Origin of the sequence: Cupriavidus necator, from assembly GCF_016127575.1 — a bacterium.
In the GTDB taxonomy this organism is placed as follows: Bacteria; Pseudomonadota; Gammaproteobacteria; order Burkholderiales; family Burkholderiaceae; genus Cupriavidus; species Cupriavidus necator_D.
The window spans coordinates 57672-169853 of the sequence record NZ_CP066019.1 but is presented as its reverse complement, the minus strand read 5'-3'; the positions used below and the strand labels follow the sequence as shown (position 1 = coordinate 169853).

Genomic DNA, 112182 nt, shown 5'->3' with positions numbered 1-112182 from the left:
TCGGCGCGGCCCTGCTGCGTGATGTCGAACGCGGTGCCATGCGCGGGCGTGGTGATCGGCACCGGCAGCCCGCCCTGCACCGTCACGCCGCGCGAGAAGCCCATCAGCTTGATGCCGATCTGGCCCTGGTCGTGGTACATGGTGACGATAGCATCGAACTGCCGCTGCGACGGCCCGCCCTGCACCTTCAGGAAGATGGTGTCGGCCGGGAACGGACCGTCTGCCGCCACGCCGCGCTCACGCGCCGCGGCCACGGCCGGGGCGATCACGTCGATCTCCTCGCGGCCGAAGGCGCCGTTGTCGCCGTTGTGCGGGTTCAGGCCGCACACCGCGATGCGCGGGCGCGCCATGCCGGCGCGGCGCAGGGCCTGGTCAATCAGGTCGATGGCGCCGCCCACGCGTTCCTGCGTGATCATCGCCGGCACGTCCTTGAGCGCCACGTGCGAGGTCACGCGCGAGGTCCACAGCCCGTCCAGGACATTGAACTCGCAGAAGTTGCCGTGGCAGCCAAGCTGCTCGGCAAACCAGTGCAGCTCATCGCTGTGCGCCATGCCGGCGGCGTGCAGCGAGCTCTTGTTGAGCGGCCCGAACAGGATCGCGTCGGCCTGGCCCGCTTGCGCCAGCTGCAGTGCCAGCGCCAGCGTGCCCAGGCTGTAGCGCCCGCCCTCGGCACTGGCTTGGCCGCGCGCATACGCCGGGCGCTCCGGCAGCTGCCAGTGGTACAGGCGCGGCTTGCCATCGTCGGCAAAGGCGGGCGCATCGGTCTCGGCCAGCGCCAGCTCGACGCCTGCGATCCGCATGCCGTGGCGCCATTCGTCGCGGTCGGCGATCAACAGGATCTCGGCCTGCACGGCGGTCGCGGGGTCGGCCAGCAGCCTGGCGATCAGTTCGGGGCCGATGCCGGCGGGGTCGCCCAGCACCATGGCGATTCTTGGACGGGAATTCATTGGACTTCCGGGGTTGTTATTGGTCGAGCTTGACGCCCAGTTCAGCGATCAGCTTGCCATAGCGCACATACTCGGCACGCGAGAAGGCATCGAACTGCGCCGCGGTCAGCGCGCCGGGCACCGCGCCCACATCGGCCAGCCGGCGCACGGTGTCAGGGTCCCTGATCACCGTGGCCAGCGCGTTGCCCAGCTTCTGCAGTGTCGTGGGCGCCGTGCCGGCCGGCGCATAGACACCGTACCATGCACTCATCTGGATGCCGGGCACGCCCGCTTCAGCCAGCGTGGGCACGTTGGGCAGCAGCGCCGAGCGCTGGTCCGCGGTGACCGCCAGCGCGCGCAGCTTGCCGGCCTTGATATGGCTGATGACCGACGGCATGGTCTCGAAGCTCATGTCCACCTGCCCGCCCATCAGGTCCACCAGCGCGCTGCTGCTGCTCTTGTACGGCACGTGCAGCAGCTTGCCCTTGATCTGCCGCGCGAAGGACGCGCCGGCCAGGTGCTGGGTGCTGCCGACCCCGGACGAGCTGTAGCGGAACTTGTCCGGGTTGGCCTGGATCTGCGCCACCAGCGCCTTGACGTCGCGCGCCTGCACCTGGTTGTTGACCACCAGCACATTGGGCACCGACGACACCAGCGCCACCGGCGCCAGGTCCTTGAGCGGATCGAACTGCAGCTTGAGCAGGTGCGGCGCGATCGCTTGCGAGGTCACCACGCCCATCAGCAGCGTATTGCCGTCCGGCGCCGCCTTGGCGGTCAAATCCGCGGCAATGGTGTTGGACGCGCCGGGGCGGTTGTCGACCACGACTGGCTGCTTCAGCTGCGCGGCGAGCTTGTCGGAGACGATGCGCGCCATCACGTCGGTGCCGCCGCCGGGCGCTGCACCCACCATCAGCCGCACCGGCCGTGTGTCCTGCGCCCAGGCATTGCCCGTTACTGCCGCCACCGTGGCCAGGCCGGCGAGTGCGCCGGCGATCCATGTCTTCATTGCTGTCTCCGTCGTTTTGCTGTCCGGCTCTGCGGCGCGGATGGGCAGACTATAGGAGCATCAGTGATTCGCCACTACTGATGTTTTTTGAACTGGCGATCACCTGGCGTTATACCTCGGCAGCCGCCTGCTGCGCAGTGCGCGGCAATGCCTTCAGGATCGCGACCAGCTGTCGCGCCGCCGCGGACAAGGCGCCGCCGCGCCGCGTCACGATGCCAAAAGTCTGCTGCCGCGACTGCAGCCGCACGGGCAGGATGCGCAGCATCTTCTGGCGCACGAACATCGCCGCCACGCCGGTCGGCAGCAGCGACACCAGCCCGGGGTCGCCCTGCAGCATGGCCACCGTGACGAAGGCCGACGAGGTCGAGATCGCATTGGCGGGAAAGCTCATGCCGGCCAGGTCCAGCTCGCGCTGCAGCAGCGCGTGCATCGGCATATGGCCTGCATAGGTGATCCAGCGATAACCTGCGAGGTCGGCAAACCCCATCGCGCGCGCGCGCGGTGCCGGATGCGCATGGCCCACCACGACCGCGACCTGCTCATCGCCCAGCGGGTGGTAGTGGTAGCGGGCCGGTTCATCGCTGACCAGCGAGCGGCCGATCACCAGGTCGAGGTGGCCGTCGTCGAGCAGCCCCAGCAGGCGCAGGCTGGTGTCCTCGATGATCTCCAGCGCCAGCTCCGGCTGCGCCTGGCGCAGCCGCGCCAGCACCGGCACCAGCACCTCCGGCACCGCCCCCATGATCACGCCGATGGCCACGCGCCCGCCGCTGCCCGCGCGGATGCCCGCTACCTCCTCGCACATGGCGCCCAGGTCGGCCACCAGCTGGCGTGCGTGCCGGATTACGCAATGGCCGAAGGCATTGGGACGCATGCCGCGCCTGGAGCGCTCGAACAGCGGCGCTTCCAGCATGCCTTCCAGCTCCTGCAGCGACTTGCTGGCCGCCGACTGGGTCATCGCCATCGCCGCGGCGGCCTGGTGCAGGGAGGAATGCTCGTCCAGCGCGATCAGCAGTTGCAGCTGCTTCATGCGCAACCGGCCGGTCAGGGCGTCGAGGGTGGATTTCATGAAGAAATCTGTGAGTCGCAAAAGCGATCACCAGATGGAAAGGTTTCAATATACAGCCCGGATGGCGGCTCGTATATTGGCCCGATCCAATTCACAAGCAGCCGGAGGAGTCCATGACCCGCACCCCATCCCCCACCGTCTACCGCGGCGTATTCCCGGTAGCGCCCACCGTCTTCGACGCGCAGGGCGGCCTCGACCTCGACGGCCAGCGCCGCTGCATCGACTTCATGATCGATGCGGGTTCGCACGGCATCTGCATCCTGGCCAACTTCTCCGAACAGTTCGTGCTGAGCGACGACGAGCGCAACGTGCTGATGAAGACCGTGCTGGAACACGTGGACGGCCGCGTGCCGGTGATCGTCACCACCACGCATTTCAGCTCGCGCCTGTGCGCCGAGCGCAGCCGCGCGGCGCAGGATGCGGGCGCGGCCATGGTGATGGTGATGCCGCCTTACCACGGCGCCACCATCCGCGTGCCCGAGCGCAGCATTTACGAGTTCTTCGCCACGGTCTCGGATGCCATCGACATTCCCATCATGATCCAGGACGCGCCGGTCAGCGGCACCACCCTGAGCGCGCCGTTCCTGGCGCGCATGGCGCGCGAGATCGGCAATGTGTCGTACTTCAAGATCGAAGTGCCGCAGGCCGCGGCCAAGCTGCGCGAACTGATCGAACTGGGCGGCGACGCCATCGTCGGCCCCTGGGACGGCGAAGAGGCCATCACGCTGATGGCCGACCTGGAAGCGGGCGCCACCGGCGCCATGACCGGCGCGGGCTTCCCCGACGGCATCCGCCAGATCCTCGATGCGTGGCAGGCCGGCGACGCCGAACTGGCCGCGCAGCGCTACCAGCAATGGCTGCCGCTGATCAACTATGAAAACCGGCAAGGCTGGCTGGCCACCAGCAAGGTGCTGATGCAGGCAGGCGGCGTGATCGCATCGGACGCGGTGCGTCATCCGCTGCAGCCGATGCACCCGGCCACCCGCGAAGGGCTGCTGAAGATTGCGCGCCGGCTCGATCCGCTGGTGCTGCGCTGGGCCCGCTGATCTCATCGAAAGGACAAGGCATGACAATCTCAGGCGAACTCCTGATCGGCCGCCGCGCGGAACGCGGCGGCAACGGCACCATCCACGCCATCGACGCTGCCACCGGAGCCACCCTCGAACCGGCATTCGGCGGCGCCACGCCCGCGCAGCTCGACCAGGCCTGCGCGCTGGCATGGCAGGCATTCGACGCCTACCGCGAGACCACGCCCGAGCGGCGCGCCGATTTCCTCGAAGCCATCGCCGCCAACATCCTGGCGCTGGGCAATACCCTGATCGACCGCTGCACCACCGAATCCGGCCTGCCGCGCGCGCGCATCGAAGGCGAGCGCGGCCGCACCGTGGGGCAGTTGCGCATGTTCGCAAGCCTGCTGCGCCAGGGCGACTTCCTTGAACTGCGCGTCGACCCCGCGCTACCTGAACGCAAGCCGCTGCCGCGCGTCGACCTGCGCCTGCGCCATATCGCGCTGGGGCCGGTAGCAGTATTCGGCGCCAGCAACTTCCCGCTGGCATTCTCGGTGGCCGGCGGCGATACCGCCTCGGCCCTGGCCGCGGGCTGCCCGGTCGTCGTCAAGGCGCATCCGGCGCACCCGGGCACATCGGAGCTGGTCGGCCGCGCCATTCGCAAGGCCGTCGACGACATGGACCTGCCCGAAGGGACTTTCTCGCTGCTGTTCGATGCCGGGCTGGAGGTCGGCCAAGGGCTGGTGGCCGATCCGCGCATCAAGGCCGTCGGCTTCACTGGCTCACGCGCCGGCGGCATGGCGCTGATGGCGATCGCGGCGGCACGGTCAGAACCGATCCCCGTGTTTGCCGAGATGAGCAGCATCAACCCGGTGCTGCTGTTCCCGCACGCACTGGCCAATCGCGCCGAAGCCATCGGCACGGCGTTCGCGGATTCGCTGACGCTGGGCTCCGGGCAGTTCTGCACCAACCCCGGCCTGGTGCTGGCGGTTGCGGGGGATGACCTGGAGCGCTTCCTGCAGGCCGCGGCTGCGCGGCTGGGGGCGCTGCCGGCTGCGACCATGCTGACGCCCGGCATCCATCGTGCCTATTGCGCCGGCGTCGATACGCTCGCCAGCCATGCGCAAGTGCAGACCGTTGCGCGCGGCGCGGCGGGATCGGCTGCGCAGGGACAGGCCGCGCTGTTCGCCACCGACGCCGATGTCTTCCTGGCCAACGAAGCGCTGCGCCACGAAGTCTTCGGCGCCGCCTCGCTGGTGGTGCGCTGCCGCGACCTCACCGAGATGCGGCGCGTCATCGACGCGCTGGAGGGGCAGCTGACCGCCGCGCTCCATATCGAGGATGCCGACCACGACGCCGCCCGCACCTTCCTGCCAGCGCTGGAACGCCTGGCGGGACGCATCCTGGTCAATGGCTTCGGCACGGGCGTGGAGGTCGGACATGCGATGGTGCATGGCGGGCCGTGGCCGGCGACGTCCGACGGCCGCAGCACCTCGGTCGGCAGCCTGGCCATCGCGCGCTTCCTGCGCCCGGTCAGCTACCAGGACATGCCGCCCGGCCTGCTGCCCGCGTCGCTGCGCCCGGACAGCCCGCAACGCCACGCGTGGCGCCTCGACGGCAAGCTGCAAGGGATGCCCGGCTGAGGCTCACCTCGACAATGCCCGCAACGCATCGATCAGCAGGCTCATCGATGCCGTCGGCGGGCGGCCCCGCCGCGTGACGATGCCATAGGGCCCCAGCTTGCGCGGCAGGGGCAGCGGCAATACCGCCAGCGCGCCAAGCCTGCCGTAGTAGGCGGCGACCGACTCCGGCAGCACCGCGATCAGTTCGCTGTCCGCCAGCAACGACGTGGTCATCAGCACCGCCGCGGTCTCGATGGTCGACGGCGGCGCCGGCACGCCGGCATCCTCGAACGAGCGGTCGATCAGCGCGCGCATCGGGCTGGGGCGCGGCTGCATGATCCACGGGTAGCCCGTCAGTTCCTCGAACGACAGCTTGCGGCGCCGCGCCAGCGGGTGCTGCGGCCCGACCACGATAGCCAGGCCCTCGTCGCCCAGTTGCTCGAAGTCCAGCCCGCTGCTGTCCCAGCCATCCGGCACGCGCCCCAGCACGATATCGAGCTGGTCGCGCTCAAGCTGCGGCATCAGCACATCGCTGGTCTCCACGTGCACCGCCACCTCCAGCCGCGGATGATCGCGATTGAGCTGCCGGATCACGTCGGCAAGCAGCCCCGGTGTAGGCGCCATCACCGCCCCGACCCGCACGCGTCCGATCTTGCCGGACTCCAGCGCCACCAGTTCATCGCGCAGCCCGCCCATGTCGGCAAACACCAGCCGGGCATAGCGCGTGGCCGCCAGACCGAAGCGCGTGGGCCGCAGCCCGCGCGCATGGCGCTCGAACAGCGGCACGCCGAGCAGGTCCTCCATGTCCTGCAGCATCTTGCTGACCGCGGGCTGCGTCAGCGTCAGCGCCTCGGCGGCCTGGCGCAGCGAACCGCGCTCCTCCACCGCCAGCAGCAGGCGCAGGTGCTGCATTTTCAGGCGGCCGTGGAGGGTGCTGACGGGTGGGATCATGGGTGGGACCAAGCGTAGAGAAGCGTGAGGGCAGGCTTTCGCCTGCGATCACAAATTCTTATCGCTTCGCCCCGTATGGTCAAGCCGGATATATCACTGCCACGCTGAAGGCGGCCGGCATCGGATTACTTCTTCGGCGATTCCAGCGTGACTTTCGACGGGGTGATTTCGCCGACATCCTCCCACGCCCTGGTGTCGAAGCTGAATCTGGCGACGGCGCAGGTCGGCATGTCGGTAATCTCGTCCGACAAGCGATGCGCGAAGTCGGTGAACTCGGGGTTGTGACCGAACAGCATCACGCAATCGAGCTTCTTGTCGAGCGCACGAACGACGGCCAGCAACTGCTCCGCGCTGGTGGCGTACAGCTGGTCATCGAGCGCGATGTCCTTGCGTGCATAGCCGAGCTCGTCGGCGATCAGTTGCGCTGTCGTCAGCGCACGTAGGGCCGGACTCGACAGGAGCAGGTCGGGCTTCAGCTTACGCTCGGCCAGGCGCTTGCCCATTTCCGGGGCGTCTTGCAGGCCACGGTCATTCAGGGGGCGCTCACGGTCGGGCAAGGAGGGATCATCTTTACTTGACTTGGCATGCCGGACGAGAAACAGGGTCTTCATGTTTCCTCCTGATCCAAAGGGATGGTTGTCGATTGCGTGCGCCAGGAGACCTGCACACGGCGACTGGCCCCGCCGCCACGCCCGCCCTATAGTGGACTTGGATGGGCGCGATTGCAACGCGATGCACGTCTACGCACCACCCGTCGGAGGACTGCGCCATGCCGAGCAATTCAGAAGCCATCGAGGTTGTGATCCCGGCCGGCGGCGTGGACCTGCAAGGCATACTCACGTTGCCGCCCGGCGCGGTCGCATTGGTATTGTTTGCGCACGGCACGGGCAGTTCCCGGCTTAGCCCGCGCAATCGATATGTGGCCGCGGAGCTCAATCGCTGCGGCATGGCAACGCTGCTGATGGACCTGCTGCTGCCGGATGAAGACCAGGTGCAGGCCATCCGCTTCGACGTCGAGCTCCTGGCGACACGGCTGGCGCAGGCAACCAGCTGGGTGGCGCGGCAGCAAGCCGTGCCACAGCGGTTCGGCTACTTCGGCGCCAGCGTTGGTGGCGCCGCGTCGATCCGTGCCGCATGCCAGTCGTCTATCCCGATACACGCCGTCGTTTCGCGCGGGGGCCGGGTCGACCTGGCGGGCCCCGACGCCCTTGCGAAACTGCTTGCGCCCACCATGCTGATCATCGGCGGGCTGGACCTGAGCGTCCTGGAACGCAATGAATCGGCCTATGCCCAGCTGACATGCACCAAGAAGCTGGTGATCGTGCCCGGCGCCTCGCATTTGTTCGAGGAACCCGGCGCACTGGAATCGGTCGCTCGCCTGGCGGCGCAGTGGTTCGAGCGCTATCTCGGCAAGGACTCGCCCTGAACAGTGCCAGCAATCTGCCCCTGGCGTCGAAGGTACAATGCCCGGGCCCGGCCTGACGGCCACCCGGGCATTGTCACTTTCGCCAACCTCCCAGGGAACAGGACACCACCCATGCGCGAACCCAGCCGGGCGTTTCTCCTCGGTCCGCTGCTCAAAGGCGTCTCGCGTTCGTTCTATCTCACGCTGCGCGTGCTGCCCGAGCGGATGCGCGATCCGGTCGGCCTGGCCTATCTGCTGGCGCGTGCCGCCGACACGATTGCCGATACCTCGCTGATCCCGCCACAACGGCGCCTGGCGCTGCTGTTGTCGTTGCGCGACCAGGTCAACGGTGCAACCGCAGACACGGCGCTGGCCGACAGCATCGCAACCGAGGTGGCAGGCCGGCAGGAACAACAGTCGGACGAGCGCATCCTGCTCGAGTCACTGGGCCCTGCGCTGGCGGTGCTGGCGCAGCTGGAGCCGGACGACCGGCAAGCGGTACGGCAGATCGTATCGACCCTGAGCGAGGGCATGGAATTTGACCTGCGCACCTTCCCCGATGAAAACGCCGGCCGCATCGTCGCACTGCGCGAGCCGGAAGAGCTTGACCGTTATACGTACCTGGTCGCCGGATGCGTGGGCGAGTTCTGGACCAGCATGACCGCCGCGCACATGCCTGGCGCGATCGGCAAGCCCGACGCCATGCTGCGCCGCGGGGTCCGCTTCGGCAAAGCCTTGCAGATGACCAATGTGCTGCGGGACTGCGGCAAGGACCTGCGCATCGGCCGCTGCTATCTTCCGGCGACGATGCTGCACCAGCATGGCCTGAGCCCGCAGGATCTGCTGCTTGCGGACGCCTCGCCGCGCGCGCGGGCCTTGATGCTCGAGCTCGTGCGCAAGACGCTGGACCACTTTTGCGAGGCCATGACGTACACGCTTGCCATTCACCCGCGTTTTATCCGGCTGCGGCTGGCTTGCCTGTGGCCCGTCCTTATCGGCATGGAAACGCTGTTGCTGCTGGTGCGCAACGACGACTGGCTGGACCCGGCAAAGGCGTCCAGACTGCAGCGCGGCAAGGTGTATCGGATCATTGCGTATTCGCTGCCGATGGTCCTGTCGAACAGCCTGTTGCGCATCTGGTTTGCGCGCCAGATGCGCAACATCGATGCTGTCATTCGCGGATTCAATGGCCGGTGAATACCGTCAGCACCCCCGTATAGCCATAGAGGTGATCCCTTGCGATCTCGCCGCCGGCAAAGAAGCCAGCCAGCGGCAGGTCGCCAAGCGCGCGGCGTACGGTCTGCAGCTCGGCATGCGGCGCGCCGAAATGCGGCCCGCCCCGGCCTGAGCAACTGATGTAGAGCGCGCCACGTGCGCGGCTGCCGCCGCGTTCGATCTCCGTACGGATCTCGGTGGCGACGCGCACCAGGTCCGCGCGCGCCGCGTCAGCATTGCGCATGCAGAAAGCCAGCCGCATGCCGGGCTCGACCATGTCGGCCAGCGCCAGCATGCGATGCTGCACGTCCAGGCCGATCAGGTGGCGCACCAGCGTGTCCGAGCCGAACCTGCCGGGCAGCACCGGGGCATCGTCGGCGGCTGAATTCAGGCCGGCCAGCGTTCCGGCCAGCGCCTCCGCCATGGTTTCCACCTGGGCATCGCGCTCGACGCCGAGGTCATTCAGGATGCAATCCAGGGCCGGCTTGCCGTCCAGCTCGAACAGGAGGTTGTGATTGCTGCGCGTGACGGCGCGCACCGGCCCGATCGGCTGGCAGCCCTGCGTGACGCGGGAGACCAGTTCGATTTCGGGGCCGAACAGCACGCCCGACAGTCCACCGGAAAACACGCCATCGGCAATATGCAAGGTACGGTTGCGGGCCGACGACAAGCCGCCGAACAGGTAACCGGTGGCCGTGCGCGCGCTCAGCTCATGCAACAGGTCCTGCACATCGGGCGTACTGCCCTCGGCATGCACCAGCGCGGTATGCGGAACGAAGCCGGAAGACGCGGGCGGCAAGGGCTGGCGCCCCGAAAACAGCTGGAACGCGTCGCGCGGAAACGGCGCCGCCATCAGCACCATGGCCGGCTCGTCGAAATACTCTTTGCCGCTGGCGGATACGCCCAGGCCGACCGTGCCGACCCAGGACACACCGGGCCAGTTCTGCTGCAGCGCGGCAAGGATGGCCTCGGCGGCCAGCGCGTAGTAGTCGCTCAGGTAGCACCAGCCGAGCGTGAGCGGCGGCGCGTTGTCTGCCTTCGCCTGGCGCAGGAAATCCTGCGTGTCCAGCTGGCGCTGGCAGTCTGCCAGCGCGACCTGCCATTCGACGTGGGCCGCGTCAGCGTGAACGAAGGAAAGGTCATGCATTTTGGGTTCCTCCGTATTCAGGCTGGCGACATCCATTGGACTGTTGCCGGCAAGGGGTGTTCAGCCCCCGTTCTGGCAGCCGGTCGGCTGCCGCGGCCGCTCCCGCGCGATCTCCTCCTGTAACGCCAGCGCCGCCCTTGTGAGCGAGGCCGTTACTCCGCCTTCGCCCCCGATTCCCGCGCCACCTTGCCCCACTTGTCGGTCTCGGCGCGGATAAAGGCAGCAAGCTGCGTTGGCGTCATGTCACCAGCGGTCACGCCCTGCTCGTCAAACCGCTTCTGCACCTCCGGCGCCTTCAGCAGCTTGCCCAGCTCCGCCGAGACGCGCTGCTCGATCGCCGCGGGCGTGCCGCGCGGCGCCATCAGCGCGAACCATGTGGTGACTTCGTAGCCCCTGACGCCGCTCTCCGCCAGCGTCGGCACGCCGGGATAGGCGGCGGAACGCTTCGCGGTGGTGACCGCCAGCGCCCGGACCTTGCCGCTGCGCACGTGCTGCGACGCCGACGGGCTGGTTTCGATCGCCATCTGGATCTGGCCCGCGATCAGGTCGGTCATCATCGGCGCGCCGCCCTTATACGGCACATGCGCAACGTCGGTGCCGGTCAGCGCGCGGAACAACTCGCCGGACAGGTGCTCGGTGCTGCCGATGCCGGCCGAGCCGTAGTTGACCTTGCCGGGATGCGCCTTGATATAGGCGACCAGGTCGGACACGGACTTCACCGGGATCGCAGGATTGACCACCAGCACATTGGGCGTCAGCGCCACCAGGCCCACCGGATCGAGATCGCGCGTGAACTCGTAGGGCAGGCTCTTGTAGATGGCCGGCGCCATGGTGTGGGCGACGGTGGCCAGCAGGAAGGTGTAGCCGTCGGCCGGCGCGCGCGCCACGTTGGCCGCGCCGAGGGTGCCGCCGGCGCCGGGGCGGTTATCCACCACCACCGGCTGCTGCAGCGCCTCGCCCAGCTTCTGGCCGATGGTGCGGGCGAGGATGTCGGTGGTGCCGCCGCTGGCGAAGGGCACTACCAGGGTGATCGGCTTGGCCGGCCAGTTGTCCGCGGCGAACGCGGCGGGCGCGCCCAGCACAGCGGTACCGGCGAGGCCGGCCATCACGGCGCGGCGCATGCGCAAAACGGTTGTCATGCAGTCTCCTTTGCGGGAAGTCATGTTGTTATGGAATGGCGGCTGCGTAGTGTCGCTTCCGCCGGTTTCTGACCGGTGCGACTCTACGCAGCCGCTGGCAAGCGCGCCATCGGGCGGGCGTTAACGGGTCTTCAGGATTCGTGAACTGCGGCAGGTTTTCCGCTACCATGCGGGCAAATTGCGGCAGCGGGGACACGACATGGAACTGAGGCAACTGCGCTACTTCGTCAGCGTGATCGAGCACGGCAGCATGGGCAAGGCGGCGCTGGAGCTGGGCGTGGTCACGTCCGCGCTGAGCCAGCAGATCAGCCGGCTGGAGAGCGAGCTGTCGACGCGGCTGCTGCAGCGCACTTCCACCGGCGTGGTCGCCACCGACGCCGGGCTGGCCTTCTGGCGCCAGGCCCAGCTGGCGCTGCGCCATATCGACGATGCCGCGCTGGCCGCGCGGCAGGCGCGCCTGTCGGGCCATGTCAGCGTGGGCCTGCCGCCCAGCACCGCCGCGGTGCTGGCGCTGCCCTTCATGCAGGCCATGCGCGAGCGCTACCCCGACGTGCGACTGCGCATGGTGGAGAGCCTGTCCGGCTACCTCGGCACGATGCTGAGCGCGCGCCAGATCGACCTGGCGGTGCTGTTCAGCGAGGAGCCCGCGCAGCGCTGGAGCGTGCTGCCGCTGCTCGATGAGCGGCTGTTCGTGATCGGCGCCGAGGGGCTGGCCGGCATGCCGCGCGGCGAGCAGACCTCGGTGGCGGCACTTGGCAAGCTGCCGCTGATCCTGCCCAGCGGCTCGCACGGGCTGCGCGCGCTGGTCGCCGCGTGCTTTCGCCAGGCGAAGCGCGAACCCCAGGTGGTGGCGGAGATCGACGGGCTGGCGATCCTGATGGACGCCGTGCGCGGTGGCCTGGGCGCCACCATCCAGCCGGGCGCGGCACTGGCGCGCAGCCACGGCACGCCCTACCGCAGCATACTGGTCACCGACGCCGGCGCCACGCGGCCCAACCTGCTGGTCAGCCTGTCCGACGATGAACTGTCGCCGGCGGGCCTGGCCGCGCGCGTGGTGCTGGCCGACGTCGCCACCACGCTGGTGCGCGAGGGGCGCTGGCCCGGCGCCACGTTGCGCCCGCGCTGAGCCGGCTGTGCCCCGGCCGGGCTTCACGAAAGCTGAAGCCCCCTTGCCGCGCCCCTGCTGGCGCCCGCCCGCCTTGCGCGCCAAGATGGCGCCAGCAAGGAGACAATCCCCATGGTCGACGTATTGGTAATTGGCGGCGGCAACGCGGCCCTGTGCGCGGCGCTGATGGCGCGCGAAGCCGGGGCCTCGGTGCTGCTGCTCGAATCCGCGCCGCGCGCCTGGCGCGGCGGCAACTCCCAGCACACGCGCAACCTGCGCTGCATGCACGACGCGCCGCAGGACGTGCTGGTCGATGCCTATCCCGAGGAAGAGTACTGGCAGGACCTGCTCAAGGTCACCGGCGGCATCACCGACGAACACCTGGCGCGGCTGGTGATCCGCGCGTCATCGACCTGCCGGCCGTGGATGCGCAGGCATGGCGTGCGCTTCCAGCCGCCGCTGTCGGGTGCGCTGCACGTGGCGCGCACCAACGCCTTCTTCATGGGTGGCGGCAAGGCTCTGGTCAACGCGTACTACCGCAGCGCCGAAGCGATGGGGGTGCAGGTCCGCTATGAAACCCCGGTGGATGCGATCGAGCTGGATGGCGACCGCTTCGTCGCCGCGCGCAGCGGCAGCCAGCGCTTCACCGCGCGCGCCTGCGTGCTGGCCGCGGGCGGCTTCGAATCCAACCGCGAATGGCTGCGCGAAGCCTGGGGCCGGAATGAACGTGGAGAATGGCCCGCCGACAACTTCCTGATCCGCGGCACGCGCTTCAACCAGGGCGTGCTGCTGCGTTACATGATCGACGCGGGCGCCGATGCCATCGGCGACCCGTCGCAATCGCACTGTGTCGCCATCGACGCGCGCGCGCCGCTGTACGACGGCGGCATCTGCACGCGCATCGATTGCGTGTCGCTGGGCGTCGTGGTCAATCGCGACGCCGTGCGCTTCTACGACGAGGGCGAGGACTTCTGGCCCAAGCGCTACGCCATCTGGGGCCGGCTGGTGGCGCAGCAGCCCGGGCAGATCGGCTATTCGATCATCGACAGCAAGGCCATCGGCCGCTTCATGCCGCCGGTGTTTCCCGGCGAGAAGGCCGACACGCTGCCTGAGCTCGCGCGCAAGCTCGGGCTGCCGGAAGCGCAGTTCGTGCGCACGGTGCAGGACTACAACGCGGCGTGCCGCGTCGGCAGCTTCGACCATACCGCGCTGGACGACTGCCACACCGAAGGCCTGGCACCAGCCAAGACGCATTGGGCCAGGCCGCTCGACCAGGCGCCGTTCTATGGCTACGCGCTGCGGCCGGGCATCACCTTCACTTACCTGGGGCTCAAGGTCAACGACCGCGCCCAGATGCACTTTGGCGGCAAGCCAAGCGGGAATCTGTTCGTGGCAGGAGAAATGATGGCCGGCAACGTGCTCGGCAAGGGATACACGGCCGGTGTCGGCATGTCGATCGGCACGGCCTTCGGGCGCATCGCGGGCACGCAGGCTGCATTGGCGGCGGGCATCAACACGGGAGCCATCCATGCAGAAGCTTGAAGCCCTGACGCGCGAGGCCGCGCAACTGGCCGGGCAGGACGCTGCCGCCCCGGCGCCGCAGTCCCGCGTCATCCGCGTGCTGCCGCTGACCGACAATGAGGCCGAAGTTGCCCGGCAGATGCAGATCTGCAATGCCTGCCGCTACTGCGAAGGCTTCTGCGCGGTGTTCCCGGCCATGACCCGCCGGCTGGAGTTCGGCAAGGCCGACGTCAACTACCTGGCCAACCTGTGCCACAACTGCGGCGCCTGCTACCACGCCTGCCAGTACGCGCCGCCGCATGATTTCGGCGTCAATGTGCCGCAGGCCATGGCAAAGGTGCGGCTGGAAACCTATAGCGAATATGCATGGCCCGCGCCGCTGGGCAAGCTGTACCAGCGCAACGGGCTGACGGTGTCGGTGGCGCTGGCCTTCGGGCTGGCGTTGTTCCTGGTACTCGCCGCCACGCTGGGCGGCGCGCTGTGGCAGACGCATGAGGGCGGCAATTTCTACGCGGTATTCCCGCACAACACGCTGGCGGCATTGTTCGGCAGTGTGTTCGGCTTTGCCGTGCTTGCGCTTGGCCTGGGCGTGCGCCGCTTCTGGCGTGATGTCTCTGCCGGCACAGCGTCGGCACCGGCCGTGGCAGAGGCGGCCCGGAACGTGCTGGCACTGACCTACCTCGATGGCGGCCACGGCGATGGCTGCAACGAGGCCAGCGACCGCTTCACACTGGCGCGGCGGCGCTTCCACCATTTCACGTTCTACGGTTTCATGCTGTGCTTTGCGTCGACAGCGGTGGCGACCGGCTACCACTATCTGCTGGGCTGGCATGCGCCCTATCCGGTCACGAGCCTGCCGGTGCTGCTGGGCACCGCCGGCGGCGTGGGCCTGCTGGTGGGCCCGGCCGGCTTGCTGTGGCTGAACCTGCGCCGGCACCCGATGCATGGGGATGCCCGGCAGCGCCCGATGGACCGCGGCTTCATCGCGCTGCTGCTGCTGACCAGCGCCACCGGACTGGGGTTGCTGGCCGGGCGCGGCACGGCGGCGATGCCGCTGCTGCTGGCGGTCCACCTTGGCGTGGTGATGGCGTTGTTTGCGACGCTGCCGTATGGCAAGTTCGCACACGGCATCTATCGCAGTGCGGCGCTGCTCAAATCTGCGATCGAAAAGCGGCAGAAAAACAAGCTGTAGCTTGGCAGCGATTGAGTGGCAGCCGTCCCCGCCCACGCATAAACAAAAAGCCGGTCCCCGACAGGGACCGGCTTTTCTTTGGCGCAGCCTGTATGTGAATCAATCCACCGTAGCGCCCGAAGCCTTCACCACCTTCGCCCACTTGGCCGTCTCCGACTTCATGAACGCGGCCAGCTGGGCCGGCTTTTCCGGGTTGGGTTCGGCACCCTGGTCGGCCATCTGCTTCTTCACTTCCGGCATGGCCAGGATCTTCACCACTTCGGCGTTGAGGCGGTCGACGATGGGCTGCGGCGTGCCGCCGGTGGCGTACAGCGCAAACCACGAGGTGGCCTCATAGCCCGGCACGCCCGATTCGGCCACGGTCGGCACGTTGGGCAGCGCCGGCGAGCGCTTGGCCGAAGTCACGGCGATGGCGCGCAACTTGCCGGCCTTCACGTGCGGGTACGACGACGGCATGTTGTCGAACATCAGGCCGATCTGGTTGCCCAGCAGGTCGTTCACGGCCGGGGCGCTGCCCTTGTACGGGATGTGCTGGATATGCAGGCCGGTCATGGAGTTGAACAGCTCGCCCGACAGGTGCATCGACGAACCGCTGCCCGACGAGCCGTACGACAGCTTGTCCGGGTTGGCCTTGACGTAGGTGATCAGTTCCTTGACGTTGTTGACCGGCACCTTGGGATTCACCACCACCAGGTTCGGCACCATGGCCACGCGCGTGATCGGTGCGAAGTCCTTGACCGGGTCATACGGCAGCTTGGAGTACAGCGACTGGTTGATCGCGTGCGTGCCGATGGTGCCCATGAACAGCGTGTAGCCATCGCCAGGCGCCTTGGCCGCCAGCGAGGCGCCGATATTGCCGCCCGCGCCCGGACGGTTGTCGATCACCACCGGCTGGCCGAGCGCCTTGCCCAGCTGCAGGCCGACGATGCGGGCCAGGATGTCGGTGGTGCCGCCAGCCGAGAACGGCACGATCATGGTGATCGGCTTGGTCGGGTAGCCGCCCTGCGCATGGGCCGCACCGGCAAAGCCGGCGATGGTGGTGGCCAGCGCCACGCCAGCGGCAAGCAGGCGGCGGCGCGTGGTGGAGGTCTGGGAATCTTGTCTCATCGGTAATGCTCCGGTGCTATATCGTTCCGGCGGTGATTGGGTACCGCGGGAGGTTGTGCTGAATGGCGTGATTGCCGTTCCCGAACGGATGGCGCGCACATGCGCGCATCCGGTGGGCGGCCCGGCCACGGGCCGCCATGCGTGACGCTTGGTTAACGTCTCTTCTTGTTGAATGCTTGAATGCGGATGCCTGGGACGCGCGCTGCTTACACCGGCGCAACGCCCAGCGTGGTGCCGCCGCACACGTACAGCACCTGGCCGGTGACGAAGCCGTTGTCTGGCGACAGGAAGAACAGCGCGGCACGCGCAACGTCTTCCGGCGTACCCATGCGCTTGACCGTGATGCTGGCCAGGATGCGCCGGGTCTGTTCGGCGCCTTCGGGGTTGCTCTTGCGGAACAGCTCGGTGGCGATCGGGCCCGGGGCCACGGCGTTGACAGTGACGCCGTCGCCGCCCAGCTCCATCGCGAGCGTGCGGGTCATGCCGATCAGGCCGGCCTTGGTGGCGGAGTACACCACGCGCTCGGCCTTGCCCAGCGCGGCGCGCGAGGCCATGTTGACGATGCGGCCAAAGCCGGCGGCACGCATCGCGGGCAGGCACGCCTGCGTCAGCAGCAGCGTGGCCTGCAGGTGCAGGGCGGTCACGTAGTCCAGGTCGGCGACGGTGGCGGTGTCGGCGGTGCCGGGGCGCGTGGCGCCGGCGTTGTTCACCAGGCGCGTGACGGCGAAGCGCGAGGTCACCTGCGCGGCCACGGCGCGGGTCGCCTCGGCATCGGTCAGGTCGGCCTGGAAGAAAGTCAGGTTCGGGTGCGACCAGGCCGGTTCGGCATAGTCGATATTGACCACCTGGGTCACGCCATCGGCCAGCAGCATTTCACAGATGGCGCGGCCGATACCGGAACTGCCGCCGGTCACGAGCGTGGCTACGGGAAGGGACATCTCTTGCTCACTCCAAGAACTACCGCTAACTCGCTCCCTCTCCCGCTTGCGGGAGAGGGAGTACACCCTCAGCTTTCCAACTGGCTTGACTTAGACCCGCTCGATCACCATCGCAATACCCTGGCCCACGCCAATGCACATCGTGCACAGCGCAAAGTGCCCACCGGTGCGATGCAGCTGGTACATCGCGGTGGTCACCAGGCGCGCGCCGCTCATGCCCAGCGGGTGGCCCAGCGCGATCGCGCCGCCGTTCGGGTTGACGCGCTTGTCGTCGTCGGCCACGCCCAGTTCACGCAGCACGGCCAGGCCTTGCGCGGCGAACGCTTCGTTCAGCTCGATCACGTCGATCTGGTCCATGGTCATGCCCAGCTGCCTGAGCAGCTTCTGCGACGCCGGTGCCGGGCCGATGCCCATCACGCGCGGCGCCACGCCGGCGGTGGCCATGCCGACGATGCGGGCGCGCGGGGTCAGGCCGTGCTGCTTGAGGCCGGCTTCGCTGGCCAGCAGCAGCGCGCAGGCGCCGTCGTTCACGCCCGAGGCATTGCCAGCGGTCACGGTGCCGTCAGGACGGACCACGCCGCGCAGCTTGGCCAGCGCTTCCATGCTGGTGGCGCGCGGGTGCTCGTCGCGCTCGACCACGATCGGGTCGCCCTTCTTCTGGGCGATGGTGACCGGGGTTATTTCCTGCGCCAGCGTGCCGTCGGCCTGCGCGCGCGAGGCCTTTTCCTGGCTGCGCAGCGCCATCAGGTCCTGGTCTTCGCGGCTGATCTTGTAGTCGGTGGCGACGTTCTCGGCGGTCTCGGGCATCGAGTCCACGCCGTAGGCCGCGCGCATGGCCGGGTTGATGAAGCGCCAGCCGATGGTGGTGTCGAAGATCTGCGCATCGCGCGAGAACGCGCTGGTGGCCTTGCCCATCACGAACGGGGCACGGCTCATGCTTTCCACGCCGCCGGCGATCATCAGGGTGGCTTCGCCGGCCTTGATGGCGCGCGCGGCGGTGCCGGTAGCGTCCATGCCGGAGCCGCACAGGCGGTTGATGGTGGCGCCCGGCACCTCTTGCGGCAGGCCCGCCAGCAGCGCCGACATGCGTGCCACGTTGCGGTTGTCTTCGCCGGCCTGGTTGGCGTTGCCGTAGATCACGTCATCGATGGCCTTCCAGTCCAGGTTCGGATTGCGGGCCATCAGCGCCTTCAGCGGCACCGCGCCGAGGTCGTCCGGGCGCACCGCGGACAGGCTGCCGCCGTAGCGGCCGATGGGGGTGCGGATGGCGTCGCAGATAAAGGCTTCGGTCATGGTGTGTCTCTCTCGTTTTGGTGTGTGGTGATGCCGGCGCTCAGGCGGCCAGCTTCAGGGGAACGCCGGTAATGCGCTGCAGTTCATCGAAGCTCAGCCCTTCGACCAGGTCGCGCGCGACCAGCCCGTCGGCGGTCACGTCGATGGTCGCAAGGTCAGTGTAGATGCGGGTCACGCAGCCGATGCCGGTCAGCGGATAGGTGCACTGCGGCACAATCTTGCTCTCGCCCTGCTTGGTCTGGTGCTCCATCATCACGAACACCTGCTTGGCGCCGATGGCCAGGTCCATCGCGCCGCCCACGGCGGGGATGGCGCCGGGCGCGCCGGTGTGCCAGTTGGCCAGGTCGCCCTTCTCTGAGACCTGGAACGCACCCAGCACGCAGAAGTCCAGGTGGCCGCCACGCATCATCGCGAACGAATCGGCGTGATGGAAGAACGAGCCGCCCGGCTTGACCGTCACCGGCTGCTTGCCGGCATTGATCAGGTCGCCGTCTTCCTCGCCGGGCGCGGGCGCGGGGCCCATGCCAAGCAGGCCGTTCTCGCTGTGCAGCAGGATTTCCTTGTCTGCGGGCAGGTGGTTGCCGACCAGTGTCGGCAGGCCGATGCCGAGGTTGACCACGGCACCGTCGGGAATGTCTTTGGCCACGCGGGCGGCCATCTGATCGCGGGTCAGGCGTTGCATCTGGATTCTCCTGTTACCTGTCGCTCAGGCGACCTTGACGACGCGCTTGACGAAGAGGCCCGGCGTCACGATGTGTTCGGGGTCCATCTCGCCCAGCTCCACCACGTGGCTGACTTGCACGATGGCGCATTTGGCGGCCATCGCCATGATCGGGCCGAAATTGCGCGCAGTCTTGCGATAGGTAAGGTTGCCCCAGCGGTCGGCGGTGTCGGCCTTGATCAGCGCGAAGTCGGCGTGGATCGGGGTCTCGAACACATAGCCCTGGCCGTCGATGATGCGCGTTTCCTTGCCCTCGGCCAGCGGCGTGCCGTAGGCGGTGCGCGTGAAGAAGCCGCCGATGCCGGCACCGGCGGCGCGGATGCGCTCGGCCAGGTTGCCCTGGGGCACCAGTTCCAGCTCGATCTCGCCCGCGTGGTAGAGCGAATCGAAGACGTAGGAATCCGCCTGGCGCGGGAACGAGCAGATGATCTTGCGCACGCGCTTGGTCTTGAGCAGCGCGGCCAGCCCGGTGTCGCCGTTGCCGGCGTTGTTGTTGACGATGGTCAGGTCGCGCGCGCCTTGCTCGATCAGCGCGTCGATCAGTTCCGCGGGCATGCCTGCGAGGCCGAAGCCGCCAATCAGGATGGTGGCGCCGTCGTGGATGCCGGCCACCGCCGCTTCCACCGAGTCGTATAGCTTGTTGATCACTTGCGTTCCAGGTCGGAAGATCCGCCAGGCTACCGGAGCGGGCCGCAAGACGCGGCGCATGAAAGGCTGTCTCCGGTAATCCTGCCGGAAGGAGTTTCGTCGCGGCGGGCTGCGCGGGGCGCTACCCATTTGAACGAGTCCAGCAGTCTGCGTGAGTCTTTGGGTGTGGACCGGTTGTTCGTTAACCGATTTGTTCGATATACGAACTTGAATTCGCAGAATGAACAGATTACACCTGCGCGTCGGCGACGGTCAAGCCGACCGGGCGGTCGGCTAACCAGATTGTGCGATTAGCGCGCGCGGGTGACGGGCACACCCCGTGTGTAGGACGGGGCCGACATCACAATCGGCTCGCACTCGATATGGCCCGGGGGTCGCACGGGCTATTGTGGAATCAGGCAAGGCAACACCCGCACAGCAGCCACCGGACCACCCGGCTGAGCAGGGCAGCCTGGCAACAAAGAACGAGGAGCCCGTCATGGCCACCGTCCATGTCCCGTTTTCATCCACGCCCCATGCAGTGGCGCTTGCGCGCATCCTGCATGTCACGCAGCAGGCGTGGGGACTGAAACCCAGCAAGGATCAACTGCAATCGCCCGCGCCTGCCCCGGCTGGCGCCAACATGCCATCCCGCCCGCACCCGCTGTCGCGCCGCGTGCGCCTGGCCCGGGCAGCCGCCCGCGCATTTGAAGCGCAAGTGATGGCGATTCGTTGCCGCCAGGTATTCGTCGGCTGACGGGGAAACCCCGCCGCATTACGCGAGGGTCGCCACGCCCGTCAACAGTACCCGGCTGCCGCCAACCCCAGGGCGCACCTCCAACCGCACGTCGATGCGCTCACGCAATTCGGTGACGTGCGAAATGATCCCCACCAGCCGCCCTGCCTGCTGCAGGTCCAGCAGCGTACGGATGGCAAAGTCCAGGCTCTCGGGATCGAGCGTGCCAAAGCCTTCGTCGACAAACAGCGTATCGAGCTGGATGCCGCCGGCGCGCGACTGCACCACGTCGGCCAGCCCCAGCGCCAGCGACAACGACGCGAGGAAGCCCTCGCCACCTGACAGCGTATTGGCCGGACGCGCCGCGCCGGTATCGTGGTCGAACACTTCGATATCCAGTCCGCCCGCACTGCGCTGGTCTGCCTGCTCGCGCACGCGCTGCAGCACATAGCGGCCGCGGCTCATCGCCAGCAAACGCGCCGAAGCGGCTTCCAGCACCTCATCGAGCAGTGTGGCCAGCACGAAGCGCTGGAAGGTCATGCGGCGCGGGTTGTTGCCGTTGGCGACTTCGGCCAGCCGGCCCAGCACCGCGTAGCGTGCCTCGATGTCGCGCCCCTGCGCGTCCAGCTGCTGCAGGCGCAGCTGGCACTGCAGCAGCGTGTCGCGCGAACGGCCGCGCTCGGCCTGTTGCCGGACCAGGGCTTCCACCGCGGCGGCCGACGCATCGCGCGCTGCGCGCAGGCCGTCCAGATCCGGTGCGTCCAGCGCTTGCGCGGCGGCCTCGGCGCGTTCGCGCCAGTCGGCGGCTGTGGCCAGCTGGGTATCGAACGCGCGCAGCGTCGCGTCGAGCGCCTGCATGGCATCGTCGCCAAGACAGGCGGCCGCGTGGGCCGGCACATCGGCAAAGCCTTGCTGCGCGAGCGCCTGTGCAAGCACGGATTCGGCCTCGGCCAGGCGGTTAGACGCCTGGGCCTGTGCCTGCTGTGCCGAGACCAGTCCAGCCTGTGCCCCGGCTGCGTCCGCCGCAGCCTGGCGCTCGGCCGCCTGCGCAGCGACCAGCGCCTGTTCCAGCGCGGCGAGCATAGCCTGCGCCTGCCGCAGGGCCTCGCCCAGCGCCACGGGGTCGCGTGAATCCTCGGGAACCTGCGCACTGTTGGCCTGCCATTCGCCACGGCAGTGGGCCAGCGCCTGGGCAGCGGCCTCGGCGCCGGCCGTGGCATCGCGGCTGGCGGCGTCCGCCGCTGCGAGCGCCGTGCGGCAGCTGACGATGGCGGCTTCGCGTTGCGCAAGGCTTGCCGCCGCTTGCCGGCCTTCGGCCAGTGCCGCTTCCAGTCCCGTGATCTCGGCTTTCAGCTTGCGGGCGGACTCGTCGCCGACCTCGCCCAGCGCCTGCGCCAGTTCGTCCAGCCGCTCGCGCGCCTGGGCAATGGCAGCTTGTGCCGCCTGGTGCTGGCCGGTGCAGCGCACCGCATGGGATTCAGCCTCGAGCGCGGCGTGGCGGGCCTGCTCCAGCGCCTGGTCCGACAGCGGCGCCGCCACGTGCTGCGCCGGTGCCGGGTGCGCGGTGCTGCCGCAGACCGGGCAGGCATCGCCCGCTGCCAGGCTTGCGGCCAGCCGCGCGGCCTGCCCGGCGCGCCAGGCGGCTTCCGCTTCGGCCAGCGCGGCGCGGCACTGCTCGCGCTGGCGCAGGGCTTGCTGTTCGGCAGCGGCGGCATTGGCCGCCTGTGCGTTCGCGGCATCCAGTGCCCGGACAGCTTGCTGATGACGGTCAAGCTGCCGCGCGCGTTCCTGCAACGCGGCCAGCTGCAACGCCGTGGCCTGTGCCTGCGCGGCAGCAAGCTGGCCTTGCGCCAGCGCGGACTCCGCGCCAACGGCATCGGCTTGCCGCGTGGCAAGCTGTGCGGCGGCGCGTTCGCGCGCAGTGGCGGCTGCCACCTGCCTGGCTTCGGCCGCCTGCAGCGCGGCCAGCTGCGCACCCAGCTGCTGCGCGCGCGGCAGCATGTCTGCCAGCTGCGAAACCCGCCTCTGCGCGGACTGGCGCGCTTCAGCGCGTGCCTTTTCGGCCTGCAAGGCGGCAGCCGCCTGCGTGGCCTGTTGCGCGGCGCGCGCCGCCTGCTCGCCAGACTGCGTCAAGGCAACGGCGCTGGCGGCCTGGTCGCGCTGCGCGGCTTGCCACGCCTGCAGTGCCGGCCTGACACGCGCGGCGCGCTGGGCGGCGTGCAGGCGCGCGCGCTCATGCTCCATGGCTGGCTGGCGCGCCAGCAGCGCCGCGTGCGCGGCCTGCGCCTGCTGGCGTTCCCGCAACCGCGCCGCCACCTGCTCGCCGGCACCCAGCGCCGCCTGCGCTGCGGCCAGCGTGGCCCGCGCGCCCTGTTCCTGCCCCTGCAGCGCCTGCAACTCGGCCTGCAAGGCCTCGATTCCCTCTGCCAGCGCCTGCGCCGATTCCACCCCAACCTGGCGCAGCGCTTCGTCGCGCTGGATGGTGATGCGCTCGGCATCGCGGCGGATGACGGCGGCCTCGGCCTTCAGCAGCTCTTCCACGCGCCGGTACAACTCGGTGCGGAACAGGCGCTCCAGAATGGCCTGGCGCGCCTGCGAACTGGCGGTCAGCAATTCACGGAAGCGCCCCTGCGGCAGCACGATCACCTGGCGGAACTGGGCACTGTCGAAACCCAGCAAGTCGCGCACGGCGTCGCTGACCCTGGCGGGCTGGCTGGCCTTGCTGATCCAGTCGTTGCCGTCATGCAGGTCCAGCTGGGCCTTGGCCGGCTCGGTCACCCAGCCCTCGCCGCGCTGCTTGGGCCGCTCCTGTACCGGCGAGCGCACCACGCGCCAGCGCTGCGCGCCCAGGCTGAACTCCAGCGTCACCTCGGTGCGCAGCGCGGGCGCGGCGTTGGCGCTGCGCATGGCCTGCGCACTGCGCTCGCCGCCGGAGGTATCGCCGTACAGCGCAAAGCAGATCGCGTCGAGCAGCGTGGTCTTGCCCGCGCCGGTGGGGCCATGGATCAGTACGAAGGCCTGCTCGCCCAGCCGCGTGAAATCGACCTGCTCGGTCGCGGCAAAGGGACCGAAGGCCTGCAGCGTCAAATGCAGCGGTCTCATGCCGACTCCCTGTCCGCGGCGGCGATCCCGGTCAGCACCTGGTCGAGCACGGCACGCTGGTCCGGTTCCAGCTCGGCATCCGCCACTTCGCGGAAGAAGTTGGCAAAGAGTTCGCCGGTACCCAGTTGCCGCAACTTGCGCCCGGCCTCCGAAGCCGTGCCGGTGCGCGCCAGCACCGTGCGTTCGATCGCGAGCGCATTGGGATAGACCTGCCGCAGCCTGGCCATCGGGTCCAGCAGCGCGCCCGTATCGGTGAGCCGCGCGTGGATGTAGTCATCGCGTTGCGGATCATCGACACCCGCCGCCAGCACCGCGGCCAGTTCGCCTTCGACCACGCGCACATCGCGCAGCGCCTGCAGCGGCACCGGCGTGATGGCGACCGCGCCGTCCGCGCCCAGTTCGATGCGCGACACCGACTTGTCGTGCGCGCACTCTGACAGCGAATACTTCAGCAGCGAGCCCGCATAGTGAACGCGCCCGCCGCCCAGCGTCTGGGGCCGGTGCAGGTGGCCCAGCGCCACCAGGTCAAAGCCGGCGAACAGGTCCGCGGCCACCGCGCCGCTGCCGCCCACCGACAGCGGCCGTTCCGATTCGCTTGCCGCGCCGCCCACCACGAAGGCATGGCCCACCACCACGGCACGCACGCCCGGCGGATGCACCGCGCGGATGGCATCGAGCTGCGCGCGCAGCGCGGCTTCATGCGATGGCAGGTCGGTGCCCATGGCATCGCGCACCACCGCCGGTTCCGCGTACGGCAGCGCGTAGATGCGCACCTCGCCGTGGGTGTCGTGCAGCGTCACGCAGGCCGCCGCGGCCAGCGTGCGGCCGGCCACGTGCAGGCCCTGCGCCCGCATCAGCCGCGCGCCGAATCCCAGCCGCTGCGCGCTGTCATGGTTGCCGGCGATCATCACCACCGGCACTCCGGTGTCGATGACGATGCGGCCCAGCACGTCGTCGAGCAAGGCCACTGCTTCAGGCGGCGGCACGGCGCGGTCGTAGACGTCGCCGGCGATCAGCACGGCATCGGGGCGTTCGGTGCGGACCAGTTCGACAAACTGGTCGAGGATATGGGCCTGGTCTTCCAGCAGGCTGCGCGCATGGAAGAGCCGGCCGAGATGCCAGTCGGCGGTGTGAAGGAAACGCAATCCGGGATCCGATAGATGCAAAGGCGAAACCCGCATCATAATGCGTTGCGACCTGACTGCCCGTTCAGCAACGGTTCAGGCGGGCGCGCGCATCATGCATGCAGTCGCCCCAAATTTGAAATTTTCGGAGAACGCACATGAAACGCATCCTGACCGCCACTGCCCTGACCCTTGTGCTGGGACTGGCCGCCGCCGGCGCCAGCGCCCAGTACACCGGCCCGTCGGCCGTCCCGGTGATGACCGTTAAGGCGCTGCAGGCAGATGGCAAGGACGACCAGCAGGCCGTGCTGCGCGGCAAGATCATCAGCAGCGTCGGCGACGAGCGCTACCTGTTCTCGGACGGCACCGGCCAGATGAAGGTGAAGATCAAGGCCAAGCTCTGGCCGGCACAGAAGCCGGTGGATGCGCAGACCACGGTGGAACTGGTCGGCGAATACGACAAGGAGCTGATCGGCGAATCGCACTTCGACGTGAAGGAGATCCGCCTGCCCTGAGGCGTGTCCTGATGCGCGTGTTCTGAGCCGTGCAGTCAGACCGGCTCGGCCTCGCTGTCGGCGATCTGGTACTTGCGCATCTTTTCCCACAGCACCTTGCGGCTGATGCCCAGGCTTGCCGCCGTGTCCTGCCGCCGCCAGCCATTGGCATCGAGCGCGGCCAGGATGCGGCGGCGCTCTTCCGTATCGGCACGCAGGTCGTTGCGCTCGCCGCCATCGAACGCACCCGGATGCAGCGAGCGGAACAGCGGCCGGATGCGCTCTTCGTCCCAGTGCCCGGTCTGCTGCACTGTGATGCCCACACGCTCGGCCAGGTTGCGCAGCTCGCGCACATTGCCGGTGAAATAGGCGGTGCCAACCGCGCCCTTGAGCCAGTCAGGCATCGGCGGCAGCGCGTCGAAGCCGGATTCCCCCAGCATATGGCGCAGGAAGGACTGCAGCAGTGCCACCTTGTCGGCCTGGCCACGCTCTTCCAGGCTGGGGATGCGCATCTCGATCACCGCCAGGCGGAAGAACAGGTCGGCGCGGAAACGCCCCTGTCGCACCGCGTCGCGCAGGTCCTTGTTGGTCGCCGCCACCAGCCGGAAATCCAGCTTGACCGCCAGGGTCGATCCCAGCCGGGTGATCACGTTCTCTTCCAGCACGCGCAGCAGCTTGACCTGCTGGAACAGCGGCAGGTCGCCGATTTCATCGAGAAACAGCGTGCCGCCGTTGGCCTGCTCGAAATAGCCACGGTGCGCGAACGAGGCGCCGGTGAACGCGCCCTTGGCATGGCCGAAGAACTGCGACTCGAACAAGCCGTCAGGGATCGCACCGCAGTTGACCGCGACGAACGGCCCCTTTCCGTAGGTGCCATTGCGCTCATGGAACAGGCGCGCGATGCGTTCCTTGCCCGCGCCGGTTTCGCCATACAGCATCACGTTGCTGCCGAAGTCGGCGAAGGTTTCCACATGCTGCAGCAACTGGCGCATCGCCGGCGAGCCGGCCACCAGATCGGCCTCGCGCTCGCCGGGCGCGTCCGTGGCCAGCAGTTGCGGCAGCAGCTTGCCGATCTGGCTGCGCAGGTCGGCGCCGGTGAAGTCATCGGCAAGAATATGCGCGTACTCCGGCGGAAAGCGCCCGGGATCGGCCTCGCGGCCGGGGCCTGCCACCCAGATCACCGGCATGCCGTGCGCGGCCTCCCAGTCCAGCGAAAAGCGCGCCGCGCCGATCACCGACACGCTGATCACCGCGATGCAGGGCTTCAGGCGCGGCTCGGCAGGCAAGGCTTCGAGTGCGCCGGCGCGGATAACGTCCACGCCCAGCGGCGCCAGGAAACGCGTGACGCGGTCGGCGATCTCGTACTTGCCTTCCCACACGTAGACTTCAAGGTTTTCGTAGGCCCAGCGGTCTGTCTTCATTCGATTTCTGCCATCAGGCGGTTTGGCGCAATCATGGCTCAGTACACCAGTTCGGCATTGTTGCAGTCGATGCTGTGGACCCAGAGGTCGGCGGTGCCTAGCTGGATGCCGAGGCTGGCGAGCAGCGGCGGGATCAATGCGTCGAGCGCTGCCCCGACCGGCGCGAGTAGCGGGCCGAGATCAATGGGCACACTAAGGATGCCCAGCAGCCTAGTCCGCACCTTCAGGGCCAGCACTTGCGAGAACAACCCGCCAAACGGATCGGCGGTACCAACTTGCGCATGCCCGCCCGGTGCCAGCGTGACCTCCTGGCCAGCCGTGCTGCCATAGCGTGGGACGTCCGTGGCAATCACGTCCGCAATGTCGAACAGCCCCAGCTTAGCCTGGCCGAGCACCACATCGCTACCCGTGCAGCCATCGGTGAGGCACGCCGTGACGAGACCACTTCTGACGTGCATCGTGGCACGGCGGTCCCCAGGATTTGCCGCGCATTGCAGCTTGGTCAGGTCGGCGGTGGCGTTGGCCACATCGAGATAGAGCGGCACGTTCAAGTTGGCGTCCAGTACCGGTTTCAGGATATTTGAGGTGATCTGGAGCATCAGGGTCAGTTTTACCTGGGATGAGCTTGCGGTCGTTTGCCAGGCGTCCGGGTTGCTGGAGAGCTGTCGCGCCGGACCTGCCGCCGTCACCGGCGGCTCGATCACGCGCAGGTTGGCGCTGATGCCCCCCAGGCCAAGCGGGAGATTGGGTATGTTCAGTGGCAGGGCAACTGCCGTATCCCCTCGCGCCACCTGCGCGGAGGCGAGCAGCAACTGCGCCACGTTCAGGCCCACCTCCACCGCCGACGATGCCGCAGGCGCCATCAAACCAAGATCAAGCAGCCTGGCCAGTGACACCGTAGCCGCTGCCCCGCTGGCCCCGAGCGCGGTTGGCGGGCTGCCCAGCATCGTCGTCAGCAGCGCGTCGCGGCCAGCGGCGCCAAGCACCAGCGCATAGAAATCACGCAGATTCAATGAAGTGTTCAACAGCTGGTCCACCGTGCCGACACCCGCTTTGAGCCGCAACTGGTCCAGCGTCACGGTGGTATTGACCAGTCCCTGCCAGTCCACCAACGACAAGCTCACCGTATTGCCCAGCAACACACTCAGCATGCTGTTGGCGGTGGAGACGTCCAGCAACCCAGTACCCAGCGAAAACGCCGCCACCGGCGGACTGCCGCTGGCAATCGCTTCAGCAAACAGCTGCCGGCCGCTGCCGCCGTCGATCACGAACAGGATTGGCACGGTCTGCGTTGCCTGCACGCGCACGGCATTGGGCGAGACCTTGGTTGCTTCATACGTAGCGCTGAAATGCTTCGGCCCGCCGCTCGCCGGATCCCACACGCCAAGACAGGCAGTCATGGCATCCGCGCCGCCACCGGTGGCATCGCCGCAACCCATTGCAATGCCCGACGGATACCCGTTCTTCGCACCGATATTCCTGACCGTACCCAGCACAGCGGCGTTCAGATTCGCCGCGCTATCAGCTCGCTTGAGTTGCTGTGCCGCCGACATCGCGGCCAGGTCCACCACGTTCTGCAACTGCCGCTGGCGCATGAACACATGCCCCACGTCGATCGACACCAGCGCGGCGATCGCCACGGTGGCGATCAGCAGCGCCGCCATCACACTGATGGCGCCGCGTGCGGATCGAGGTGCCCGGCGCGGCCGCGGCTGGCGCAAGCTCATTTGCCGCCCAGCATCTGGCCGGCGGAGCCGGCGCGCGCGGTGCTGGCGTTGGCCTGCCCCGTGTAGAACTCCGGCAGCGCGAAGCGGAAGCTGTTCAGGTAGCGCTCATAGCCCAGCGCGGCCTGCTCGCCGTGCATCGGCAGCATGGGGCCAGCCTGCGTGCCTTCGCGCTGGATGGCAAGGATGGCGCGCGTGTCGGCACCGATCTCGCGTTGCGCCGGGCTGCCTGCCGGCATGCCGGTGGCAGCGGCCTCGGTCGTGGCACGGTCGGTCTGCGCCTGCGCGGCGGGCGCCAGCATCAGCAGGCAGAGCGCGGGGATGGCAATGCGGAACATGGCGGTCATGGGGTAGCCCCTGCGGTTGCGGCCACGGCCGCCACCGAGGTGGCCGGTGCGGTGGTGGCGGGTTTCGATGGCGCCCGCGCTGCCGGCGCAGGACGGGCCGCTGCGCGGTCGCGCGCCGCGGTGGCGCGGGCGATGCGGTCGGCTTCCTTGCGGATGGCGCTGCGCGTGGCTTCGGGCAGCGCGGCCTTTTGCATCATGGCGTTGGCCTGCGCGCGCTTGCCGTCGGCGATCAGCCACACCACGGCGTTGCTGATCACACGCGGATTGCGCGCGTCCAGTTCCAGCGCCTGCATCACCGGCACGCGCGCGTCCTGCAGCGCGCCGGCGCGCATCAGCGCGTAGCCCAGGTCGCCGGAGATGCGCGGATTGACGGGGTCGAGCGCGGCGGCCTGGCGCAGCTCTGTAACGGCGCGCGCAAAGTCATCCTGGCGCCCCGCCAGCAGGCCGAGCCCGTGGTGCGCATGCGCGGCCTGCTCGCCTTGCGACGTCGCTGCAAGTTGCTGGTAAGCATCGGTGGCGGCCTTGTCCTGCCCGGTCTCGCGCAGCGCATCGGCGCGCATCGCCTGGATCTCCGGGCCGGAGCCGAAGCGCTTCACGTAGACCTCGATATGAGCCAGCGAGGCGAAGTAAAGCCCGTCCTGCTGCATCTTGCGGATCAGGCCCAGGTAGACCGCCTGCTCGCTGTATTCGGCGCGCGCGGTCTTGTCGCGCAGCTTGGCCAGTTCCACCTGCGCCTCGGCCTGGTCATGCATGGCCGCGGCCCCGTTCTGATTGGCGGCGCAGCCAGACAGCGCCGCGAGCAGCAGGCACGCCGCCGTTTTCGAGATCCGGCCCAGCGCCGGACCGACTGAGCGCGTCATCGCGTCCCTCCCATATGTGCCAGCATGCGGATCACCCCGAGGAAGCCGGGGCCCGCGGTCAGGATCAGCAGCACCGGCAGCAGGCTCACCACCATCACCGCGGTCATCTTGACCGTGAGCCGGCCGATCTCATCCTTCAAGCGCGATTTGCGCGCCTCCTGCATGCGCAGGCCGAACTGGCGCAGCGGCTCCTGCACCGCGCCGCCGTGCTTGTCCACCTGCGTCAGCAGCGTGATCAGGCTCTTCAGGTCTTCACTGTCGAACAGCCGGCCGATGCGCAAGAGCGTCTGTTCGCGCGAGCGTCCCGAGGCAAACTGCTGGTTGGCGCGTGCCAGCTCCGGCCCCAGCACGCGCAGCATGCTGCCGAACTCGGCCACGATCACCTGCAGGCTCTGGTCGATCGACAGGCCCACGCCCTGCAGCAGGCGCAGCATGTCGATCAGCACCGGCAGCTCGTCATCGACCATGCGCAGGCGCGCCGCGGCACGGCGGCGCAGGTGCCACTTGGGGGCCAGGTAGGCCAGCGCAAACGTGCCGAAGCCCCACGCGACGATGGCAAAGGCGCCCGCGCCCACGTGCCAGAGCATGGCGGCGAGCGCCAGGGCCGACGGCAACCCCAGCCGCAGCACGCCAAACAGCATGCGCGACTGCGGCCCGTACCATCCACATTGCTCCAGCAACTGCTGGTCTTCCGGCGTCACCACCGCGCGCCCGAGGCGCGAATCCAGCCAGTGGGCATTGATGCGCTCGCCCACGCGCGCGCCCAGTTGTGCCCCGATTGCGGTAGCCGCCCCGCCCCTGCCCTGCGGCGCGGCGGCACCGGCCTTTGCCGCAGCCTGGGTGCCCGACGCGGCGGGGACTGCGGCGTGGGCGGCCTGGGCGGCTTCTGCCGCGCGCTGCCGCGCCAGCGCGCCGTCGATGGTGCGCGCCGACAGCCGGCGCTGGCGCCAGTCGCGCAACAGCGGCAGCGTCAGTACGCCCACGCCGCAGGCGGCGGCTAGCAGGCTGAGCGAAATCAGTGTCAGGCGGTCCATGTTGGCTCTTGTCTGCGTGCTGGCATGCCGCTCAGATCGACTTGGCCAGCCGGTACAGCATGAAGGCCCCGGCAATTTCCAGCGCCAGGGCCGACAGCAGCATCGTCTTGCCGGTGGGATCCTTCCACATCATCAAGATGTAGCCCGCGTTCAGCATGAACAGGCCGCCGGCCACCACCAGCGGCAGCAGCCCCAGGATCCACGCCGACAGCCGGGTCTCGGCCGACAGCGCCATCAGCTCGCGCTGGGCCTGTTCGCGGTCGCGCATAAAGGCGGCGGTGCGCTCCATCACCACATCGGCGCGGCCGCCGTAGCGCACCGACAGGCGCAGCACGGAAGCCACCAGCACCAGTTCCTCGACCTTGTACACGCGCCCGACCTGCAGCACCGCCTGGTCCAGCTCCTTGCCGGCGCGCTGCAGGTGCACGGCCTGCACCAGGCATTGGCGCAGCGGCGCCTCGGTATTGGCGATCGAATTCTGGAACGCCGCCGGCACGCTGCTGCCGATCGTCATCAGCCGCACCACGCCGTCCAGGAACCCGGGCAGTTGCGACAACAGCTTCTTGTGCAGGCGGCGCACGCGGTTCCAGGCCGCGAACGCCGCCACGGCCAGCGCCACGATCAGGGCCGACACCGCGCCCAGCCATTGCCCCGCCACCGCGCCGGCCAGCGTGCACAGCACCACCGGCGTGATCCAGACGATGGCGGTACGGCGCGTCGGCGCCAGGTCGGCACGCCGCAGGAAGTCGTCCCAGCGGCGGCGCAGGTCGCGTGCGGGCAGTTGCAGCGCCGGATCCGGCGCCTGCGCATAGCGCAGGCGCACCTGCTCGGTCTGCGCCTGCAGGAAGGCCTGCTGCTGCTCGCGGCGCGCACGCGCCTGCGCGCTGGCCAGCAGCAGCAGGCCCAGGCCGGTGATGACCAGGGCCGTGGCGGCGAGCAGCAGCGTGGCGCTAGACATCGAAGCGGTCGTCCAGCATGAAGCCCGGTCCGCGCATGCGTGCCAGCTTGGGCGAGTGCGGCAGCAGGCCGAGCGAGAGCCAGCGGTCGGTCTCGGTACCGTCCGGGTTCACGTAGGGCTCGTGACGGTACAGCTCCTGGGTGGAAATGATGTTGTCGCCCAGCCCGGTGATCTCGGTGATCGAGACGATGCGGCGCTTGCCGTTGGAAAGCCGCGCGATCTGCACGATAAAGTCGATGGCGTTGGCGATCTGCCGGCGCAGGCTCGCCTCGCTGCCCTGGAAGCCGGCAAAGCCGGCCAGCATCTCCAGCCGGTACAGGCATTCGCGCGGGCTGCTGGCGTGGATGGTGCCCATCGAACCATCGTGGCCGGTGCTCATCGCCTGGAGCATCTCCAGCACCTCGCCGCCGCGCACTTCACCCACGATGATGCGGTCCGGGCGCATGCGCAGGCTGTTGCGCAGCAGGTCGCGGATCGACACCACGCCGGTGCCCTCGAAACCGCCGGGACGGCTTTCCAGCCGCACCACGTGCGGGTGGTTCAGCGCCAGCTCGGCGGTGTCCTCGATGGTGATGACGCGCTCGGTGGTCGGCACGAAGGTGGCCAGCGCATTGAGCAGCGAAGTCTTGCCCGAGCTGGTGCCGCCGCTCACCAGGATATTGCAGCGCGCCTGCACCGCGGCCTGCAGCAGGTCGCAGATCTCGGGGCTCATGGTGCCCAGCCCCTGCAGGTCAGCAGGCGTCATCGGGTCCTTGCGGAACTTGCGGATCGACACCACTGGACCCTCCAGCGCCAGCGGCGGGATCACCACGTTGATGCGGCCGCCGTCGGGCAGGCGCGCATCGACCATCGGGTTGGACTCGTCCAGCCGCCTGCCGATCGGCGCCAGGATGCGGCGCACGATGCGCAGCAGGTGGCCGCTGTCGGTAAAGCGCACCGGGATGCGCTCCAGCACGCCGTGGCGCGACACGTAGACGTCAAGGTGGCCGTTGACCAGGATGTCTTCCACCGCGGGGTCGTTGAGCAGGTCTTCGATCGGGCCGAAGCCGGCCAGCTCCTTGGTCAGCGCCTCGGCAATCTGGCGCAGCTCGGCCTCGTTGATGGGGATGCGGCGCAACCGGGTAAAGCTCTCCAGTTCCAGGTCGACAAAGCGCTGGATCGCGGTACGCGACCAGCGGCCGAACTCTGCGCCGAGCTCTTCGATGCGGGTCAGCAGGTGCTCGTGCGCCGCTTCCTTGATGTTCTGGAATTCCTGCGAGACCGGAAACGGTGCGGGGGCGTTGTCGGAGAATTCAATCGCTTGCGTCATGTCAGGTTCCAGTGCGTGCCACGCGCACCGCGCGCAGCGCCTCAGGCAGTTTGTCCTTCATCCGCGCCAGCAGGCTGGTTTCCCTGGCCTGCGCCGCGCGGTAGCCCAGTCGTGCCAGCAGGTCGGCCAGGGCGCGCACATAGGGGTCGTGCGGATCGTCGTCGGCCAGCACCGCGCCGCGGTTCATGGCCAGCACCAGCGGTGCGCGGCTGTCGGGCAGCGTGCCCACCGACTGCACACCCACGCGGTGCGCGATCTGCGCGGCATCCACGCCCAGGCGCGCATCGAAGCGCGACACCAGCAGGTGCAGGTCGTCGCGCTCCACCTCGCGCGCGCGCAGCTCATGCACCAGCTCCGCGGCCGAAACGATCGCGCCCACGCTCTGGTCGGCCACCAGCACCACGCTGTCGGCGGCCTTGACGATCTGCGCGGTGAACTCGGCATTGCCGAAGCCGCCCAGGTCGATGATCTGCATGTCGAAGAACGCGCGCAGCCGCTCCAGCAGGCTGATGGCTTCGGAGTAAGAGATGTCGCGCAGCTCGCCCAGCGCCGCGGGCAGCGGCAGCACGCATACGCCGTTGCCGTGGCGTGTCAGCGCGGTCTGCACGAAGACCTGGTCGAAGCGGCGCAGGTTGCGCACCGCCTCGACAAAGTGGAAGCCCGGACTCAGGTTCAGGTACAGCGCGCCGTCGCGCGCCGGCAGGCCCAGGTCCAGCAGCAGCACTTCGGCGCGCGCGTCAGTCTTTTCATTCAGTGGCAGGTGGCGGCGTGCCGCCGCGGCCAGGTTCACGGCCAGGCTGGTCACGCCCACGCCGGGGCGCGCGCCCAGCAGCGCCACGATCTTGCCCTGGCGCGCCGACTCGGCCTGGCGCACCTGCTCGCCCGGCACGGCCAGGCGCTTGACCACGGCCTCGGCATCGGCCGGCGCGTCGCGCAGGTCGATAAAGTCCTTCACGCCCACGCGCAGCGCCGCCAGCATGATGCCGGGCTCGTCGGCATGGCCCACCGCGACCAGCGGCAGGCCCGGGAAGAGCCGCAGCAGCTGCTCGCCCAGCCGCGCCGACGCGCCGGCCAGTTCCGTCGAGAAGTGCAGGAACACCAGCCCCGGGCGCAGCTGGGCCACGCGCTCGAGAAAGGCTTCCTGCGCGCCGCCTTCGGCCACCAGCGTGCCCAGCCCGCCCAGGACCTTGCCCAGCCAGTCCTTCACTTCGTCCTGCGTTGCGTGCAACAGAAAATAATCCATCTCTCCGCCTCAAGCTGTTGGCCATGCCTGCCGGCACGGCCGGCGGCTATTTTGAGAAACCCGGCAAAGTCGGGTCCGCGTATTCGCCCAGCACATACCAGCCCCATACATTGGGGTTGCCGTTGGTGCGGCCATCGGCACCAACGGCTTGCGCCGCCGGCGCGCCCTTGGCCAGCGGCTTCACCAGGCGCGGCGTGACCACGATCATCAGCTCACGGTCTTCCTGGTGGAAATTCAGGTTCTTGAAGAAGGCACCGATCACCGGCAGGTCGCCCAGCACCGGGACCTTGTTGACGTTGCTGACGGTGTTGCGGCTGACCAGCCCGCCGATCACGAAGCTCTCGCCGTCACCCAGTTCCACCGTGGTGTCGGCGCGCCGCGTGACGATGGCGGGCACCACCGCGCCATTGATCGAGATGCCGCGCGAGGGGTCGAGGTCGCTCGCCTCCGGCGCCACCTTCAGCGCGATGCGGTCGGCCGACAGCACCGTGGGCGACACCGTCAGCCCGATGCCGAATGGCTTGAACTGGATCGTGGTCGTGCCCAGCGCCTGCGGCACCGGGATCGGGATCTCGCCGCCGGCCAGGAAGCTGGCACTCTGGCCGGACAGCGCCACCAGGCTGGGCTCGGCCAGCACGCGCGCCAGGCCGTTGGCCTCCAGCAGGCTGATATTGGCGAAGATACCGTGTGTCAGCGACGCGGCCACCAGGTTGAAGGCATTGCTCATCGGCGACGCGATGTCGGCACTGAAACTGCCCGGTGCGCCGCCGCTGCCGGGCGTAAAGGTGAACTTGTTCAGCGTCGATGGCGAGAACGTGCCGAAGGCAAAGCCGGAGTTGTTGCGGAAGAAGTTGATACCGACTTCCTTGAGCACGGTCTTGCTGATCTCCACCACCTTGACGTCGACCTGCACGGTACCGGAGAGCGGCACGGTAGAGCGATCCACCACCAGGCCGGGCTTGCCATCGGTCTTGCCGGTGGTGGCCGCGCGCGCCGCTGCCTGCGCGCGCGCCGCGGCATAGGCATCGGGCGACTGCCCGGTGATGGTGGCACCGGCGGCGGAATAGCCAAGCTTGGCGCCATCGGCATCGGGCGCGATGGCATCGACCTGCACGTTGTAGGTCAGCGGCTCGGCGCCGCCGCGCGTCCACACCATCACGTCGGTCACGCCAGGTTGCTTGGCCACCAGCAGCACGCTGGGGGCACCGCGCGTGCGCAGCACCAGCGCGTCGGCCACCGCCGGGTTGCCCACCGCGACGCGTTCCACCGGTTGCGCGCTGCGGATCTCTTTCTGCGCGCCGGCCAGCAGGCGCAACTGGCGCGCGTTCACGGCTTCCTGCGCCTGTGCGCGCGGCGCCAGTGCGCACCACGCGGTAGTGGCCAGCATCGCGGCCAGCGCGAGTTGCATCAGCCTGCGGCGCAGGGCCGTCGAATGGGCTGGTTTCTTCTGGATATGCATAAAGTCGGCGCCCACGTTCTTATTCGATCTCGCGCTTGCCCGCGCGAATGACTTCCACGCCTGCGCTTTGTCTCGCCTGGGCTGGCGCGGGCGGCGCGGCAACCTGCAGCGGCCGCGGCGCCGGCGCTGCCACCGGCGCGCGCGGGGCAGAGGCGCCGGCGGGGGCGGCCAGGCCGGACAGCATCACGCCGGCCATGGCCTTGTCGGGGGCCGCGCGCGGCGCTTCGGCGGGAACGCCGGCGCGCGCGGCCAGCGCGGGCGGGGGTTCGGCAAACATGCCGTCGCTGGGCATGGCTTCGTCCTGCGGATTGCGCAGCGCCAGCAGCAGGCGCCCGGACTGCTGCGCCATCGCCAGCCGGCTGACCTGCTCCAGCGGCACCGACAGCACCGCGGTCTTGGCGCCCTCCTGTCGCGCCATCATCTGTTCCGGCTTGGCGTTCTGCGGCCGGTTGACCGAGGCGACGCCGTAGGCCAGCACGCGCAGGCGCGACAGCAGCATGCGCGCCTGGCTTTCCGGGATCTCCTGCTGGTCGCGGCGCAGCACCAGGAAGACATCGACATAGTCGCCCGGCTGCACCTGGTTGCCGACGCCGATGACTTCATCGACTGACACGGCCACCGCGCGTTCGCCCTCCCGCACCTGCGTGGCCAGGCCAGCCAGCAACTGGCTTTCGAGCACCGGCACGTTGGCGCCAAGCGCCACCAGCGGCACCTGCCCGGTCACGCGTGCCACCTCGCTGTAGGCGCCGGTGGGATCGATCGGGAGCATCTCGACCTTGAGCGCCTCGGCGGCAAGCGGCTTGCCCGCCTCCACCGCTTGCGTGGTCACCACCACTGCGTGCAGCGGTTTGGCGGATGTCGATGCCGCGGGCGCCTGTGCCGGCTGGCGGCCCACTTGCCACGCCAGCAGCGCAAGCAGCAGCGCCAGGCCAAGCAGCACCACCGCCAGAAGTCGGATCTGCTTGCTGGTCATGCGGGATTCCTTTGGATGGGCATGGCGTGGGGGCGTTGGGGCATGGCGGCTCAGATATCAGGAGAAAGCTGGACCATTGCCGAGCCTGACAGCGTTGCAGGGACCGGGACCATCGGCACGGCGGGGAGGATGTTGGTGGTGGGAAGGTTCAGCGTAACCTGCACGCAGACATCGGTGGAGCCGGATGCACAGGGCACTGCCTGCGCAACGTTGCCGGTGGACAGCAAATTCCTGATGGATGTGGGAAGCGTGCCGCGCGCCATCGCAGCCGCTGCATCGACGCGCGCGCCTTGCGTGGCCGCGAGGCCTGAGCCGGAAACGCCCGCTGGATAGCGCAGCGCAGCGCGCGCGCCTTCTTCGGCGGCCAGCGTCAGCACCTGTTGCAGCGCCAGCATCACACCGTAGTAGACGATGCCGATCACGATGGCGAGCAGCACCGGCGCCACGATCGCAAACTCGATCGCAGCGCTGCCGGCGCCGTGGCGGCGCCGGTTTATCCCCCTGTTGACCCTTGCGTGCAACAACATCTGAAACCCCGGTCCCTTGGTGTTCTTTCGCGCCGACCGGCGGCGCAGCCTGCTTGCCACTAGCCTGTCCGGCTAATGGCCCGCAGCCATCCAGGCCAGCACGCCCACGGCCAGGTACGCGGCATATGGAATGCCGCGCGCCCGCGAAAACTGCGCCGTAGGAATAGGTCCGCTGTCCTGGTGATCGATGGCTTGACTTGTAGCCGGCGCGCGACCGCCCAGTGCAAGCGCCAGCAGCGCGTGCACCAGCCCGAGCAGGTTGCCGACGACCCATGCCAGTACCAGTCCTTGCGGCCCGGTGAACAACCCCGCCACGACCAGGAACTTGACGTCACCCGCCGCCATCTGCCCGAGGGCATATACCGGCAGTGTGACCGCAAGGCCCAGCCCGGCGCCGATCAGGCGCGTGGTTAGCGGCAGTTCCATGCCCTGTCCGGCGAGCAGTGACAGCCCGAGGGCCAGCACGGCAGCCGCCAGCAAGGCGTTGGGAACGCGCCGGTGGAGGAAGTCTGTGTAGAGGGTCGCCGCGCAGAGGAGCGCGGCAATCACGCCGGTCTTATGGTTTCGGCTTTACTTGAACCATCCCGAAACCGTGACCGAAAGCCGATCGAAGCTGGCGTTAAGCTCGGTGCCGAGTTTGCCAGCGCCGACGGCAATCGCCAGAGCAACAAGCCCGACGATCAGGCCATATTCGATAGCCGTCGCTCCGCGCTCATCCTTAATAAAGCGTGCAATGAGTCGTTTCATGATTTCCACTCCCGAAGTGATCTGTTGCCGCGATCACGCTTCCCCCGTTCGATTATCACGGTGCTCTGTGGCCCGCTATTTTATCGACTTTTCACGCTTGCTGCGCTTTCTTTTTAAGACATGGAATGTCTCAACCATACCCCTCCTACGGGTGATAGCAATGACCCAAAGGGGTTAAGACGCGCGTTTGAAACGACCCGGCACGCCCGGGTCCACAGGTTGTCAAAGAGCAGGCAGACCGGCCGGGAACCGGCCTGCAACCTGGCATTGCGGTCATACGGCCGCAATGCCAGCCAAAATAAAAAGATGCGCTGCGACGGGGTGATGAGCGACAGCGCACCGTGAAAACACCTAGCCGGGATGAGACATTTCAGCGCAGCAGGCCACCCACCAGCGGCAGCTGCAACGCCTTGTGGTCACCGCTGCCACCCTGGCTGTCGTGTGCGCCTTGCTTCAGCCCGCCGACCAGTCCGGTCACCGGCGCCAGCAGCGCGGTCACGGGACCGAGCGCGCCGCCCGCGGAACCGCCCTCACCGTTGCTACCAGCCTTGGCCAGCGGCAGGTTGCCCAGCAGGCCACCAAGCGGGTTGCCGCCACCCTGACCATTGCCGTTGAGGAGCGCGCCAGCGGCCGCGACCGTCTTGCCGGCCTCAGTCACCACGCCGCCCAGCGGCGAGACCACCGGTGCGTGGGTGTTGCTGATCATGCTGCCGCCTGCAGCCACCGTATTGCCGACCTTGTAGAGCAGGCCGTTGGCCGGCTCGCCCAGGTGCGTGGCCGCTCCCAGTGTCTGCGTGCCGTCGGTGCCCTTGCTGGTCAGCGGCACGATGACTTTGCTGACCGAATTCGTGACCTGCGCGACCGGGCCTTCGGACAGCACGCTTTTCAGCTTGTAGCTGCCATCGTGCACCGCGATGCCCACGTGCCTGACCAGGCCACCCACCGGGGTGGTCACCGGTGCCAGCGGTGCCAGCTTCTCGGTGCCCAGGCCAGACACCAGGTCGCCGCCGCTGATCAACGCCTCGCCCACGTCGTGGACCACGTTGCCGGTGCTGGCCACCGTCACGCCAACCGGGTTGTCGACCGAGCCCATCTGCCCCAGCCCATCGCGCACGCCGGCACCGAGCGAGCCAACCGCCTTGCCGGCCTTGATCACCACGTCGCCGGCGCTTTCGCGCGCCGTGGTGGGCAGCAACGGCAGCGGCGCCTCCTGGATAGTCTTGCCGATGTCACTGATGGCATTGCCAGTGGCCACCACGGTATTGCCCGCGCCTTCGGTCACCTTGGCCGTGGGCGTGGTCTCGCTCGATGCGGACGGTGCCGGGTTGACCGGCGTGTCGGTGTTGCCGCTGTTCGGCCGCGGATTGGCGCCGCTGCCGCCACCGCTGGACGAACAGCCTGCCATCAGCAACGCAAGGGCGGCCACGCCGGCCGCGGCCAGTGAGGTCATGCCATGCTGCGACGGATGCTTGATTTTCATTGCCCTTCTCCTGTCTTGTTGGCCACGGTGCTGCCGGCCGTCTTGTCTTATGTGCGCCGCATGGGATTGCCGACGAGCCTCCCCGGTGTCCCGCTTTGTTCCTCTGGCGGACCGCTCCGAAGCGGAACGGCAAGACCGTGGAACGCGAGATCGTCGGCGCGTCTGGACAACCAATGGCAAGGCGCGTGCCAGCGGCGCCAGCGGTGCCGGCACGGAACCGGCCGCGGCGCTGCAAGCCTTGCCTGGCGCGGATTGCCGGGTGATGCGGGGTAGCTGCGGGCCGGACACAAATGCCGTTGCGGCGCGGACCTGAGGTGTTACGTGCTACGTAACGTGTTCCGGGAACATGGGAACACGGAGGCGCGGATGACCGTGGCGGGAGGCCGTGGCAGTGCGCGGCACGGCGCGCTTGCCTGGCTGGATCGCCATCGTCGCAAGCCCGCCGTTCCGGCTGTCTTGTTCCCTGCAGACGACACACGTTACGTAACGCGTAACGCGCAGCCGCCCTGACACCCCATCCCCGGCAGCGCCGCGAGCAGGTCCCACCGCTTCCCTGGAATCCGCGCCCGGCAAGGCTTTGCGGGCACCACCCCCGACTTCCGCAGGGTCCGCTCCAGGACGCGTCGCAGCGCTGGCATACCGATTGCGCCATATCCGTCACCGCCGCACGCAGAAAACGAACGCGATGCGCGGCCGAGCGATTTAAACGACGGGAATGAGGGAACAGAACATGCGCAAACAACAACTCGCCGTAACGGCACTCCTCGCAACCTTGCTGGCCCTGGGTGGCTGCGCCAGCGGCAGCGGATCGACCTCCATGGGCACCAGCGACACGGCGGGCACCAATGGCGGCACCAAGACCACGGGTACCGATGGCACCGGCGGCATGGGTGGCTCCGGCGGCAGCACCGACGTGGCCGGCGGCGGTACCGGTGGCACGGGCGGCGGCACGGGTGGCACTGGCGATAACAATGGCGGCAATACCGGCGGCGGCGAAACGCCCACCGCACGGACCCCGACCGCCGAGGTCATCAACAATACTGGCAAGGTGCTCGACAGTACCGGCAAGACGGTCAGCGATCTTGGCGACAAGCTCGGCAGCAGCAACCTGCCGCTGGTGCCGACCCAGACACAAACCGGCCTGGGCGACGCCGTAGCCTCCGCCGGCGATGCCATCGGGGCACTGGCCACGGGCCTGCAATCGGGCCTGGGCAGCATGCCGAACTCGGATAATCCGGTAGGCACCACGGTAGCCAGCACCGGCAACGTGGTCACCGAACTTGGCAAGACCTTATCCAGCACCGGTACCGCCGTCAGTGGCCTTGGCACCGGCCAGCTCGCGCCACTGGCGCCGCTGACCTCGCCGCTGGGCACGGTGGTGAACGAGTTGGGCAAAACGGTGAGCGGCACTGGCGAAACGCTGACCACGGTGCTGTCGACCGGCGCGGTCGAGCAGGTGACCACCACCACCAGCAAGCTGATCGTGCCGATCACCTCGCAGCTGACCGGCGCCGCACAGACGCTCGGCGCGGCCACGGGCCTGGGCGCACCGACCACCAGCCTGCTGGCGGCCGTGGGCGGTGCGCTCGCGACGGCCGGCACCACGCTGCAACAGACCAACACGCCGGTAGTCTCGGGCGTCGGCGGCGTGGTGAACGCCACCGGCACGACCGTGGCTTCGCTGGGCGGCGCAGTGAACGGGCCCGCCAGCGGCGGCGGCCTGGGCGCGCTGAGCCCGGTACTGGCACCCGTGACTGCGCTGGCCGGGGGGCTGACTGGCGGTGCAGGCGCTGGCGGTACGGGTTCGCCGCTGGCGCCTGTCACCAGCCTGGTCAGCAGCATCACCGGCGGCCTTGGCAGTGCCACCGGCGGCAGCACCGGTTCGCCGCTGGCGCCGGTCACCACCGCGGTCAGCGGCGTGGTGAATGGCGTGGTCGGCGGCGTCACCGGCGCCGCGGCGGGCACTGGCACCACCAGCCCGCTGGCCCCCGTCACCAATGTTGTCGCCGCCGTGACCGGCGGCGCCACCTCCACCGCGGGCAGCACCACCAGCAAGACTTCGACCACCAGCGCCACCGGCCCCATCGGCGGCCTGGTTGGCGGCCTGCTGGGCGGCCTGACCGGCGCGCTCGGCCAGAAGTAATCCAGCCTCAGCCGCTGCCCTGGCGATCGCCTGATCGCGGGCAGCGGAGCACACCAGATTCAACGTAGCGGCCAAGCGCTGAACCGGCAGCATCGGACGGCAGGCGCACGGGGGTAGCGGCAATTCCCGCGCCAGTGGCACGCGACGTCAATAGCCGCAGTATTTCCTTACAGGGGTTTTGCCATGCGTGCACGTCATCGCGTTGCCGCGCTGCTGGTCAGCGTCGGCGCGTTCCATCACGGCCTGGTCCAGGCCGATCCGCGCAGCCCGGTCCAGGGCGACCCAACCCAGACGCTCCCGAAGATTGCTCCGGCCCGGCCCGACAGCAGCGTGACCGTGCAGGTCGAACGGCCGCAGGCGGCCATGCAGGACCTGCTCAATACACGCCTGACACCGCGCCGCTTTCGCATCGAAGGCGCGAAGACGCTGCCGTTCGAGGAGGTAGCCGCGCAGTTCAAGCCGCTGGCCAATCGCGAGATCACGGTGGCGCAGCTGCTGGAAGCGGCCAACACGGTGACGCAGATGTACAAGGACCGCGGCTATCCGCTCTCGTTTGCCTTCGTGCCGGCGCAGGACTTTGCCAACGGCGATGTGCTGATCACCGTGGTCGAAGGCTATGTGGCCAAGGTGACGGTCACAGGCAAGGCGGGCCCGGCAGAGGGCCGGCTGCGCGCCATTGCCGAGAAGCTGCAGCAGGACCGCCCGCTGCGCCAGGACCGCTTCGAACACTACGTCAATGCACTGGCCCTGCAGCCCGGGCTGCAGGTGGCGGCCACGGTGCAGCCGCCGACCACCACCGACGGCGCCTGCGAGATGGTGCTCGACGTCAAGCGCAAGCCGTTCACCTTCGGCACCGGCATTGAATACATGTCGCCAGGCCTGCGCGCCATTGCCACCGCGACCACCAACAGTCTGACGCCGCTGGGCGAGCAGATCTCGGTCTCGGCACTGTTCCCCAAGGGCCGCGACAACGAGGAGTACTACGCCGCCAGCTACGCGCAGCCGCTCGGCACCGAGGGCATGATCGCGCGGCTCAATGCCTCGCACTACCGAGGCGTGCCGCAGAACGCCACGCTGGAGGCGATCGGGTTCAACCCGCGCTACGTCAACGACACCAAGCGCATCGGCGGCTCGCTCAGCTATCCGCTGCTGCTGTCCAACGCGCATACGCTCACGCTGACCGGCGGCTTCTACGGCGCCGACCAGTTCGAGCGGTACACCCACACCGCCACCGGCACGCGCGTGACGCTGGGCACCAACGTGCGCGTGGGCACCGCGGAGCTGACCTACGTTCAGCGCGGCGAAGGCGTGAGCCGCAACGCCACGCTCGGCCTGTACAAGGGTTTCGATGCGCTGGGTGCGAGCCGCCAGAACAACACCAACGACCTGAGCTTCTTCCGCACGCGGCTGCTGCTGTCGCAGTCGAAAGACCTGCCGGCGGGCTTCGGCCTCACCGTGGCCGCGGCGGGCCAGTACAGCGGCGACCGCCTGGCCTCGGGCGAGCAGATCAGCTTCGGCGGACGCTTCTTCGGGCTGGGCTATCCCGCCGGCGAAGTGGCGGGCGACAAGGGCTGGGGGGCCTCGGCGGAAATCAGCCGCCTGTTCCTGCCCGACATGACCTACCTGCGCACCATCCAGCCCTATGTGTCGGCCGACGTGGCGCGCGTGTTTTCCAACAGCGTGTCGCTGTCGCACCGCAGCCTGTCATCGGTAGCCATTGGCGCGCGCTTCTCGGACCGGCGCTACTACACGCTGGATCTGTCGGTGGCACAACCGGTAGGTGACAAGCCGACCAATGCAAGCCGTCGGTCGCCGCGGATCAACATGACTTATTCGTACCAGTTCGATTGAGCTGGTCGCGTTTGGGCTGACGACACCAGGTTTCCCTGCACCCGGCCGACGGCAGTCTCGCGTCGGCCGATTTTTTTATCCCGAAGGCTGCATCTGGAGCGAGCACGCGCACCAATCCGCACAGGCAGCGCAGCCCGTGCCGTCGCGCAATTCCGCCGCGCAAGCGCGGCGCCGCACTCAGCTCACGCGGAAACCGATCTTCAGCGTGACCTGGTAGTGCGCGATCTTGCCGTTCGTGATGTGGCCGCGCGTTTCCACCACTTCGAACCAGTCGATGTTCTTGATGGTTTCACCGGCCTTGGCAATGGCGCTCTGGATGGCCTGGTCGCAGCCATCGGGTGAAGATCCGACGATCTCGACCAGCTTGTAGGTATGGTTGCTCATATCCCTCTCCTTGGCGGGCGGACCCGCGGGGGTTCCATCCATCATAGGCGCGGGTGCGGATAGTCCCAAGGGCAGCGGCGGTGCAGCGATGCTGCACCGGATAGCCGGCCGCAGATCCTGTTACACAATCACGCTTTGCCAGTGGCGTATGCGGCTGCTACGCTGCGAACCCGCCCCGACAGCATGCGGCGCGCGGCGCGCGCATGCCGTCATTCACCGACGCAAAGATCCGCCGTGACTTACAGATTCATTCGCCGGGCCGTGCTGGGCCTGGGCCTGGCCGCCGCCGTGTCGGCCTTCACCTCGTTCAGTCCCTTCGCGCTACTGGCGCACGCCCGCTCGGCTTCCACCTTCGACCAGGTGACCGACACCATCGCCAACAGCATCAGCGAGACCTTCAACGAGGCCGTCGCCAACCACTTTCCCGCGCGCACCGGCAAGCCGGCCCAGCCGCCGGATGCGAAGCCGGTGCCGGCCAAGCCGTTTGCCGATGGCAGCGGCTACACGCTGTGCTTCGTGCCCGATGGCGCGAGTTGCCAGGCGCTGCTGATCAATGCCATCCGGAGCACGCGCCATCGCCTGCTGATCCAGGCCTATTCGTTCACCAGCGCACCGATTGCCGAGGCCGTGGCACAGGCGCACCGGCGCGGCGTGGACGTGCGCGTGATCCTGGACAAGAGCCAGCAGTCCGAGCGCTATACCAGTGCCACCTACCTCAAGCATGCCGGCGTGCCGGTGGTGATCGACAACAAACCCGCGATTGCGCACAACAAGGTGATGGTGTTCGACGACCAGGCAGTCTTCACCGGATCGTTCAACTTCACCAAGTCGGCGCAGGAGCGCAACGCCGAGAACGGCATGCTGATCCGCGGCGACGCCGCCGTGGTCAGGGCCTACACCGACAACTGGAACAAGCGCTACCAGCAGTCGCGCGCGTACTGACGGCAGCAGCAGGGCGCCCTGCCCTGCACGAAGCGGCGCGCAGTGGCAAACTTGCAGCTTTCCTGTTCAGCCCCCTCCGGAGAGCCTTTCCCCATGACAGCCATCCCCGACAGCCAGTGGATCCGCGTTGACACCGCCGCGGGCAGCTTCGATGCCTACCTGAGCCTGCCGCCGGCAGGCGTGCAGCCCGGCGCGCCGGGCATTGTGCTGCTGCAGGAGATCTTCGGCGTCAACGAGCATATCCGCGCCGTGGCGGACCAGTACGCCGCCGACGGCTATGCGGTGCTGGCGCCGGACGTGTTCTGGCGCCAGGCGCCACGCGTGCAACTGGGCTACGAAGGCGACGACATGGCGCGCGGCATGGCGCTGCGCAAGGCGGTGGATGTCACCGCCGCGCTGGACGATATCGCCGCCACGGTGCAGGTGCTGCGCCAGCACACCGGCGCCGGCAAGGTGGCGGCGGTGGGCTATTGCTTCGGCGGCCTGCTGTCGTACCTGAGCGCGGCGCGCGGGCTGGTGGATGCGGCCGTGCCCTACTACGGCGGCGGCATCCAGAACCAGCTGCAAGAGGCGGCGAACATTCGTGTGCCGGTGCAGTTCCACTACGGCGCGCTCGACGCGCACATCCCGCCAGAGGCCGTGCAAGGCGTGCGCGACGCCATGGCCGGCAAACCCGGCAGCGAGATCTACGTCTACCAGGGTGCGGACCACGGCTTCAACTGCTGGGCGCGCGGCTCCTACCACCAGCCCAGCGCCGCGCTGGCCCACGGACGCGCGCTGGTGTTCCTGTCGGAAGCGCTGTAGTCCACCCCGACGCGCTGTAGTCCCACCCCGAGACGCTGCCGCCTTGCCATGGCCGGGCGGCAGCCTTTATCCTCGGCGCTTGGCTTCAAGACTTGCTGGACCCACCATAACAATGGAGACCACACCATGCAGTCAGAGCAGCAGCGCGCCCTGCGCAACACCATTCCCGACGCCATTGCCCGCGCCGTGCGGCGCAGCCCGGGCAAGACCGCGATCCGCTTCGGCGAACGGGCCTGGACCTATCGCCAACTGGATCAGGCCGCGGCCCGCGTGGCCGGCGCGCTGGCGCAATGGGGCCTGCGCCCCGGCGACCGCGTGGCCGCCTTCGGCAAGAACTCAGACGCCTATGTGCTGCTGTGGCTGGCCTGCCTGCGCAGCGGCCTGATCCATGTGCCGGTCAATTTCTCGATGACGCGCGCGGAGGCCGAGTACATCGTCACGCAGTCGGGCGCCAGCGCAATCTTTGCCGATCCGGCGCTGGCCGACCGCGTCGAGGGCCTGCCCTGCAAGGTCAGCGGCACGCTGCACGGCGGCAAGGTGCGCGATGTACTGGCAGCCGCCGCCAGCGGCCCCGCGGCACCGGTGTCCGATTCGCTCACCGACACCACGCCTGCGCAGATCCTGTACACCTCGGGCACCACCTCGGCCCCCAAGGGTGCCGTGCTGACCCATCGCGCGCTGCTGGCCGAATACGTCAGCACCATTGCCGCCTGCGATATCCGCGAATCGGACTACTCGCTGGCCGCGCTGCCCCTGTACCACTCGGCGCAGATGCATGTCTTCCTGATGCCGCTGCTGCTGTGCGGCGGCACCACGCTGATCGCCGACAGCCCCGAGGCCGGCTATTGCCTGCGCACCATCCACGCCGAGGGCATCACCAGCTTCTTTGCGCCGCCCACGGTGTGGATCGCGCTGCTGCGCCATGCGGACTTCGATCCGGCGCGGCTGGGGTCGCTGACCAAGGCCTACTACGGGGCCTCGATCATGCCGGTGCCGGTGCTGCTTGAGCTGCAGCAGAAGCTGCCGGCACTGCGTTTCTACAACTGCTACGGCCAGAGCGAGATCGGGCCGCTGGCCACGGTGCTGGGCCCCGACGAACACGCCGGGCGCCCCGCCTCCGCCGGCCGGCCGGTACTGAACGTCGAGACCCGTATCGTCGACGAGACCATGCAGGACGTGCCGCCCGGCGAGCTGGGCGAGATCGTGCATCGCTCGCCGCAACTGCTGACGGAGTACTGGGACAAGCCCGAACTGACCGCTGAAGCCTTCACCGGCGGCTGGTTCCATTCCGGCGATCTCGGCTATATGGATGCCGAGGGCTACCTGTACGTGGTGGACCGGATCAAGGACGTGATCAATTCAGGCGGCGTGCTGGTATCGAGCCGCGAGGTGGAAGAGTGTCTGTACACTCACGGCGCGGTGGCCGAGGCAGCGGTGTTCGCACTGCCGCACCCGAAGTGGGTCGAGGCAGTGGCCGCCTGCGTGGTGCGCAAGCGCGGCCATGAAGACGCCGCCGAGGAAGAGCTGATCGCCCATGCGCGCCAGGCACTGGCACCGTTCAAGGTGCCCAAGCGCATCGTGTTCGTCGCGGACCTGCCGCGCAACACGGCGGGCAAGCTGCTCAAGCGCCAGCTGCGCGAGGACTACGCGCAGCTGTTCGGCACTTAGTACGGCACGGCTACGCCGTTCTCGACCTTGACGCGGTCGCCGATGCGCATCTGGTAGGCGTTGGACTGCGTCAGCGTCAGGTAGGCGTTGTCGCTGGTGCGCACGCGCACACGGTAAGCCGCGGCCGAGGATCCGGTGCGCTTCTCGACCTCGTTGCCGGCCACCGCACCGGCAACCGCGCCGCCGATGGTGGCCACGGTATTGCCGCGGCCGCCGCCGACCTGGTGGCCCAGCAGTCCGCCCACGATGCCGCCGACCACGGCGCCCGCGCCGCTGGTCGAAGGCGGCTGGCCGGGCACCACCTCGATCGCCTCGACCCAGCCGTAGCGCACGCCGTAAGCCTGGTTGCCGTAGTTGTTGCCGTAGCTGCCGTCCGGATATGACTGCTGCGGATACGGCTGCTGGGGATAGCCTTGCTGCGGATACCCCTGTTGCGGATACCCTTGTTGCGGGTACCCCTGCGGGTAGCCCTGCTGCGCCGGGTAGCCGCTGATGGTGGTGCTGCCGCCATAGCCGCTGGTGCCGTAGCCGCTGCTGCTATAGCCGCCACCATAGCTGCCGCCGTACCCTCCGCCATACCCGTTGTCGTAGCCATACGGCGTGGCACACCCGGCCAGCGCACCGGCGCCAAGCACCGCAAGCACAACCGAACGAAGGGGGATGGACATGTCAGGACTCCTGCGCTCTGCGCGTGTTGGGGAATGCGCGCGAGTCTAGGGCCGCCGGCAGCCAGCGGGTGTCACCGGAACCTGTGATTGGTAACTGCCTGTAACTGGCTGGCAGTGCAGGCCTGCCGCGGCTCAGGCGCGCTCGGCGCCGTCGTCGTTGAACTGGGTGATGCGGGCCACGCGGAAAGCGCCGCGCAGCGATTCCAGCTCGGTCCGGTGCAGCATCGCCAGGCGGTTCAGGTAGCGCTCGCCCTTGGCCAGCAGGTGTACCTGCACCACGCGGCGGTCCTCGGGGTTGAGCCGGCGCCTGACCAGCCCCGCCGCCTCGCAGCGGTTGACCAGCGCCACCACGCCGTGCTGCTTGGCCTGCAGCCGTTCCGCCAGTTCGCCGATCGAGGCCCAGTCCTTGTCGGCACAGCCGCGGATATGCAACAGCAGCAGGTACTGCTGCACGGTCAGCCCTTCCGCGCGCGCCGCATCTTCGGAAAACCGCAGGAAACGCCGCAACTGGTAGCGGAAATCCGAGAGCGCCTCGAAGTCGGCCTTGGTAAGCGATGTGGATTTCCGGGACGGGGCGGACTTGCTGGGCATAAGGTGGCGAAAAAGCGCAAAGGAGGAGGAAAGCGCAGGAACCACGCGCAATACCACGGGTGCGCGGCCGGTCCCGCAACCGGGCGCACGCAATTATAGGGGCCGCGCACCGAGGCGCCAGCACAAACATGTCCGCCAGCTCATGTGCCCGGCGCACGGTTGCATCGTGCCGGCGTCAGGCTATGGCAGAATCTGTGCGGTTGCAGACACCTTCACCCGTCACCGGAAAACGCACCGATGTTCTCGGAAATCGCTCTCTTCCTGCTGGATACCGTCTTCACCCTGTTCGGCATGGCGCTGTTGCTGCGCGTGTGGATGCAGCTCACGCGGCTGCCTACGCGCAATGCGGTGTCCCAGGGGGTGTTCCAGATCACCGACTGGCTGGTGCGCCCGCTGCGCCGGGTCATCCCCGGGGTGGGCGGCATTGACTGGGCCACGGTGGTGGGCGCATGGCTGACCGCGATGGTGTTCCTGGTGCTGGTCGCGCTGCTCAGCGGCATCGACCTGCTCGGCTTCCTGCCGGCCATGCTGCTGACCGCCCTGCTCTATGTGCTGAAATGGACGATCAGCCTGGTAATGTGGGTCACGCTGCTGATGGCGATCCTGTCGTGGGTCAACCCGCATTCGCCGATCACCCCGGCCATCGACCACCTGACCGCGCCGGTGCTGCGCCCGATCCAGCGCGTGGTACCGCGCCTGGGCGGCTTCGATGTTTCGCCGCTGGTGCTGTTCGTGATCGCGCAGATCCTGCTGATGGTGATCGCGCGGCTGGGCGCCAGCATCTTCGGCATGCACTACTGAGCCAGCGGCGGCTCGGCACATTGTCCAGAGCCCTGGACAGTGTGTCGAGAATTGACCCTTTTTCTGCCCCGTGTGAAGTCCTACATTGCAGGCATCGTGGCGCTTCCGCCACGCACCCTGCCTGAGAAGGACCACACACCATGAAGACCATCGCCCAACGCCGCAGCCTGGCGCTTTCCCTGCTGTGCGCCGTCAGCCTGTCGTTTGCCGCGGCCGCTGCCCACGCCTCCGAACCCGTTTCCGACATCGCCCGCCTGGACGGGAGCATCGCCCACGCCGGCAAGGCCGATCCGTTCCTGGGCGGCGCCAGGCTGGGCAAGGCCGACCCGTTCACTGACGGCGCCAGGACCACCGACCGCCGCGACGCATTCACCGACGGCGCCTGAGCTCCTGCCCTTTCCGTTGCCACGGCCCCGGCCGTGGCGGCCCGCCAGCGCCCTCAACCCGCCGTGCGGGCCGCTCCTTCAGCCTGCCCGCTCGCGGCTGCTTCCGCCCCCATCCCCCCGTCCAGGCCCGCCTCGGGCTCCAGCTCGGACACCATCATCGATTCGATCGCTTCCATGAAGGCCCGCACCTTGCGCGGCTGCAGCCGCCGGTCCGGCAGCAGCGCGAATACGCGCAGCGGCGGCAGAGGATAGTCAGGCAACACGCGCACCAGCCGCCCTTGCGCGATCTCGGCCTCGCAATAAATGACCGACAGCCGGGCGATGCCCAGCCCAGCCAGCGCGCCCTGCAGCCGCAGTTCGGCGTTGTGGGTCTGCATGCGCGGACGGATCGGCACGGACACGGTCTGGCCGTCGCGGGTGAATTCCCAGACGGTGTCGCCGGGCGTGGTCAGCGTCGGCATATTGGCCAGGTCTTCCGGGCGCAACTGCGCCGGCAGGCTGGCCGCCAGCGCCGGCGCGGCAAAGAGGCCGCGCTCGACATGGTAGATGCGGCGCGCCACCGTGCCGGAGTCGGGCAGGTCGGTGTCGACGACGACGAAGGCCACGTCAAACCCGTCGCGGATCGGGTCGACCAGGCCCTGGGTGATTTCCACGGCCACGTCCAGCGCCGGATGCGCCGCCAGCGTGCGGCAGATCACGCCACCCAGTTGCTGGGCGCCGAACTCATAGGGTGTGGCGATGCGCAGCACGCCCTGTACGCGCTCCTCACGCGCCAGCGTTTCCTGGCGGATCTCGCGCAGGCGCGCAAACAAGGGGGCGACATCGCGGTAGACCGCCTTGCCAGCATCCGTGAGGCGCATGCGCCGCGTGGTGCGCTCCAGCAGCTTGGCGCCGATGGCGGTTTCCAGCCGCGCCACTGCGGCCGAGACACGCGACTTGGGGCAGTCCAGCTGCTCCGCCGCGGCCGTGAACGTCCCCTGCTCGACCACGCAGCAGAACGCCTCCCAATCATTCCATTGGATTGTTTCGTTCACCGGACAATGTTTCCCTGACAAGCTGTAGTTCCCGACGGCAGGCCTACATTATGCTTGAGCGATGCAACAAACGCCTGTCCCCGCTGGACCGGACGCCTCAGGCCCCGCAGTTCCAGCAGCCCTAGCCCCCGCCGCCCCCATTCCCCAGCGCCCGCGCATGCAACTCGCCAGTCACCCGGAAATGGGTCACTGGCGTCTTTCATTGTTCGGCCTGACGCTCGGGCTGGTGACCGGCATCGACTTCTCGTCCACGCTGATGATGGGCGTGGCCAGCCAGCATATCCAGGGCGGCGTCGGTGCCGCGCCGGAAGATTATCTGTACGCGATCTCGGCCTACGCGGCCACCGCGGTGCTGATGAACATGGTGCTGGACCAGGTCGCGCGCCGCGTCACCTACAAGCGCTTCACCATCGGGTCGCTGCTGGTATTTGTCCTGGGCTCGCTGATCTGCGCCGAGTTTGCCAGCCCCACCGGGCTGATCACCGGCAAGGCGGTGCAGGGGCTGGGTGCCGGCGGCCTGTTCGCGGCCTCGCGCATCCTGGTGCAGCTGGTATCGACGCCGGCCGAGCGCGGCCCGCTGATGCTGCGCTTCGGCGGCGGCGCGTTCTCGATGCTGGCGATCACGCCGTGGCTGACCAGCATCTTCCTGGACGATATCGGCTGGCGCGCGGTGTTCCTGTTCCAGGCCGGCATTGCGCTGCCGGTACTGCTGTCGGTGGCGCTGACCTACCCGACCCGCGCGCCACGCGACCCGCATCCGCCGGTATCGACACTGGACTGGCCCGCCGCCATCGCCGCCGCGCTGGGCGCGCTGGTGTTCCTGCATACGCTGCAGGAGATGCGCTACACGCGCTTCTTCAGCTCGCTGGAAATGCCGCTGGCCGCGCTGTGCGGGCTGGCATTGTTCGCCTTCAGCGGCTGGCGGCTGTATCGCCATCCGGATCCATGGATCGACTTCTCGCGCCTGGCCGGACGCCAGTACCTGTACGGGCTGGGCTTCTACACGCTGTACTACCTGCTCTCGTCGGCCTGGTCGTTCCTGCTGCCCTCGCTCACGCAGACCGGGCTGGGGCTGACCTTCCGCACCACCTGCATGCTGTTGTCGACCAGCGGCACGGTGTCGGTCATCGGCGCCATCGTCATTACGCTGGGCATGGCGCTGGTGTTCCGCAAGCGGCGCGTAATCGCCATCGGCTTTGTCGTCTACGCCTGCGCGGCGATGCTGCTGTCGCAGCAGCTGATGCCGGGCGCGCCGGATTACGCGCTGGTGCCGGTGGTGCTGCTTGAAGGGCTGACGCCGGTGCTGCTGATGGTGCAGGTGGCATCGATGACTTACCTGGAAGTGCCGGTCGAGGATTTCTCGCACGCCTACCAGTTCAAGAACGTGTGCAAGCAGATCGCCTCGGCAATGGGCACGGGGCTGGCGAGCGTGTTCATGCAGGACGGCCTGGCACAGCACCGCACCCACCTGGTGGAACACATCACCCGCTACAACCCGGTGCTGCAGGCGCCGGATGCGCTCTCGGCAACGAGTCTGGCCAAAATCTCGCTGGAAGTCGACCGCCAGGCCACGCTGCTGGCCGGCATGGACATGCTGCACGGCTTTGCCGTGTTGTGCGTGGTGGCGGCGGTGTTCGTGCTGGCGCAGCGCAGCTTCCGGTAAGGAACCCACGCGCCGGGCGCCAGGCCATGTCCGGGGCCGGTACTGGCGCAATCCCGCCATTTCCTCTACCCTTTCGGCCTTTCCGTGCCAATCCGGCGAACCGCGCCGGGCTACGCAAATGGCCAGCCCCACCGATTCCCGCCAGAACCCGCCGCGAGCACCGCAGACCGCCGACAGCGCCGCCGCCACGCCCGAAAAGCCGAGCGACAGCTATGTGCAGTCCTTTGCACGCGGGCTGTCGGTCATCCGGGCCTTCAACGCTCAGCACCCGGCCCAGACGCTGACCGAGATCGCCCAGGCCAGCGGCCTGACGCGTGCCGGCGCGCGCCGCATCCTGCTGACGCTGGTGGGGTTGGGCTACGTGCAGGCCGACGGCCGCCTGTTCCGGCTGACGCCCAAGATCCTGGACCTGGGCTTCGCCTACCTGACCTCGATGCCGTTCTGGAACCTGGCCGAGCCGATCATGGAGACGCTGTCGCAGCAGGTGCATGAAAGCTGCTCGATCTCAGTGCTGGACGGCACCGAGATCGTCTACGTGCTGCGCGTGCCGGCGCGCAAGATCATGACCATCAACCTGTCGATCGGCAGCCGCCTGCCGGCCTATTGCTCGTCGATGGGGCGGGTGCTGCTGGCCGGCCTGGCCGAGCCCGAGCTCGACAGCGTGCTGCGCGCCACCGACCTGCGCGCGCGCACCAGCCGCACCGTCACCGACGTGGACGCGCTCAAGGCCATCGTCGCCGACATCCGCAAGCGCGGCTGGGCGCTCAACGACCAGGAACTGGAAGAAGGGCTGGTGTCGCTGGCCGCGCCGATCCGCAACCGTGCCGGCCACACCATCGCCGCCATCAATATCAGCGGCCAGGCCAACCGCACCAGCGCGCAGGAGATGCTGGAGCGTTTCCTGCCGCCGCTGCTGGAAGCTTCGGAGAAGATTTCCGGGCTGGTCGGGCTGCGCACCTGAGCACAGCCGCGGGGATCAGACTGCCGCGGGCAGCTCCACGCTGCCGAACTCGGCCGAGCGCGTGCCGTCCAGCGGCCGGTTGCTGGCCCCGAAATACGCAAACGCCACTGACAGCTTGACCGCGTCGGAGGCATTGCGGCCGGCCGCATGGAACAGCCGGCTGTCGAAAAACAGCACGTCGCCGCGGTGCAGCGCCAGCGGCTGCGCGGCATCCAGCAGGGGCTGGCTGGCGGGGTGGGCTTCGATCAGGAATTCGGCCGGGTCCAGCTGGCCCGGCTCCAGCTTCGCCTGGTGCGAACCCGGGATGACGCGCAGCACGCCGTTGCGTTCGTCCTCGTCGCCCAGCGCCAGCCACACCGTCACCAGTTCCGGCCGGGCAAACGACCAGTAGCGCGTATCGCGGTGCCAGCCAGTCTGGCTGCCGTAGTGCGGATGCTTGGTCATCACGCAGTTGTGGTGCGCCAGCGTGATGCGGGCGGGCTCGCCCAGCAGCGCCTGCACCACCGCCACCAGCTTCGGGGCGCTGGCCCAGCGGCGGAAGACCTCGTCGCGCCCGTAGGCCTGGCGCAGCCGCCTGACCGTGCCGCCGCCGGCGGCATCGCGTGCGGCCGGCGCGCCGGGATAGCCCAGGTCGGCCTCGAACTCCACCGGCGGCACCGCCGCGGCCAGGTGCTCACGCGTCACCGCCTCCAGCGCCGCGCACGCCGGCTCATCGGCAAAGCCGCGCAGGATCACGAAACCGTTGGCGTGGAAGGCCTGCACCAGGCGCGGCAGCGCGCCGGCATCGGCAGACAGGACGGAGGAAGGCAGGTCGGCGCAGGGGTCCAGCGAGGTCATTGCAGCAGGCGCGGTACAGGCAGCGGAAAGAGGAATGGGAAGGGCCGCGGTGGCCCGACAGGCTCATGATGCCAGAACCGGCGCAATCTGGCGCAGGCGCTGCACCATAACCATGCAGACAGCGCCGGGGCACTCACTCTCCGTACGGAAACAGACGGTGCCGCGTGCCGCCCGCGCCGCTACAATGCGCTGGTCTTCACCCGATATTCCCTGCATCCACCCGTTTTTTCCACCTTTTGCGCCGAGGCCCAACGTGACAGCTCGCCCACGCATCGTCGCTTCGCTGGCCGAGGCCCAGGCCCAGCTGGGCCGCATCGTTCTTGGCAAGCCGCAGCAGGTGCGGCTGGCGCTGGCCTGCATGCTGGCACGCGGCCACCTGCTGCTCGAAGACGTGCCCGGCGTCGGCAAGACCACGCTGGCCCATGCGCTGGCGCGCACGCTCGGGCTGCAATACCAGCGCGTGCAGTTCACCAGCGACCTGTTGCCGGCCGACCTGATCGGGGTTTCGGTCTTTGTCCGCGACGCCGGCGAATTCCGCTTCCATCGCGGCCCGGTGTTCGCGCAGGTGGTGCTGGCCGACGAGATCAACCGCGCGCCGCCCAAGACCCAGAGCGCGCTGCTCGAGGCCATGGCCGAGGGGCAGGTGACCCATGACGGCACCACGCACGCGCTGCCGTCGCCGTTTTTCGTGATCGCCACGCAGAATCCGCTGGAGCAGATCGGCACGCATGCCTTGCCCGAATCGCAATTGGACCGCTTCACCATGCGGCTGTCGCTCGGCTACCCCGACCCCGCCTTCGAGCGCGTGCTGTACCTGGGCGGCGCCAGCGCGCCGGAGCTGCCGCCGGTGATGGATGGCAGCCAGGTGCTGGCGCTGCAGGAGGCTGCCACACAGGTGTACGCCAGCCCGGCGCTGGTGGACTACGTGCTGGCGCTGGTGCAGGCCACGCGCAGCCACGACGGCTTTGCCGCGGGGCTGTCGCCGCGCGCCGGGCTGGCGCTGCTGGCCTGCGCGCGCGCCTGGGCCCTGCTGGCGCAGCGCAACATGGTACTGCCGGAAGATGTGCAGGCGGTCTTCACCGCGGTGGCCGCGCATCGGCTGCTGCCCGCCGGCGCGGGCGGCCACGCCGCCGTTGCCGGCGAACTGGCCGCGCTGCAGGCCGGCGTGGCCATTCCCTGAAAGCCATGGCGGCGCGCAAAAGCGTGCTCCGCGGCGCGCCGGTCATGGCTCAGCGCCGCACGGCGGGCCGGCGCCCGACCGGCGGAACTGGCGGCACGCTGCTGCTGGATCGGCGCCACCTCTATATCCTGCCCACCCGCGGCGGCCTCGGCTTTGCGGTCGTGCTGGCGGCGATGCTGCTGACTTCGCTGAACTACAACATCAGCCTGGGCTTTGCGCTGACCTTCCTGCTGGCCGGCATCGGCATGGCGTGTATGTGGCTGGCCTACCGCAACCTGCTCGACCTCGCCGTGGCCGCGGGCCCGGCGGCGCCGGCCCATGCCGGGCAGGATGCCGTGTTCCAGCTGCGCATCGACAACCGCGATGCCGACGCGCGCATCGGCATCGAGGCGCGCGTGCCGACGCTGCCAAACGTGGCAACCGCCATGCTGACGCTCGATGGCAGCGCCAGCGGGATGCTCGCCCTGCACGTGCCGACTGCGCGCCGGGGCCGGCTGGTGCTGCCGCGCGTGGCGATCGCCAGCCGCTTTCCGTTCGGGCTGTTCCGGGTCTGGAGCTATGCGGACCTGGACATGTCGACGCTGGTCTATCCCGCCCCGGAGCCCGATGCCCCGCCACCGCCTGCCGCATATCGGCCAGACGCTGGCGATGGCGTGCACACGGCCGCGAGCGCGGCAACCAGCGACGACGGCATCGACCAGCTGCGCCGCTACCGCAGCGGCGACCCGCTGCACCGCATCGCCTGGAAGCACAGCGCGCGCACCGGCCGCTGGCTCAGCCGCGCCGGCGATCCACCGCAGCAACCGGCGCGCTGGCTGGACTGGTACGCACTCCCGGCCGGCATGGAGGCGGAAGCGCGGCTGTCGCGCCTGTGCGCGTGGCTGCTGGCCGCCGGTGACGATGCCGAGATCGGCCTGCGCCTGACCGGCGTAGAACTGCCGCCAGCGCGCGGCGCCAGCCACCGGCGCGCCTGCCTGGAAGCGCTGGCGTTATGGCCGCAACGGCCCGCGGCCTGCCGCGCCGGAGACCGGGCGTGAAACCCGTCGCGCGGCCGCTGCGGCATGACGACCATGGGCTGCTGCTGGGCCAGCTGGCGCTGGTGCTGGCGCCGCAGGCGCGCACGCTGCCGGTGGCGGTCAGCCTGTTGCTGGTGCTGCTGCTGGGCTGGCGCTGGCTGCTATGGCGGCGGCGGGCGCCGCTGCCTTCGCGCTGGATGCTCGGCATCACCGCGGTAATGGTGCTGCTGGTGGCCAGCGCGCTGGTGTGGCAGGACGGCGGCGGCATGGGGCGCGAGCTCGCCGTGGCGCTGCTGGGAGCCTTTGTCATCCTCAAGCTGCTGGAATGCCGCGCGCTGTCGGACGCGACGCTGGTCACGCAGCTGTCGTTCTACCTGCTGCTGACGCTGTACCTGTCCGACCAGCCGTTCTGGCTGGCGCTGTACAGCCTGGCGATCGGCGCCTGGGTGCTGCGCAACTGGCTGTTGCTGCACCACCCCGAGGCGCGCAGCCGGCTGGCGATCTGGCCGCTGCTGGGACGCATGGCGCTGCTGGGGCTGCCGTGGGCACTGGCGCTGTTCGTGCTGTTCCCGCGGCTGGAGCACCCGCTGTGGCAACTGCCGCAATCGGCGCCGCGCGGCACCACCGGCATCAGCGACACCATGCGGCCGGGCAGCGTCGGGCAGCTGATCCGTTCTCCCGAAATCGCCCTGCGTGCCGAGGTCGCCGGCCCGCCGCTGCCCGCCGCGGCGCTGTACTGGCGTGCGCTGGTGCTGTGGGAATACGACGGCACCACCTGGCACCCGTCGCGGCAGCGCCGGCAGCAACTGGCGCCAGCGCCCGCCGCCGGCAACACGAATGGCATCGACATCAGCATCACGCTCGAGCCCAGCCAGCAGCGCTGGCTGTTCGCGCTGGACCGCGGCCAGGCACTGTCCGCCGGCGTGGATGGCGCCGCCACGCCCGACGGCGAGTTCATGGTGCGCCGGCCGGTGGACCAGCGCATCCGCTACCGCACGCATTCCACGCTGTCCCCCGCGCCCGAAGCGCTGACAGCCGCCACGCGCCGGCTGGCCCTGAGCCTGCCGGACGGCAATCCGCGCGCCCGCGCGCTGGCCGCCCAATGGGCCGACCGCCATGCCGATCCCGTCGCGCGCGTGCAAGCCGCGCTGCGGCTGTTCGCGGCGGCGCCCTTTGCCTATACGCTGAGCCCACCGCCGCTGGGCAGCGACCAGGTCGACAGCTTCGTGTTCGACACCCGGCGCGGCTTCTGCGAGCACTACGCCAGCAGCTTCGTCTTCTTGATGCGCGCCGCCGGCGTGCCCGCGCGCGTGGTCACGGGCTACCAGGGTGGTGAGTACAACCCCATCGGCAACCACTACGTGGTGCGCCAGTCCGATGCGCATGCCTGGGCCGAGGTCTGGCTCGACGGCCGCGGCTGGGTGCGCGTGGACCCGACCAGCGCCGTTGCCCCGGGCCGCATCGAACAGGGGCTGGATGCGGTAGTGGGCAGCGAAGCCGCGGACTGGCGGCCGTCGCAGCAACCGGCATGGCTGAAGGACCTGCGCTGGGCCTATGAAGGCGTCGTCTACACCTGGCAGCGCTGGGTGCTGCAGTACGACCATGCGCAGCAGCAGCGGCTGCTGCTGGCACTCGGCGCCGGCGTGGGCGCCGGGCAGTTGCTGGCCGGCGTGCTGGGCGCACTGTGCCTGCTGGCGCTGGTGCCGCTGTGGCGGCGCCGCGGGCCGGCAGACCCGGTCGATGCGGCCTATGCCCGCTTCTGCGCCCTGCTGGCCCGCCACGGCTGCGAGCGCGCCCAGGCCGAAGGACCGCAAGACTTCGCCGCGCGCGCCAGTGCGCGGCTGCCGCGCGCGGCCGACGCGATCGCTGCCGTCAGCGCCGCCTATGTCGGCTTGCGCTACGGCAACCTGCCGGCCGCGGGCCATGCGCAGGCGCTGGCAGCGATGCGGGCAGGCATTCGCCAGATCGCCGCGGCGTTGCGGCATTAAGCCCCCGCCAGCCACGCCGGCCGGCACGCCCTGCCGGGATTAGCTTCGCTTGATATAATTACATCTGCAACTATATCGAATGCAATCGATCCGCCGCTCGCGTGGATCGCAACGCCTCCAGCCATGTCTTTCGAACAACGCATCGACCGCTTCTGCGCCCGCCATCCCGAGGCCCCGCGCGACCTGATCCTGGCCTCCAGGCTGCTGCTGCGCACCGCGCGCCTGCTGCGCGGCCATATCGACCAGGCGCTGGCCCCGTTCGAACTGGACATGAGCCAGTACCTGCTGCTGAGCATGCTTGCCGTCGACGAAAACCGGCCCAGCATGCCGTCCGAGCTGGGCGCCACGCTGGACGCCACGCGCACGCAGATGACGCGGCTGCTGGACGGCCTGGAAGCGCGCGGGCTGCTGCGCCGGCGGGCGTCGGCCAGCGACCGGCGCAGCCTGGAGCTGACCCTGACCCCGGCCGGCCGCCGGCTGCTGGAGCGCGCCGCGCCCGCGGTGCATGCCGCCTACGGCGAGGCCTGGGCGCCGCTCGGCGCAGGCGGCCTGGCCGGCGCCACGCGTGCGCTGACTCAATTGCACCAGACCCTGGAGGGGCTCCAGCCATGAAGCCCGGCTCACCCTGGCAGCCTCTGTGGCGATTGCGCGTCAGCATGCGGTGGCTGCGCTGGCTGAGCCACCGGCAGCGCCAGACCCTGCTGATGATGCTGCTGGCGCTGGCCACCGGCTTGGAGTTCCTCGAGAACATCATGTTCGTGTTTGCCTCCAGCCATATCGTCGGCGGCCTCGACGCCGACCCGCGCAGCTTCGCGCTGGTGCAGGCGGCCTACGCCGTGGGCAGCATGCTGATGATCCTGAAGCAGCAATGGCTGTCGCGCCGGTTCGGCTACCGCTACTACCTGACGGGGGCGCTGCTGCTGTTCATGGCGGGCACGGTCGTGGCCGCAACCAGCCATGCGCTGCCGCAGATGGTGGTGGCGCGCTTTATCCAGGGTGTGGGCGGCGGCGCGCTGTTCACCAGCTGCCGCATCCTGGTCAACGTGCTGTTCGGCCCGACCGCGCGTCCGCGCGCCACCCGCATTTTCATGATCGGCATCTTCTCGGGGTCGGCGCTGGGCCCGGCCTTCGCCGCCGAGCTGATCGACCATGGCGTATGGCAGGACGTGTTCTACGGCGTGCTGCCGTTCGCCGCGCTGGCCACGCTGGGTGCCTGGCTGCTGCTGCCGGATGCGGAGCCGCGCACCGATACCGGCGGCCCCGCGCTCGGGCCGCTGCTGCTGTTCGGCGCCGCCATCGTGACCTTGCAGGCGGCGCTGACCGAGGCGCGCTTCGACGTGTTCTCGCACCCGCTGAGGCTCGCGCTGGTGGCCGCCGCGGGCCTGGCGCTGCTGGCCGTGTTCCTGTGGCACCAGTGGCACCACAGCGAACCCGTGCTGCACCTGCGCGCACTGCGCCACCCGGTGTACCTGACCGGCCTGGCGATGTACTTCGTGTACTACATGATCAGCAACCTGAGCGGCTACCTGTTCCCGATCTACGCCGAGCAGGCGCTGAAGATCCCGCTGGCGGCCACCGGCTGGCTCAACACCTTTGCCGCGCTGGTCAGCCTGGCCGGCATCTTCGTCTACCTGCAGGTGGCGCCGCGCCTGACGCGCAAGAAGCCACTGATGGTCGCCGGCCTGGTGCTGATGGCCGCCACGGCATGGTGGTTCTCGCAGATGCCGCCCGACGCCGGCCCGCCGGCGCTGGCATGGGGGCTGGTCGGCAAGGGCCTGTTCGGCGTGCTGGTGATCATCCCCATCGCCGGGCTGACGTTCCGGGCGCTGGGTCCCGATGAATTCGCCCATGGCTACCGCAGCAAGAACCTGATGCGGCAGGTCGCCGGCTCCTTTGCCTCGGCGCTGGGTGCGGTGCTGCTGCAGAACCGCCAGTTCGCGGTGCACGACAGCCTGCTGCACGCGGTGGGCCAGCGCCCCGCCGAGACCGAACACTGGATGGCTGCCATGCAGGCGGCATTGGCCGCACGCGGCTTCGATGCGGCGCAGGCCCACCTGGGCGCGCTCGCGCAACTGAACGGGCTGATCGAGCAGCAGGCCAGGCTGATTGCCTGCGAGGATATCTATCGGCTGATTGCGGTGCTGGCGCTGGGGGCGGCGGCGTACATGCTGCTGCAGCGGCGACTGCCCTGAAGCCCGCGCGAGCGGCTATGCGCAAGCGGTGCGACGACTGGAACTACTGCGGAACAGACGCGGAATCTTGGGGAGAAGCGAAGGCACCGCGCGCGAGGCGATGGCGCGGACGGGTCGCAGTGCCGGCGGATGCGGCACCGGCGAAGTACCTGCTCAGAACAGCGAGAGCTGGCGCATGCCGAAACCGATGGTCTCTTCCACGCGCGCACGGGCGTGGGCCAGCGAGCCTTCTGCGCCAGAGTAATTGCCGGCGGCCCAGTGGTAGACCACGGGGATATCGCCGCGCTCGGACAGGCGCACTTCGCCAAGCTTGTCGCCGCGTTCGTTGCGGTAGAAGTGTGAGCGATAGCCGCGCTCCCAGTGGGGGGCGACAACCTTCTTGCGCCGCCGGGGCTTCGGCGCGGAGCCGGCGGTGGACGTCGTGGACGTCAGTCGCCGCGCTCTATCGGTACCCGGCGTGATGGCGCGGGTGAAATCCAACTGCATAGACTTCCTCTTTGTCGATTCAGCAGAACCAGGGTCGGCGGGGGCTGCCGCCGCATGCTTCGTGCATCGCAGTCGAGATAATACCTGCTGGCGCGCTTTCTGTAAGCAGTTCGTTGCGCTGAATCCCGCCTCCGGCAAGGCTTAGCGGGCCGTATACCGGCTTCGTATACGTGTCGGTATACGTCGGGGTATACGGCCCGCGCGGGCAGCAAAGCCTTGCCAGTTAACGGCTTGCGGGCAGTCTGGCGTGCCCGCGGCAATCAGCCCAGGTCGAGCGGAATGAAGATGCGCGCATCGTCGCGCTGCACCAGCAGTGCCACCTGCTTGCCCGATTTCGATACCAGCGACTTGAGCTGTTCGGGCGAGCTGATGGGCGTGCCGTTGAGCGACAGGATCACGTCGCCCGGCTGGATGCCGACGCGCGCGGCGGGGCCGGCCACGTCCTCGACCACCAGACCGCCGTCGATGCCGCTGCCACGCTTCTCCGCCGGCGTGAGCGGGCGCACCGCCAGCCCCAGCCGGCCACCGGCCTCGCTGCCACCGCCCTTCTGTGCGACGGCCCGGTCCCTGGCCGTGCCCACCGTCACCGACAGCGTCATCGGCTGGCCCTTGCGGATGATCTTCAACGAGGTCTGCGTGCCCGGCTTGATATCGGCCACGTGCTCGGGCAGGTCGCCCGAATGGTCGATCACGTCATTGTCGAGCTGCACGATGACGTCGCCAGGCTTCAGGCCAGCGCGCGCGGCCGGGCTGTCGGGCTCGACCGAGTTGACCAGCGCACCAGTAGGCTTGGGCAGCCCGAACGATTGTGCAAGCGCCTGGTTCACCTCCTGCACGCTGATGCCGAGACGACCGCGCGTGACCTTGCCATGCGCCACCAGCTGCTGCTGCACCTTGGTGGCCACGTCGATCGGGATCGCGAACGACAGGCCCTGGTAGCCGCCGGTCTGGCTGTAGATCTGCGCATTGATGCCGACCACCTCGCCGCGCTGGTTGAACAGCGGCCCGCCCGAGTTGCCGGGATTGACGGCAACATCGGTCTGGATGAACGGCACATAGGTATCGTCCGGCAGCGAGCGCGACTTGGCGCTGACGATGCCCGCGGTCACGGTGTTCTCGAAGCCGTAGGGAGAACCGATCGCCAGCACCGGCTCGCCCACGCGCACCTGCGAAGGATCGCCCAGGCGCACGGCCGGCAGGTTCTTGGCGTCGATGCGGATCACGGCCACGTCGGTCTGCGGATCGCTGCCGAGCACCTTGGCCTTGAACTCGCGGCGGTCGGTCAGCTTGACCGTGACCTCCTGCGCGCCGTCGACGACGTGCGCATTGGTCAGGATCAGCCCGTCCGGGCTCACGATAAAGCCCGAGCCCAGTCCGCGCACCAGTTGCTGCTGGCCGCCTTGCGGACCCTGGAACTGCGGCCCGAAACGCTTGAAGAACTGGAACAGCGGATCGTCCGGATCGATGCCCGGGGGCATCTGCGCCGCGGTGCGCTGGGCGCGCGCGGTGACGCTGATATTGACCACGGCGGGCCCGTACTGTGCCACGATGCCGGAGAAATCCGTCGGCGTGGCCACGGCGGCCGCCGGCTGCGCTGGCGCGACGGCTGGCGCAGGTGCCGCGTACCCCGGCGTGATGACTTCCCTCTGCAGATAGGCATAGCCGCCGCCAAGGGCGGCAAGGGCCGCGATACCAACGGCCGTGCGAGCAATGGTCTGGCGCATCATGTGTGGTTCCTTTCCTTGTGCATCAGGCGTCGGCAGTTTGCGACGCGACACGGTCATGCTAGCGACCCAGACTTAAAACAGACTTAAGGGTCAGCACCAGGCCATACACGGGCGTATCGAGCACATTTCGGCGAAATGAAAATTTATCTTGCGCACAATCTAATTGCGTCTAATATATTGCCATGGAACGCGACAACGACCCCTCCCCGGATTTGCTGCTACTGGATCGCCAGCTGTGCTTTGCGCTGTATTCAAGCTCACTGGCCATGACCAAGTTGTACAAGCCACTCTTAAGTGAGCTTGGACTTACTTATCCGCAATATTTGGTGATGCTGGTGTTGTGGGAGGCGGAAACGCTGACGGTCTCGGACCTCGGCGCGCGGCTGGCGCTGGACTCGGGGACGCTGACGCCACTATTGAAGCGGCTGGAGACGGCGCGGCTGGTCACGCGCACCCGTGACGCAGCCGACGAACGGCGGGTGCTGGTCAGCCTGACCGACTCCGGCCGCGCATTGCGCCAGCGCGCAGCCCGTATTCCTGAACAGATGTTGTGCGCCACGCAGTGCCCGGTCGAAGAGATCCAGGCCCTGACGCAGCGCCTGCATGCACTGCGGTCGACGCTTGAACAGGCGCGGACCGATTCCAGCCTGCCGGACTGACGGCAAGCATTGATACGCCCCTCTCGGGCAACAAACCGGAGCCTTAGATGAAACTCGAAAAAGTCGTTTATACCGCCCATGCCACCGCCACCGGCGGCCGTGACGGCCGTGCCACCACGTCCGACGGCCAGCTCGACGCCAAGCTGGCCGTGCCCAAGGAAATGGGTGGCGCCGGCAATGGCCTGAATCCGGAACAGCTCTTTGCTGCCGGCTATTCGGCCTGCTTCCTGGGCGCCATGCGCTACGTGGCCGGCCAGCAGAAGATCACCGTGCCCGCCGATGCCACGATCGAAGGCGCGGTCGGCATCGGCCCGATCCCTCAAGGCTTCGGCATCCAGGTCGAACTGAAGATCTCGCTGCCGGGCTTCGAGCGCGAGGCTGCCGAAAAGCTGGTCGAACAGGCGCACCAGGTGTGCCCGTACTCGAACGCGACGCGCGGCAATATCGACGTGACGCTGACTGTGGTCTGATCGGCAAGCATGGAAAAGGCCGGTATCGCTTGCGCGATACCGGCCTTTTTGTTTTGTCGCACTGCCGGCTACCGGGCCGGCTCGGTTGCTGGCAGTTGCGCGCAAAATGCGCGCTTCTGTGTCGAACTCAAGCGCTTGATCTCGATTTCCGCTTTCAACGCTTCGGATTTCGTGTCGAAGCGCAATTGGCCCAAAACGCGTATGGGCTTGCGCGATCGCGTATATTTAGCGCCTTTTCCGGACAGATGCTCGGCGAAGCGGCGGGCAACATCGGTCGTGATCCCGGTGTAGATGGAATCGCCGGTGCATTCGAGCAGATAGAGGTACCAGGCGCTGTCAGCCGACATGGGATGGGTAATGGGGATTCAGCGGTAATAGTATTACGCCGGAGCGGCGGCGGCGAGCCATTCCATTTTCCGCCGCGCCAAAAGCAAAAACCCCCAGCCTTTTGGGGCTGGGGGTTCTGCGGAATAAGAGCCTGGCGATGACCTACTTTCACACGGGAATCCGCACTATCATCGGCGCGGAGCTGTTTCACGGACCTGTTCGGGATGGGAAGGGGTGGTTCCAGCTCGCTATGGTCACCAGGCATGAGGGGTTGCAGCGCTGAGGTTGAGGTCAACGCTGCGAATAGGGATGTAGTTGGGGTTGTGCGTATCTGGCACAAGGCGATCGACTCACCAGGCAAAACACACTGGTTATAGGATCAAGCCTTACGGGCAATTAGTACTGGTTAGCTTAACGCATTACTGCGCTTCCACACCCAGCCTATCAACGTCCTGGTCTCGAACGACCCTTCAAGGCGGTCAAGCCGCCAGGGAATCCTCATCTTCAGGCGAGTTTCCCGCTTAGATGCTTTCAGCGGTTATCTCTTCCGTACATAGCTACCCTGCGATGCCTCTGGCGAGACAACAGGTACACCAGCGGTACGTCCACTCCGGTCCTCTCGTACTAGGAGCAGCCCCCGTCAAGATTCCAACGCCCACGGCAGATAGGGACCAAACTGTCTCACGACGTTTTAAACCCAGCTCACGTACCTCTTTAAATGGCGAACAGCCATACCCTTGGGACCGGCTACAGCCCCAGGATGAGATGAGCCGACATCGAGGTGCCAAACACCGCCGTCGATATGAACTCTTGGGCGGTATCAGCCTGTTATCCCCAGAGTACCTTTTATCCGTTGAGCGATGGCCCTTCCATTCAGAACCACCGGATCACTATGTCCTGCTTTCGCACCTGCTCGACTTGTCGGTCTCGCAGTTAAGCACGCTTTTGCCATTGCACTTTAGGTACGATGTCCGACCGTACCAAGCGTACCTTCGAACTCCTCCGTTACACTTTGGGAGGAGACCGCCCCAGTCAAACTGCCTACCATGCACTGTCCCCGACCCGGATTCACGGGTCAAGGTTAGAACCTCAAACAAACCAGGGTGGTATTTCAAGGACGGCTCCACGTGAACTAGCGTCCACGCTTCAAAGCCTCCCACCTATCCTACACAGATCGGTTCAAAGTCCAATGCAAAGCTACAGTAAAGGTTCATGGGGTCTTTCCGTCTAGCCGCGGGGAGATTGCATCATCACAAACACTTCAACTTCGCTGAGTCTCGGGAGGAGACAGTGTGGCCATCGTTACGCCATTCGTGCAGGTCGGAACTTACCCGACAAGGAATTTCGCTACCTTAGGACCGTTATAGTTACGGCCGCCGTTTACCGGGACTTCAATCAAGAGCTTGCACCCCATCATTTAATCTTCCGGCACCGGGCAGGCGTCACACCCTATACGTCCACTTTCGTGTTTGCAGAGTGCTGTGTTTTTATTAAACAGTCGCAGCCACCATTTTATTGCAACCCCTTCACCCTTCTGGCGCAGGCCAGTCAAGCTACCAGGGCGTACCTTATCCCGAAGTTACGGTACCAATTTGCCGAGTTCCTTCTCCCGAGTTCTCTCAAGCGCCTTAGAATACTCATCTCGCCCACCTGTGTCGGTTTGCGGTACGGTCTCGTATGACTGAAGCTTAGAGGCTTTTCTTGGAACCACTTCCAATTGCTTCGCAGCACTAGGCCGCTCGCCCCGCATCCTTGAATCCCGCGCCCGGATTTGCCTGAGCGCCTTCTCCAATGCAGGGACCGGGACTTCCAACACCCGGACAACCTTCCGCGATCCGTCCCCCCATCGCATCATACGACGGTGCAGGAATATTAACCTGCTTCCCATCAGCTACGCATCTCTGCCTCGCCTTAGGGGCCGACTCACCCTACGCCGATGAACGTTGCGTAGGAAACCTTGGGCTTACGGCGAGGGGGCCTTTCACCCCCTTTATCGCTACTCATGTCAGCATTCGCACTTCTGATACCTCCAGCATCCTTTACAAGACACCTTCACAGGCTTACAGAACGCTCTCCTACCACGCACATTGCTGTGCGTCCGCAGCTTCGGTATATAGCTTAGCCCCGTTACATCTTCCGCGCAGGACGACTCGATCAGTGAGCTATTACGCTTTCTTTAAAGGGTGGCTGCTTCTAAGCCAACCTCCTGACTGTTTTAGCCTTCCCACTTCGTTTCCCACTTAGCTATATTTGGGGACCTTAGCTGGCGGTCTGGGTTGTTTCCCTCTTGACACCGGACGTTAGCACCCGATGTCTGTCTCCCGTGATTGCACTCTTCGGTATTCGGAGTTTGCTATGGCGGGGTAATCAGCAATAGACCCCCCAACCATGACAGTGCTCTACCCCCGAAGGTGAGACACGAGGCACTACCTAAATAGTTTTCGGAGAGAACCAGCTATTTCCAGATTTGTTTAGCCTTTCACCCCTATCCACAGCTCATCCCCTAACTTTTCAACGTTAGTGGGTTCGGTCCTCCAGTACGTGTTACCGCACCTTCAACCTGGCCATGGATAGATCATCTGGTTTCGGGTCTACACCCAGCGACTCAACGCCCTGTTCGGACTCGCTTTCGCTACGCCTTCCCTAATCGGTTAAGCTTGCCACTGAATGTAAGTCGCTGACCCATTATACAAAAGGTACGCCGTCACCCCTTACGAGGCTCCGACTGTTTGTATGCATGCGGTTTCAGGATCTATTTCACTCCCCTCCCGGGGTTCTTTTCGCCTTTCCCTCACGGTACTGGTTCACTATCGGTCGATCACGAGTATTTAGCCTTGGAGGATGGTCCCCCCATCTTCAGACAGGATTTCACGTGTCCCGCCCTACTTGTCGTACACCTAGTTCCACAATCGTGTTTTCGCATACAGGGCTATCACCTGCTAGGGCCGGGCTTTCCATCCCGTTCTGCTAACACCACTGCTAAAGAGTACAAGGCTCTTCCCATTTCGTTCGCCACTACTTTGGGAATCTCGGTTGATTTCTGTTCCTGCAGCTACTTAGATGTTTCAGTTCGCCGCGTTCGCTTCCCACACCTATGGATTCAGTGTGGGATGACCCATTCGGGCCGGGTTTCCCCATTCGGACATCTCCGGATCAAAGCTTGTTTGCCAGCTCCCCGAAGCTTTTCGCAGGCTACCGCGTCCTTCATCGCCTGTGATCGCCAAGGCATCCACCACATGCACTTGTTCGCTTGACCCTATAACGAGTGTGTCTCGATTGCTCGAAACCTCGCTACAGGATGAGTTCTCGCATTTGTGCCGTATTCCAAGTCATCTTTCGATCACTTAAATACATTTTGGTTGATACAATCACAACCCGGTATCGCGTCTTGTACTGCAGCGTCTCATCAACGCTCGCGCGACACCTTTACTACATCCCATATTTTTAAAGAACAGCCGATCTTGCGATCGCTTGGCAATGCCAAATGGAAACACTCGCCACTCATCGTCGCGATGCGCTTTCATTTGACAACCAATCCAAGGTACCAGGCAGTGGTGGAGGATGACGGGATCGAACCGACGACCCCCTGCTTGCAAAGCAGGTGCTCTCCCAGCTGAGCTAATCCCCCTTCCGGATAACTTGGTGGGTCTGGTAGGACTTGAACCTACGACCCCCGCCTTATCAAGACGGTGCTCTAACCACCTGAGCTACAGACCCTTGGCTGTAACAGCAAACAAACCGATAAGTGTGAACGCTAGGCTTGAGACACAAGCCTCTAGAAAGGAGGTGATCCAGCCGCACCTTCCGATACGGCTACCTTGTTACGACTTCACCCCAGTCATGAACCCTGCCGTGGTAATCGCCCTCCTTGCGGTTAGGCTAACTACTTCTGGCAAAACCCACTCCCATGGTGTGACGGGCGGTGTGTACAAGACCCGGGAACGTATTCACCGCGGCATGCTGATCCGCGATTACTAGCGATTCCAGCTTCACGTAGTCGAGTTGCAGACTACGATCCGGACTACGATGCGTTTTCTGGGATTAGCTCCCCCTCGCGGGTTGGCAACCCTCTGTACGCACCATTGTATGACGTGTGAAGCCCTACCCATAAGGGCCATGAGGACTTGACGTCATCCCCACCTTCCTCCGGTTTGTCACCGGCAGTCTCTCTAGAGTGCCCTTTCGTAGCAACTAGAGACAAGGGTTGCGCTCGTTGCGGGACTTAACCCAACATCTCACGACACGAGCTGACGACAGCCATGCAGCACCTGTGTCCACTTTCCCTTTCGGGCACCTAATGCATCTCTGCTTCGTTAGTGGCATGTCAAGGGTAGGTAAGGTTTTTCGCGTTGCATCGAATTAATCCACATCATCCACCGCTTGTGCGGGTCCCCGTCAATTCCTTTGAGTTTTAATCTTGCGACCGTACTCCCCAGGCGGTCAACTTCACGCGTTAGCTACGTTACTGAAGAAATGAATCCCCAACAACTAGTTGACATCGTTTAGGGCGTGGACTACCAGGGTATCTAATCCTGTTTGCTCCCCACGCTTTCGTGCATGAGCGTCAGTGACGTCCCAGGGGGCTGCCTTCGCCATCGGTATTCCTCCACATCTCTACGCATTTCACTGCTACACGTGGAATTCTACCCCCCTCTGACATACTCTAGCCTTGCAGTCACAAGCGCCATTCCCAAGTTGAGCTCGGGGATTTCACGCCTGTCTTACAAAACCGCCTGCGCACGCTTTACGCCCAGTAATTCCGATTAACGCTCGCACCCTACGTATTACCGCGGCTGCTGGCACGTAGTTAGCCGGTGCTTATTCTTCCGGTACCGTCATCGACCCCGGGTATTAACCAGAGCCATTTCTTTCCGGACAAAAGTGCTTTACAACCCGAAGGCCTTCTTCACACACGCGGCATTGCTGGATCAGGGTTGCCCCCATTGTCCAAAATTCCCCACTGCTGCCTCCCGTAGGAGTCTGGGCCGTGTCTCAGTCCCAGTGTGGCTGATCGTCCTCTCAGACCAGCTACTGATCGTCGCCTTGGTAGGCTTTTACCCCACCAACTAGCTAATCAGACATCGGCCGCTCCTGTAGCGCGAGGCCTTGCGGTCCCCCGCTTTCACCCTCAGGTCGTATGCGGTATTAGCTAATCTTTCGACTAGTTATCCCCCACTACAGGGCACGTTCCGATGTATTACTCACCCGTTCGCCACTCGCCACCAGGCCGAAGCCCGTGCTGCCGTTCGACTTGCATGTGTAAGGCATGCCGCCAGCGTTCAATCTGAGCCAGGATCAAACTCTTCAGTTCAATCTCTGTGTGGACCCGAAGGTCCTCGCTCTTTCGAGCGGTCGCTCACTCTCAGAAAACTGACTGACCAGATCCGAAGATCCAGTCACGTTTTGCTGTGCGAGCACTGTATAACTTGTGAAGCAACACTGTCCGAAGACAGCGGCGTCCGCTACCCAGCGCCCACACTTATCGGTTGTTTGGTTGTTAAAGAACTTCGCCGCCGGCTTTGCCGTTCAGCGCCGCTGCGTTGTCTGCAGCAGAGAAACGAGATTATGCAGAGCTTTCTTCGTTTCGTCAACCGTTTCAGCATCTTTTTTTGCTGCGGCCAGCGCGCCAACTTCGCTGCGCCAACCCTTCCGGTCGACCCCGCAACCCTTGCTGCGTCTGCTTTGCAGCGCTGCGTTGTGTTGCGAGGGGGCGAATATTAAGTGACCGCAGCGGGGTTGGCAAGGGGTATTTCGAAAAAAAGCCAACCCACCTGAAAAAGGCACTCCAAGCCACTTCAGCTCTCGGCGGGCGCTACTTATAGAATGGCTGTTCCGGCCCACCGGGCCGCTCTTTATAGATGGGGACGTTTGATGACTATCCAAGCGACCTGGCAACCAAGCCAGGGCAACAGCATCTGCCACCTGACCAACGGGACTGCCGAGTGGCAAGCCGACCTGGATGCATCCGCCGGCGGCGACACCCAATACCCGAACCCGCATGACCTGCTGGATTCGGCCCTGGCCGCCTGCACCACGCTGACTTTGCAGCTGTACGCCAAACGCAAGGGCTACGCCATCACCGAAGTCCATGTATCGGTCGGTCATGAAGATGCCAACGGGACCTACACCATGAACCGGGAGGTCAAGGTCAGCGGCGAGCTCACGCCCCAGATCCTGGATGACCTGCTCCGCGTGGCGAATCGCTGCCCGGTGCACAAGACCTTGTCGGGACAGTTTTCCATCCAGACGTCGATTGCCTGACCCACCCTGGCAAGATCACGCTGCTATTGTCACCTCAAATGATAATCGTTATTATTTGATGGCTCAGGCTGTGACACGTCCTGAGTCAGCAAATGGGTTCACCGGACACGGACGTGTCCGGTCTTTTCTTTCCGGCGACCTACCGTCGCGGCGGCCCCGTTCCGGCCGATTCCCTCCTGCCCGATGTCATCGTCCTGACGCACGTGGTGCGATACCGTACCTGGCGTGGACCAGGCGCGTGCCCCACCCGTTCGAGGGGCATCCTGCCCCGGTGTGTTGGCTGGCCCACCAAGGTTTCGTCGCTTTCCGGGCAAACCGGCGCCGTACGCTTTATCTGCCATGCACCGCAGGCTTACCATGAACGGAAAGCAGAACAAGTAGAAGGCGCCAACAGAAAGCGCCGATACATCGAAGCGAGCGGGGGGATTCCTTGACCAACTTCATCGAAGCGTATTGCGCGCAGGTTCGGCTTGCGGGCGCAGTCGGCGTGATCGCCAAACCGGTTGTGGTGGCACAGGACGGCACGTACGCCATGCACTACGTGCCCTGCGAATACCTGAACCCCCAGGCACCCCTGGTGCTGGTCAGCACCACGCCCGGCCACGCCCATGTGCGGCTGGCCGCCGCCGTCACCGAAGAACTGATGCGCGCCCATGCACCCGGCCGCGTGATCCAGCGCGAGAACAAGCGGCGCGTCGAACTGGGCGGCAAGCTGGTGCGGCCCAACCTGATCCGCATGCTCGACCACTTCCGGGTGCCCGAACTGGTTGGCCTGCCGCACGCCGCGGCATTGTGGAACGATGGGTTCGAGCGCCTGCAACCGCTTGCCTTGCTGCCGCATGCCACCACGCGGCGCGGTCTGGCGTTCGACGGACCGCTGGAAGAACTGCTGGAGACCCCGATGCTGCGCGAGGTATTCGAAGCGCGGTTCCTGGGCGCCGTGCGCCAGATGCGCACGGATGCGCTGTACATCGCGCTGGGCCGTACCGCCTGGGCAGGGCTGCGGCATGCAGTCAGCCGCCGGCTGCTGGCAAAGCACCAACTGCTGGGGATGATGCCAGTGCCAGCGCGCGCCGGCAGCATGGTGCGCTACTTCCTGCGCGAGATCGCCGCCAGCGACCTGTCGGCCAAGGATCCGGTGCGCCATCGCGTGGCCTGGCTCGATGCCGCCCATGCCGAGCTGGAAGCCAGCGTGCGCAAGCTGCGCGCTGCCATCCGGCCGGACCCGCACTCTGCCTACCTGATCGCGTAAGCGATCACTCGCATCAATGATTGTGCTCGACAGACCCCACCGAAGTGGGGTCTCGGCGATCCATGCTGTGCCGATAACGTCTCCTGAGGCATCTGACACGCCTCGCATTCCCGATTTTTGGCGGCCCCGCGTGGGCCGCGATTTTTTTGGGGATCGCCAAATGGCGTCGCCCGGTCAAGCAGCTACGCCGGTGGCGGCGTCTGCCCCACGCTTCGCCGCAGCGCATCCGATACCTGCGCCATCAGCGCGGCGTCGTCATCGACCGCGCGGCCGCTGGCCAACAATGCCTCGCGCACACTGACGACCTTGCCCGCGTCATAGTGCCGGCCGCTGTCGATGGCCGCTTCGAACGCATTGGCGCGCGCGTTGATCTGCACGGGGCCGGCGCTGACCAGCAGCACCGCATGGGCCAGCACCAGGTGGCGCTGCCCGTCGGCCGTTTGCATGGCCGCGGGTGCGCGCCGCCAGTACTGCGCCGTGCCGGCGATCTTGCGCGCGGCTTCGGGCGGGCCCCAGGCCAGGTTGTAGCGGCCGTCGCAGAAGGAACCGGCCACCGCCTGCCAGTGCGTGTCGACGCCCAGCGATTGCAGCGCGTCGCCGATGACCTCGCACAAGTGCAGGTAGACCGCGTCGCTGCGCGCGCCCGGCGGCTGTTCCACTGTGTAGGCCAGGCTCAGGTTGAGGATGCCGGGGCCCTGCGGCACCAGCCCGCCGCCGGACATGCGCAGGAATACCGGACATCCCTGCTGCGCGAAGTCGGCGCGCGCGGTTTCCAGCGCGGCATGGCGCAGGTAGGTGCGCGGCACCACCAGCGACAGCGGCGCCTCCCACAGCTGCGCCACCTGCCGGCCTTGTGCCGCGAGGTCGAGCAAGGCCAGCTCATCCTGCAGCGGGTCGCTGCCCGCCTGCCCGGCATGGGCCGCATCAATAAATTCAAACGGCATGGGATGGCACCAACCTCCGGATAGCAACGTGCCGAGTCTAGCAACACTAGGCATTGAGCGCATCGAAGTACGCCAGCGCCTTCGACGCGTACATGGCGCCGGGTCCGCCACCCATCTCGATATTGATGGCCAGCACTTCGGCGAGCTGCTCGCGCGTGGCGCGATGGCGCAGCGCCTGGCTGGTGTGGAACAGCACGCAGTCGTCGCAGCCCTTCTGCACCGCCAGCGCGACGGCAATCAGTTCCTTGACGGCGGCGGGCAGGCTGCCGTCCTGCGTGGCGGCCTTCATCACGCCCTGGAAGGCGCTCATGGCGGCGGGCTGGGCCTGGCCGAGCGCACCGAATTGCCTGTTGATCTCGGTCAGGCGGGTCTTCAGGTCTGTGGTCATGAGGTCTCCTGTCTTGAATTGGAACAAGGCGAGCTGGCCGAGCGGATGGCGCCCTGGGCGGCGCCATCCGCGCGCGGCATCAGCCGCCCAGATGCTTCTTCAGCAGCGCGTTGAAGTCATTGGCCTTCTCCATCTGGCTCATGTGGCCAGCATCGGCAAAGACCTTGACGGTTGCTCCCGGCGGCGCGGCTTCAGCGTGCGCGGCCGGGATGATCTGGTCCTGACCGCCCCACACCACCAGCACGCGCTTGCCGCTGTTGGCCAGCCGCTGGCCAGGCTGCTCGCTCTGGCGGCCGCCGCCGAAGAGTCCCTGCCCCAGCGCCGTCAGCGCCTCGGTGACGCCGTCCAGCCGCTTGTAGCGCAGCAGGTCGTCCAGCATCTGGCGGCTGACCAGCCCCGCGTCGGCGAACAGCAGTTCGACCACGGGCTTGAGCTCGCGCCGGGACTGGGCACTGACGAAGCCTTCGGTATAGCCGCTGTTGACGGCGTCGCCAAAGCCCACCGGCGACACCAGCGCCACCGACAGCACCCGCTGCGGTGCATCCACGGCCAGTTGCGCCGCCACGCCGCCGCCCATCGAATGGCCGACCACATGCGCCGCCTCGATCCCGGTCTCGTCCATGAAGCGCGCTACAAAGCCGGCCATCTGCGCCAGCGTCGTGCCCGCGAGCCGCGGCGACGACTGTCCGTGGCCGGGCAGGTCGAGCGCCACCACGGTGTACGCGTCGGCCAGGGGATCGAGGTTGAACAGCCAGTTGTCCAGGTCTCCGCCAAATCCGTGGATGAAGAGCACGGTTTCGGCGCCGCCACCCTTGCGGGCATAGCGGACCCGGATGCCGTCGACGTCGGCAAACTGGTACGCGGCAGCGGCGTCCTCTTCGCCAGCGTCGTCCGCCGGCGTTTCATAAGCCGCGACATAGTCATCGATTTGCGCATCGCTCACCTCCGCAGGTGCCAGCACGCCCAGCAGCGCCTTCACCGGCAGCACGTCGCCGGCCTGCGCCACCTTGCGGCGCAGCGTGCCGGCGTCGGGCGCCTCCACCGCATTGGCGATCTTGTCGGTTTCCACATCCAGGATCGGCAGGCCCACGGTAATCTCGGTGCCTTCGTCGACCAGCCACGCATTGACCGTGCCTTCCTTCATCGACAGGCCCCACTTGGGCATCACGATCGGGATAATCGTGGGGGAAATTTCGGTTGCCATCAGTGCTTGCCTCCCTTCATGGTCTTGCGCGCGGCGGCCGCGATCTGCGCGGCGCTGGGGATGTACAGGTCCTCCAGCGTCGGCGAGAACGGCACCGGCGTGTGCGGCGGGCACACCATCTCGATGCCGGCCTTGAGCGCGCCGAAGGCTTGCTGCGCAACCTGCGCGGAGATATCGGTGGCGATATTGCAGCGCGGGCTGGCCTCGTCCACCACCACCAGGCGGCCGGTGTTCTCGACCGACTCCAGCACCGTGTCCATGTCCAGTGGCGAGAGCGTGCGCAGGTCCACGATCTCGGCCTCGATGCCCTCCTTGGCCAGCGTTGCCGCCGCTTCGAGCGCGCGATGCACCATCAACCCGTAGGTGACGATCGACACGTCCTTGCCGTCGCGCACGATATTGGCCTCGCCGAACGGGATCGCGTAGGCGCCTTCGGGCACCTCGCCTTCCAGGCCGTACAGGTTCTTGTGCTCGCAGAAGATCACCGGGTCGTTGTCGCGGATCGCCTGGATCAGCAGGCCCTTGGTGTCGTACGGCGTGGACGGGCACACCACCTTCAGGCCGGGGATATGCGTGAACAGCGGCGTCAGCATCTGGCTGTGCTGCGCGGCTGCGCGAAAGCCCGCGCCGACCATCGCGCGGATCACCACCGGCGTCTCCGCCTTGCCGCCGAACATGTAGCGGAACTTGGCCGCCTGGTTGAAGATCTGGTCGAAGCAAACGCCCATGAAATCGATAAACATCAGCTCGGCGATCGGGCGCATGCCGCAGGCCGCGGCGCCGATGGCGGCGCCCACGTAAGCGGATTCAGACAGCGGCGTGTCCAGCAGCCGGTCGCCGTGCTTGGCGTAAAGACCCTTGGTCACGCCCAGCACGCCGCCCCAGGCGTCCTTCTCGCCGTCCGCGCCGGCGCCGCCGACGATATCTTCGCCCAGCATGATGACGCTGGGGTCGCGGGTCATTTCCTGGTCGATCGCCTCGTTGATCGCCAGCTTGATGCTCAGTTTGCGAGCCATGGTTTGTCTCCTGATATTGGGTTAGCGCGTGGCAGATCAGTAGCTGACGTAGACGTCGGTGAGCAGGTCTTCGGGACCCGGCTGCGGCGCGGCCTTGGCTTCCTGCACGGCATGCTCGATCAGCGCGGCGACCTCGCGGTCGATGGTGTCGAGTTCTTCGCGAGCGACCACTCCCGCCTGGGTCACGGCGCGGCCAAACAGCTTCAGGCAATCCTTGTTGGCGCGGATGTCGTCGAGTTCGCCGGCGGCGCGGTAGGTCTGCGCATCGCCCTCGAAGTGGCCATAGAAGCGGACCATCTTGCATTCGAGCAGCGACGGCCCGCCGCCTTCGCGCGCGCGCCGGATCACTTCGCCGGCCGCTTCATGGACGGCGAAGAAATCGGTGCCGTCCACCGTCACGCCCGGGATGCCGAAGCCGGCGGCGCGGTCCACGTAGCTGTCCACCGCGGTGCCGTAATCGCGCGAGGTCGATTCGGCATAGCCGTTGTTCTCGATCACGAAGATCACCGGCAGGTTCCAGACCGCGGCCAGGTTCAGGCTTTCCAGGAAAGTGCCCTGGTTGGAGGCGCCGTCGCCGCAGAAGGTGATGCCGACCTCGCCCTTGCCGCGGAACTTGGCAGCCAGCGCGGCGCCGCAGATCAGCGGCGCGCCTGCGCCCAGGATGCCGTTGGCGCCCATCATGCCCTTGGACAGGTCGGCGATATGCATCGAGCCACCCTTGCCATTGCACGAGCCGCCCTTCTTGCCGTAGATCTCCTTCATCATCGCCACCGGATCGACGCCCTTGGCAATGCAATGGCCGTGGCCGCGGTGTGTGCTGGCGATGCGGTCGCCATCGTTCAGGTGGTGCAGAATGCCGACGCCCGCGGCTTCCTCGCCCGCGTATAGATGGACGAAGCCCGGGATGTCGCCGCGCCCGAAGTCCACGTGCAGGCGTTCTTCGAAATCGCGGATGGTGCGCATCTTCCGGTACACCGTCAGCAACGTCTCCTTGTCGAGCGGCAGCGCGGCGGAATCTTGAGAAGCTCTGGCTGTCATGTCTGTCTCCTTCGTTTTCAGGTGTTGCACTTCAAGAAAGGGGAAAAGCGGGCGGACGCGGTGCCCGCGCGTCATCCCACCGCGGCGGGCTGCGGCAGGCTGCGCATCAGGTGGTGGCGCCCGGCATGGCGCATGCAGGCCGCGACGTCGATGCTGCGAAAGGCGTGGTCATGCAGGGTGACCGTGACTTCGTCGTCCGGGCCGAAGGCCAGCTCGCGCTCTCCGTCCAGCGCGACAATGCCGCTGCGCTGGCGCACGCGATGGGGCCGGCCGTGTTCGAGCCGCTGCCAGCCGGCCACCGGCACGGTGCACATCAGGCCGGGTGCGATCGGCGCGCACAGGTCGAATTCGCCTTCGCCGGGCGCGGCCAGTTCGATCGCGAGGCCGCCCTCCTCACGCCGGCCCACCGGCTCCAGCAGCCCGGCGATGGATGACAGGCCGATGGCCTCGGGGTCGGCAAAGGACACGTAGACGGCGGCAAGCGTGTCGGTCTTCCACAGGGCGCGCGCGCCGATGAAGTGCTCGTGCGAGATCACCGCATCCACCAGCGCAATATCGCGGCGAAAGCCGCCGTTGCCGTCACGGATGACGATGTCGAGCCGCTTGTTCGACGCCAGCGCCTGCGCAGGAGGAATGCGGCCCGTGGCATAGAGGCCGGTTGCCAGCCCGATGATGGTGGGCTCGCGCATTTCGGGGTAGGCATTGTTGGTGCCGGTCGACAGGCCCGCGATCGGCACCGCGCCGCACTCGCGCACCACCGCGCGGTGGGTGCCGTCGCCGCCCAGCACGATGATCGCGGCCACGCCCGCATCGGCCATGCAGCGCGCGGCGCGCAGGGTGTCGTCGACGCGCGCGGTGACCGGCATGTCGAGGTAGTCGACCGCGGGCAGGCCCGAGTCCGGCCCCTGCCGGCGTGCCAGGTGCCGCGCCAGCATGACGCGCAGGCCTTCGCGGTCGGGCATCATCAGCACGCGCTCCACGCCGCAGGAGGCCAGCGCGGCCAGCAGGCGCAGCACGATATTGACGCGGTCGGCCAGCTGCAGGCTGTTGGCGTTGGCGATCACACGACGGATGTCGCGCGCGGAAATCGGGTTGGCGATGATGCCGACCACTGGCGCGATCTGCGCGCTGGCGCCTGCTGCGTGCCCCATTGCCTGTCTCCTGTTGTCGTTGTCTTGCCAGGCGTATTTGCAATGGCTGTGCCAGTGCGCGCAGGCAGTGAAAACAGCGGAAACAGGGGTATCAGCCGGTCGGATCCGAGGGATTACCCCGAGACGGCAGGGCAAAAACAACGCTGCGCTGTGACAGGTGTCACAGCGCAGGTGTACAGGGGATGGACAACCGTATCGCACAGACGGCGCGCGTGCGCCGTGCTGCCTGCCGGCTTATGCGTCGGTGGGCTCCGGGCCGCCGTCGCGCCGGTTGGGCGACTGGATGCCGTAGCGCTCCATGCGCCGGTACAGCGTCATGCGGCTGACGCCGATCTGCCGCGCCACGGCGCTCAGGTTCCAGCCGGACGCGCGCAGGTATTGCATCAGCAGCATGCCTTCCGGCGGCAACTGGTGCGGGTCGAACGGTGCGGCAGCGGGTGACTGGGCGGGCCCTGGCTGCGGCAGGGCGGCGGACGGTGCGGGTCCCGCCAGGCTGTCAGGCAGGTCCGGCACATCGATATAGCCGTCGGCGCAGACCGCGCGCGCGTACTCCAGCACGTTGCGCAGTTCGCGCAGGTTGCCAGGCCAGCGGTGGCGGTGCAGCCGCTCGCGTGCCGCGGGCGACAGCGTGATCTCGCTGCCCTCTGCGCTCCCTTCCTGCAGCAGCTTGCGGACCAGCCAGTCCAGGTCGGTACGCGCACGCAGCGGCGGCAGCGTAAAGCGCGCGCCGTTGAGGCGGTAGTACAGGTCCTCGCGGAAGCGCCCGTCGGCCACCAGTTGCTCCAGGCTGTGGTGCGTGGCGGAAATGACCCGCAGCCGCACCGGCACCGGCCGCGCGGCGCCAACAGGCAGCACTTCGCCCTCGGCCAGCACGCGCAGCAGCCGCGACTGCAGCTCGCGCGGCATGTCGCCGATCTCGTCCAGGAACAGCGTGCCGCCGTCGGCCTCCTGGATCAGGCCGCGCTTGCCGCGCGGGCCTGCGCCGGAGAAGCTGTTGGGCAGGTGCCCGAACAATTCGCTTTCAATCAGTGTTTCAGGGATCGCCGCGCAGTTCACCGCTACGAACGGCCCGCCGCGGCGCGCGCTGGCAAGATGCAGCGCCTTGGCCAGGAACTCCTTGCCGCTGCCGGTCTCGCCGTGGATCAGCAGGTTGATCGGCGAATCGACCAGGCGCGCCGCGCGCTGCAACTGCAGCTGCAGCGCGGCATCGCCGCCGGTCAGCGCCGCCAGGGCATCCGGCATCGCCACCTGCGTTTCGGCGGGCGGCGCCTGCCAGCGCAGCGCGGGCGGCAGCACGCTCAGGTACAGCAGGCCGCCACTGCGGGTCAGCGCCACCAGGCGCTGCTCGCTCGGGCGCGAATAGACATAGTGGCCCAGGTCCTCCAGGCGCGCGTCGAACAGCGTCTCGAACCGCTGGCCCAGCACGGTGGCGCCCGGTGCGCCACCCAGCTCGCCTTCCAGCATCAGCCTGGCGCGGTGGTTATGGCCGACGATGCGGCCCGCCTCGTCCAGCGCCAGCAGGTATTCGGGATTGACGTCGACGAACTCCGGCGCCACGTTCAGCTTCAGGATCCAGTCGCGGCGGTGCGCGCGCAGGAAGTTGGCGTTCTCGATATGCGCGGCGTAGATGCGCACCATCTGCAGCGCCAGCCCCTGGCTGTCCTTGGCCTGCGGCGAGGTCAGCGCGGAGATGTCGAGGATGGCGTGCAGGTTGCCGTGCGTGTCGAACAGCGGCGCGGCGGTGCAGGTCAGTGGGATATGGGTGGCGTCGAAATGGTCGGCCTGGTGCACCGTCAGCGCCTGGCCCGTGGCCAGGGCGGTGCCGACCGCGCAGGTGCCGGCGCCGCTCTCGCTCCACTCGGCGCCCAGGTACAGGCCCGCGTGGCGCAGCGCGGCATCGCTGCGGGCCTCGCCGATATAGTCGACGGTCACGCCCTGCGCATCGGTCAGCAGCACCACATAGCCCAGGCCCGCCACTTGCCCATACAGGCTCTGCAGGCCGTGGCGCGCGATGCGCGCGAAGTCGTCGATGCGTTCCTGGTGTTCGCGCAGGCGCGGCTGCGGCAGGATGCGCGCCTCCTGCATGCGCGACGGATCCAGGCCGTACTGGTGCACGCAGCGGCGCCATGAGTTCTGGATGATGGCGTCGTGCGCGATCCGGTCCGCAAGCACGGCCGGCGGGGCAAGGTATGTGGTGACCTGGACCACCGTCTCGATGTGCTCGCGTTGCCGCAGGTCCATCGCTGTCTCCTGTCGTCGCTGCCGTCGGCCCCATGTTTCGGATGGGGCGGTGGATCGTGCGAACTGTCGGGCGCGTGCTGCGGGAGCCGCGCCTCTCTCGGTCTCGGGCCTTCTAATGTATCCGAGCGGATCGGCCGGGCGCAAACAGGATTCGCGGCGCGCCGGCGGGCACACGCCGCAAGTGCGGCGCACGCCATACCGGAGCATCGCAGGCGCTCAGAGCGCTGATGAGGTCTTCAGGCTACGCGCCGCATCGGCAGCGATGGCGAACGAGCGCAGGCGTGCCTGGTGGTCATGGATCTGCCCGGTCAGCATCAGCTCATCCGGGCGCAGGTCATCGACAAAGCGCTGCATGCCGGCACGCACGGCGTCGGGATCGCCCACTACCGAGCACGCCAGCGAGCGGCGGATATGGTCGGCCTCGCTCTCGGTCCACAGCGCTTCGATATCGTCCACCGGTGCGCGCAGCTGCCCCGGAGTGCCTCGCACCAGCGCCAGGAACTGCTGCTGCAGCGAGCTGAACAGGCGGCGCGCCTGGTCGCCGGTCTCGGCCGCGAACACGTTCAGGCCCAGCATCACATAGGGCCGGTCCAGCGCTTCGGAGGGCCGGAAGGTGCGCCGGTACAGGTCCACCGCCTGGCGCATGAAGCCCGGCGCAAAGTGCGAGGCAAAGGCGAACGGCAGGCCCATCGCCGCCGCCAGCTGCGCGCTGAACAGGCTCGAACCCAGCAGCCAGATGGGCACCTTGAGCCCGGCGCCGGGCACCGCGCGCAGGCGCTGGCCGGGGCGCACGTCGTCGAAATAGGCCTGCAGCTCTTCCACGTCCTGCGGGAAGGTATCGGCGCTGTCGGCCGACAGGTGGCGGCGCAAGGCGCGCGCGGTGGCCTGGTCGGTGCCGGGCGCGCGGCCCAGGCCCAGGTCGATGCGGCCCGGGTAGAGCGAGGCCAGCGTGCCGAACTGCTCGGCGATCACCAGCGGCGAATGGTTGGGCAGCATCACGCCGCCCGAGCCCACGCGGATGGTCCTGGTGCCGTTGGCGACATAGCCGATCAGCACGGCGGTGGCGGCGCTGGCAATGCCGGGCATGTTGTGATGCTCGGCCAGCCAGTAGCGGTGGTAGCCCAGCCGCTCGGCATGGCGGGCCAGGTCGAGCGAGTTGCGCATGGCCTGGCCGGCATCGCTGCCTTCAGGGATGGGGGCCAGGTCCAGCACGGACCAGGCCACGCCTGCGCCGTTGGGAATAGAGTCGTGATTCATGTGGTGGATGGCGGGCGACCGATGCCGCACGCGGGCAATGCGTATGGCCCGCTATCTTAGAGACCATGGCGCGATCGTGCTGGCGGCCTGATCGCGGCCCTTCGGGCGGCGTGGGTATCACGGGGGCGCGGGAAGGATTGAGTCGCGCCGCGCTTGCCCGTACCATGCAGCCCGATGCCAAGGAACAAGCGATGACACTCAAGACACTGGACGGTGCGCTGGCCCTGCTGACGCACTTCACCGTGCGCCAGCCGACCTGGGGCGTGCGCGAGCTGGCCAAGCACAGCGGCGTGCACTACGCCGTGGTGCACCGCGTGCTGGCGACGTTTGCCGCCAATGGCTTCCTGGTGCAGGACGCGGCCACCGGCAAGTATTCGCTGGGACTGCGGTTGTTCGAGCTGGGACAGGTGGTGCGCAAGAGCTTCTCGCCCGACGAGATCGTGCGCCCGGTGCTGGAAAAGCTCGCCGCGCAAAGCGGCGAGACCGTGTTCCTGTCGTGGCTCGATGGCCATGAGGGCCTGTGCGTGGGACTGGTGCAGAGCCAGCACCAGCTGCGCTTTTCGATCGAGCTGGGCGAGCGCTTCCCGCTCTATGCGGGCGCGCATGCCAAGGCGATGCTGGCCTTCCAGGACGATGCCTTCCGCGATGAGGTCTACCGCCAGGGGCTGGCGCGCATCGCCCCACACACGACGCTGGACCGCGAGCGCATCGAGCAGCAGCTGGCCGAGGTGCGCGAGCGCGGCTGGGCCCATACGCGCGAGGAAGCCGCCGCCAGCGTGGCCGGCCTGGCGTTGCCGCTGTGGTCGCGCGACCGCAGCGCGGTGGTGGGCTCGGTCGCCATCGCCGGGCCGCAGCAGCGGCTGGACCAAGCCGCGGTACCGCGCCTGCTGGAGGCGCTGCGCGATGCCAGCGGCCGGCTGGAAGACGTCATCGGCTTCGTGCGCTGACGCGCTGTCTCTTCACACCAGCAGCGCCTTGCCCACGGCCCCGCCCAGCACGCGCTGGCCGATCGCATGGCCCAGCGCGCGATAGCTCTCCCATTGCGCCTCATCGAAGAACTGGTCGCCGGTGGCCTCCTGCGGAAACGCGGGATGGGTCGCGCCGTAGTGGCGCACGTCGGCCGGCGCCCATGACACCAGCCGCGGCTTGAGCAGCACGATGCGGCAGGTGCGTGCGCGTGGCGCCCCGCACTCCGGGCCGGTGCGAAAGACATTGAGCAGCACCGCGCATTTGTCGCCGGTCGGCGCGCCCGGCAGGAAATCATCCGGCACGCCGAAGACACGGCTCAGCACCGGGTGCGTGGTGGCAGCCTCGGTATCGACCACGATCTCCAGCCCATGGTCGATGCGCGCCAGCCGGATCAGGTTGGCCAGGTCGCCGAAGCGGTAGTCGGGGTCGCCCCCGCAATCACACAGCACGATCAGCGAGACATCGCGGCCCGGGCGCAGCAGCTCGTACACGCCGGTGTTGTCGAAATGCCCGCCATCGGACAGGTACTGCCAGCCGCGCCGCGTGCCGTGGAAGCGCGCGCTCAGTTCGCAGCCCAGGTAGTACTGCGTGCGGAAAAGCGCGATGCCCGCGGCCAGCCATGGATGCGCGGCGCGTTCCGGATGGCGCCGCGCGCGGCCCCGGCGCCCGCCTTCGCGCGCGTGGCTGGCCGGATACGACGGCCACCATATGCCCAGACGCAGGTTCGCCAGGCCAAGCAGCATGGATGTGCCCAGCGTGGTCGCGCGCCCCAGCCTGGTGGAGACGGCCGCGCCCGAGATCGCCATCCAATCTCCCACCGTGCGCGATTCGGCCAGTTTGCCCGAAGACGGCCATGAAACGTCGGGGCAGCAACCCCGGCCGTCGATGGTAAAGCGCGCGTAGGCGTCCGGCGGGATCGCCGCCGCCACGCCGGACAGCACCACGCAGGGGCCGGGCGCCAGGCACAGCGGCTTGCCCTTGCGGTCGCGCTGCACCAGTTGCTCGGCCGGGTCGACGGTGAGATTCAGCGTGACGTTGATCAGGTGCAGCGGCGCCAGCACGCGCGGATCGTAGTAGGTGTTCAGGCTGAGCTGGTCGCCGGGCACGGGCTCGGCCACGCTGAAGCGGGCGCGCTGGCTGCCGTCGCGGCCGGCACTCGGGTCGGGAGCCGCGAAGCGCTCCCCGTTGGATGCGCCCAGGAACGCGCGCGTGAGCCGCGCCGCGTAGAACGGCTGCAGCGTCGACAGGTTCAGGAAGCCGGAGAAGCGCCCCGCCACCAGCGCCAGCACCAGGCTCACCACAGTGAACGTGGCCAGCGCCGGGCCGGTATAGGCGTTGCCGAACACCAGCCAGTCGACCGGCTCGCGCCCGTCCCAGCGCACCCACAGCACCAGCCACGACCACAGCACGAACAGCAGCAGGGCCAGCACCGCCGCCACCGCGCCCGCCAGCAGCGATACCGGCAGCCGGGCACACAGCGCGCGCCATGGCGTGTCGGTGCTGCCCTGGCGGCCGGCGTCGCGCCAGCGCGAACCGTAGCGCACCAGCCAGACCAGCACGCCCAGCACGGTTGCGGGCAGCGCCGCGCCCCACTGGTGGTGGGCCTGGTGGGCAAACAGGTAAGCGGTGCGTGCGATGGTGTCGGCAATGCCCAGCGCCGCCAGCCACAGGGTCAGCGTCAGCGCGCCACGCAGTGCGCGCGTGGCGCGCACGCGGTAGGCGGCCACGGTGCGCGGCTCGCCCTGCAGCAGCGCCAGGCACCACAGCACACCTAGCAGCGTCAGCACGCCCAGCGCGGCAAAGAGCTTGCCGATGACCAGCCCCGGACCGAGCCATTCCGACCAGCGCGCCGCGGCCAGCAGCATCAGGCCCAGCAGCGTGGCGAGCAGCGGCGCGGGGCTCAGGAAGCGGGCCGTCGCCTGCGGATCGTTGGCGCGCGGGTAGATCAGCCAGTAGGCCAGCCCGGGCGGCACCGCGCCAGCCAGCGCGGTGGCCAGCGGCAGCCACAGCAGCGTGCTCCACCAGATCGCGCATTCGCCCTGGTTGAAGGCCTGGCGCGCGTCGTGCAGCAGGTCCATCTCATAGCGCCCCAATCCGTAGGAAACCCCCACCGCGATGTGTTGCCCGAGCGCCAGCACAGCCAGCAGCACCAGCAGCGCGCTGCCGATCACGAAATGCATGGCCAGCCAGTTGCGCACCACCAGCGCGGCGGCATAGAGGTTGTCGCCGGCACCGGTGGGCGACAGGTAGCGGCCGTTCTCGCGCAGCCATGCGACCGCGCCGCGGCCGGGGTCCGCGGCATAGGACACCGAGGTATGGATGCGCCCCGGCGGCTCGCATTGCAGCGTGTGATAGGCGTCGGTGGCGGCCTGGACCGGGCCCGCGCCCCGACGCAGGCGGCCGGGCACGAACAGGCTGACGAAGAAGGCGCCGAGGTAGCCGCCGCCGCTGACGGTGGAGAGGTAGTCGAACTGCGCCAGCAGCGAGGCCAGGCCCGGCACGGTCTGCGCCGCGGCGGCGGCCGCCGGCGTCGCGGCTTCCGGCGCGGGGGCCGGCGCTGCCGCCTTGGCGGGCATCGCGGTGCCCGCCATCGCCTGCATCACGCCCAGGCAGAAGGTGGCGCTGCGGATGCCGCCGCCGGACAGTGCCAGGGCCCAGTTGCGCTGGCCATCGCCGGCGCGCGGCGCAATGCCGAGCTGGCGGCGGCGCTGGGCGATGCGGGTGGCCTCGTCGCCGGATCCGCCGGTTCCGTGGTGTTCCGCGGCCATGCGCGTCCTCCCGGTAACAGTCGGTCTGCGCCAAGTATAGGCGGCGGCGCTCCGCCGTTGCCGCCGCCGGCATTCGCCCGGCGCGGCCAGCCGGCCCCACGTTAACCCTGATTGTTGAGAGCCGGGACCAAGCCTAGCATTTCTCTGTATCAGAGACGCTGTCTCTTATATAGAGACACAAACAGTCGACGCAACCACCCGCCATGCTCAAGACCCTGGACGGCGCCCTGGCGCTGTTGACCCACTTCACCGCCCGCCAGCCCAGCTGGGGCGTGCGCGAACTGGCGCGCTACAGCGGCGTGCACCACGCCGTGGTGCACCGCGCGCTGGCGACCTTTGCCGCCAACGGCTTCCTGGTGCAGGACGCGCTTGGCCGCTACGGCCTGGGGTTGCGCTGGTTCGAGCTGGGACAAGTGATGCGCAAGACGTTTTCGCCGGCCGAGGTGGTGCAACCGGCGCTGGAAGCGCTGGCGCGCGAATGCGGCGAGACCGTGTTCCTGTCGTGGCTGGACGGTGGCGAGGGCTTGTGCACGGATATCGCCCAGAGCCAGCACCAGCTGCGCTTTTCGATCGAAGTGGGCCAGCGCTTCTCGCTGGACGCGGGCGCGCACGCCAAGGCCATCCTGGCATTCCAGCCGGAAGCGTTCCGGCGCCAGGTAACGGGCGACGCGCCCGAGCCGGAAGCACGGCTGGCGCAGATCCGCGCCGACGGCTGGGCCTACACCTGCGAGGAATCCGCCGCCACGGTGGCCGGGCTGGCGCTGCCGCTGCGCCACCGCGACACCCGGGCGGTGGTGGGATCGCTGGCCATCGCCGGCCCGCTGCAGCGCCTGACGCCTGAAGCTGTGCCGCGCTTGCTGGAGGCGCTGCGCACCGCGCGCAACACCATCGGCCCGGTGGCGGGTTTCATGCGCTGAGCGCGCGCAAGGCATCACATACAACAGACAAAACCAGACAACACTACGGGGAGCAGTGGACAAATGACCATGCCAACACAACTGAACGCGCCGATGGCGGCGCAGCCTGCAACACGGACACGCTTCATGGAGCCCTTGCTGCTGCTGGTCTCCGTGGGGCTGTCGGTGTTCGGCGCCATGATCGGCATGCAGCTGATCGTGTCGCTGGGGATCTCGGCCAACACCTCGATCATCGGCGCGCTGATCGCGATCGTGTTCTCGCGCATCCCGCTGGAGATCACGCGGCGCTTCCGCGTGCTGGAGCGGCAGAACCTGGTGCAGACGGCAATCTCGTCGGCCACCTTCGGCGCCGCCAACTCGCTGATGATCCCGATCGGCGTGCCATACGCGATGGGCATGCCGGAACTGGCCACGCCGATGCTGATCGGCGCGGTGATCGCCATGTTCGTTGACGGCGCCATGCTGTACTTCCTCTTCGGCAGCAGGATCTTTCCCGCCACCGGCACCTGGCCGGCCGGCATCGCCACGGCCGAGGCCATCTGGGCTGGCGACCGCGGCGGGCGCAAGGCCGCGTTCCTGGGGCTGGGCATTGCCGTGGGCGTGGGCGGCGCCTGGCTGGGCGTGCCGATGTCCGCGTTCGGCGCGGCCTTCCTGGGCAACCTGGCGGCACTGACCATGTTCGGCATTGGCCTGCTGGTGCGCGGCTATTCGGTGGCGCTGACCGGCATCGACATCGCCAAGGCCTATATCCCGCACGGGCTGATGATCGGCGCGGGCATCGTCGCGCTGTTCCAGGTCGCCAATGAGATCCGCCGCGCGCGCCATGCCCCGGCCGCGGACACGTGCACCATCGAAGTCCCGGCCTCGCGCGCCAGCCGCATCCTGTCGGGCGGCTTCCTGATCTACCTGGCGATTGCGCTGCTGATCTCGGTGCTGGCCGGCCATGTCTCGGACATGTCGCTGGGCATGCTGGTGGTGTTCGTGCTCTATGCCGCCTTTGCCGCCTATGTGCATGAGCTGATCGTCGGCATCGCGGCGATGCATTCGGGCTGGTTCCCGGCCTTCGCGGTAGCGCTGATCACGCTGACCATCGGCATCCTGATCGGCTTCCCGCCGACGGCGCTGGCGGTGCTGGTGGGTTTCTCCGCCGCCACCGGCCCGGCCTTTGCCGACATGGGCTACGACCTCAAGACCGGCTACCTGCTGCGCGGCGAAGGCCGCGACATGGAGGCCGAGCTGGCCGGGCGCAAGCAGCAGTTCCTGGCCGCGATGATCGGCTTTGCCGTGGCCGCGATGGTAGTGCTGGTGTTCCACGGCACCTTCTTCGCGCAGAACATGATCCCGCCGGTGGACCGCGTCTACGCGGCCTCGATCAAGGCGGGCTCGTCGGCGGAGATTGCCCGCAACCTGGTGATCTGGGCCATCCCCGGCGCGCTGCTGCAGCTGATCGGCGGCTCCAGGCGCCAGCTTGGCATCCTGCTCTCCACCGGCATGCTGATTGCCTCGCCGCTGGCCGGCTGGGCAGTGCTGGCAGGCCTCGCGATCCGCTTCGTGCTGCAGCGCCTGCGCGGCGACAAGCACGTGGCCGAGATGAGCGCCTTCGCCGGCGGCGTGATTGCCGGCGACGCCCTGTTCAGCTTCTTCGGCTCCGTCACCAAGCTGCGCAAGTAAGTGCGCAACTGAGTCTTACCTCGGGGCGCGGTCGCCGCGTCCCGCCTGTCATTACCCGAGACGTTCCATGGATATCCAAGCCATCCAGGCGATCCGCGCCGACACCCCGCTGACGGCCTCCACCATCTATCTCGACACCGCCGCGGCCTCGTTGCCGCCCGACGCGGTGCTCGATACCGTGCGCAGCTACCTGCTCGATACCGGCCACGTCGGCATCTACCTGCCGGCCTTCCGCAAAGAGACCTATGCGCGCGTGGAAGCGGTGCGCGGCAAGCTGGCCGGACTGCTCAACTGCGCCGCCGACGAAGTCGCCTTCACCAAGAACGCCACCGAGAGCATCTCGATCGTCGCGCGCGGCATCGCCTGGAAGGCCGGTGACGAAGTGCTGGTGGCTGACACCGAGATGCTGAGCAACCTGCTGCCCTGGCGCCGGCTGGAGCAATCGCACGGCATCGTCGTGAAGATGGTCGCGGCCAATGCCGAAGGACTGCTGTCGCCCGCGGCGTTCGAGGCCGCCGTGACCTCGCGCACGCGCCTGCTCACCTTCTCGCACCTGCCCAATTCCACGGGTGCGGTGCAGCCGGCCGCGCAGATCTGCGCGCTGGCGCGCCGCCATGGCGTGCTGTCGCTGGTCAATGCGGCACAGAGCGTGGGCATGCTGCGCTCGGACGTGGCCGAGCTGGACTGCGATTTCCTGGCAGGCTGCGGCCGCAAGGCGCTGCGCGCGACCGAGGGCTCGGGCTTCCTGTATGTGCGCCGCGCGCTGATCGAGCAGGTCGAGCCCGCGCTGGTGGGCTGGTGGAACGGCGCCTATGACCGTGCCACGGGCGCGCTGTCCCTTGTCGCTGGCGCCAGGCGCTTCGAGGCTGGCTGCCCGATCGTGCCGGCGATCCTCGGCATGGGCACCGCCATCGATTACGCCGCCGCCATCGGCATCGACGCCATCGAAGCGCGTGTGCGCGACCTGACCGAGTACGCGGTGGCGAAGTTCTCGTCGACCCCCGGCTTCGAGCTGTACGGCCCGGCCGACGTGGCCAACCGCATCGGCATCGTGCCGTTCAATGTGCGCGGCGTGGACCCGGCGCGCATCGTCGCCGCGCTGGAAACGCAGCAATGCATCATCGAGGCCGGCAACTTCATGGCCGACGCCATCCTGGCGCGCCATGGCGTGTCCACCATGGCGCGCGTCTCGCTGCACTACTTCAACACGCATGAAGAGATCGACCGCGTCGCCGCGCTGATCCGCGCCGCGATCGCCTGATCGCGCATTGAACTTCACCAGACTCTCCTGACGGAAACCAAGACATGACCCAACGCATCCTCCTGATGAGCAGCTCGCGCAAGGACAACCTCGGCTACCTCGAGCACGCCGGCGAGCAGATCCACACGCTGCTCAGGCGCGAGCCGCGCAAGGTGCTGTTCGTGCCGTTCGCCGGCGTGACCTTCAGCTTCGACACCTATGAAGGCATGGTCAAGCCGGTGTTCGAGACGCTGGGCTACGCGCTCGAATCGATCCACCACAGCGCCGATCCGCTGCGCGCCGTGGAGCAGGCCGAGGCCATCGCGGTGGGCGGCGGCAACACCTTTGCGCTGCTCAAGCGCATGTACGACGCCGGCATCGTCGACGCAATCCGCGCCAGGGTGCGCGCGGGCACGCCATACGTGGGCTGGAGCGCCGGCAGCAACGTCGCCTGCCCGACCATCCGCACCACCAACGACATGCCCATCGTGCAGCCGCCGTCGCTGCGCGCGCTGGGGCTGGTGCCGTTCCAGATCAACCCGCACTTCATCAGCGGCAAGCCCGCCGGCCACAACGGCGAAAGCCGCGAAGAGCGCCTGGCCGAGTTCCTGCACATCAACGCGCCGGAGCAGGTGTTTGCGCTGCCGGAGGGTTCGGCGCTGTTCTCGGACGGCACCCGCGGCACCGTGCTGGGCGAGCGCCATGCGCTGTGGTTTCCGGCCGAAGGCAAGGTCGAAACGATTCGCGAGGGCGAGATCTTCCCGCTGTCGCAGATCACCGGTCCGGCCGGAATGCAGGACTGGCCGGGATTTGCTGCCTGAGCCGGCGGCACTGCCCTGAGCCGCTGACGCACTGACCCGGGCCGGTCCCGGGCACAACAAAGAGAAAACCGCCCCGCGGGCCGCGCAGTGCCGCCCGCGCGGGCCCCCTTTTGCCTTTTGGAGGAGAAAACAACATGAGCCACACCATTCGCCACGCCGCCCGCCTGGCACTGCCGTTGCTGCTGGGCCTGCCGGCCGCCGCGATGGCGCGGTCCGGGGTGACGCTGTACGGCGTGATCGACACCGCGCTTACCTACCAGACCCATTCGAACCCGGCGGGCGATGCCCAGATCGGGCTGCAGCAGGGCGGCGAAGGCTTCCTGTCGGGCAGCCGCTTCGGCCTGAAGGGCACCGAGGACCTGGGCGGCGGCGTGAAAGCCGGCTTCGTGCTGGAAAACGGCTTCCTGGCCGACACCGGCAGGCTGGACCAGCAGGGCCAGCTGTTCGGGCGCCAGGCCTACGTGAAGATCGGCAACCAGTGGGGCGATCTGGCACTGGGCCGGCAGTACACCACGGCCAACACCATGCTGTACTACGTCGATCCGCTCGGCGTGGGCGCGGCGCCGTCGAACTCCTGGATGGTTTACCTGACCGGCCAGCGCTATGACAATGCCGTCAGCTATACCGGCAACTTCGGCCCGGTGTCCGTCATCGCCGAATACGCGCTGGGCGAAACCCCGGGCAACAGCAAGGCGACCTCGTCGATGTCGCTGGGCCTGAAGTACGCCGCCGGCCCGATCACCGCCATCGGCGACTTCCAGCAGACCCGCGACAGCCAGAGCCGCGCCGCGCGCATCTACATGGCCGGCCTGAAGGCCGCGGTCGGACGCGCCAACCTGTTTGCCAACTACATCTACAGCGACCGCGACGCCGCCTTCGATTCATCGAAGGGCGGCACCGACACGGCCACCATCACCAGCATGTCGACCGCCGCCACGGCCACCAACCGCGCCGCCATCAACTCGGTCTTCGGCAGCAGCCGGCGCGACGACTTCTTCACGCTGGGCGCCAACTACGCCGTCCCGGGCAACGTCACGCTGACCGCCAGCATGATGCACAACCGCACCCGCGCCGACAACTTCAGCGGCAACCGCACCACGGCATACGGCGTGGCCGGCTATGCGTTCAGCAAGCGCACCGATGCCTACCTGGCGGTGGCCTATGACTGGGTGCGCGGCGGCTGGTCGGGCCTGTTCGGCAACAACACCACCAACTGGACCGGCGGCAGCGGCAAGCCGCTGGACGGGCGCGACAACCAGACCACGGTCATGGCCGGCCTGCGTCACCAGTTCTGACTTTTCGTAGACGCCATGCCCGCGCCGAGCGGGCATGGCACATCCTTTGGAGAAAGCCATGGCCCTGCAGCAGACGCTGGTCATTCATGAAGCCCTGGACAGCCCGCACGCCAACGGTGCGGTCGTCAGCGAACTGTTCGCGCCCTATGCCGGCGCCGGCGTGAGCGTGGAAGTGACCACGATCCACAACGCCCCGCCCGAGAACACGGCCAACACCACCGACTTCATCACCATCGTGATCCCCGGCACCACGGGCAAGCGTAGCGGCGGCAGTGCGCCGACGCTGGGCGTGATCGGCCGCAACGGCGCGATTGGCGCGCGCCCGGAACTGGTGGGGCTGGTGTCTGACGCCGACGGCCCGATCGGCTGCCTGGCGGTGGCGCTCAAGCTGGCGCAGATGAAGGCGCGCGACGACCACCTGGCGGGCGACGTGATCGTGACCACGCACCTGTCGACCAATGTCTCGATGCAGCCGCACGACCCGGTGCCGTTCATGGGCATGCCGGTCTCGTCCGACACCATGAACGACTACCAGGTGCTGCCGGAGATGGACGCGATCCTGTCGATCGATGCCTCCAAGGGCAACAGCATCATCAAGCACCGCGGCTTTGCGATTTCGCCGACGGCGATGCAGGGCTACATCCTGCGCGTGGCGCCGGACCTGGTGGCGACCATGGAGTCCACCACCGGCTGCCCGGCGGTGACCTTCCCGATCTCGCAGCAGGACATCACGCCTTACCACAACGGCCTGTACCACTTCAACAGCATCATGCAGCCGCACGTGGCCACCCGGGCGCCGGTGGTCGGCGTGGCGGTGACGGCGCGGTCGGTGGTGTCGGGCAGCGCGACCTCGGCCAACCATGAGATCGACATCGCTGAAGCCGTGCGCTTCTGCGTGGAGGTGTCCAAGCGCTTCGGCGCCGGCAAGTGTCAGTTCTTCAATGCCGCCGAATGGGAGAAGATCCGCGCGGTCTACCCGGACCTGTCGGTATTCCAGACCGCGGGCAAGCGCTGAGCGCAGCGCCGGCGGCCTGGCAGGTTCAGGCGGCTTCGGCCGGCCCTGGCTGGTTGGCCGCCTCGGTCGGGGCGGTGCCGCCGTGGCGCCGCTTCCATTCGTCGAAGCCGCCGGCCAGCGCCCAGGTCTTCGGGTAGCCGGCCACGCGCAGGCGCTCGGCCAGCAGCGCGGCGGACAGTTCATTGGGGCAGGCGCAATAGACCACGATGTCGGCCCCGGCGTGCGGCACGCCTAACGCGTCCAGGCTGTCCAGCGCGCCCTGCATGTCGAGCACCACCGAGCCGGGGATGCGCTCCATCGGCGTGTCCCCGTGGGCGCGCACGTCGATCACCACCGGCAGGCTGCCGGCGAGCCGGCGCGCTTCCAGCTCATCCACCGTCATGCGCGGCACGCGCCGCGTGCGGCGCAGCAGCCGGAAGCGGCGCCACCAGCGCCACGCCAGGAACAGCGCGAACGCCACCAACAGCCCCACCACGGCCATATGCCCGTAGGCGCTGAACGCCTCCAGGATGGCATCGATAAAATCACTGAACACCACGCCGATCAGCAAGGCGCTGCCAGCCCAGACCAGCGCGCCGATGGCGTCATAGAACAGGAACACCGGCAACGGCGTGCCGGTCATGCCCGCCATCGCGGTGGACAAGGCCCCGGCACCGGGCAGCAGCTTGGCGATCACCAGCGAGCGCGGCCCCACGCGCAGGTAGAGCGACTGGGTCTGGCGGATGCACGAGTCCTGCGAAATCGATACCCGGCAGATCGTGCGCAGCATCGGCTGCCCCAGCCGGCGCCCGGCGAAGTACCAGCCGGTATCGGCAATCAGGCAGGCAAAGATCACCGCAGCCAGCACCGCGCCGATCGACGGCCCGGTCTCCTGCATGCCCAGCGCGCCGGCGACGAACAGCATCGGGTAGGCCGGCACCGGCAGCCCGGCCTGCTCGACCAGCACGTTCAGGAACACCAGCATCAGCCCGTGGTTTTCCAGCAAGGCCTGTAACTCTCCCACCATGTTCTCCCCGTCAGTCCAGGATGCCAGTGTGCCAGTCGCCGGGGGCCCGTGCACCGGCAGCTTTGCATGGGTGTTTCAAATTTCCTGAGTGGCAGGCGCGCTGGCAGAAACCACTCCGACTTACGTTGTCCTACAACATTACATGCCTGCCCCACCGGAGCTCACCCACGGTACGACGGCCGCCATCCATGCTTGAAGTGCCCCAGACGGCATGTTTCTGTCCCTTTTTGCTCGCCGGCAGGGCTTTCCAGCGAAAACGCCGGCCGCATCCCGGTTAACCCCGAATGATCACAAGCCCTATTGCCTTCGCCAGAGCCTTGTCATACGATGACTGATAACTCGGATGATCTGCACCGCCGCAGTCAGCCGCCACTGCCACCCGGGGCCACTGGCCCGCTCAGGATTGCCGCAATGCTCGCACCCAACGAACTCAAGCAAATCGTCTCCGAAGGCCTGCTGTCCTTCCCCATCACCGACTTCGACGCCCAGGGCGACTTCGCACCGCAGTCCTACGCCGCGCGGCTGGAGTGGCTGGCCCCCTACGGCGCCACCGCGCTGTTCGCTGCGGGCGGCACCGGCGAGTTCTTCTCACTGACACCGCAGGACTACTCGGCCGTGGTCGACACCGCCGTGCGCACCTGCGCCGGCAAGGTGCCGATCCTGGCCGGCGCCGGCGGCCCGACCCGCACCGCCATCGCCTACGCGCAGGAAGCCCAGCGCCTGGGCGCGGCCGGCGTGCTGTTGCTGCCGCACTACCTGACCGAAGCCAGCCAGGACGGCATCGCCGCCCACGTGGAGCAGGTCTGCAAGTCGGTCGATATCGGCGTGATCGTCTACAACCGCGCCAACTCGAAGCTGGATGCGACGCAACTCGCGCGCCTGGCCGAGCGCTGCCCCAACCTGGTCGGCTTCAAGGACGGCGTGGGCGACATCGAGGCCATGGTCAGCATCCGCCGCAAGCTGGGCGACCGCTTCTCCTACCTCGGCGGCCTGCCCACGGCCGAGGTCTATGCCACGGCCTACAAGGCGCTGGGCGTGCCGGTGTATTCGTCGGCAGTGTTCAACTTCATCCCCGAGACCGCGATGGACTTCTACCGCGCCATCGCCGCGGATGACCACGACACCGTGGGCCGCCTGCTCGACAACTTCTTCCTGCCCTACCTGGCCATCCGCAACCGCAAGGCCGGCTATGCCGTGAGCATCGTCAAGGCCGGCGCCCGACTGGTCGGCCACGACGGCGGCCCGGTGCGCGCGCCGCTGACCGACCTGACCGGCGAGGAGATGGAGATGCTGGGCGCGCTGATCAACAAGCTCGGCCCGCAGTAAGCGGTAAGCAAGCCGCCCTCGCATTGCATATCGACAGGCCGGCCGCGGGGCACTTGCCCTCCGGCCGGCGTTCCCGTTCCAAACGCTGACAAGGAATCCTTCCATGCACATCACCGGCGACATGCTGATCGGCGCGCAAGCCGTGCGCGGCACCGAAGCCCTGCTGCAGGCCATCAATCCCGCCACCGGCGAAGCCCTGGGCCCTGACTTCCATGGCGGCGGCCAGGCCGAGGTCGAGCGCGCCTGTGCGCTGGCCGAAGCCGCTTTCGACACCTACCGCAACACCACGCCAGAGCAGCGCGCGGCCTTGCTCGAAGCCATCGCCACCGGCATCGAGGCGCTCGGCGACACGCTGATCGAACGCGCCCACCTGGAAAGCGCGCTGCCGGTCGCGCGCCTGCAGGGCGAGCGCGGCCGCACCGCCGGCCAGCTGCGCCTGTTCGCCACCGTGCTGCGCGAAGGCCGCTGGCAGCAGGCCACCTTCGACCCCGCACTGCCCGAGCGCAACCCGCCGCGCCCGGACCTGCGCATGCAGCGCATCGCCATCGGTCCGGTAGCAGTGTTCGGCGCCAGCAACTTCCCGCTGGCGTTCTCCGTGGCCGGCGGCGACACTGCCTCGGCGCTGGCCGCGGGCTGCCCGGTCGTGGTCAAGGCGCACCCGGCGCACCTGGGCACGTCGGAACTGGTGGGGCGCGTGATCCAGCAGGCCGTGCAGGACGCGGGCCTGCCCGAAGGCGTGTTCTCGCTGCTGGTCGGGGCGGGCAATGCCATCGGCACGGCACTGGTCACGCATCCGGCAATCCAGGCGGTGGGCTTCACCGGCTCGCGCGCCGGCGGCCTGGCGCTGATGCAGGCCGCCCAGCGCCGCCCGCAGCCGATCCCGGTGTATGCGGAGATGAGCAGCATCAATCCGGTGTTCCTGCTGCCCGCGGCGCTCGATGCGCGCGGCGAGGACATCGGCCGCCAGCTGGTGGATTCGCTGGTGATGGGCGTCGGCCAGTTCTGTACCAACCCCGGGCTGGTGATCGGCATTGAAGGCCCCGCGCTCGACAAGTTCCGCGCCGCGGCGCTCGGCGCGCTGCAAGGCAAGCCGGCGGCGACCATGCTGACGCCCGGAATCCATGCCGCCTTTGAGCAAGGCGTGGCGCAGCTGTCGTCGCTCGACGGCCTGCAACGCATTGGCGATGGCGTCGACGGCAACGGGGCCAACCAGGCGCGGCCAGTAATGTTCGAGACCACCGCGGCGCAGTTCATGGCGGATCACCGGATGCAGGCCGAGGTGTTCGGGCCGTCGACGGTGCTGGTGGTATGCCGCGATCTCGAAGAGATGCTGGCGGTGGCGCGACAGCTTGAAGGCCAGCTGACGGCGACGATGCAGCTCGACGATGCCGACCACGCGGCCGCGCGGCGCCTGCTGCCGGTGCTGGAACGCAAGGCCGGGCGGGTGCTGTGCAATGGCTACCCGACTGGGGTCGAGGTTGCCTATGCGATGGTGCATGGCGGGCCGTTCCCGGCGACTTCGGATGCGCGTTCGACTTCAGTCGGAGCGACGGCGATTGACCGGTTCTTGCGGCCGGTTTGTTATCAGAACCTGCCGCAGGCGTTGTTGCCGGAAGCGGTGAAGGGTTGATCGCGCAGGCCCCGCAGTGCGCGGGGCTTTTTTCTTATTGGGGGGTCTTCGCTAGATTTGGGAAGCCCTGCTTTGGCTTGTTGCCATGCGGTCGGTTGTCGCCCTTGGCAACAACAAAAACACCCCGCAAATCTGCGAAGAACCAGCTACGGCCCGCGAGCCCAGATCAAGCCTCCAGCTTGATCCCCGCCTGCTTCACCACCCCCGCCCATCGCGCCTGCTCGGCAACAAAGAACTTCCCGGTCTCCCCGGGCGTCATCGTCACCACCTCCGCCCCCTGGGCCACCAGCTGCGCGCGCAGATCCGGCGCGCGGATGATGCGGATCAGCTCGCCGCTGAGGCGCGCCACCATCGCATCGGGCATGCTGGCCGGAGCCATCACGCCCTGCCACGTTCCGGATTCAAAATTCGGCACGCCCTGCTCGGCGATGGTCGGCACGTTCTGCAGCAGCGGCATGCGCGTGCGCTTGGACTGGGCGATCAGCTTGAGCTTGCCCGACTGCACGTGCGGCAGCGTGGCCAGCATGCCGTTCATCAGCACCTGGGCGCTGCCGCCCACGGTATCGGCAATGGCCTGCGAGCCGCCCTTGTAGGGTACGTATTGCCACTTGGCGCCGGTGGCCTGCTCCACCGCCACGCCGGCCAGGTGCGGCGCGCTGCCGATGGCGGTCACGGCGAAGTTGAGCTGGCTGCGCTGCGACAGCGCCACCAGTTCCTTCACGCTGGCCGCCTGCACCGACGGATGCACCACCAGCAGGTGCGGCGAGTAGGCCAGCATCGACACCGGCTTGAGGTCCTTGGCGATATTGAAGGTCAGCTTGGTATAGACCGACGGGCTGATCGCCAGCGCGCCGATATCGCACAGCATCAGCGTGTGGTTGTCGGTGGCCTGCGCGACCAGTGCCGCGCCGACGTTGCCGTTGGCACCGGGGCGGTTGTCCACCACCACTGACTGGCCCAGCGCCTCGCCCAGCTGCTTGCTGATCAGGCGCGCGATGATGTCTGACGAGCCGCCGGCGGTGTACGGCACCACCAGGCGGATCGGGCGGGTGGGCCAGTCCGGTCCGGCGTGCGCCGCCGAGGACAGGCCCGCGAGCGGACCGGCTGCCAGGCCGGCGGCCAGTGCGGAGGATTGCTTGAGGAAGGTGCGGCGTCCCTGGGTCATGCTGTTGTCTCCTGTCGATGACGCGAGCGCCGGCGCGGCACGCTATGCGTGCATGCCCGGCGCGTTCTGTGCTGCAGTGTCTGGGGTTCAGTGCGATGGCTTCAGTCCAGCGCGATCTTGCCCTTCTCGATCACGGTCTTCCAGCGCAGCAGTTCCTGCGCCTCGAACTGGTTGAACTGCTCGGGCGTGTTGGCCACCACCTCGAAGCCGCTCTCGGACAGCTTCTGGCGCATCTTCGGGTCGTTCAGCGACGACACCAGCGCGCCGTGCAGGCGGCTCTTCACCTCGGGCGGCAGGCCGCGCGGCGCAGCAACGCCCTGCCACGAGTACACCTCGACGTCCTTAACGCCGGCCTCGGCCATGGTCGGCACATTGGGCAGCACCGGCGAGCGCTTGTCGGAGGTCACCGCCATGGCCTTGAGCTTGCCGGTGCGGATGTGCTGCAGCACGGCGTTGACGTTCTGGAACGACACGTCGACCTGGCCGGCAAGCAGGTCGGAGATGGCCGGGCCGCCGCCCTTGTAGGGCACGTGCAGGCCGTCGGTGGCGCTCTTCTGCCAGAACAGCGCAGCAGTCAGGTGGTCGGACGAGCCCGCGCCGGACGAGGCAAAGCTGACCTTGCCCGGATTCTTCTTCATGTAGGCCACCAGTTCCTGCAGCGTATTGGCCGGGAACTGTGGATTGGCCACCAGCACGTTGGGCGCGCGCACCGCCACGGTCAGCAGGTCGAAGTCCTTGGCCGGGTCATAGGCCAGGTTCTTCTGCAGGAACGGGTTCACAGCATACACGCCGATCGACGCCACCATCATGGTGTAGCCGTCCGCCGGCGCGCGCTTGACGAAGGTGGCGCCGATGGCGCCGGTCGCGCCGGGGCGGTTGTCGATGACGAAGGGCTGGCCCAGCTTTTCATTGAGCGGCACGGTCAGCATGCGCGCGATGGCGTCGCTGGAGCCACCCGGCGGGAACGGCACCACCACCGATACCGGGCGTTGCGGCCACTCCTGTGGCGCGGCGTATGCGGCGGCGCTCACGGTCAGGGCCGCCACCGTGACGACAGAGCCGAGCGCAAAGGCGCGCAGCCAGTGAGGCAGGCGCAGGGCGCGCTGGCGTTGGAACGTGTACATCGTTGTCTCCTGCAGTGTCTTTATCAGATCAGCCAGCCGTGCCGATCACGGCAGCGGCCGGTTGGGCGTTGCCGGTACTGCGTCAGCGCACCATGCAGGGCGCCTTGTTGTTGAACTTCCAGCCGGGGATCAGGAATTGCATCGCCGCGGCATCGTCGCGTGCGCCCAGGCCCTTGCGCTGGTACAGCTCGTGCGCGCGCGCCAGGGCATCCATGTCGAGCTCCACGCCCAGGCCCGGGGTCTTGGGCACCTGCACCAGGCCGCCTTCGATCCGCAGCGGGTTGCGGGTCAGGTTTTCGCCGTCCTGCCAGATCCAGTGCGTGTCGATGGCAGTGACGCGCCCCGGCGCGGCGGCGGCCACGTGGGTGAACATCGCCAGCGAAATATCGAAGTGGTTGTTCGAGTGCGAGCCCCAGGTCAGGCCCCATTCGGCGCACATCTGCGCCACGCGCACCGAGCCCTGCATGGTCCAGAAGTGCGGGTCGGCCAGCGGGATGTCGACCGACTGCAGCCGCACGGCGTGCCCCATCTGGCGCCAGTCGGTGGCGATCATGTTGGTGGCGGTGGGCAGGCCGGTGGCAGTGCGGAATTCGGCCATGATCTCGCGCCCGGAATAGCCGTCTTCGGCGCCGCACGGGTCTTCGGCATAGGCCAGCACGCCGCGCTTGTCGCGGCACAGGCGCACGGCCTCTGCCAGCGACCAGGCGCCGTTGGGATCCAGCGTTATGCGCGCCTTCGGGAAGCGTTCGGCCAGCGCCAGGATCGCTTCCATCTCTTCGTTGCCGCTCAGCACGCCGCCCTTGAGCTTGAAGTCGTTGAATCCATAGCGCTCGTAAGCGGCTTCGGCCAGGCGCACCACGCCCTCGGGCGTCATCGCCCCTTCATTGCGCAGGCGGAACCACGCGTTGTCGGCATCGGGCTCGGTGCGGTAGTCCAGCGTGGTGCGCTGGCGATCGCCGATATAGAACAGGTAGCCGAGCATCTCCACGGCGTCGCGCTGCTGGCCTTCGCCGAGCAGTGCGGCCACCGGCACCTCGAGGTGCTGGCCGAGCAGGTCGAGCAGCGCCGCCTCGAGCGCCGTCACCGCATGGATGGTGATGCGCAGGTCAAAGGTCTGCAGGCCGCGGCCGCCGGCATCGCGGCTGGCGAATGCCGCGCGCACGCGGTTCAGGATGGACTGGTACTGGCCGATGGGCTGGCCCACCAGCAGCGGCCGCGCGTCTTCCAGCGTCTGGCGGATGCCCTCGCCGCCCGGGACCTCGCCCACGCCGGTGTGGCCGGCGCTGTCGCGCACGATCACGATATTGCGAGTGAAGTACGGGCCATGGGCGCCGGACAGGTTCATCAGCATGCTGTCATGCCCGGCCACGGGCACCACGGTCAGTTCGGTCACGACCGGGGTGTGGGCGGACGCCATGGGGGCGGCGGTTGGGGTCATCTCAGGGTTGTCTCCGGCATTTCCGATGGCGGGCGCAGTATTGTTCACTGGACCATCACTTCGCGTATGTTATCTGTCATCGTATGACTGATAACCCAGTATAATGAGGCCATCTCGAACCGGTCAAGTCCGGGAAACCCCGCCCGTATCCACCATGCCGAACTCCACCTCCGCCCAGTCCGTTCCGCCCGTTTCTGCGCCGCTGCGCCGCCGCGGCCGCACGCTTGCCGAAGAAGTGGTGCAAGCCCTTGGCGAAGAAATCCGCCAGGGCCAGCTCAAGCCCGGCAACAAGCTGCCGACCGAGTCGGAGATCATGGCGTCGATGGGGGTCAGCCGCACCGTGGTGCGCGAGGCACTGTCGCGGCTGCAGGCCAGCGGCCTGGTCGAGACGCGCCACGGCATCGGCACCTTCGTGCTGGCGCGCGCGGCCGAGGCGCCCTCGCCCTTCCGCATCGGGCCGGACGCGCTGGGCACGGCCATGGATGTGATGGCGATGCTGGAATTCCGCGTCAGCCTTGAGGCCGAGGCCGCGGGCCTGGCCGCGTCGCGCCGCACCGACGCGCAGCTGGCCGCGATGCGCCAGGCGCTGGACGAGCTCAAGCGCAGTGCCGGCGCCGGCAACGACGCCGTGGAGAGCGATTTTGCCTTCCACCTGGCGATTGCACGCGCCACCGGCAACCGCTATTTCACCGACATCATGGGCCACCTGGGCACCATGGTGATCCCGCGCAGCCGCCTGCAGGTCAGCACGCCCGAGCGCGAGCAGTACCTGGACCGCGTCAGCATCGAGCACGAGAACATCTACGACGCGATCGAGCGCCGCGACCCGGACGGGGCCAAGGCCGCCATGCGCATGCACCTGACCAACAGCCGCGAACGGCTGCGCAAGGCCTCGGCGCCGGCCGGCGCCCAAGGCTGAGCGACGCGCGCGCACTGGATGGGTGCGGCCGCCAAGTCATACGATGTCTAATGATATGGACCGAGATCAGGGGGTCAGCCGGCAACGCCGCGCAAAGTCCACCAGCTCCACCAGGGACGAGACCTGCAGCTTACCCATGATGCGTGCCTTGTAGCTGCTCACGGTCTTGTTGCTGATAAAGAGGCTGGCGCTGATGGCCTTGTAGGACATGCCGCGCGCCAGCATCTGCAGCACCACCAGTTCCTTGTCGGAAAGGCGCCGCAGGATCTCCTCATCCGCCGACATGGCCTGGCGCGGCGCGCCGCCGCGGCTGAGCACCGGGAACACGGTATAGCCCGCCAGCACCGCCTCGACCGCACGCAGGATTTCCTTGATGTCCTGGGTCTTGCTGACGAAGCCCTGCGCACCGGCCTGCCATGACCGGCTGATGAACACCGCCGGGTCCAGCGCCGTCACCACCAGAATGCGCACCTGCGGATGGATCGCGCGCAGGCGCGGCGCCACATCCAGCCCGCTGGAGCGCGGGATGTCCAGGTCGAGCAGCACGAGGTCCGGCGTGCGCGCGCGCACCAGCTCGATGGCGCACTGTCCGTTGTCTGCTTCGATCACCTCGTCTACGCCAAGCAGCTGCAGCAGATGGTGCCTGAGCACCAGCCGCATCGCCGGATGGTCGTCAACGATCAGGATGGTTGTCATGCGTGGCTTCGTAGTCCGGGAACGCATCGGCGACGGCGCGCATTCTGCCCGGGCATGGGATGGCAGGGCGATTAACACGCGGGGCGCGATGCTGCGCCAGTATAGGGAGCCGCGGACGCTGGCAGGATGGGAGAAATCGGTTTCGCATGAGGCCGAATCCTAGGCCCGCCTCAGACACGCGCTCATGCCGGGGCACGGGGCCGTGGCGGTGTTGCCCCTGCGCACGGCAGGGACAACGGCAAACAGCCAGTGGTGCTACTCTATTCAAGCGTGTTTCATCCATGGAGAACACTGTGCCTCGCAAGACCCCCATCGAGCGCTACCGCAACATCGGCATCAGCGCGCATATCGACGCCGGCAAGACCACGACGACCGAACGGATCCTGTTCTACACGGGCGTCAACCACAAGCTGGGCGAAGTGCACGATGGCGCGGCCACCATGGACTGGATGGAGCAGGAGCAGGAGCGCGGCATCACCATCACGTCGGCCGCCACCACTGCCTTCTGGAAAGGCATGGCCGGCAACTACCCCGAACACCGCATCAACATCATCGATACGCCGGGACACGTCGACTTCACCATCGAAGTCGAGCGCTCCATGCGCGTGCTTGACGGCGCCTGCATGGTCTACGACGCCGTCGGCGGCGTGCAGCCACAGTCCGAGACGGTCTGGCGCCAGGCCAACAAGTACGCGGTGCCGCGCATTGCCTTCGTCAACAAGATGGACCGCGTCGGCGCCGACTTCTTCCGCGTGCAGACGCAGATCGCCGACCGCCTCAAGGGCCGCGCCGTGCCGATCCAGATCCCGCTGGGCGCCGAGGACCATTTCCAGGGCGTGGTCGACCTGGTCAAGATGAAGGCCATCGTCTGGGACGATGCCAGCCAGGGCGTGCGCTTTGCCTACCAGGACATCCCGGCGGACCTGCTGGCGACCGCACAGGAATGGCGCGACAAGATGGTCGAAGCCGCCGCCGAGGCCGACGAGACGCTGCTCAACCAGTACCTGTCGGGCGAGCCGCTGACCGAGGAGCAGATCAAGCGCGGCCTGCGCAAGCGCACCATCGCCAACGAGATCGTGCCGATGCTGTGCGGCAGCGCCTTCAAGAACAAGGGCGTGCAGAGCATGCTGGACGCGGTCATCGACTACCTGCCCTCGCCCGCCGACGTGCCGGCCATCCTGGGCCACACCGAAGACGACCGCGAAGCCGAACGCCATCCCAACGACGACGAGCCGTTTGCCGCGCTGGCGTTCAAGATCATGACCGACCCCTTTGTCGGCCAGCTGATCTTCTTCCGCGTCTATTCCGGCGTGGTCAAATCCGGCGACACCGTCTACAACCCGGTCAAGGCCAAGCGCGAGCGCCTGGGCCGCATCCTGCAGATGCACGCCAACGTGCGCCAGGAGATCAAGGAAGTGCGCGCCGGCGACATCGCCGCGGCCGTCGGCCTGAAAGAAGCGACCACCGGCGACACCCTGTGCGACCCCGACAAGGTCATCATCCTGGAGCGCATGAGCTTCCCGGAACCGGTGATCTCGCAGGCAGTGGAACCCAGGACCAAGGCCGACCAGGAAAAGATGGGCATTGCGCTGAACCGCCTTGCGCAGGAAGACCCGTCCTTCCGCGTGACCACGGACGAGGAATCCGGCCAGACCATCATCTCCGGCATGGGCGAGCTGCACCTGGAAATCCTGGTCGACCGCATGCGGCGCGAGTTCGGCGTGGAGGCATCGGTCGGCAAGCCCCAGGTGGCCTACCGCGAGACCATCCGCCAGCCGGTCAAGGACGTGGAAGGCAAGTTCATCAAGCAATCGGGCGGACGCGGCCAGTACGGCCACGTGGTGCTCAACCTCGAGCCGATGCCGCACGGCGGCGGCTATGAGTTCGTCGATGCCATCAAGGGCGGCGTGGTGCCGCGCGAGTTCATCCCCGCGGTGGACAAGGGCATCCGCGAGACCCTGCAGTCAGGCGTGCTGGCCGGCTACCCGATCGTCGACATCAAGGCCACGCTGGTGTTCGGCTCCTACCACGACGTCGACTCGAACGAGAACGCATTCCGCATGGCCGGCTCGATGGCGTTCAAGGAAGGCATGCGCCGGGCCAGGCCCGTCCTGCTGGAGCCGATGATGGCCGTCGAGGTGGAAACGCCTGAGGAATTCACCGGCAACGTGATGGGCGATCTGTCGTCACGACGCGGCATGGTGCACGGCATGGAAGACATCGCCGGTGGCGGCGGCAAGATCGTGCGCGCCGAGGTGCCGCTGGCAACCATGTTCGGCTACTCCACCACGCTGCGCTCGCTGACGCAGGGGCGCGCGACGTACACGATGGAGTTCAAGCACTATGCCGAGGCGCCGGCCAATGTGGCTGAGGCGGTGATATCGACGAAGCGGGGGTAACAATGGTTTGCTCCCCTCCCCCGCGTGCGGGAGAGGGGCCGAGGGAAAGGGCCGGCGCATCCACGCGCCCGCGCCCTCCTCCTTCATCGCAATCAGCAGGCCGCCGCCGTCATCTTGAAGATCCCCTGCGCATTCCCGGCATCAAACCCCAGGTCATAACGCTGCGGCGCTGCCGCTTCATCGGCAAAGCGATCGCGCGTGATGAACTCGTAGAACGATCCCGGCACGTCCCGCTCCACCGTCTCGCCGTGCGCGCCGACGAAGGCGCGGCGCACCGTATCCGCGCGGAACGCGGTCTGCTTGACGCGGCCGCTGCGCGAGACTTCGACCTTGTCCTTCATCGGCCGGCCCAGCTGCTTCTGCTGCTCGGCGAGCGCGAACACGTCGTCGACGCGGTCGGTGGCGTGGTTGAAGGCGTTGCCTTCGGTGGCGACCCAGGCCATCTCGGCCGATTCACTGAGCAGCGTTTCATAGTCGGCCAGGCTCGGGGTGGCGTGCTGGCGCTCGAAGCATGGCACCAGCAGGCCGACCAGCTCGGCGCCGTCGGCCAGGTCCAGCGCGCCGTCGCGCTCCAGTTGCCACAGCAGGGTCTGCGCGCGCGGCGTGAGCGGGTCGGCGGAGGTGCCGGTGACGCGGCTGACGGCGGCGCGGAAGGCGTCGCTGAAGCGTTCCGGATGGAATTCGCTGAGGAAGAACTGGGCGATGCCCTCGGGCGCGTCGGCATGCGCGTATGAGCGACCGGTCATGCCGATGCGGTCCAGCGGATAGGTGCCGTTGAGCACGTAGCCGAGCGGGCGCAGGATGCGGGTGAAGGCGGCCTCGCCTTCGGGCAGCGCGCCGTTGTCGCGCCACTTGACCGTGCGCAGCGCGCCGTGGTCGAAAGTGACCTTGCCGCCGGCGGAGGCAACGTCGTCGGTGTAGGCGCGGCCGCTCGGCACGCGCTCGAGGATGCCGCCGAACAGCACCATGTTCAGGGCCTGGGCGATTTCCGCGCGGCTGGCACGGCCCTGCGGGGCCTGCGGCAAATCCGCGGGCAAGGTGACCAGCGCGAGCAGTTGCGCGGCGCGGGCGGCGCCGACGTTGGCGGTGAGAAGCGTGGAGAGATTGGAGGTCATGGGCACAAACAGGTGAGCACTGGGATGGCAGCCGGGCTGGCGACGATACGCGGGGCAGGATAGGGGCACCCCCATGGCGCGCACAAGCGCGCATTGCGCACAACGTTGTGCGTGCGGCGCACGACCGCGGTAGCGGTGCGGCCTGGCGCCGCTGTTTATACTGTCAGCCTTCCTTCCCTCGCAGTCCCATGAGAAACGACATCCCCAACCTGGGCGCGCTGCAGGCCTTCGAGGCCTCGGCGCGGCTGGGCAGCTTTACCCGCGCCGCGGCAGAGCTGGCGCTGACGCACAGCGCGGTGGGGCGGCAGGTGGCGCAGCTGGAGCAGCGCCTGGGCGTGGCGCTGTTCACACGCGTGCGCCGGCGCCTGGAGCTGACCGATACCGGGCGCGAATACGCCGCGCGCATTCGCCGGCACCTGGACCACCTGCAGCGCGACACGCTGGAAATCACCACCGGCCGGGCCATGGGCTACACGCTGGAGCTGGCGGTGGTGCCCACCTTTGCCACCCAATGGCTGATCCCGCGCCTGCCGGACTTTGCGCGGCGCCATCCCAATGTGACGGTCAACCTGGCGGCGCGCTCGCAGCCGTTCTCGTTCCAGGAATGCGCCTATGACGCGGCGATTTATTTCGGCGACCAGTTCTGGCCCGGCACGCGCGGCGGCGTGATCTTCCGCGAAGGCGGCATGGTGCCGGTGTGCAGCCCCGCCTTCCTGGCCGGGCATCCCGTGACCGACGCCGCCAGCCTGGCGCGCTGCCGCCACCTGCACCTGAGCACGCGCGCCAACGCCTGGCGCGACTGGTACGCGGCACAGGGCTGGGCCTATGACCTGGCCGCCTCGCGCGGGCCGCGCTACGAGCTGTTCACGATGATGACGGCCGCCGCTACGGCCGGGCTTGGCATCGGCCTGGCGCCGCGCCTGCTGATCGAGCGCGAGCTGCGGACCGGCCAGCTGGTAATTCCGCTGGCGGGCATGCTGGACGAACAGCAGGGCTACTACTTCGCCTATCCGGAGGGCCGGCCCGAATCCGAAGCGCTGGCGGCCTTCCGCAACTGGATCCTGGGCCTGTCGCGCGATGCGCCGGCCACCGCTGCCGGCAACTGATCGCGCCGCCTCGCTGCGCCCGATGACGCACTTTCCGGGGGCATTTGCGCAATGCAGGTAAACTAGCGCCTGTTCGCCGCACCCGGGACGACCCGGAACATGCCTCCCCAGTCATATCGGCCCAGGCCGCCATGACTGCCGAAGTGGGCGCCGGCGAACCCGCTCAATGGCCTTCGGGCCGCTCCCGTGGCGCCGGCAACCGGCGCTGCCCAAGGCTTGCCCGGCAACACTGCCGGCATTCGCCGCCAACCAGGCATCGCCGCCCACTTCGACCTTCGCCCGGGCCCTGCGCATCCGTTGCGCTGCGCCCGATGACGACCCGCGCGCCCCCGCGCGGGACTGGAACCCGCAGGCCATCGGCCTGACGGATCCGCGCCGGCGCGCTGCAAGCACCGGGGCGGGTCGGACTTCCGGAGGAAATCCATGAACCAGACAGCCAGCCACCGGCTGCTGGCGGCCGGGCTTTTGCCTTTCGTCGCCCTTGCCGCCCTCGCCGGCACCAACGCCCACGCCGAGCCAGGCGTGACCCTGTACGGCATCGCCAGCTCCGCCGTGCGCTACACCTCCAACCTGGATGGCCACCACAACGGCCAGGCCGCACTGGTCTCCGGCGGCATGGTCGGCAGCCGCTTCGGCCTGAAGGGCGATGAAGACCTGGGCGGCGGCAACCACGTCATCTTCCGGCTCGAGGCCGGCATCGGCAGCGACGACGGCCGCTCCAGCTACAACATGCTGTTCGGGCGCCAGGCCTATGCGGGACTTTCCGGCGACTGGGGCAGCCTGACCTTCGGGCGCCAGTACAACGCGCTGAACAATATTGGCTGGGCCTTCAATCCGCTGGACCAGGGCTGGGGCAATTTCTGGTCCGACCCGCTGTATATCGGCGGCGACATCTTCTTCCAGGACTACCGCATCAACAACAGCATGGTCTACAAGAAGACCGCAGGACCGTTCACGCTGCAGTTGGACTATGGCACCGGCGAGCAGCCCGGCAGCCTGGCGCGCGGCATCACGCTGGGGGGTGGGCTGATGTTCCAGCAGGGCGCACTGGCGCTGGGCGCGGCCTATGACCAGCGCAAGAGCGCCGACGGCGGCAACACCGTGCGCAACTACTCGGTGGGCGGCTCCTACGCTTTCGGCAAGGCCACGGCCTACCTCGGGCACATGGGCCGGCGCGAATCGGCGGGCGACGCTCGCTTCAATATTGCCTTTGCCGGCCTCGGCTACCAGCTCACGCCGGCGCTGCACGTCTCGGGCGCCTACTACCGCTACTGGCAGGGCGGCAACGTGACCACGCAGTTCCAGGACGTGCCGGCGCTGCTGGGCAGCGGCAACGCCGACAGCATCGCCGTGGTGGCCGACTATGCGTTGTCCAAGCGCACCAGCGTATACCTGGAAGCCGATGCCGTGCACGCGCGCGGCGGCGCGGTCGGACGCGAGACCGAATACTGGGCCGGCGCGCCCGCCGCGGGCGTGGACAGGACCACGCGCGTGGGCGTCATGCTCGGCATGCGGCATCACTTCTGAGGATCGCGGCGGCACCACCGGGTGCCGCTGCAGGAAGGCACGCGGCGCCATGCTGACGCGCCTTTTTTTCCATGCCGCGCGAAAGAATTACCACGGCGGCAGCCGGCAACTTCAGCCCCATGCGTACGGCGCCACAAACGGCGCAGGCATGGTCATTGCGCATGCCATGCATTCCAACGTCCTGCGACAAGGAGCACAGCATGCCGAACCAACCTCCCACCAGTGAAGGCGCGGCCATCATCGGTTCAGGCGTGGGCGAAGGCCCGGGCCCTGAAGTGATGGCGGCATCGAGCCTTGACGGCACCAAGGCCTATTCATCCGATGGCGAACACGTCGGCAAGATTTCCGAGATCATGCTGGATGTGCCGCACGGCCGCATCGCCTACGCGGTGCTGACCACCGGCGGCTTCCTCGGCATTGGCGACACGCTGCACGCCATCCCATGGAATGCACTGGTCATGGACACCGACGAGAAATGCTTCCGGATTGCGGTGACGGCAGACCGGCTCAAATCCGCACCGGGCTTCAACAAGGACAGCTGGCCGAGCATGGCCGATCCCCAGTGGGGCAAGTCGCTGCACGAGTACTACGGCCGCGATCCGTACTGGGTGCCCCCGCCGCTGTAAGGCTGCGCAGGGGCTACATCCAGGTTGCAAGCAGCCAGCGCGCGGCCAGCGCGGCCAGGCCGATACCCGCCACGCCCGGCAGCAGGCGCTGCACCGCGCGTGGCGCATAGGACAGGCCCAGCGCCACGGCAAACGCGCTGGCGGTCAGCGTGCCAAGCCACGACACCGTTCCCAGCGGCCCGCCGTCGGCAGCAACGTGGAGCGACCAGGTTAGCGCGAGCGCGCCGGCACCCGCCGCGCGCAGCCCAGCCACCGCGCGCCGCGACGGCATGCTGCCGCGGCCATGGATATCGGCATGGTGGCGGTCAAGCGACAGCGCCAGTGCGGCGAATCCTGACAGCGACAGTGCGAAGGCAGCCAGCATATTCATGCTCATGCGGGCTCCTGTGTGACGGCAGCCACTTCGGCCACCTTCTGCGGCTGGCGTGACGTGCGCCGCGGTGCCGGCTGCCCGCGTCCGACCATCCAGGCCGCGGCTGCCAGCGCGATACCGAGCGTCAGCGTCACCAGGTCGAAGCCAGCCACCGCCGCCGGCCCGCGCCCCTGCAGCAAGGTCACGCCCAGGTGCGATCCGGTGGTCAGGGCGTTGAGCACCGGGACGCCCCCGAACAGCGCCGCACCCACCCACAACTGCGCGCGCCACATGCCACGCGCGGGACGCAGCAGCGCCAGCAGCGCGCAGGCGGCCCAGGCGATGAAGAACCAGCGGATCTCCGCTTCAGGCCGCTGCGCCAGTTCCACCGGCAACAGGCGGTTGGCCCAGAAGTAGCTGGCAAAGGCAATCGGCAGGCCGGCGATGGCGCCGATGTTCAGCGCCTCGACCAGGCGCAGGCCAACGCCGGGCCGAGCACCTGCAGCCAGCGCCTTGGCCTGCTGCTGGCGCGTGCGTACCGCCCACAGGATCGCCCCGGTAGCCACCATAGCGGATCCGGCAAGGCCGCACAGGAAGAACAGCGCGCGCAGGCCTGGTGAAGCAAAGCCGGCGATATGCAGGCCGGTCATGACGCTGCGCGTCAGCTCTGCCGCTGACTTGTCTTCCGCGTACGCGCGCAGCATGGCGCCGCTGGTGCCGGAGAATTCAAGCGTGGACGCATCGTGTGCCAGCGTGGTCGGCTCGGCACGGGTCAGCGCCACGGTGGCATTGGCATCGCCCGGCAGGTTCACGGTGATGCGCCGCGGCGCGGCCCCCTGCCAGCGGCGCTCCGCCTGCGCCACCATGTCTGCCACGCTTGTCAGCGCGGCGGGCGTGCCCGCTGCGCTGGCTGGCCGCGGACGCAGCATCGCCTCGGCCTGGAAAGCGCGCTCGCCGCCGCGATAGGCGGCCTCGATGCCCCAGGGCATATACATGAACAGCAGCGTGACCAGCCCCGTGTAGGTGATCATCAGGTGGAATGGCAGCGCCAGCACCGCCAGCGCATTGTGCGCATCGAGCCAGGATCGCTGGCCCTTGCCGCGCCGGAACGTGAAGAAGTCGGCAAAGATGCGCCGGTGCGTGATGACGCCGCTGACGATGGCAACCAGCATGAACATGGCGCAGAAGCCGGCGATCCAGCGCGCCCACCTGGCCGGCATGTAGTGCAGGTCGAAATGCAGCCGGTACAGGAACTCGCCGCCGCGGGTCTCGCGCGCGGCCTGCAGCGGCGCGCCGGTGGCCGGGTCGAGCAAGCGGCTGTCGAACCGGCGCGGCTTGCCGTCGGCATCGCGCGGCGCCTGGCCCGGCTTGTAGACCCACCGCACGGTGGCGGCCTGGCGCCGATCGTCGGGCAGCGTGATGAACCAGCGCGCGGCATCGGGTGCCTGCCGGCTGAGGTAGCGCACCGCGTTCTGCGCCACCTGCGTGGCCGGCACCTCGGCGGCGGGCGCGGTGCGATGCAGCTCGGGCCGCATCCACAGCGAGATCTCTTCCTTGAAATAGCTGGCGCTGCCGCCGCAGAACATCAGCAGCAACACCCAGCACACCAGCAGGCCGCTCCAGGTATGGAGCCATGCCATCGACTGCCTGAAACCTGCCCGCATCAGCCGCCCCGTCCCACGGCCAGCAACGCCAACAGCAGCGCGGCCGGCAGCGCCAGCCCGGCCCAGGCTCGCCACGCGCTGCGCACCGCGAAGACCCAGACCACCGCCGCGGCATAGACCGCGAAGGACAGCAGCGTGGCCGTCGTCACGGCATCGGGCCGCGCCATCGGCAGCCACACGGACAGGGCCGCGGTGGCCAGCGCCGCCAGCGCGTAGCCGCCAGCAATGGCCGCGACCGCGCGCGAGGCCACCCCGGCGCGATAGCGCCAGCCGGAAGCGTGGGCCTGGCTCATGCCGGCACGCGCAGTACTGCGCCGCAGGCCAGGCCGGCCGTCACGGCTGGGGCTGACTGCAGCGGCATGCCAGAGACGGGGCGGCGATGGCGGGAGGAAAGTCGATACATGGCGCAGGACCGGGGCAAGAAATCGTTACGAATGATAACAATTCGCATTATTACCCTCAAGGTCGTACATTGCGCCACCGGGCCACCCTCAAAAAAAATGAGGCACCCGTAAAATTTTCCTTGTAATGAGATCGATTCCCATTTACTATCCGATCACTGCCTGACGCACGACGCACCTCCCGACAGGCAGACCGGCCAGGTCCGGCGCGCCGCGGCACGCGGCAGCAACCGAAGCTGGCAGGAACGACAGGATTTCCGGATGCCGCCGCTGCGGCATTCGACACCGACTTTTGTGGGGACCGCTCCGTCACGCGGAGCGTTTGGCAGTAGCCAGTCTTCGGAAGATCGGGAAAGCAACCAGACCCCGCTTTCCCGATCGCGTCTTCCGGTGACAAGCCAGGCCATCTTTTTATTCCGCGCGTCGTGCAGGCACGGCGCGCCGCCAGGGACGGGGGCGCCAGCACTGGTCCGGCCCTGGCGCTTCAGCCTGAAATCCCGCCAAGCCATCGACGCCGCCCGTGCGCGGCGCCAGGCCGGGCGCCGCCCTGCGCGCGGGGCGCCAGCCGCATGCCAATGCCTTCCGCCATGTCATTCGAGAGCACAAACCCGATCCATCTCAAGCGCGCCGGCCTGAAGGCCACCTCGCCGCGCATGCGGATCCTTGAAGTGTTCCGCACCAGCGCCCGGCGCCACCTGAGCGCCGAAGATGTCTACCGCATCCTGCTGACGCAGGACGAGGACGCGGGACTGTCCACGGTGTATCGCGTGCTCAACCAGCTGGTGCAGGCCGACATCCTGCTGCGACACAGCTTCGAGTCCGACCACGCCGTGTTCGAACTCAACGAAGGCGGCCACCATGACCACCTGATCTGCGTCGCCTGCGGCCGCGTGGAGGAATTCCGCGATGAAAGCATCGAGCAGCGCCAGCGCCAGGTAGCCGCCGACAACGCCTTTGTTTTGCGCGAGCACATGCTGGTGCTGTACGGCGTCTGCCCGCAATGCCGTGCCGGCGCCACCGAGGCCGAGCCCACGCCGGAGCTGCCCGCCCGGGCGTAAGCTCGCCGCGCACCTGACGGAGCCATCCATGGAGCGCCTGAACAAGCCCCTGTCCGAACTGAAACGCCTGATCAACCTGTGCCTGCGGCAGGAGCCCGGCTGCCACGACTGCCAGCTGCGCGCGGTCTGCGTGCACCGGCCCGACCACACCGGCTGCAACTGGAGCGCCGAAGTCGATTTCCCCGAACGCAGCGAAGCCGACGCCGTGCGCCACCTGCGCCAGGCACGCCGCGTGGTGATGATGGTGCGCGAGCAGTACAACGTGGCGGCGGGCACGGCGGCACAGGCCTGAGTCAGGGACCTCGCGTCCTGGCTCAGATATCGAGTTGCGCTGCAGTGATGCCGAGTGCGGCGGCAATGCGCTCACGCGAGGTCTTGCGCAGGCGGGTGCTGTTCTCCTGCTGCGCATAGGCTGGCTGTGAAATGCCGAGGCGCACTGCGACGTCTGCCTGGGTCAGGCCAAGATGCTCGCGCCAGGCGCGCAGAGGCGGCACGTCATCGGCTAGCACGCGACGCACGACCGCATGCGGAACCAGATCACTGGCGCGCGCATATTGCGAGAGGTAGTCCCCATAGGGAATCACGACAAACGCCGGCTTGCCATCCGGCCCGATGATCGTCTGGATGTTAGTAGGTGCGTTCATCCCGCTTTCTCACTTCCTGTATTTCCACGATTCATATCGCTCCGTCCCCGTCGGACAGCACCCGGTAGTTGCCGACTCCGAGCCGATAGCCATAGGCATGGTTGGCTAGCGCTTTGACATGTTGGCAGTTCGGCATATGCCCCAAGTCCTCAATCGCATCAAGGATCGTGGCGCGCATTGGCTTGTCGAGCTTTCGGACTTGCCTCGTGGCCTTCGTTGCCCAATATATCGAGT

The 112182-nt window shown here is 67.8% G+C and carries 98 protein-coding genes, 2 tRNA genes and 3 rRNA genes (1 of these 103 cut by a window edge); 43 read left to right on the top strand and 60 right to left on the bottom strand.

Annotated elements, in window-relative coordinates; genetic code table 11:
* The 3 genes from I6H87_RS19795 to I6H87_RS19785 all read right to left on the bottom strand — a co-directional run.
* A protein-coding gene (locus I6H87_RS19795; protein WP_011616420.1) for a 4-hydroxythreonine-4-phosphate dehydrogenase PdxA crosses the window boundary here: on the bottom strand, positions 1-947 show its 5' portion. It extends 70 nt beyond the left edge of the window; only the first 947 of its 1017 coding nucleotides appear in the window; it begins with the start codon at positions 945-947; its stop codon lies off the left edge, out of view.
* A 16-nt stretch (positions 948-963) separates the two neighbouring features.
* Complete coding sequence (locus I6H87_RS19790) at positions 964-1932, bottom strand: Bug family tripartite tricarboxylate transporter substrate binding protein (RefSeq protein ID WP_011616419.1); 969 nt, start codon at positions 1930-1932, stop codon at positions 964-966.
* A 109-nt stretch (positions 1933-2041) separates the two neighbouring features.
* The gene (locus I6H87_RS19785; protein WP_011616418.1) at positions 2042-2998 is read right to left on the bottom strand and encodes a LysR substrate-binding domain-containing protein; all 957 of its coding nucleotides are present in this window, start codon (positions 2996-2998) and stop codon (positions 2042-2044) included.
* 113 nt (positions 2999-3111) lie between these two features.
* On the opposite strand from I6H87_RS19785, the gene I6H87_RS19780 reads away from it, so the two are divergent.
* Together I6H87_RS19780 and I6H87_RS19775 are read left to right on the top strand one after the other, a co-directional pair.
* Positions 3112-4044 (top strand): dihydrodipicolinate synthase family protein, encoded by a 933-nt coding sequence (locus I6H87_RS19780; protein WP_010809845.1) that lies wholly within the window; start codon positions 3112-3114, stop codon positions 4042-4044.
* Between the two features lie 20 nt (positions 4045-4064).
* Positions 4065-5648 (top strand): aldehyde dehydrogenase (NADP(+)), encoded by a 1584-nt coding sequence (locus I6H87_RS19775; RefSeq protein ID WP_011616417.1) that lies wholly within the window; start codon positions 4065-4067, stop codon positions 5646-5648.
* Between the two features lie 3 nt (positions 5649-5651).
* Here the strand turns inward: I6H87_RS19775 and I6H87_RS19770 are convergent, their stop codons facing one another.
* Together I6H87_RS19770 and I6H87_RS19765 are read right to left on the bottom strand one after the other, a co-directional pair.
* Positions 5652-6578 carry a LysR family transcriptional regulator gene (locus I6H87_RS19770; RefSeq protein WP_010809843.1) on the bottom strand — a complete coding sequence of 309 codons (927 nt, stop codon included), beginning with the start codon at positions 6576-6578 and terminating at the stop codon, positions 5652-5654.
* Positions 6579-6703: 125 nt separating this feature from the next.
* The gene (locus tag I6H87_RS19765; RefSeq protein ID WP_011616416.1) at positions 6704-7189 is read right to left on the bottom strand and encodes a SixA phosphatase family protein; all 486 of its coding nucleotides are present in this window, start codon (positions 7187-7189) and stop codon (positions 6704-6706) included.
* A gap of 158 nt (positions 7190-7347) precedes the next feature.
* On the opposite strand from I6H87_RS19765, the gene I6H87_RS19760 reads away from it, so the two are divergent.
* Positions 7348-8004: a dienelactone hydrolase family protein gene (locus I6H87_RS19760; protein WP_010809841.1), complete on the top strand. Its 657-nt coding sequence runs from the start codon at positions 7348-7350 to the stop codon at positions 8002-8004.
* A gap of 111 nt (positions 8005-8115) precedes the next feature.
* Entirely contained in the window at positions 8116-9180 is a 1065-nt protein-coding gene (locus I6H87_RS19755) for a phytoene/squalene synthase family protein (protein WP_011616415.1), read from the top strand.
* On the opposite strand, the gene I6H87_RS19750 is transcribed toward I6H87_RS19755, so the two are convergent.
* Positions 9167-10345: an FIST signal transduction protein gene (locus I6H87_RS19750; RefSeq protein ID WP_011616414.1), complete on the bottom strand. Its 1179-nt coding sequence runs from the start codon at positions 10343-10345 to the stop codon at positions 9167-9169. The genes I6H87_RS19755 and I6H87_RS19750 overlap by 14 nt on opposite strands.
* 152 nt (positions 10346-10497) lie before the next feature.
* Positions 10498-11484: a Bug family tripartite tricarboxylate transporter substrate binding protein gene (locus I6H87_RS19745; protein WP_011616413.1), complete on the bottom strand. Its 987-nt coding sequence runs from the start codon at positions 11482-11484 to the stop codon at positions 10498-10500.
* Between the two features lie 199 nt (positions 11485-11683).
* On the opposite strand from I6H87_RS19745, the gene I6H87_RS19740 reads away from it, so the two are divergent.
* From I6H87_RS19740 to tcuB, 3 genes are all read left to right on the top strand, one after another.
* Positions 11684-12610 carry a LysR family transcriptional regulator gene (locus I6H87_RS19740; protein WP_011616412.1) on the top strand — a complete coding sequence of 309 codons (927 nt, stop codon included), beginning with the start codon at positions 11684-11686 and terminating at the stop codon, positions 12608-12610.
* A gap of 111 nt (positions 12611-12721) precedes the next feature.
* Entirely contained in the window at positions 12722-14131 is a 1410-nt protein-coding gene (gene tcuA, locus I6H87_RS19735; RefSeq protein WP_011616411.1) for an FAD-dependent tricarballylate dehydrogenase TcuA, read from the top strand.
* On the top strand, positions 14118-15302 hold the full coding sequence (gene tcuB, locus I6H87_RS19730; RefSeq protein WP_011616410.1) for a tricarballylate utilization 4Fe-4S protein TcuB: 1185 nt from the start codon (positions 14118-14120) through the stop codon (positions 15300-15302). Before tcuA ends, tcuB begins: the two co-directional genes overlap by 14 nt.
* A gap of 99 nt (positions 15303-15401) precedes the next feature.
* On the opposite strand, the gene I6H87_RS19725 is transcribed toward tcuB, so the two are convergent.
* The 5 genes from I6H87_RS19725 to I6H87_RS19705 form a co-directional block, all read right to left on the bottom strand.
* A complete protein-coding gene (locus I6H87_RS19725; protein WP_010809834.1) occupies positions 15402-16409 on the bottom strand; it encodes a Bug family tripartite tricarboxylate transporter substrate binding protein in 1008 nt (335 codons plus the stop codon).
* 206 nt (positions 16410-16615) lie between these two features.
* Positions 16616-17347 (bottom strand): SDR family NAD(P)-dependent oxidoreductase, encoded by a 732-nt coding sequence (locus tag I6H87_RS19720; protein WP_010809833.1) that lies wholly within the window; start codon positions 17345-17347, stop codon positions 16616-16618.
* A gap of 90 nt (positions 17348-17437) precedes the next feature.
* Positions 17438-18640 (bottom strand): 3-oxoadipyl-CoA thiolase, encoded by a 1203-nt coding sequence (gene pcaF / locus I6H87_RS19715; protein ID WP_011616409.1) that lies wholly within the window; start codon positions 18638-18640, stop codon positions 17438-17440.
* 40 nt (positions 18641-18680) lie between these two features.
* Complete coding sequence (locus I6H87_RS19710; RefSeq protein ID WP_010809831.1) at positions 18681-19322, bottom strand: 3-oxoacid CoA-transferase subunit B; 642 nt, start codon at positions 19320-19322, stop codon at positions 18681-18683.
* 24 nt (positions 19323-19346) lie between these two features.
* Positions 19347-20009: a 3-oxoacid CoA-transferase subunit A gene (locus I6H87_RS19705; protein WP_010809830.1), complete on the bottom strand. Its 663-nt coding sequence runs from the start codon at positions 20007-20009 to the stop codon at positions 19347-19349.
* Between the two features lie 478 nt (positions 20010-20487).
* On the opposite strand from I6H87_RS19705, the gene I6H87_RS19700 reads away from it, so the two are divergent.
* Entirely contained in the window at positions 20488-20745 is a 258-nt protein-coding gene (locus tag I6H87_RS19700; RefSeq protein WP_041687906.1) for a hypothetical protein, read from the top strand.
* Between the two features lie 18 nt (positions 20746-20763).
* On the opposite strand, the gene I6H87_RS19695 is transcribed toward I6H87_RS19700, so the two are convergent.
* Positions 20764-23826, bottom strand: a complete 3063-nt coding sequence (locus I6H87_RS19695; RefSeq protein ID WP_011616407.1) for an AAA family ATPase — start codon at positions 23824-23826, stop codon at positions 20764-20766.
* Positions 23823-24971, bottom strand: coding sequence for an exonuclease SbcCD subunit D (locus I6H87_RS19690; RefSeq protein WP_041687904.1), 1149 nt, complete (start codon positions 24969-24971; stop codon positions 23823-23825). Before I6H87_RS19690 ends, I6H87_RS19695 begins: the two co-directional genes overlap by 4 nt.
* 137 nt (positions 24972-25108) lie before the next feature.
* Between I6H87_RS19690 and I6H87_RS19685 the strand changes: the two genes are divergently transcribed.
* A complete protein-coding gene (locus tag I6H87_RS19685) occupies positions 25109-25465 on the top strand; it encodes a YgiW/YdeI family stress tolerance OB fold protein (protein WP_010809826.1) in 357 nt (118 codons plus the stop codon).
* A gap of 35 nt (positions 25466-25500) precedes the next feature.
* On the opposite strand, the gene I6H87_RS19680 is transcribed toward I6H87_RS19685, so the two are convergent.
* The 14 genes from I6H87_RS19680 to I6H87_RS19615 all read right to left on the bottom strand — a co-directional run bounded on the left by I6H87_RS19680 (position 25501) and on the right by I6H87_RS19615 (position 39526).
* Positions 25501-26865 (bottom strand): sigma 54-interacting transcriptional regulator, encoded by a 1365-nt coding sequence (locus tag I6H87_RS19680; RefSeq protein WP_011616405.1) that lies wholly within the window; start codon positions 26863-26865, stop codon positions 25501-25503.
* Positions 26866-26903: 38 nt separating this feature from the next.
* Entirely contained in the window at positions 26904-28592 is a 1689-nt protein-coding gene (locus I6H87_RS19675) for a TadG family pilus assembly protein (RefSeq protein WP_011616404.1), read from the bottom strand.
* Complete coding sequence (locus tag I6H87_RS19670; RefSeq protein ID WP_011616403.1) at positions 28589-28936, bottom strand: DUF3613 domain-containing protein; 348 nt, start codon at positions 28934-28936, stop codon at positions 28589-28591. Before I6H87_RS19670 ends, I6H87_RS19675 begins: the two co-directional genes overlap by 4 nt.
* Positions 28933-29796, bottom strand: coding sequence for a tetratricopeptide repeat protein (locus I6H87_RS19665; RefSeq protein WP_011616402.1), 864 nt, complete (start codon positions 29794-29796; stop codon positions 28933-28935). Before I6H87_RS19665 ends, I6H87_RS19670 begins: the two co-directional genes overlap by 4 nt.
* Positions 29793-30830, bottom strand: coding sequence for a type II secretion system F family protein (locus tag I6H87_RS19660; RefSeq protein WP_011616401.1), 1038 nt, complete (start codon positions 30828-30830; stop codon positions 29793-29795). The genes I6H87_RS19665 and I6H87_RS19660 overlap by 4 nt, the downstream gene beginning before the upstream one ends.
* A 31-nt stretch (positions 30831-30861) precedes the next feature.
* Positions 30862-31788 carry a type II secretion system F family protein gene (locus I6H87_RS19655; RefSeq protein WP_011616400.1) on the bottom strand — a complete coding sequence of 309 codons (927 nt, stop codon included), beginning with the start codon at positions 31786-31788 and terminating at the stop codon, positions 30862-30864.
* Positions 31781-33097: a TadA family conjugal transfer-associated ATPase gene (locus I6H87_RS19650; protein ID WP_010809819.1), complete on the bottom strand. Its 1317-nt coding sequence runs from the start codon at positions 33095-33097 to the stop codon at positions 31781-31783. The genes I6H87_RS19655 and I6H87_RS19650 overlap by 8 nt, the downstream gene beginning before the upstream one ends.
* Before the next feature lies 1 nt (position 33098).
* Positions 33099-34340, bottom strand: a complete 1242-nt coding sequence (locus I6H87_RS19645; RefSeq protein WP_010809818.1) for a CpaE/TadZ family protein — start codon at positions 34338-34340, stop codon at positions 33099-33101.
* Positions 34341-34386: 46 nt separating this feature from the next.
* Positions 34387-35799 (bottom strand): type II and III secretion system protein family protein, encoded by a 1413-nt coding sequence (locus I6H87_RS19640; protein WP_011616399.1) that lies wholly within the window; start codon positions 35797-35799, stop codon positions 34387-34389.
* A 19-nt stretch (positions 35800-35818) separates the two neighbouring features.
* Entirely contained in the window at positions 35819-36772 is a 954-nt protein-coding gene (gene cpaB, locus I6H87_RS19635) for a Flp pilus assembly protein CpaB (protein WP_011616398.1), read from the bottom strand.
* A gap of 50 nt (positions 36773-36822) precedes the next feature.
* Positions 36823-37299 (bottom strand): TadE/TadG family type IV pilus assembly protein, encoded by a 477-nt coding sequence (locus I6H87_RS19630; RefSeq protein ID WP_010809815.1) that lies wholly within the window; start codon positions 37297-37299, stop codon positions 36823-36825.
* A gap of 72 nt (positions 37300-37371) precedes the next feature.
* Entirely contained in the window at positions 37372-37848 is a 477-nt protein-coding gene (locus I6H87_RS19625; protein ID WP_041687902.1) for a prepilin peptidase, read from the bottom strand.
* Positions 37849-37869: 21 nt separating this feature from the next.
* Positions 37870-38046, bottom strand: coding sequence for a Flp family type IVb pilin (locus tag I6H87_RS19620; RefSeq protein WP_010809813.1), 177 nt, complete (start codon positions 38044-38046; stop codon positions 37870-37872).
* 370 nt (positions 38047-38416) lie between these two features.
* Positions 38417-39526 carry a collagen-like triple helix repeat-containing protein gene (locus I6H87_RS19615; RefSeq protein ID WP_011616396.1) on the bottom strand — a complete coding sequence of 370 codons (1110 nt, stop codon included), beginning with the start codon at positions 39524-39526 and terminating at the stop codon, positions 38417-38419.
* A gap of 730 nt (positions 39527-40256) precedes the next feature.
* Here I6H87_RS19615 and I6H87_RS19610 point away from each other — a divergent pair.
* Both I6H87_RS19610 and I6H87_RS19605 read left to right on the top strand, forming a co-directional pair.
* A complete protein-coding gene (locus tag I6H87_RS19610; protein WP_011616395.1) occupies positions 40257-41669 on the top strand; it encodes a collagen-like triple helix repeat-containing protein in 1413 nt (470 codons plus the stop codon).
* A 183-nt stretch (positions 41670-41852) separates the two neighbouring features.
* The gene (locus tag I6H87_RS19605; RefSeq protein WP_011616394.1) at positions 41853-43520 is read left to right on the top strand and encodes a ShlB/FhaC/HecB family hemolysin secretion/activation protein; all 1668 of its coding nucleotides are present in this window, start codon (positions 41853-41855) and stop codon (positions 43518-43520) included.
* 177 nt (positions 43521-43697) lie between these two features.
* Here the strand turns inward: I6H87_RS19605 and I6H87_RS19600 are convergent, their stop codons facing one another.
* The gene (locus tag I6H87_RS19600) at positions 43698-43904 is read right to left on the bottom strand and encodes a dodecin (RefSeq protein ID WP_010809809.1); all 207 of its coding nucleotides are present in this window, start codon (positions 43902-43904) and stop codon (positions 43698-43700) included.
* A gap of 234 nt (positions 43905-44138) precedes the next feature.
* On the opposite strand from I6H87_RS19600, the gene I6H87_RS19595 reads away from it, so the two are divergent.
* The 3 genes from I6H87_RS19595 to I6H87_RS19585 all read left to right on the top strand — a co-directional run bounded on the left by I6H87_RS19595 (position 44139) and on the right by I6H87_RS19585 (position 47318).
* Entirely contained in the window at positions 44139-44846 is a 708-nt protein-coding gene (locus tag I6H87_RS19595; protein WP_231881474.1) for a phospholipase D family nuclease, read from the top strand.
* 93 nt (positions 44847-44939) lie between these two features.
* Positions 44940-45650 carry a dienelactone hydrolase family protein gene (locus I6H87_RS19590; RefSeq protein WP_010809807.1) on the top strand — a complete coding sequence of 237 codons (711 nt, stop codon included), beginning with the start codon at positions 44940-44942 and terminating at the stop codon, positions 45648-45650.
* Positions 45651-45776: 126 nt separating this feature from the next.
* Positions 45777-47318 (top strand): acyl-CoA synthetase, encoded by a 1542-nt coding sequence (locus I6H87_RS19585; protein WP_010809806.1) that lies wholly within the window; start codon positions 45777-45779, stop codon positions 47316-47318.
* Here the strand turns inward: I6H87_RS19585 and I6H87_RS19580 are convergent.
* The gene (locus tag I6H87_RS19580) at positions 47315-47986 is read right to left on the bottom strand and encodes a glycine zipper 2TM domain-containing protein (RefSeq protein ID WP_010809805.1); all 672 of its coding nucleotides are present in this window, start codon (positions 47984-47986) and stop codon (positions 47315-47317) included. The two genes, I6H87_RS19585 and I6H87_RS19580, sit on opposite strands and share 4 nt — an antisense overlap.
* A 132-nt stretch (positions 47987-48118) precedes the next feature.
* Positions 48119-48577, bottom strand: coding sequence for a MarR family winged helix-turn-helix transcriptional regulator (locus I6H87_RS19575; protein ID WP_011616392.1), 459 nt, complete (start codon positions 48575-48577; stop codon positions 48119-48121).
* A 237-nt stretch (positions 48578-48814) separates the two neighbouring features.
* Here I6H87_RS19575 and I6H87_RS19570 point away from each other — a divergent pair, with 237 nt between their 5' ends.
* A complete protein-coding gene (locus I6H87_RS19570) occupies positions 48815-49378 on the top strand; it encodes a YggT family protein (RefSeq protein ID WP_010809803.1) in 564 nt (187 codons plus the stop codon).
* A 140-nt stretch (positions 49379-49518) separates the two neighbouring features.
* Entirely contained in the window at positions 49519-49764 is a 246-nt protein-coding gene (locus I6H87_RS19565) for a hypothetical protein (RefSeq protein WP_011616391.1), read from the top strand.
* A 53-nt stretch (positions 49765-49817) separates the two neighbouring features.
* On the opposite strand, the gene I6H87_RS19560 is transcribed toward I6H87_RS19565, so the two are convergent.
* The gene (locus I6H87_RS19560; RefSeq protein WP_011616390.1) at positions 49818-50798 is read right to left on the bottom strand and encodes a LysR family transcriptional regulator; all 981 of its coding nucleotides are present in this window, start codon (positions 50796-50798) and stop codon (positions 49818-49820) included.
* 61 nt (positions 50799-50859) lie between these two features.
* Here I6H87_RS19560 and I6H87_RS19555 point away from each other — a divergent pair, with 61 nt between their 5' ends.
* Together I6H87_RS19555 and I6H87_RS19550 are read left to right on the top strand one after the other, a co-directional pair.
* The gene (locus I6H87_RS19555; protein ID WP_011616389.1) at positions 50860-52461 is read left to right on the top strand and encodes an MFS transporter; all 1602 of its coding nucleotides are present in this window, start codon (positions 50860-50862) and stop codon (positions 52459-52461) included.
* A gap of 118 nt (positions 52462-52579) precedes the next feature.
* Positions 52580-53422 (top strand): IclR family transcriptional regulator, encoded by an 843-nt coding sequence (locus tag I6H87_RS19550; RefSeq protein ID WP_010809799.1) that lies wholly within the window; start codon positions 52580-52582, stop codon positions 53420-53422.
* Between the two features lie 15 nt (positions 53423-53437).
* On the opposite strand, the gene I6H87_RS19545 is transcribed toward I6H87_RS19550, so the two are convergent.
* On the bottom strand, positions 53438-54259 hold the full coding sequence (locus tag I6H87_RS19545) for a phytanoyl-CoA dioxygenase family protein (RefSeq protein WP_011616388.1): 822 nt from the start codon (positions 54257-54259) through the stop codon (positions 53438-53440).
* Positions 54260-54512: 253 nt separating this feature from the next.
* On the opposite strand from I6H87_RS19545, the gene I6H87_RS19540 reads away from it, so the two are divergent.
* From I6H87_RS19540 to I6H87_RS19520, 5 genes are all read left to right on the top strand, one after another.
* Positions 54513-55439, top strand: coding sequence for an AAA family ATPase (locus I6H87_RS19540; RefSeq protein WP_010809797.1), 927 nt, complete (start codon positions 54513-54515; stop codon positions 55437-55439).
* Positions 55440-55444: 5 nt separating this feature from the next.
* A complete protein-coding gene (locus I6H87_RS19535; protein WP_011616387.1) occupies positions 55445-56476 on the top strand; it encodes a DUF58 domain-containing protein in 1032 nt (343 codons plus the stop codon).
* Positions 56473-58443 carry a transglutaminase TgpA family protein gene (locus tag I6H87_RS19530; RefSeq protein ID WP_041688273.1) on the top strand — a complete coding sequence of 657 codons (1971 nt, stop codon included), beginning with the start codon at positions 56473-56475 and terminating at the stop codon, positions 58441-58443. The genes I6H87_RS19535 and I6H87_RS19530 overlap by 4 nt, the downstream gene beginning before the upstream one ends.
* A gap of 123 nt (positions 58444-58566) precedes the next feature.
* Positions 58567-59055, top strand: coding sequence for a MarR family winged helix-turn-helix transcriptional regulator (locus I6H87_RS19525; protein WP_011616385.1), 489 nt, complete (start codon positions 58567-58569; stop codon positions 59053-59055).
* Positions 59052-60635, top strand: a complete 1584-nt coding sequence (locus tag I6H87_RS19520; protein ID WP_011616384.1) for an MFS transporter — start codon at positions 59052-59054, stop codon at positions 60633-60635. Before I6H87_RS19525 ends, I6H87_RS19520 begins: the two co-directional genes overlap by 4 nt.
* Positions 60636-60788: 153 nt before the next feature.
* On the opposite strand, the gene I6H87_RS19515 is transcribed toward I6H87_RS19520, so the two are convergent.
* Both I6H87_RS19515 and I6H87_RS19510 read right to left on the bottom strand, forming a co-directional pair.
* Positions 60789-61121, bottom strand: a complete 333-nt coding sequence (locus tag I6H87_RS19515) for a hypothetical protein (protein ID WP_010809792.1) — start codon at positions 61119-61121, stop codon at positions 60789-60791.
* A gap of 260 nt (positions 61122-61381) precedes the next feature.
* Positions 61382-62848, bottom strand: a complete 1467-nt coding sequence (locus I6H87_RS19510) for a DegQ family serine endoprotease (protein ID WP_011616383.1) — start codon at positions 62846-62848, stop codon at positions 61382-61384.
* 182 nt (positions 62849-63030) lie between these two features.
* On the opposite strand from I6H87_RS19510, the gene I6H87_RS19505 reads away from it, so the two are divergent.
* Complete coding sequence (locus I6H87_RS19505) at positions 63031-63507, top strand: MarR family winged helix-turn-helix transcriptional regulator (protein ID WP_011616382.1); 477 nt, start codon at positions 63031-63033, stop codon at positions 63505-63507.
* 47 nt (positions 63508-63554) lie between these two features.
* The gene (locus I6H87_RS19500) at positions 63555-63977 is read left to right on the top strand and encodes an organic hydroperoxide resistance protein (RefSeq protein ID WP_010809789.1); all 423 of its coding nucleotides are present in this window, start codon (positions 63555-63557) and stop codon (positions 63975-63977) included.
* 68 nt (positions 63978-64045) lie between these two features.
* Here the strand turns inward: I6H87_RS19500 and I6H87_RS19495 are convergent, their stop codons facing one another.
* The 6 genes from I6H87_RS19495 to I6H87_RS19470 form a co-directional block, all read right to left on the bottom strand.
* Entirely contained in the window at positions 64046-64324 is a 279-nt protein-coding gene (locus tag I6H87_RS19495) for a GIY-YIG nuclease family protein (RefSeq protein WP_010809788.1), read from the bottom strand.
* Positions 64325-64453: 129 nt separating this feature from the next.
* Positions 64454-64566, bottom strand: a 5S ribosomal RNA gene (gene rrf / locus I6H87_RS19490).
* 113 nt (positions 64567-64679) lie between these two features.
* Positions 64680-67560: ribosomal RNA gene (locus I6H87_RS19485) — 23S ribosomal RNA — on the bottom strand.
* A gap of 296 nt (positions 67561-67856) precedes the next feature.
* A tRNA-Ala gene (locus I6H87_RS19480) sits at positions 67857-67932 on the bottom strand.
* Between the two features lie 12 nt (positions 67933-67944).
* Positions 67945-68021 (bottom strand) — tRNA-Ile (locus I6H87_RS19475).
* Positions 68022-68083: 62 nt separating this feature from the next.
* A 16S ribosomal RNA gene (locus I6H87_RS19470) occupies positions 68084-69615 on the bottom strand.
* Together the 16S, 23S and 5S rRNA genes with 2 tRNA genes alongside form the textbook arrangement of a ribosomal RNA operon.
* Before the next feature lie 560 nt (positions 69616-70175).
* On the opposite strand from I6H87_RS19470, the gene I6H87_RS19465 reads away from it, so the two are divergent.
* On the top strand, positions 70176-70565 hold the full coding sequence (locus tag I6H87_RS19465; RefSeq protein WP_011616381.1) for an OsmC family protein: 390 nt from the start codon (positions 70176-70178) through the stop codon (positions 70563-70565).
* Positions 70566-70995: 430 nt separating this feature from the next.
* Positions 70996-71817 (top strand): hypothetical protein, encoded by an 822-nt coding sequence (locus tag I6H87_RS19460; protein ID WP_010813533.1) that lies wholly within the window; start codon positions 70996-70998, stop codon positions 71815-71817.
* A 182-nt stretch (positions 71818-71999) separates the two neighbouring features.
* On the opposite strand, the gene I6H87_RS19455 is transcribed toward I6H87_RS19460, so the two are convergent.
* From I6H87_RS19455 to I6H87_RS19420, 8 genes are all read right to left on the bottom strand, one after another.
* Positions 72000-72761 (bottom strand): lipoate--protein ligase family protein, encoded by a 762-nt coding sequence (locus I6H87_RS19455; RefSeq protein WP_011616380.1) that lies wholly within the window; start codon positions 72759-72761, stop codon positions 72000-72002.
* 46 nt (positions 72762-72807) lie between these two features.
* Entirely contained in the window at positions 72808-73149 is a 342-nt protein-coding gene (locus tag I6H87_RS19450) for a carboxymuconolactone decarboxylase family protein (RefSeq protein WP_010813531.1), read from the bottom strand.
* Between the two features lie 79 nt (positions 73150-73228).
* Entirely contained in the window at positions 73229-74353 is a 1125-nt protein-coding gene (locus I6H87_RS19445) for an acetoin dehydrogenase dihydrolipoyllysine-residue acetyltransferase subunit (protein WP_010813530.1), read from the bottom strand.
* Positions 74353-75369: an alpha-ketoacid dehydrogenase subunit beta gene (locus tag I6H87_RS19440; protein WP_010813529.1), complete on the bottom strand. Its 1017-nt coding sequence runs from the start codon at positions 75367-75369 to the stop codon at positions 74353-74355. The genes I6H87_RS19445 and I6H87_RS19440 overlap by 1 nt, the downstream gene beginning before the upstream one ends.
* A gap of 36 nt (positions 75370-75405) precedes the next feature.
* Positions 75406-76407: a thiamine pyrophosphate-dependent dehydrogenase E1 component subunit alpha gene (locus tag I6H87_RS19435; protein ID WP_011616379.1), complete on the bottom strand. Its 1002-nt coding sequence runs from the start codon at positions 76405-76407 to the stop codon at positions 75406-75408.
* A 71-nt stretch (positions 76408-76478) separates the two neighbouring features.
* Positions 76479-77558, bottom strand: a complete 1080-nt coding sequence (locus tag I6H87_RS19430; RefSeq protein ID WP_011616378.1) for an ATP-NAD kinase family protein — start codon at positions 77556-77558, stop codon at positions 76479-76481.
* 234 nt (positions 77559-77792) lie between these two features.
* Entirely contained in the window at positions 77793-79799 is a 2007-nt protein-coding gene (locus I6H87_RS19425) for a sigma-54-dependent Fis family transcriptional regulator (RefSeq protein ID WP_198489265.1), read from the bottom strand.
* 216 nt (positions 79800-80015) lie between these two features.
* Positions 80016-81056: an LLM class flavin-dependent oxidoreductase gene (locus tag I6H87_RS19420; protein ID WP_010813525.1), complete on the bottom strand. Its 1041-nt coding sequence runs from the start codon at positions 81054-81056 to the stop codon at positions 80016-80018.
* Positions 81057-81247: 191 nt separating this feature from the next.
* On the opposite strand from I6H87_RS19420, the gene I6H87_RS19415 reads away from it, so the two are divergent.
* Complete coding sequence (locus I6H87_RS19415; protein ID WP_037025844.1) at positions 81248-82003, top strand: IclR family transcriptional regulator; 756 nt, start codon at positions 81248-81250, stop codon at positions 82001-82003.
* A 12-nt stretch (positions 82004-82015) separates the two neighbouring features.
* On the opposite strand, the gene I6H87_RS19410 is transcribed toward I6H87_RS19415, so the two are convergent.
* On the bottom strand, positions 82016-84793 hold the full coding sequence (locus tag I6H87_RS19410) for a hypothetical protein (RefSeq protein ID WP_011616374.1): 2778 nt from the start codon (positions 84791-84793) through the stop codon (positions 82016-82018).
* A 203-nt stretch (positions 84794-84996) separates the two neighbouring features.
* Between I6H87_RS19410 and I6H87_RS19405 the strand changes: the two genes are divergently transcribed.
* The 6 genes from I6H87_RS19405 to I6H87_RS19380 all read left to right on the top strand — a co-directional run bounded on the left by I6H87_RS19405 (position 84997) and on the right by I6H87_RS19380 (position 91752).
* Positions 84997-85710 carry an IclR family transcriptional regulator gene (locus I6H87_RS19405; protein WP_062804620.1) on the top strand — a complete coding sequence of 238 codons (714 nt, stop codon included), beginning with the start codon at positions 84997-84999 and terminating at the stop codon, positions 85708-85710.
* A gap of 63 nt (positions 85711-85773) precedes the next feature.
* Positions 85774-87381 carry an OPT/YSL family transporter gene (locus I6H87_RS19400; RefSeq protein ID WP_011616372.1) on the top strand — a complete coding sequence of 536 codons (1608 nt, stop codon included), beginning with the start codon at positions 85774-85776 and terminating at the stop codon, positions 87379-87381.
* Between the two features lie 67 nt (positions 87382-87448).
* Complete coding sequence (locus I6H87_RS19395; RefSeq protein ID WP_011616371.1) at positions 87449-88642, top strand: aminotransferase class V-fold PLP-dependent enzyme; 1194 nt, start codon at positions 87449-87451, stop codon at positions 88640-88642.
* Positions 88643-88686: 44 nt separating this feature from the next.
* Positions 88687-89442, top strand: a complete 756-nt coding sequence (pepE, locus tag I6H87_RS19390; RefSeq protein WP_010813519.1) for a dipeptidase PepE — start codon at positions 88687-88689, stop codon at positions 89440-89442.
* A gap of 134 nt (positions 89443-89576) precedes the next feature.
* Positions 89577-90737 (top strand): porin, encoded by a 1161-nt coding sequence (locus I6H87_RS19385; protein WP_011616370.1) that lies wholly within the window; start codon positions 89577-89579, stop codon positions 90735-90737.
* A 58-nt stretch (positions 90738-90795) separates the two neighbouring features.
* Positions 90796-91752, top strand: a complete 957-nt coding sequence (locus tag I6H87_RS19380) for a DUF1177 domain-containing protein (protein ID WP_062804621.1) — start codon at positions 90796-90798, stop codon at positions 91750-91752.
* 25 nt (positions 91753-91777) lie between these two features.
* Here I6H87_RS19380 and I6H87_RS19375 read toward each other — a convergent pair whose 3' ends face one another.
* A complete protein-coding gene (locus I6H87_RS19375) occupies positions 91778-92758 on the bottom strand; it encodes a DedA family protein/thiosulfate sulfurtransferase GlpE (RefSeq protein ID WP_011616368.1) in 981 nt (326 codons plus the stop codon).
* A gap of 411 nt (positions 92759-93169) precedes the next feature.
* Between I6H87_RS19375 and kdgD the strand changes: the two genes are divergently transcribed.
* Both kdgD and I6H87_RS19365 read left to right on the top strand, forming a co-directional pair.
* Positions 93170-94084 carry a 5-dehydro-4-deoxyglucarate dehydratase gene (gene kdgD / locus I6H87_RS19370; protein ID WP_011616367.1) on the top strand — a complete coding sequence of 305 codons (915 nt, stop codon included), beginning with the start codon at positions 93170-93172 and terminating at the stop codon, positions 94082-94084.
* Positions 94085-94187: 103 nt separating this feature from the next.
* On the top strand, positions 94188-95714 hold the full coding sequence (locus I6H87_RS19365) for an aldehyde dehydrogenase (NADP(+)) (RefSeq protein ID WP_011616366.1): 1527 nt from the start codon (positions 94188-94190) through the stop codon (positions 95712-95714).
* Between the two features lie 166 nt (positions 95715-95880).
* Here the strand turns inward: I6H87_RS19365 and I6H87_RS19360 are convergent, their stop codons facing one another.
* The 3 genes from I6H87_RS19360 to gudD form a co-directional block, all read right to left on the bottom strand.
* Positions 95881-96879: a Bug family tripartite tricarboxylate transporter substrate binding protein gene (locus I6H87_RS19360; RefSeq protein WP_011616365.1), complete on the bottom strand. Its 999-nt coding sequence runs from the start codon at positions 96877-96879 to the stop codon at positions 95881-95883.
* Positions 96880-96980: 101 nt separating this feature from the next.
* The gene (locus I6H87_RS19355; RefSeq protein WP_010814024.1) at positions 96981-98003 is read right to left on the bottom strand and encodes a Bug family tripartite tricarboxylate transporter substrate binding protein; all 1023 of its coding nucleotides are present in this window, start codon (positions 98001-98003) and stop codon (positions 96981-96983) included.
* A gap of 82 nt (positions 98004-98085) precedes the next feature.
* Positions 98086-99441: a glucarate dehydratase gene (gene gudD / locus I6H87_RS19350; RefSeq protein ID WP_011616364.1), complete on the bottom strand. Its 1356-nt coding sequence runs from the start codon at positions 99439-99441 to the stop codon at positions 98086-98088.
* Positions 99442-99595: 154 nt separating this feature from the next.
* On the opposite strand from gudD, the gene I6H87_RS19345 reads away from it, so the two are divergent.
* Complete coding sequence (locus tag I6H87_RS19345) at positions 99596-100360, top strand: FadR/GntR family transcriptional regulator (RefSeq protein WP_011616363.1); 765 nt, start codon at positions 99596-99598, stop codon at positions 100358-100360.
* A 66-nt stretch (positions 100361-100426) separates the two neighbouring features.
* Here I6H87_RS19345 and I6H87_RS19340 read toward each other — a convergent pair whose 3' ends face one another.
* On the bottom strand, positions 100427-101056 hold the full coding sequence (locus I6H87_RS19340; protein ID WP_010814027.1) for a response regulator transcription factor: 630 nt from the start codon (positions 101054-101056) through the stop codon (positions 100427-100429).
* 293 nt (positions 101057-101349) lie between these two features.
* On the opposite strand from I6H87_RS19340, the gene fusA reads away from it, so the two are divergent.
* Positions 101350-103455: an elongation factor G gene (fusA, locus tag I6H87_RS19335; RefSeq protein ID WP_010814028.1), complete on the top strand. Its 2106-nt coding sequence runs from the start codon at positions 101350-101352 to the stop codon at positions 103453-103455.
* 92 nt (positions 103456-103547) lie between these two features.
* Here fusA and I6H87_RS19330 read toward each other — a convergent pair whose 3' ends face one another.
* Positions 103548-104570, bottom strand: a complete 1023-nt coding sequence (locus I6H87_RS19330) for a DUF1338 domain-containing protein (RefSeq protein ID WP_011616362.1) — start codon at positions 104568-104570, stop codon at positions 103548-103550.
* 188 nt (positions 104571-104758) lie between these two features.
* Here I6H87_RS19330 and I6H87_RS19325 point away from each other — a divergent pair, with 188 nt between their 5' ends.
* The 3 genes from I6H87_RS19325 to I6H87_RS19315 all read left to right on the top strand — a co-directional run bounded on the left by I6H87_RS19325 (position 104759) and on the right by I6H87_RS19315 (position 107829).
* On the top strand, positions 104759-105676 hold the full coding sequence (locus I6H87_RS19325; protein WP_011616361.1) for a LysR substrate-binding domain-containing protein: 918 nt from the start codon (positions 104759-104761) through the stop codon (positions 105674-105676).
* A 423-nt stretch (positions 105677-106099) separates the two neighbouring features.
* The gene (locus tag I6H87_RS19320; RefSeq protein ID WP_011616360.1) at positions 106100-107203 is read left to right on the top strand and encodes a porin; all 1104 of its coding nucleotides are present in this window, start codon (positions 106100-106102) and stop codon (positions 107201-107203) included.
* Between the two features lie 200 nt (positions 107204-107403).
* The gene (locus I6H87_RS19315) at positions 107404-107829 is read left to right on the top strand and encodes a PRC-barrel domain-containing protein (protein WP_010814032.1); all 426 of its coding nucleotides are present in this window, start codon (positions 107404-107406) and stop codon (positions 107827-107829) included.
* Between the two features lie 13 nt (positions 107830-107842).
* Here the strand turns inward: I6H87_RS19315 and I6H87_RS19310 are convergent, their stop codons facing one another.
* The 3 genes from I6H87_RS19310 to I6H87_RS19300 are packed head-to-tail and all read right to left on the bottom strand — an operon-like array spanning position 107843 to position 110138.
* Positions 107843-108205, bottom strand: a complete 363-nt coding sequence (locus tag I6H87_RS19310; RefSeq protein ID WP_010814033.1) for a DUF3325 domain-containing protein — start codon at positions 108203-108205, stop codon at positions 107843-107845.
* Positions 108202-109845, bottom strand: a complete 1644-nt coding sequence (locus I6H87_RS19305; protein WP_011616359.1) for a PepSY-associated TM helix domain-containing protein — start codon at positions 109843-109845, stop codon at positions 108202-108204. The genes I6H87_RS19310 and I6H87_RS19305 overlap by 4 nt, the downstream gene beginning before the upstream one ends.
* Complete coding sequence (locus tag I6H87_RS19300) at positions 109845-110138, bottom strand: DUF3649 domain-containing protein (RefSeq protein WP_010814035.1); 294 nt, start codon at positions 110136-110138, stop codon at positions 109845-109847. Before I6H87_RS19300 ends, I6H87_RS19305 begins: the two co-directional genes overlap by 1 nt.
* A gap of 677 nt (positions 110139-110815) precedes the next feature.
* Here I6H87_RS19300 and fur point away from each other — a divergent pair.
* Positions 110816-111304, top strand: coding sequence for a ferric iron uptake transcriptional regulator (fur, locus tag I6H87_RS19295; RefSeq protein ID WP_011616358.1), 489 nt, complete (start codon positions 110816-110818; stop codon positions 111302-111304).
* Positions 111305-111332: 28 nt separating this feature from the next.
* Complete coding sequence (locus I6H87_RS19290; protein ID WP_010814037.1) at positions 111333-111596, top strand: hypothetical protein; 264 nt, start codon at positions 111333-111335, stop codon at positions 111594-111596.
* 22 nt (positions 111597-111618) lie between these two features.
* Here the strand turns inward: I6H87_RS19290 and I6H87_RS19285 are convergent, their stop codons facing one another.
* On the bottom strand, positions 111619-111948 hold the full coding sequence (locus I6H87_RS19285) for a helix-turn-helix domain-containing protein (RefSeq protein ID WP_010814038.1): 330 nt from the start codon (positions 111946-111948) through the stop codon (positions 111619-111621).
* Positions 111949-112182 lie beyond the last annotated feature (234 nt).

Bases quoted from the DNA above. Each gene is read 5' to 3' on its own strand.
- I6H87_RS19790 (WP_011616419.1), bottom strand. From the start codon at position 1,932: ATGAAGACATGGATCGCCGGCGCACTCGCCGGCCTGGCCACGGTGGCG.
- I6H87_RS19785 (WP_011616418.1), bottom strand. From the start codon at position 2,998: ATGAAATCCACCCTCGACGCCCTGACCGGCCGGTTGCGCATGAAGCAG.
- I6H87_RS19780 (WP_010809845.1), top strand. From the start codon at position 3,112: ATGACCCGCACCCCATCCCCCACCGTCTACCGCGGCGTATTCCCGGTA.
- I6H87_RS19775 (WP_011616417.1), top strand. From the start codon at position 4,065: ATGACAATCTCAGGCGAACTCCTGATCGGCCGCCGCGCGGAACGCGGC.
- I6H87_RS19770 (WP_010809843.1), bottom strand. From the start codon at position 6,578: ATGATCCCACCCGTCAGCACCCTCCACGGCCGCCTGAAAATGCAGCAC.
- I6H87_RS19765 (WP_011616416.1), bottom strand. From the start codon at position 7,189: ATGAAGACCCTGTTTCTCGTCCGGCATGCCAAGTCAAGTAAAGATGAT.
- I6H87_RS19760 (WP_010809841.1), top strand. From the start codon at position 7,348: ATGCCGAGCAATTCAGAAGCCATCGAGGTTGTGATCCCGGCCGGCGGC.
- I6H87_RS19755 (WP_011616415.1), top strand. From the start codon at position 8,116: ATGCGCGAACCCAGCCGGGCGTTTCTCCTCGGTCCGCTGCTCAAAGGC.
- I6H87_RS19750 (WP_011616414.1), bottom strand. From the start codon at position 10,345: ATGCATGACCTTTCCTTCGTTCACGCTGACGCGGCCCACGTCGAATGG.
- I6H87_RS19745 (WP_011616413.1), bottom strand. From the start codon at position 11,484: ATGACAACCGTTTTGCGCATGCGCCGCGCCGTGATGGCCGGCCTCGCC.
- I6H87_RS19740 (WP_011616412.1), top strand. From the start codon at position 11,684: ATGGAACTGAGGCAACTGCGCTACTTCGTCAGCGTGATCGAGCACGGC.
- tcuA (WP_011616411.1), top strand. From the start codon at position 12,722: ATGGTCGACGTATTGGTAATTGGCGGCGGCAACGCGGCCCTGTGCGCG.
- tcuB (WP_011616410.1), top strand. From the start codon at position 14,118: ATGCAGAAGCTTGAAGCCCTGACGCGCGAGGCCGCGCAACTGGCCGGG.
- I6H87_RS19725 (WP_010809834.1), bottom strand. From the start codon at position 16,409: ATGAGACAAGATTCCCAGACCTCCACCACGCGCCGCCGCCTGCTTGCC.
- I6H87_RS19720 (WP_010809833.1), bottom strand. From the start codon at position 17,347: ATGTCCCTTCCCGTAGCCACGCTCGTGACCGGCGGCAGTTCCGGTATC.
- pcaF (WP_011616409.1), bottom strand. From the start codon at position 18,640: ATGACCGAAGCCTTTATCTGCGACGCCATCCGCACCCCCATCGGCCGC.
- I6H87_RS19710 (WP_010809831.1), bottom strand. From the start codon at position 19,322: ATGCAACGCCTGACCCGCGATCAGATGGCCGCCCGCGTGGCCAAAGAC.
- I6H87_RS19700 (WP_041687906.1), top strand. From the start codon at position 20,488: ATGGCCACCGTCCATGTCCCGTTTTCATCCACGCCCCATGCAGTGGCG.
- I6H87_RS19695 (WP_011616407.1), bottom strand. From the start codon at position 23,826: ATGAGACCGCTGCATTTGACGCTGCAGGCCTTCGGTCCCTTTGCCGCG.
- I6H87_RS19685 (WP_010809826.1), top strand. From the start codon at position 25,109: ATGAAACGCATCCTGACCGCCACTGCCCTGACCCTTGTGCTGGGACTG.
- I6H87_RS19680 (WP_011616405.1), bottom strand. From the start codon at position 26,865: ATGAAGACAGACCGCTGGGCCTACGAAAACCTTGAAGTCTACGTGTGG.
- I6H87_RS19675 (WP_011616404.1), bottom strand. From the start codon at position 28,592: ATGAGCTTGCGCCAGCCGCGGCCGCGCCGGGCACCTCGATCCGCACGC.
- I6H87_RS19670 (WP_011616403.1), bottom strand. From the start codon at position 28,936: ATGACCGCCATGTTCCGCATTGCCATCCCCGCGCTCTGCCTGCTGATG.
- I6H87_RS19665 (WP_011616402.1), bottom strand. From the start codon at position 29,796: ATGACGCGCTCAGTCGGTCCGGCGCTGGGCCGGATCTCGAAAACGGCG.
- I6H87_RS19660 (WP_011616401.1), bottom strand. From the start codon at position 30,830: ATGGACCGCCTGACACTGATTTCGCTCAGCCTGCTAGCCGCCGCCTGC.
- I6H87_RS19655 (WP_011616400.1), bottom strand. From the start codon at position 31,788: ATGTCTAGCGCCACGCTGCTGCTCGCCGCCACGGCCCTGGTCATCACC.
- I6H87_RS19650 (WP_010809819.1), bottom strand. From the start codon at position 33,097: ATGACGCAAGCGATTGAATTCTCCGACAACGCCCCCGCACCGTTTCCG.
- I6H87_RS19645 (WP_010809818.1), bottom strand. From the start codon at position 34,340: ATGGATTATTTTCTGTTGCACGCAACGCAGGACGAAGTGAAGGACTGG.
- I6H87_RS19640 (WP_011616399.1), bottom strand. From the start codon at position 35,799: ATGCATATCCAGAAGAAACCAGCCCATTCGACGGCCCTGCGCCGCAGG.
- cpaB (WP_011616398.1), bottom strand. From the start codon at position 36,772: ATGACCAGCAAGCAGATCCGACTTCTGGCGGTGGTGCTGCTTGGCCTG.
- I6H87_RS19630 (WP_010809815.1), bottom strand. From the start codon at position 37,299: ATGTTGTTGCACGCAAGGGTCAACAGGGGGATAAACCGGCGCCGCCAC.
- I6H87_RS19620 (WP_010809813.1), bottom strand. From the start codon at position 38,046: ATGAAACGACTCATTGCACGCTTTATTAAGGATGAGCGCGGAGCGACG.
- I6H87_RS19615 (WP_011616396.1), bottom strand. From the start codon at position 39,526: ATGAAAATCAAGCATCCGTCGCAGCATGGCATGACCTCACTGGCCGCG.
- I6H87_RS19610 (WP_011616395.1), top strand. From the start codon at position 40,257: ATGCGCAAACAACAACTCGCCGTAACGGCACTCCTCGCAACCTTGCTG.
- I6H87_RS19605 (WP_011616394.1), top strand. From the start codon at position 41,853: ATGCGTGCACGTCATCGCGTTGCCGCGCTGCTGGTCAGCGTCGGCGCG.
- I6H87_RS19600 (WP_010809809.1), bottom strand. From the start codon at position 43,904: ATGAGCAACCATACCTACAAGCTGGTCGAGATCGTCGGATCTTCACCC.
- I6H87_RS19590 (WP_010809807.1), top strand. From the start codon at position 44,940: ATGACAGCCATCCCCGACAGCCAGTGGATCCGCGTTGACACCGCCGCG.
- I6H87_RS19585 (WP_010809806.1), top strand. From the start codon at position 45,777: ATGCAGTCAGAGCAGCAGCGCGCCCTGCGCAACACCATTCCCGACGCC.
- I6H87_RS19580 (WP_010809805.1), bottom strand. From the start codon at position 47,986: ATGTCCATCCCCCTTCGTTCGGTTGTGCTTGCGGTGCTTGGCGCCGGT.
- I6H87_RS19575 (WP_011616392.1), bottom strand. From the start codon at position 48,577: ATGCCCAGCAAGTCCGCCCCGTCCCGGAAATCCACATCGCTTACCAAG.
- I6H87_RS19570 (WP_010809803.1), top strand. From the start codon at position 48,815: ATGTTCTCGGAAATCGCTCTCTTCCTGCTGGATACCGTCTTCACCCTG.
- I6H87_RS19565 (WP_011616391.1), top strand. From the start codon at position 49,519: ATGAAGACCATCGCCCAACGCCGCAGCCTGGCGCTTTCCCTGCTGTGC.
- I6H87_RS19555 (WP_011616389.1), top strand. From the start codon at position 50,860: ATGCAACAAACGCCTGTCCCCGCTGGACCGGACGCCTCAGGCCCCGCA.
- I6H87_RS19550 (WP_010809799.1), top strand. From the start codon at position 52,580: ATGGCCAGCCCCACCGATTCCCGCCAGAACCCGCCGCGAGCACCGCAG.
- I6H87_RS19545 (WP_011616388.1), bottom strand. From the start codon at position 54,259: ATGACCTCGCTGGACCCCTGCGCCGACCTGCCTTCCTCCGTCCTGTCT.
- I6H87_RS19535 (WP_011616387.1), top strand. From the start codon at position 55,445: ATGGCGGCGCGCAAAAGCGTGCTCCGCGGCGCGCCGGTCATGGCTCAG.
- I6H87_RS19525 (WP_011616385.1), top strand. From the start codon at position 58,567: ATGTCTTTCGAACAACGCATCGACCGCTTCTGCGCCCGCCATCCCGAG.
- I6H87_RS19520 (WP_011616384.1), top strand. From the start codon at position 59,052: ATGAAGCCCGGCTCACCCTGGCAGCCTCTGTGGCGATTGCGCGTCAGC.
- I6H87_RS19515 (WP_010809792.1), bottom strand. From the start codon at position 61,121: ATGCAGTTGGATTTCACCCGCGCCATCACGCCGGGTACCGATAGAGCG.
- I6H87_RS19510 (WP_011616383.1), bottom strand. From the start codon at position 62,848: ATGATGCGCCAGACCATTGCTCGCACGGCCGTTGGTATCGCGGCCCTT.
- I6H87_RS19505 (WP_011616382.1), top strand. From the start codon at position 63,031: ATGGAACGCGACAACGACCCCTCCCCGGATTTGCTGCTACTGGATCGC.
- I6H87_RS19500 (WP_010809789.1), top strand. From the start codon at position 63,555: ATGAAACTCGAAAAAGTCGTTTATACCGCCCATGCCACCGCCACCGGC.
- I6H87_RS19495 (WP_010809788.1), bottom strand. From the start codon at position 64,324: ATGTCGGCTGACAGCGCCTGGTACCTCTATCTGCTCGAATGCACCGGC.
- I6H87_RS19465 (WP_011616381.1), top strand. From the start codon at position 70,176: ATGACTATCCAAGCGACCTGGCAACCAAGCCAGGGCAACAGCATCTGC.
- I6H87_RS19455 (WP_011616380.1), bottom strand. From the start codon at position 72,761: ATGCCGTTTGAATTTATTGATGCGGCCCATGCCGGGCAGGCGGGCAGC.
- I6H87_RS19450 (WP_010813531.1), bottom strand. From the start codon at position 73,149: ATGACCACAGACCTGAAGACCCGCCTGACCGAGATCAACAGGCAATTC.
- I6H87_RS19445 (WP_010813530.1), bottom strand. From the start codon at position 74,353: ATGGCAACCGAAATTTCCCCCACGATTATCCCGATCGTGATGCCCAAG.
- I6H87_RS19440 (WP_010813529.1), bottom strand. From the start codon at position 75,369: ATGGCTCGCAAACTGAGCATCAAGCTGGCGATCAACGAGGCGATCGAC.
- I6H87_RS19435 (WP_011616379.1), bottom strand. From the start codon at position 76,407: ATGACAGCCAGAGCTTCTCAAGATTCCGCCGCGCTGCCGCTCGACAAG.
- I6H87_RS19430 (WP_011616378.1), bottom strand. From the start codon at position 77,558: ATGGGGCACGCAGCAGGCGCCAGCGCGCAGATCGCGCCAGTGGTCGGC.
- I6H87_RS19425 (WP_198489265.1), bottom strand. From the start codon at position 79,799: ATGGACCTGCGGCAACGCGAGCACATCGAGACGGTGGTCCAGGTCACC.
- I6H87_RS19420 (WP_010813525.1), bottom strand. From the start codon at position 81,056: ATGAATCACGACTCTATTCCCAACGGCGCAGGCGTGGCCTGGTCCGTG.
- I6H87_RS19415 (WP_037025844.1), top strand. From the start codon at position 81,248: ATGACACTCAAGACACTGGACGGTGCGCTGGCCCTGCTGACGCACTTC.
- I6H87_RS19410 (WP_011616374.1), bottom strand. From the start codon at position 84,793: ATGGCCGCGGAACACCACGGAACCGGCGGATCCGGCGACGAGGCCACC.
- I6H87_RS19405 (WP_062804620.1), top strand. From the start codon at position 84,997: ATGCTCAAGACCCTGGACGGCGCCCTGGCGCTGTTGACCCACTTCACC.
- I6H87_RS19400 (WP_011616372.1), top strand. From the start codon at position 85,774: ATGACCATGCCAACACAACTGAACGCGCCGATGGCGGCGCAGCCTGCA.
- I6H87_RS19395 (WP_011616371.1), top strand. From the start codon at position 87,449: ATGGATATCCAAGCCATCCAGGCGATCCGCGCCGACACCCCGCTGACG.
- pepE (WP_010813519.1), top strand. From the start codon at position 88,687: ATGACCCAACGCATCCTCCTGATGAGCAGCTCGCGCAAGGACAACCTC.
- I6H87_RS19385 (WP_011616370.1), top strand. From the start codon at position 89,577: ATGAGCCACACCATTCGCCACGCCGCCCGCCTGGCACTGCCGTTGCTG.
- I6H87_RS19380 (WP_062804621.1), top strand. From the start codon at position 90,796: ATGGCCCTGCAGCAGACGCTGGTCATTCATGAAGCCCTGGACAGCCCG.
- I6H87_RS19375 (WP_011616368.1), bottom strand. From the start codon at position 92,758: ATGGTGGGAGAGTTACAGGCCTTGCTGGAAAACCACGGGCTGATGCTG.
- kdgD (WP_011616367.1), top strand. From the start codon at position 93,170: ATGCTCGCACCCAACGAACTCAAGCAAATCGTCTCCGAAGGCCTGCTG.
- I6H87_RS19365 (WP_011616366.1), top strand. From the start codon at position 94,188: ATGCACATCACCGGCGACATGCTGATCGGCGCGCAAGCCGTGCGCGGC.
- I6H87_RS19360 (WP_011616365.1), bottom strand. From the start codon at position 96,879: ATGACCCAGGGACGCCGCACCTTCCTCAAGCAATCCTCCGCACTGGCC.
- I6H87_RS19355 (WP_010814024.1), bottom strand. From the start codon at position 98,003: ATGTACACGTTCCAACGCCAGCGCGCCCTGCGCCTGCCTCACTGGCTG.
- gudD (WP_011616364.1), bottom strand. From the start codon at position 99,441: ATGACCCCAACCGCCGCCCCCATGGCGTCCGCCCACACCCCGGTCGTG.
- I6H87_RS19345 (WP_011616363.1), top strand. From the start codon at position 99,596: ATGCCGAACTCCACCTCCGCCCAGTCCGTTCCGCCCGTTTCTGCGCCG.
- I6H87_RS19340 (WP_010814027.1), bottom strand. From the start codon at position 101,056: ATGACAACCATCCTGATCGTTGACGACCATCCGGCGATGCGGCTGGTG.
- I6H87_RS19330 (WP_011616362.1), bottom strand. From the start codon at position 104,570: ATGACCTCCAATCTCTCCACGCTTCTCACCGCCAACGTCGGCGCCGCC.
- I6H87_RS19325 (WP_011616361.1), top strand. From the start codon at position 104,759: ATGAGAAACGACATCCCCAACCTGGGCGCGCTGCAGGCCTTCGAGGCC.
- I6H87_RS19320 (WP_011616360.1), top strand. From the start codon at position 106,100: ATGAACCAGACAGCCAGCCACCGGCTGCTGGCGGCCGGGCTTTTGCCT.
- I6H87_RS19315 (WP_010814032.1), top strand. From the start codon at position 107,404: ATGCCGAACCAACCTCCCACCAGTGAAGGCGCGGCCATCATCGGTTCA.
- I6H87_RS19310 (WP_010814033.1), bottom strand. From the start codon at position 108,205: ATGAGCATGAATATGCTGGCTGCCTTCGCACTGTCGCTGTCAGGATTC.
- I6H87_RS19305 (WP_011616359.1), bottom strand. From the start codon at position 109,845: ATGCGGGCAGGTTTCAGGCAGTCGATGGCATGGCTCCATACCTGGAGC.
- I6H87_RS19300 (WP_010814035.1), bottom strand. From the start codon at position 110,138: ATGAGCCAGGCCCACGCTTCCGGCTGGCGCTATCGCGCCGGGGTGGCC.
- fur (WP_011616358.1), top strand. From the start codon at position 110,816: ATGCCAATGCCTTCCGCCATGTCATTCGAGAGCACAAACCCGATCCAT.
- I6H87_RS19290 (WP_010814037.1), top strand. From the start codon at position 111,333: ATGGAGCGCCTGAACAAGCCCCTGTCCGAACTGAAACGCCTGATCAAC.
- I6H87_RS19285 (WP_010814038.1), bottom strand. From the start codon at position 111,948: ATGAACGCACCTACTAACATCCAGACGATCATCGGGCCGGATGGCAAG.